This window comes from Nakamurella aerolata, assembly GCF_013002705.1.
Taxonomy (GTDB): Bacteria; Actinomycetota; Actinomycetes; order Mycobacteriales; family Nakamurellaceae; genus Nakamurella; species Nakamurella aerolata.
Genome location: NZ_JABEND010000009.1, coordinates 1 through 112,380, shown reverse-complemented (window position 1 = coordinate 112,380; position 112,380 = coordinate 1). Strand labels below are relative to the sequence as shown.

The following is a 112,380-nucleotide window of genomic DNA, read 5'->3' as shown; positions in this document are numbered from 1 at the left end:
TGGTCGGCTATACCGGGCACCGGCAGACCGGGCCCGTGACCGGGCCGGACGCGCTCGCCGCGCCGACCGGCGTCGGCGCGCTGTCCAGGACCGACCCGTTCGCGGCTTTCATGCTGCGGCAAGGGTTCTCGCTGGAGCAGACCGAGCGGCACAGCGAACTCGCCCTGCCGGTACCGCCGGAGGTGTTGTCCCGCTTGCAATCCGAGGCGGGCGCAAGGTCGGCCGGCTACCGGATGGTGCAGTGGGTCGGTCCGACGCCGGAGGAGTACCTGGACCGGATGGCGGTGCTGCACAACCGGATGAGCGTCGATGTGCCGTCCGGCGACCTCGATCTTGAGGAGGAGGCCTGGGACGCCGAACGGATCCGGAACGCGGACGCGACCACGGTCAAGATGGGACGCTTCGCGTTGACCACCGCGGCGCAGCACGAGCAGACCGGAGAGCTGGTGGCGTACACGGTGATCGGCGGCCGACAGGACACGTCCGCGGTCTGGCAGGACGACACCCTGGTGCACGGCGACCATCGCGGGCATCGGCTCGGGCTGGCGGTCAAGCTGGCGAACCTTGCGCGGTTGCTGGCCGAACGCCCCGACACCGAGCGGATCCACACCTCGAACGCCGGGGAGAACCGGTGGATGCTGGCCATCAACGAGGCGATGGGGTTCCGTCCGGCCAGCACAGAGGGTGCCTGGCAGAAGAAGCTGGACCAGACAGCGCAGGCTCAGCCGGCCAGCAGCTGAGCCACCCGGACCGGGTCGACAATGCCGGCCCGCTCGTTCTCCACCGACGACGCGGCGAACGCCATGGCCTGCTGGGTGGCCGCCGGCCAGTCGGTGGTGTCGCCGGCGTTCTCGCTGCCGCCGCCGACTGTGCCGACGCTGGCTGTGCCGACGGCAGCGAGCAGCCCGGCGAGAAAGCTGTCGCCGGCGCCGATCGGGTTGACGGCGTCGACGCGCGGCGTCACCAACCACTGCGAGCGCGGCCGGTCGGCGGCCCGCCAGGCCACCCCGACCCCCGACGCCCCCGCGGTGACGGTGGCGGCGCCGGCGCCCAGCCGCACCAGCGACTCCGCGGCCCGCAGCGCCCGGTCGGGGACGTCGGGTGCCTGCTCGTCCACCTGTTCAGCGGCGGTGCCGCCGATCAGGGTTTCCGCCTCGGACAGGTTGGGGCACACCAGGTCTGCGCCCGCCGCCGCGGCGAGCCGGAGCGGCTCGCCGGTGGAGTCGATCGCGCAGAACGCCTCGGCGCGATGTGCGGCCTCGACCAACCGGGCGTAGCTGTCCGCGGGTGAACCCGGGGGCAGGCTGCCGCTGCCGGCGACCGACCATCCGATCCGGACGGTGCTCGTCAGCAGTCTGGTGGCGGCCGCCAGCAGCGACGCCCACTGCGCCGGTCCCACCGCCGGCCCCGGCTCGTTGAGCAACGTGACTCGACCGGAATCCTCGATCAGCGCGGTGGTGGTGCGCACCGCGCCGTCGACGCCGATGGTGCTGAGCGGCAACGATTCTGCGGCGAACAGCGACTCCAGGTAGGGCCCGCCGGCGGTGCCGGCGAAACCGAGCGTTGTGGCCTGCCGGTCGGCGCCGGTGGACAGTGCCCGTGCCACATTCGCACCCTTGCCGCCGGCGACCGTCCAGCCCGGACCGGTGCGGGTCACCGTCCCCGGTTCCAGCCGGGCCAGCCGAACCGTGTGATCGATGCCGAGATTCGGGCACACCAGCAGGATGTTGTCGCGCATGTTCGTCACGGTAGAACACCTGCAGACGCAGGCCGCTACTAGCCAGCTCCACCGTTCTGGCGCCATAATGGCGCCATGGCGACCATTCAGATCAAGAACGTGCCAGAGGAGACCCACCGTCGCCTCCGGGCACGGGCAGCGGCCGCGCATCAGTCGCTCCAGGAGTACCTGCGTGGCCGCCTGATCGACGAGGCCGCGCAGCCGAGCATGGATGAGGTGCTGGACCGGATCGAGTCGGGGCCGGGAACTCGGCTGAGCTTTGCTGACGCCGTAGCGGCGGTGAGCGCCGAGCGTGCTGGTCGTTGACGCGAGCGTCCTGGTACCCGCTCTGGTTGATCGGGACGGCGACGGCGAGAGGGCCAGAGCCCTGCTGCGATCGGACCGTCTTTGGTTGCCCAATCTTGCCTATCTTGAAGTGATTTCGGTGTTGCGACGGCTGACCCGAGCGGGCGACTGATCGGCCGAGCCGGCGATAGGCTGACTGCATGCAGCCGACCGGGTCGCCGCAGCGTCCACAGTGGACCTATCTGGGGCCGGAGGGCACCTTCACCGAGCAGGCGGCGCAGGCGTTGGCGTCCGGCGAAAGCCTTGCACCGCAACTGATTCCGGCAACCGATCTGAGCGCTGCGGTGGCCGCGGTGCGCTCCGGATCTGTGCAAAGGGCGGTGGTGCCGCTGGAGAACTCGGTCGAAGGCGCGGTGGCGCTGGCGCAGGACGAGCTGATTCACGGTGGCGACCTGCAGATCTACGGCGAGGCGTACGTCGCCGTCCGGTTCGAGTTGTTGGTGCGACCGGGCACCGACGCCGCGCAGGTACGCCGCATCGGGTCGCACCCGCACGGCCACGCGCAGGTCCGCGACTACCTGGCGGCGCACTTCCCGCAGGCCGAAGCCGTCGTCACCACCTCGACAGCCGCGGCGGCGCAGGCGGTGGCAGCAGGTGAACTGGACGCGGCCGCCGCGGCGGCCATCGCGGGCCGGCGGAACGGGCTGACCGCGCTGGCCGGCGACATCGGGCTGTCTTCCGATGCGGTCACCAGGTTCGCGCTGGTCGGCAGCCCCGGCCCGGTGCCGCCGCCGAGCGGCAACGACCGGACCAGCCTGGTGGCGCACGTCCCCAACCAGCCGGGCACCCTGCTGGCGGTGCTGGCCGAGATCGCCGACCGCGGCGTCAATCTCACCCGCTTGGAGTCCCGGCCCACCCGCGAGGTGATGGGCGAGTACCTGTTCCTGCTGGATGCCGACGGACACGTCGACCAACCCGCGATGGCTGCCACCGTCGCCGCGCTGCGCGGGCGCGGCAGCCTTTTCCGCTTCCTGGGCAGCTACCCGAAGGCGGACCGCCGGTGAGTTATGCCGAGCGCAGGGCGGTGCTGCTCCCGGCAACCATGTGGACCAGCCGTTCCGGCCCGGGGGAGCGCGCGATCATTCCCGACGGGTCGATGGATCTGATCTGGGACGGCAGCCGGATGATGGTCGCCGGGCCTGACCGCAGGCCCTACCGGCATCTGTGCACGGGGTGGCAGCGATTCACCGCTGTCCGCTTCGATCCCGGCGTTGCCCCCGTCGCGCTCGGCATACCGGCCAGCGAGCTGCTCGACAGCAGGGTCGACCTTGCCGACCTGTGGGGCGAAAGACGGGCAAGGGCGTTCACCGAACAGCTCGACCCCGCACCGCATCCGACGCGGACGTTGGAGGCCGCCGCAGCCAGGCTGCTCACCGACCGCCGTCAGGTGGGGTGGGCGCTGGCGGTGACCCGCGCCGTGCGGGCGGGGGTGAGCATCGACCGGATCGCCGCCGAGTGCGCCCTGGCGCCGCGACAGTTGTTGCGGCGCAGCACCCATGCGTTCGGCTACGGCCCCAAACAACTGCAGCGGATTCTGCGGGTGCAGACCGCCGCCGAACTCATCCGAGCGGGCGCGGCGCTGTCGTCCGTCGCGGCCCAGGCAGGTTTTGCCGACTATTCGCACCTGTACCGCGAGGTGCGAGCCGTTGCCGGGCACCGCCCTGCCGACTTTCGTCCTGCCTGACCTCGAGCTGCTTCACCCCGAGCTGCTTGACCCCGAGCGGCCGGTCAGGCGAGCGGGGCGAAGAAGTCGACCGGATTGCCGTCGGGGTCGCGAACAGTGGCATAGCGCTGTCCCCAGAACGCATCGAAGGGTGCGGAGACGCTGGTGTGCCCCGCCGCGATCAGCGCCTGGTACTGCCGGTCGACGCCGGCGGGATCGCCGCAGTCGAAGGCCAGCGCCATCCGATGCCCGCCGCTGCCGGGCACCCAGTCCGGGTCCATCGACAGCATCACCTGGTGGGTGTCGAACATGAGGGTGAAGCCATTGACCGGCGCCGCGGCGGCGTGGTTTTCGGTGTCAGCACTGGGATCGATCTGTAGTCCGCAGGCTCGGTAGAAGGCCAGCGCTGCCGGCATGTCGGCGACGACGATCCCGACGACGTTGAGAATGGGTTGTGCCATGCCGGAACGGTACGGCCCGCTTCGTCGAGCCGTCATGGACGTTTCGGACGTGTTCAGCGGTCGCTGGCCGGCTGGTCTAGCTCGCGGGCCCACGGTGGATCGGCGCCCGGCCGTGACACCGTGATGGCCGCCACCCGCGCCGCGAACTCCAGCGCCTCGCGCAGACCGTCGTCGGTGAGCGAGTCCAGCCGTCCGCCCAGAAAGCCTTGCTGCGCAAGGAAATGCAGCAACCCGCCGTGGAACGAGTCGCCGGCGCCGACGGTATCCACCAGGTTGGTCGGGGCGATCGGCACCCGCACCTCGGCGCCGCGGATCGAGGCGAACGCACCGTCCTCACCGAGGGAAACCACCACCAGCGCGACGCCGTGGCTGTGCAGGTGTTCGGCGGCCTGCTCTGGCGTGAAGTTCGGCCACAGCTCGATCAGGTCGTCGTACGAGAGCCGGACGATGTCGGCCAGCGACGCCCAGCGGGTGATCACCTCGCGGTAGTGCTGCGCCGGGACAAGGGCGGTGCGCAGGTTCGGGTCGATGGAGACCGTCATCGCCGGGCGGGCCTTGGCCAGCAGCCGTTCGATCACCGCGCCGGACGGCTGCAGCGCCAGCGCCAGCGTCCCGGTGTGGATCGCGACCGGCGGGCCGCCGACGGCGAACGGGCCGTCGATCAGCGGCAGCAGCCCGGCGTCGGTCCAGGCCCAGTCGGCGGTGCCGTCGGTGTAGAACTCGTAGCTCGCCGCGCCGGAGGGGGAGAGCTTGGCGATGGCCAGGGTCTGCGGTTCCGTGGCGTCCTGACTCGCGGTCAGGTCGACGCCGGACCCCAACAGCTTGGCCTTGGCGAGCTGACCGAGCGAGCCGGTGGAGATGCGTCCGGCGTACCGGGCGGTGCTGCCCAGCCGGGCCACCGCGACGGCGAAGTTGGCCGGTCCGCCGCCGGGATGCACGGTGAGATGGGCGGCCCCGTCCGAGATGCCGTCGGTGGGCAGCACGGCGTCGGCGACGATCTCGCCGACCACAGCAATGGTGGTCACCGGGGGAGCCTATCGAGCCGGCTCAGCCCCAGCCGAGTTCATCGAGCCGGTCGTCGTCGATGCCGAAGTGGTGGGCGATCTCGTGGATCACGGTGGTGGCCACCTGGTGCTTTGCCGCGTCGGCGTCGACGGCGTGCGCGAGGATCGGATCCCGATAGATCGTGATGGTGTCCGGCAGTGCCCACGAATAGTTGCTGCTGCGGTTGGTGAGCGCGACGCCGTGGTACAGCCCGTACAGGTTGCGGGTCGGATGCCGGGGTTCGACCAGCACCACCACATTGCTCATCGCCCGCTGGAACTGCTCTGGCACCAGATCGAGCGCCTCGGAGACCAGCTCTTCGAAGGCTTCGTCGGACATGTGTACCGGCACCCCTCCAGTCTGCCGGTCCGGCCGCGGGCCGGGCAGCCGGTTCGCTGCCAGCGAGACCGGGAACAATGGCCCGATGCGGGAAACCTGCGGCAACTGCGGTGCGGCGTTCGACTGCCATCCCGAGCAGCTGGCCGCCGGCGGCGACTCCGGCGCCGGTTGCTGGTGCGCGAAGCTGGAGCTGCGCTTGGCGGTGCCCACCGCCGCCGGCGCCGGGTGCCTGTGCCCCGGCTGCCTGCGGGAGTCGGTGCGCGGCGTCGTTGATCCGCAACCGCGTCCGGACCAGCGGTAGCCGGCGGTCAGCCCACGAGCGCCCCGGTCAGCAGCACGCCCAGGTCGTCGAGCTTGGTCCGCCAGCCGAGGGCGACGTCGTCGTCGGTCTGGGTGTCGAAGGCGCCGATGGCCTCCTGACGGAACGTCACCGTGCAGCCGGCGGGAGTCGGCTCGACCCGGACCCGGACGGTGCCGATCGCGGCGTCGGCGCCACAGATCCGGCTGGACCAGGCGAGCGCGTGGCCGTCCTGCCGTTCGATCAGGGTGCCCCAGAGCGCCGTCCGGTCGCCGGCGCGTTCCAGCACCGGGGCGCCGACCTCGGCCGGGATCTCGAGATCGACGTCATCGGCGTCGGACAGCAGCGTGAACGGGGGACGCCACCAGCGCCGGGTATCGGTGGTCAGAGCCTGCCAGGCGCGGTCGGGCGGCGCGGCGATGTCGGTGGACTGCTCGACGAGCAGGTGTCGGATCGGTGGCTGGGTCATGGTGGATTCCTTCCGGGTGTCGGCGATGGGTTTTTCAGCGAGATGCCTGATGGTGTCGAGACTTTCGGCGACCGAGCGGGACGCAGGGTCGAGCCAGCCGACGGTCGCGCGGTACAGCGTCGAACCGTTCAGCACGTTGACCCGTTCCCGCCCGCGCTCGGTGACCGATACCAGTCCGGCCTCGCGCAGCGTCTGCAGGTGGCGCTGGGTGGCGAACCGACTGGGCGAGTCGCCGGACGTCGCGAGGTGGGCATGCAACTCGCCGGTCAGGGCGGGCCCGTCCCGCAGTCGTTCCAGCAGGCGGCGGCGGGCGGGATGGGACAGGGCGCTCCAGACGGCGTTGTGGTCGACCATGCGAGCAACCTCCCCTCAAATATGTGCGCTAAACCGCACACATGATGATGGCAGGGCCGCCGGTGCGTGTCAACCCGGTCGCGCCGCTGGATAGGCTGACCGGGTGATCGACCTGCGAGAACTCAGGGAACATCCGGACGTGGTCCGGGCCAGCCAGCGCGCCCGCGGCGCCGACGAGTCGCTGGTCGATTCCCTGCTCTCTGCCGACGCCGACCGGCGCGCGGCGGTGTCGCGTGCCGACGAGCTGCGGGCCGAGCAGAAGGCGTTCGGCCGCACGGTCGGTAAGGCCCCGAAAGAGGAACGGCCGGCGCTGCTGGAGCGCGGCAAGGAGCTGGCCGCCGAGGTGAAGGCGGCAGCGGCGGCGGAGACGGCGGCGAACGAGGCGCTGACCGCTGCGCACAAGGCGATCCCCAACCTGATCATCGATGGGGTGCCGGCCGGCGGCGAGGACGATTTCGTCACGCTGAAGACGGTGGGCGAGCCGCGGCAGTTCGACTTCCAGCCGCTGGATCACCTTGAGCTGGGCGAGAAGCTCGGCGCCATCGACATGGAGCGCGGCGCCAAGGTGTCCGGTGCCCGGTTCTACTTCTTGCGCGGGGTCGGCGCCCGGCTGCAGCTGGCGCTGCTCAACCTGGCCATCGGCAAGGCGCTGGCGCATGGGTTCACCCCGATGGTGCCGCCGGTGCTGGTGAAGCCGGAAACCATGGAGGGCACCGGTTTTCTCGGTGAGCACGCTGCCGAGGTGTACCACCTTGGCGACGACGACCTGTACCTGGTTGGCACCTCGGAGGTGCCGCTGGCCGGTTACCACGCCGGCGAGATCATCGACCTGAATGACGGGCCGATCCGTTACGCGGGCTGGTCCTCGTGCTTCCGGAGGGAGGCCGGCAGCTACGGCAAGGACACCCGCGGGATCATCAGGGTGCACCAGTTCGACAAGGTCGAGATGTTCGTCTACGCCCGGCCGGAGGACGCGGCGGCGCAGCACGAGCAGCTGCTGGCGTTCGAGGAAGACATGTTGCAGGCCATGGAGATTCCGTACCGGGTGATCGATGTGGCGGCGGGCGACCTTGGCACGTCGGCGGCCCGGAAGTTCGATTGCGAGGCCTGGGTGCCGACGCAGAACGCTTACCGCGAACTGACCTCAACCTCCAACTGCACCACCTTCCAGGCCCGCCGGCTCGGCATCCGCTACCGCGACGAGAACGGCAAGCCGCAGGTGGCCGCCACCTTGAACGGGACGCTGGCCACCACTCGCTGGCTGGTGGCCATCTTGGAGAATCATCAACAGGAAGACGGCAGTGTTGTTGTGCCGCAGGCACTTCAGCCGCTGCTGGGCACGGATGTCTTGCTGCCCAAGCAGTGAGCGGCAGCGCTCCTGCCGCAGTGGTGGTGACCGGGACAGTTGGTGCCGGCAAATCCACCACCATTCAGGCGCTCTCCGGGCGGTTGACGGCCGCGGGGGTGTCGAACGCCGCGATCGATGCCGACGAGTTGCGGCTGTTCTTTCCCCGGCCGCCGGATGATCCATTCGGTGTTGCGGTCGGTCTGGCGAATGCGGCGGACGTCGCTGCCCGCTATCTGTCGGTCGGGGTGCGGGTGCTGCTGATTGCCGATGTGGTCGAGGACGCCGAGAGCAGGGCCGCGCTGGCCCGGGCGGTGGCGCCGGCACCGCTGTCGGTGGTCCGGCTGGACGTTGACGAGCAGCAGCTGGCGCGGCGGCTGCGGGCTCGGGAGAGCGAGCAGACGCTCGGCTGGTATTTGGAGCGCGGGCCGGTGCTGCAGGCCAAGCAGCGCGCGGCGGCGCTGGAGGATGTGACCATCGCGGTGGGCCAGCGCTCGCCGGACGAGCTTGCCCAGCAGATTGTCCGGGAGTTCGGCCTGTTGGCGGACGGGTAGCTTCGTCGTCATGTCCGATCGCGTTTCCGATGCAGTGTCCGACGGCGAGCACCTTGAGTACCTGCGGCGTGCCGTCGCCCTTGCCGAGCAGGGTGTGGCGAGTGGCGTCGGTGGGCCGTTCGGCGCCGTCGTGGTGCGGGACGGCGAGGTGTTGGGCGAGGGCTGGAACCAGGTGACGGCCGACAACGACCCGACCGCTCACGCCGAGGTGGTCGCGATCCGGCGGGCCTGCGCGGCGATCGGCGACTTCCAGCTGACCGGTGCGGCGGTGTACTCCTCGTGCGAGCCCTGCCCGATGTGCCTCGGCGCGCTGTACTGGTCCCGGCCCGCGGCGGTGTTCTTCGCCGCCTCGCGTGACGATGCTGCCGCCGCCGGGTTCGACGATTCGCTGATCTACCAACAACTTTCACTGCCGCTGGCCCAACGGTCGCTGCCGATTCGCCAGCTCGCGCTGCCTGGCGCCGGGGCACCCTTCGCGCGCTGGACGTCCGATCAGGAGCGCACCCGCTACTAGGGGCGGCGCCGTTGCTCCGCCCGGCGCCGGGCCGCCTGATGGACCTCGCGCACCAGCCGGACGGCTATCACCTCACCTTGCCGATGTCGCCAGCTCGCGCGCCGCGCTCGACGCTCGGCTGGGGGACATTGCCCGACGCATGCTGGCGCTACTTCGCGCCGGGGCAGTGCTTGCCGAGTTGATCGACCCTGGCAACTCGGGCAGTCCTTGATCCTGTTGGCGTTTCGCCGACGGTCGCGGTGCGGGCTTAGACCGGTGTGGTGATGGCTGGCAGTCCTAGTGGGTCGCTTCGGTTGGTGCGGTAGCGGTGTCCGGTCGGTGTGGTGACGGTGAACGAGTCGCCGGTGGTGCGGAGTTTCCAGCCGGGGATCTCCTTGGCGTAGTTGCCGGAGGCGCATAGGCCTTGGCCGTTGGGCAGTGTGGTGTCGCCGCCGACCGCGTATGGCCTGATGTGGTCGGCGTGCCGGGTCGGTGCGCTGCAGAACGGTTGGGTGCAGTGCGGGTCGCGTGCCAGCAGCAGTTGCCGCAGCACCCGGTGAACTCGCGTCGGCGTGGGTCGATGTTGGTGGGTATCCCGGTGACCGGGTCGACCAGCAGCCGTTGCAGTCAGACTCTTGCGCGCTTCGGGTTGAGGACGGCTCGGGTTGGCCAACGCGCTGGGGCGAGGGTGGCCTTGCTGGTGGTATCGGGACGTTTACCGGCGTTTTGGCTGCTGGTGTTGTGGTGTTCGGCGGCCTCATCGCTGGTGGCGTTGCGGTGTTTGTCGGGATCTTCGCTGCTGGCGTTTTCGCTGGTGGTGTTGCGGTGTGCGGCGGTCTCATCTGGGAGCCGGCCAGCAGGCTCGGCGGGGCTGCCCCGTAAGCGGCCGCTGGTGATCAGTCCATCGGTGGTGATCAGTGCGCGGCCGGATACTGGGGCAGGGCTGTCGCCAAGCGCACGGCCGACAGTTGAGCTTGGTTCAGCCGATTGGTCTGGCGGTGCTGGTCGGCCGATAGGTCGGGTGGTGCTGGTTCGGGCCGGGTGAGCGGTTCACCCGCGGCCAGCGCGCGGCCGAGCTCCGCGGGGATCGGGCCGTAGCCGGCCAGTATCGCGGGCTCGTTGCTGTTGGCCAGCAACGTGTTCGCAGAGATCGTCATGTTCACCAGGATCGGTGGGGGCGCCGGGTGGGGCACCAGGCCGGTGTTTTCCGTATCCGGGGTTGTTGGGTCGGAAGGCGCTGACGGCACCGGATGCGTTGCGGGGTCGGCAGATTCTGCGCCGAACGCGCTTGTTCCCGGCGGCGCAGCGCCGCGCGGATCAGCTGAGCGCGGATCGGCTGAGTGCGGGTCGGCTGAGCGAGGGTCGGCTGAGCTCAATCGGTGAATCAGCGCGTCGGCGCGGAGTTGGTCGAGGGTGCGCTGGTCGCCGATCGTTTTGGTGTTCTTGGCGGCGCCGGTGAGCGCGGTGTAGATCGCGACGCCCTGTTCGACCGGGAGCAGCGCGGACACCATGGCCATCGCGTCGGGCAGGGGACGCAGGGTGACCCGGCGTTCGGACTCGGCGTGGGCGCGCTTGTCGACCGAGCCGTGCGGGTCGATGGTGTACACCGCCTTGCGGACGGCCCGTTCGGTGTCGGCCGGGCTCCAGCCGCACACCCGTTCCGACATGCCGGCGTCGAGCAGCCGCGCCTGATCGTCGTCGAGTTGGCGCGACTCGCGGCAGACGATCTGGCATTGCGTCCACGACACCCGTCCCGCGCGCAGCTGGGCGAACAGTATCGGCCAGCGCGTCGACAGTGATCGGGCGACACCGAGTTGACGAGCGCTTCCGGCGGGTGACATGCGCCGGGCAAAGCCGATCTGCTCGGCGGCGCCGCGCCCCACCTCGCGCGACCGCACGCCGGCGGCCCGTTGCCGAGCCCGTTCCGCGCGTTCGAACGCGAGTGACTGGGCCGCGATCATCCCTGCGGCGGCGCCGCACAGTTGCTCCAACGCTGCGATGCGGTCGATGCCCGCCGCCGCATCGCGGGCCATCTCGCCGGAGTCGAGCGCCACGATGACTTCTTCGCACAACCGGCGCAGCGGATCGACCGACCCGTCACCGCTGACGACTGTGCTCATCCATCAATACTAGTACGTCTGTTCGGTAATCCGCAAGAGCCAATCTGAACTTTTTCGAATCAATGTTCGAGCGGCTGTCGGGACGGCGCAGGCGCGTGTACGAGCGGACGGGATCCCGTCGACGCGCCATACACATCCCGTTGATGGCCCAAGCGGGTAAGCCCATCGCGCTTCGCCGGCCCCGACGGTGTGGGTGGCGGTCGCGACTCAGCCGAAACACAAGAAAGTGCGACCAGCGCCTCGTAGGGTCCCGAAGGATGAATGAGAGCGCATGTTCCGCTGCGCCGACCACCTGGCGCAGCGGCGGTGCGCACTGTCGCTGCTGGGACAGCACCGATCCGCTCCGGGACAGCAGCCACCCGCTCCGGGCGGTCGGAGCCGCCGCTGGGACACTGGAGTGGTGAGCGGAACCGGCAAGCCAAGAATGATCGTCACCGACCTGGACGGCACCCTGCTCAACGCGCAGGGGGCGGTGTCGGAGCGCAACGCGGCGGCGCTCCGCCGGGCTCAGGCCGATGGTGCGCTGGTGGCGGTGGCGACCGGGCGGCCGGCGTGGTGGCTGCACCCGCTGATCGACTGCGGGTACCAGGGAAAGGCGATCTGTCTCAACGGTGCCATGGTGTGCGACGTCGGCACCGGCGAGGTGCTCAGCACCATCCCGCTGCTGCCCGAGACGATGCGAAAGTTCTTGGCCGGTCTGGATTCTCAGATCTCCGGCTACGCCGTTGCGGTGGAACGCGTTGGCGTGCAACACCCCGCCAGTTTCGCCGAGGACCGCTACGACCATCCCTGGGCCGAGGAAGAGTTTCTGGCCAAGGAGGGCGGCCGGTTCCGGATCACCGACCGCGAGCACCTTTTGGCCGAGCCGGCGATGAAGTTGATGGTGCGCTACGGCCACGACTCCGACGCGCTCGCCACGATCGCCCGCGACACCGGGGCTGACGACGTTTCGGTCACCTTCTCCTCCGACGACGGCCTCATCGAGGTGGCCGCCGCCGGCGTCAACAAAGGTGTGGCGGTGGCAAAGCTGGCCGCCGACAACGGGATCGACGCCGCCGACGTCGTCGCATTCGGCGACATGCCGAACGATGCCGAGATGCTCGCCTGGGCCGGTCACAGCTACGCCATGGGCACGGCGCACGACGCGGCGATCGCGGCCGCCAAGCACCGCGCACCCGACCACGACGACGACGGCGTCGCCCAGATCGTCGAGAAGTGGTTCCGGCCCTAGATTTTGCTGACCGCCTTGGTCAACACCTCGCGCAGCGTCCGCTCGATGAAGTCGAACTCCTCTTCGCCACAGACCAGTGGCGGGGAGAACTGCAGCACCGGGTCGCCGCGGTCGTCGGCGCGGCAGTACAGCCCGGCCTCCATCAGTGCCGGCGCGATGAAACCCTTGAGAATCCTGGTGCCGTCGCCGGGCGCGAACTGCTCCTTGGTGGCCTGGTCGCGCACCAGCTCGATGGCAAGGAAGTAGCCGTCGCCGCGGACATCGCCGACAATCGGAATGTCCTTGAGCCGCTCCAGCGACTGCCTGAACGCGTTCTCGTTGCGCAGCACGTTGCCCAACAGGTCTTCGCGCTCGAACAGGTCCAGGTTCGCCAGCGCCACCGCTGACGACACCGGATGGCCGCCGAAGGTGTAGCCGTGCGCGAACATCGCGTCACCCTCGCCGAACGGTTGGTACACCCGCTCGCTGACGATGGTCGCGCCCGCCGGCGCGTAGCCACTGGTCAAACCCTTTGCGGTGGTGATGATGTCGGGCTGGTAGCCGTACTTCTGCGCGCCGAACATGGTGCCGAGCCGGCCGTAGGCGCAGATCACCTCGTCCGACACCAGCAGCACGTCGTGCTCGCGGCAGATCTCCGCCAACCGGTCGAAGTAACCGGGCGGCGGCGGGAAGCAGCCGCCGGCGTTCTGCACCGGCTCGACGAACACCGCGGCCACCGTGTCCGGTCCCTCGGTGCGGATCGCCCAGTCCACCTGGTCGGCGGCCCAGCGGCCGAAGGCCTTCTCGTCGTCGGCGAAGTACTCCGGCGCCCGGTAGAAGTTGGTGTTGGGCACCTTCACCGCGCCGGGCACCAGCGGCTCGAAGTCCTTCTTGAAGCCGGGAACCGAGGTGATCGACAGTGCCCCCGCCGTGGTGCCGTGATACGCCGTCGCCCGGCTGATCACCTTGTGCTTGCTGGGTTTCCCCCTCAGCTTGAAGTATTGCTTGGCAATCTTCCAGGCGGTCTCGACGGCCTCGCCGCCGCCGGACGAGAAGAACACCTTGTTGTTCTCGCCCGGCGCCAGCTCGGCCAACCGGTCAGCCAGCTCGATGGCCGGCGGATGGGCGTATCCCCATACCGGGAAGAACGCCAGCTTCTCGGCCTGTTCGGCGGCTGCTGCTGCCAGTTCCTTGCGTCCGTAGCCCGCCTGCACCACGAACAGGCCGGACAGCGCGTCCAGGTACCGCTTGCCGTCGGTGTCGTAGACGTAGGGACCCTCGCCCCGCTCCATCACCCGGACCTCGGTGCCACCGGCGGCCGGGTCGAACGCGGACATCTTGGAAAAGTGCAGCCACAGATGGTCGGTATTGCTCACGAGGGGCCCTCCTGGTTCGATGCGGTGCCCCTATCGTGTCACTGTCAAGCGCGGGCCCGCCGCCCGGCGTTGATCAACCGGTCGACGGAGTACCGACCGCCGCCGGTGAGTGCCAGCGCACCGGCTACCACGGCGAGCATCAGCACGAACTCGTAACCACCGTTGGTGGCGAAGAAGCCGTTCTCGGCATGCACGATGAAGATCGCGCCGACCATGTCCACCACCATCAGCACGCCGACGATCCGGACGCCGATGCCGGCGATCAGCAGCGCGCCGCCGATCAACTCCACGAAGGAGGCGAACACCGCGGACACCTCAGGCAGCGGCGCGCCCATGCCGCGGAACCCGTCGGTGGTGGCGCCGAGCCCGTTGGTCACCACCTTCTGCCAGCCGTGGACGAACATCACCACCCCGAGCCCGAGCCGGGCCAGCAGCAGGCCCAGGTCAACACCGCGCATCCCCAGCGGGGTGAGCGTGCGAGAGGTCGTTCTATCGAGATCTGTTGCGCTCATGAGATCGACGGTACGGGCGATCTGTGAAACCTCAACTACTCGACGGCAATAACTACTGGTTCCCGCGCGACATTCACTCGTCTGTCATGGTCGGTCATCAATCCGAGGGCATCGACCGTCACCCAGCGTCGGTGGGACCTGCCAGCAGTGGCGAGCTGCCAACGGTTGCCGGCTGCCAGCGGTATCGGGTCCTGGAGATCTAGAGATACTGCCCGGTACCGGGGCGATTGGTCTCCATGCCCTGATCGGCACTGCCGGGCGGCAGGCCCCTGCGCATCTGCTCCAGCTGGTTGCGGGCCGCCATCTGCTGCGCGAACAGCGCCGTCTGCAGTCCGTGGAACACGCCCTCCAGCCAGCCGACGAGCTGGGCCTGCGCCACCCGCAGCTCCGCGTCGGACGGCACCGAGTCGTCGGTGAACGGCAGCGACAGCCGCTCCAGCTCGTCGCGCAGCTCCGGCGTCAGCCCTTCTTCCAGCTCGGCGATCGATCTGGCATGAATCTCCTTCAGCCTGGCCCTGCTGGCCTCGTCCATCGGCGCCTGCCGTACCTCCTCGAGCAGCTGCTTGATCATGGTGCCGATCCGCATCACCTTCGCCGGCTCGCCGATCAGGTCCGCCGGGCTGGCCTTCGCCTCGCCGTCCGGGCCGATCACCACCACCGGCTGCGGTCCGCCCGGCTGGTCGCCCGCCGGCTGCTGGGTGGGTTCGGTCATCGGGACGCTCCTTGTTGGTTGCCTCGGATGGCTTGGTTGCCTCGGTTGTGGCCCTCAGGGTTGACGGTCAGCACGATCTTGCCGGCGTGCCGTTGGTTCATCCTGCGGTGCCCGTCGCCGGCGTCGGGCAGTTCCAGTACCGCATCGATCACCGGTCGGACCTTGCCGTCGGCGATCATCGGCCAGAGATGTTCGCGAACCGCTTGTACCACTTCGGCTTTGCTGCCGGGTCCGGTCGGTGGCCGGCTGCGCAGGGCGGTGCCGATGACGCCGCGCCGGTGGGCGAGCAGGTCGGCAATGTTCAGCTCGGCGGTGGTGCCGCCCTGCATTCCGATGATGATGACCCTGCCGCCGTCGGCCAGGGCGGAAATGTTGCGTTGCAGGTACTTTGCTCCGACCACGTCGAGAATCACGTCGACGCCGCCGAGTGCGGCCTGCACCACCTGCACGAAGTCGTCTGCGGTGTAGTTGATGGTCAGATCGGCGCCCAGCTCGGCGCAGACCACCAGGGTGTCGTCGTGCGATGCGGTCACCACCACGGTGGCGCCCAAGGCTTTTGCCACCTGGATGCCCATGGTGCCGATGCCGCTGCCGCCGCCGTGGAACAGCACGCTCTGCCCGGCGTGCAGGTGGGCGGTCAGCACCAGGTTCGACCAGACGGTGCACGCCACCTCCGGCAGCGCCGCGGCGTCCACCAGCGAAACTCCTTGCGGCACCGGCAGCACCTGGCTCGCCGGCACCGCAACCAGTTCGGCGTAACCGCCGCCGGACAGCAGTGCGCAGCACTCGTCGCCGACCGTCCAGTCGGTAACGCCATCGCCCACCGCGGCGACCACCCCGGAGCACTCGAGGCCAAGGATCTCCGAGGCGCCGGGCGGCGGCGGGTAGTTGCCGGAGGCCTGCAGCAGATCGGCCCGGTTCACCGCGGTGGCTGCCACCCGGATCAGCACCTCGTCGGGGCCGGCTACCGGGTCGGGCGCCTCGGCCCAGGTGAGTGTCGGGGTGGCGCCGGGGTTGGTGACGGTGATGGCCCGCATGATGGCCAGCCTATCGACCGGGGTTGAAACCCGCGCCCAGCAACGGCAAATCCGGTTGCCGGCGGCGGCGTCGGGTCCGCATGCTGGTTCGATGGCTGACCGGACGAATGAGACGGATCTGACGGCGTGGTGGCCGACCGACGGTTTGCTGCTGCGCACCCCGCGACTGTCGCTGCGCCCGATCCGGGAGTCCGACTTTCCCGACCTCATCGCCGCGATCGACGCCGGCATCCACCCGCCGGAGCGGATGCCGTTCGGGGTGCCATGGACCGACGGTGAACCTGCCGAACGCGCCTCAAATGCGTTGCGCTACTGGTGGAGTCAGCGCGCCAGGGTACAACCCGACAACTGGCATCTGCCGTTCGTGGTGCGGGCAGATGATGCGGTGGTCGGCATCCAAGAGCTGATGGCAGACTCCTTCCCGATACTGCGGACGGTGTCCACCGGATCGTGGCTCACCAGCTCGGCGCAGGGCCGGGGCATCGGCACCGAGATGCGCGCGGCGGTGCTATTGCTGGCGTTCGACCACCTCGGGGCGGAGTTGGCCACCACCGGCGCCTTTGTCGACAACGCGGCCTCCAACGCTGTCAGTCGCAAGCTTGGCTATCAGCCCAACGGAGTTCTTCCGGACAAGCAGCGCGGGCAGGCCGGCCTGCAGCAGCTGTACTCGATGCGTCCGGAACAGCTGCACCGCCCGGACTGGACGCTGCAGGTCGACGGGTTCCAGGCCTGCCGGGAGGTGTTGGGCAACCGGTCCCGGGAATCGTCATCGGGGAAGCCGGCTGCCGACGAACGGAACGGGTGACCGGTCGGCCCTGCCGCGCGCCCGTGCGAAGCTGGCGCGGTGAACCAGCCCGCCGCCCAGTCGCCAGGTGCGCCCCGCGGCACCGACCGGGTGCCGGCACCGCTGCTGTTCGTCGGGTCGGGCGTGAGCCAGTACGTCGGGGCGGCGCTGGGGGTCGGACTGTTCGCCGTGATCCCGGCGATGTCGGTGTCGTGGTGGCGGATCGGCCTGTCCGCGGTGGTGCTGCTGGCCTGGCGGCGGCCGTGGCGAGCCCGCCCCGGCCGCCGCAGCGTGCTGACCGCCGCCCTGTTCGGGGTGGTGCTGGCGGCGATGAACCTGTCGTTCTACCTGGCGATCGAGCACCTGCCGCTGGGCACCGCGGTGGCCATCGAGTTTCTCGGGCCGGTCGCGGTCGCCGCGATCACCGGCCGCAGCTGGCGGGAACGGGTCGGCATCGTGCTGGCGGCCGCCGGGGTGGTGCTGCTGGCGGGAGTCACCGTCGCCGGCACCGGGTGGACGACGTCAACCGTGATCGGGCTGGCGGCGATCGCCGCGTCCGGGTTGTTCTGGGCCGGCTACATCCTGCTGGGCCGGCGGGTCGCGGTGGGTGGCGACGGCATCAGCGGGCTCGCCGTCGGCATGACGGCCGGCTCGATCGTGTTCCTGCCCTTCGCTTTTGGCGCGCTCCCCGCGCTCACCGACGGCACCAGTGGGTTGCGCAGCGTCGCGCTGCTGCTGGGGGTTGCGGTGTTCAGCTCGGTGTTGCCATACACCATCGACCAGTGGGTGTTGCCGCGGATGACGGCGGCGCAGTTCGCGATTCTGCTTGCGTTGTTACCGGTTTCGGCCGCTGTTGTCGGGGCGGTGATGCTGCATCAGCTACCCACCGCCGGCGAGGTGATCGGCACCGTGCTGGTCTGTCTTGCCATCGCGATGGCCAACTCCGGACGGGGGCAGCAGCCCGCCGCGACGGAATCCTGATCTGCGCAGCTGGATCAGCCCAGCCGATCAACCCAGCCTGATCAACCCAGCCTGATCAACCCAGGTTGTCGGTGGAGAAGGTGTCGCAGCTGGCGGGTTGACCCGAGGTATAGCCGGCGTTGAACCACTTCTCGCGCTGCGCCGAGGTGCCGTGGGTGAACTGCGACGGATCGACGGAGCCGCCGCCCAGCTTGCTCTGGATATAGTCGTCGCCGATCTTCGAGGCGGTGTCCAGCGCCGCGTTGATGTCGTCCTGGGTGATGTCGCTGATCAGGATCTGGCCGTCCTCGCCCGGAACGGTGGTGGCGTTCTTGGCCCAGGCGCCGGCGTAGCAGTCGGCCTGCAGCTCCAGCCGCACCGAGTTCGAGGTGGGTCCGGTGCTGCCGTCGGACGCCTTCGATTCGGTACCGAGCAGGTTTTGCACGTGGTGTCCGTACTCGTGCGCCAACACGTAGCCCTCGGCGAAGGTGCCGCCCGAGGTGCCGAACTGGTTCTTCAAGGTGTCCCAGAAGCTCAGGTCGATGTACACCCGCTGGTCGGCCGGGCAGTAGAACGGCCCCATCCCGGCGCTGCCGGTGCCGCAGCCGGTAGCGGTCTGACCGGTGTAGAACACCGTCGTCGCGTCCTGGTATTGCGATCCGCTGCGCTGGAACTCGTCCGCCCAGTAGTTCTGCGTGGAGTTGATGAAGGCGACCACCGCACACGGATCCTTGGTGTTGGCGTCGGCGCCGGTCCTGCACTCCTCGGCCAGCGAGCCACTGCCCACCGCGCCGCCGTTCTGGTCGGCGGCCTGGCTGAGCGAGCTGGGAATCGGCGAACCGCTGGCATTGCCGCCGCCGAACTTGCCGCCGAAGAGCTGGATGCCGACCAGGATCAGCACCACGATCAGACCGAGCCCGCCGCCGGCCTTGCCGATCGGGATGCCCATTCCGCCGCCGCCGAAGCCGCCGCCACCGAAGCCGCCGCCGCCGAAACCACCGCCGCCACCGGCGCCCCGGTTGTCCTGCACCTGCGAGGTGTCCAGCTGCGCGCCCTCGTTGAACTTCACCATCGGGACTGCTCCTCGTCTTGGGGTGTGCTGGGTCTTTTGGTGTGGGTCTTTTGGTGTGGGTCTTCTGGTGTGCTGGTCGGCCTGTCTGTCCGCGGGCTCACTGTAGTTGAGGACGCGGTCACCGGCCCTGCATCACGCGCGAAGCGTCGAGGGTGTCTGTTCGTAACCGCGGCGCTTTCGTTTCTGCGCTGTTCATTGACCACGAGTCTTCGTTTTGCTTACGGTTCTGCGAACAGTTCTCAGTGCCGGTCTCAGCGTTCTCGGGTGCCGGTCTCAACGACGAGTGGAGGTGAGCGATGCCGTCCGTTGACGAGTTCGACCGCGCGCAGGCGATCCTCACCGATCTCGATCGCTTCGGCCGGGTGCAGGTGGCCGACCTGGCCAGGCGGTTCGGAGTCTCCACCGTCACCGTTCGCAAAGATCTCGACGAGTTGGAGCGGCGCTCGGCGCTGCGCCGGGTGCGCGGCGGCGCGGTGTCCGCCGGCGGCACCGACGAGGGCGCGTTCGACATGCGCCTGCGGCACTCGACCAACGCCAAGCGGGCCATTGCCCAGGCCGTCGCCCCGCTGGTGCGGCACGGCGACGTGATCGCGATGGACTCGTCGACCACCTGCTACTTCCTCGCTCAAGAACTGCTCGACCGCCGGCATCTGGTGGTGGTCACCAACGGCCTGCGGGTTGCCGAGATGTTCCTGGAACGGTCGTCGGCGATGGTGCTGATGCCGGGCGGCGTGCTGCGCCGGTCGTCGCAGTCGATGGTCGGCCCCATCGGCGACGTGCTCGCCGGCCGCGGCCGCATCGACCACGGCTTCTTCGGGGTGGTCGGGCTGTCGCCCGAGCTCGGACTGCTCGACATGGTGGTCGAGGAGGCACAGGCCAAGAGCGGCATGGTGGCGGCCTGCAACGAGGTGTACGCCCTGTTCGACTCGTCCAAGCTCGGACGGTTCGCGCCGCACCCGTTCGCCGCCCTTGACCGGGTGACCGCGCTGTACACCGACGAGGGCGCCCGATCCGCTGCCGGGCAATGGCGCGAGCGCGGCATCAGGATGGAACTGGTCGCGGTGCCCGGCTCGGCCGCCGGCACCGTCAGGGCCGCCGGCGGGGTGTCGTGATGGCTCAAGCAGCCGCGACCAGAACCGTTGCCGCTGTTGACCTCGGCGCCGAGAGCGGCCGGGTGACAGCGGTCGATTTCGACGGCAGCGCACTCGCGCTGCGTATCGTCAACCGGTTCGACAACCGGCCGAGAATGGTCGACGGCATCCTGCGCTGGGACCTGAATGCCTTGTGGCGCAACATCGGCGCCGGATTGGGAGAATTGGCGGGCGGAACACCGATCTCCGCCGTCGGGGTCGATACCTGGGGCGTCGACTACGGGCTGCTGGACGCGTCCGGAGCGGTGCTGGACGATCCGGTCTGCTACCGGGACGATCGCGGCGCCCGCGCTCTGCAGCGCGCGCTCGGCACGGTGGGCGCCCAGCGTCTGTACGACGAGACCGGGGTCCAGATCCTTTCCATCAACGGCCTTTTCGGGATGTTGGCCGATGTCACCGAACTTCCCGAGCGGTTGCCGGCCGCCAACACCTTGGTGATGATGCCGGACGTGTTCCACCACCTGTTGTCCGGCTCGCGGGTCAGCGAGTACACCGCGGTTTCCACCTCGGGTGCCTACAACATGGCCGAGAATCGGTGGGCCACAGAGCTGCTCGACGACCTCGGCATTCCCACCCACATGCTGCCCGAGGTGGTGCCGCCCGGCACCGACGTCGGCGCCCTGCTGCCCGAGCTGGCCGGCGGCGCGCTTGCCGGTGCCAGGGTGATCCTGCCGCCGGGGCACGATACCGCCAGCGCCGTTGTCGCCACCCCGTTCCGTGACCGGGGCGCGGTCTTCATCTCGTCAGGCACCTGGTCGCTGGTCGGCATCGAGACCCCAGCCGCCGTGATCAACGAGGCGACCCGGCTGGCCAACCTCACCAACGAGGGCGGCTACCGCGGCAGCATTCGGTTGCTGCGCAACGTGATGGGGCTGTGGATCCTGCAGCAGTGCAGGGCCACCTGGCGTGCCGAGGGCATCGAGCTGGACTACCAGCAGATCGCCGACCTGGCCGCGGGCGAGCCGCCGCTGCGCAGCCTGATCGACCCTGACCACCCGATGTTCCTCGCGCCCGGCGACATGCCCGGCCGGATCAGGCGGTTCTGTGCCGAGACCGGGCAGCCGGTGCCGACGAGCGTCGGCGAGGTGGCCCGCTGCGTAGTGGACTCGCTGGCGCTCGGTTACCGGGCCGTCGTCGACGATCTGATCGCCGTCACCGGGCAGCGACCGCCGTCGATCTCGGTGGTGGGCGGCGGTTCCCGGCACGCGCTGCTGGCGCAGCTCACCGCGGACGCCACCGGGTTGCCGGTGCACTGCGGCCCGGTGGAAGCGACGGCGCTCGGCAACGCGGCCGTGCAACTGGCCACCCTCGGCGAGCTGGCCGGGCCGGACGAGATCCGCGCTGCCATCGCTGCCGGCACCGAGATGACGTCGTACCAGCCGCGGCCCGGCGCCGAGATCGCCGATGCCGCCCAACGTTTCGCCAGTCTGCGAGCAGCCGGGGCCGGCCAAGAAAGCGCAAGCACAGCAACGAAATCCCGACAGTAGACCGACAGAAAGCAGGAGTCATGAAACGCACTCGCCTCACCACCGCAGCGATCACCCTCGGCGTCGCCGGCGCCCTGGTGCTCGCAGGCTGCACCAAGAAGAACGAAGCGGACACCTCGGCCGGTGCCGGCGGCGGTGACACCGGCGCAGCCACCACCACCGAGAACGCCGGTGGAGCAGCGGGTTCCGCCGGCGCCTCCGCCGCCGGCGGTGCGGGATCCGCTGCCGGTTCGGCGGCTCAGGGGTCGGCCGCCGGCTCGGGCTCCGCCGGCGCTGCGGGTGCTGGCAGCGTGGAGAAGGCTTCCAAGAACTTCAAGGTGGCGTTCGTGCCGAAGCTGCAGGGCATCCCGTACTTCGAGGCGATGAACGCCGGCGGCAAGCAGGCCGCCTCCGACATGGGCGTCACCTGGCTGTACCAGGGGCCGACCCAGGCCGACGCCGCGGCGCAGGCCGACATCGTCCGGAACCTCATCCAGCAGAAGGTCGATGCGCTGTTCATCGCGCCGAACGACCCCGGCTCGATGGCTCCGGTGATCCAGCAGGGCATCGACGGCGGCATCAAGGTCGGTACCTCCGACACCGATGCCCCCGACTCGGCGCGTCAGGTTTTCGTCTCGCAGGCCTCCACCGAGGGCATCGGCCAGGGCCTCACCGACGAGTTGATGAAAGCCATGGGCAACAAGGGCAAGTACGCCATCGTCTCGTGCGGTGAGACGGCAGAGAACCTGAACTCCTGGATCAAGGTGCAGCAGGCCTACACCAAGGAGAAGTACCCGGACGCCGAGATCGTCGACGTCGTCTACGCCGGTGAGGATGTCGCGAAGGCCACCCAGATGGCCACCGACCTGATGAACGCCAACCCCGACCTGACCGGTCTGGTGGGCGAGTGCACCAGCTCGGCGCCAGGGGTGGCCCAGGCAGTGAAGGACGCCGGCAAGATCGGCAAGGTCTTCACCGTCGGCCTCGGCACTCCGCAGACCATGGCGCCGTACCTGAAGGACGGCTCGTCGTCGGCGTCGGTGCTGTGGGACGTGCAGGCGCTCGGCTACCTGACCGTGTGGGCCGGTGTGCAAATGGCCGAGGGCAAGGAGTTTGCGGCAAAGCCGGAGATCGGCACCGACAACCTCAAGGACGTCAGCTACGACGCGGCCACCAAGACATTGCTGCTGGGGCCGCCGCTGGTGCTGACCAAGGACAACGTCGACAACTACAACTTCTGATCCGTTGTGACCACTTCTACCGAACCGCCAGGGCCTCAGCTCAGGCTGCGGATGTCCGGGATCAGCAAGCGCTACGGCGCGGTCCGGGCCATCCGTAACGCGGACCTTGACGTCGAAGCCGGCACCGTGCACGCCCTGGTGGGCGAGAACGGTGCCGGCAAGTCGACGCTGATCAAGATTCTCTCCGGTGCGGAGCGGGCCGACACCGGCAGCATCGAGTTCAACGGCGCGCCGGTGTCCATCACCTCGGCGCAGGACGCGATCAAGCTCGGCATCGCCACCGTTTACCAAGAGCCACAACTGTTCTCGGAGCTCACGGTCTCGGAGAACATCTTCTTGGGCCGGGAGCTGCGTAAGGGTGGTCGTATCGACTGGGCGGCGCAGAACGCCAAAGTGGTGGAGCTGCTCGAGCTGCTCGGGCTGCCGCGGCGCTACGCCACCGCCGTTGTCGGCGACCTGTCGATCGCTGAGCAGCAACAGGTGTCGATCGCCAAGGCGCTCGCCGGCGACGCCACCGTGTTGATCCTGGACGAACCATCGGCGATTCTGACCGACGCCGAGATCGAGGTGCTGTTCGGGGTGGTGCGCCGGCTCACCAGCACCGGCGTTTCGGTGATCTACATCTCCCACCGGCTCGATGAGCTGTTCCAGATCGCCGAGACCGTCACCGTGATGCGGGACGGCGCAACCCTTGGCACCTGGCCGATCTCGGAGCTGACCGTTCGCAGCATCGTGGAGAAGATGGTCGGCGGCATCCTCACCGAGAACGAGGGCGCGCGGACCGTCGACCAGAGCCTTACCCCACGGTTGGAGCTGTCCGACCTTGGCCGCCGCGGCCGGTTCCACGACGTGAACGTCGCGGTGCGGCCCGGCGAGATCGTCGCGCTGTACGGCCTTGTCGGCTCCGGCGTCTCTGAGATCGCGGCCTGCATCTACGGCATCGACAGCTACGACTCGGGGTCGATCCTGCTGGACGGCGCCGCGGTGTCACCGCGATCGCCACGGCACGCCCAGAAGCTCGGCATCGGCCTGTTGCCGGCAAACCGCAAGGCGCAGGGCATGTTCTCGTTCCAGTCGATCGCCTTCAACATCTCCGCGGGCCACCTGCCGCTGTTCGGTGGCTTCGCCGGCTGGATGGAGCGCGCGAAAGAACGCAGCGTTGCACGCGATCTGATCAAGCGGCTGGCGGTGAAAACGCCGAGCGAGAAGCAGCCGATCGGTGCCATGTCCGGCGGCAATGCCCAGAAGGTGGTGCTGGCCAGGCAACTGGTGGAGCGGCCGGGAGTGTTGGTGCTGGCCGAACCGACCCAGGGCGTCGATGTCGGTGCCAAGGAAGAGATCCACCGCATCATCACCGAACTCGCCGATGAAGGCACGGCGGTACTGGTGGTGACCTCGGACCTGCCGGAGGCACTGCGCATCGCCGACCGCGTTCAGGTGGTGCGCGGCGGCACCACCACGGACGAGTTCGGCCCGGATGCCACCCAGGTTGAAGTCCTGGCGGCCGCGGCCGGCGATACCTCGGAGGGAGCGGCATGAGCGCACCGACCGTGTCAGGCCCACCGCCGACCCCGGCCGGCGAGCGACGCAAGGTCACCGAGCGGCAACGCATTCTGCCCTCGCCCGTCACCGGCCAGGAGCTCGTGCTGATCGGCGTCATCGCGGTGCTGTGGATCGTGTTGTGGCTGTCGACGCCGGCGTTCCTGACGGCCAACTCGCTGCAGCCGCTGCTCGGTGCGGTGGCCCCGATCGCCGTCATCGGCATCGGCATGACGATCGTCATCATCACCGGCGGCATCGACATCTCGGTGAGCGGCATCATCATGGTGTGCGCCGTCGTTGTCGCCAAGACACTGGTCGACTACGAGACGTCGATCTGGGTGGTACTGCTGATGTCCATCGGCATCGGCGCGCTGCTCGGGTTGATCAACGGCCTGTTGATCGCCTACGGGCGGGTGCACGCCATCATCATCACGTTCGGCACCACCAACATCTTCCAGTGGCTCGGCCTGCAGATCTTCGGCGGCAACACCGTCAGCGGAATCCCTGACACGCTGGCCACTTTCGGCAACGGCGCGGCCGGCCGCACCTGGGGCGTGCCGCATGCGTTCGCCATCACCGTGGTGCTGGCGGCCATTGCCTGGTGGTACCTGCGGCACACCGCCGGTGGCCGGCACTACTTCGCCATCGGCGGCGACCCGGTCGCGGCGCGGCTGGCCGGGGTAAGGGTGCGGCCGCGGATCGCCTCCGCCTACGTACTGACCGGCTTGCTGGCCGGGCTCGGTGCCTGCTTCCTGGTCGCGCAGTCGTCAACGCTGGCGCAGAACGTCGGCACCGGCAAGGAACTCGCGGTGATCGCTGCGGTGGTGATCGGCGGCACGTCGATCATGGGTGGCCGCGGATCGGTGCTGGGCACCCTGTTGGGCGCTCTGCTGGTGCAGACCGTCTCGTCCGGTGTCACCCAGCTGGGCTGGCCGTCCCAGCTGTCCGATCTGTTCGTCGGCATCGCCATCATCGTCGCCGTCGGCGCCGACTTGATCCGTGAACGAGCCCGCAGGAGGGCCAGATGAGCGCCCCGGTGGACGACCAGCAGACCGGCACACCCGACCCGGCGCCGACTCCCGCGACTGCACGGGGCAGCGAGAACTCCTTGGGCGGCAGGCTGATCCGGGCGCTGCTCACCCAGCGCATCGTGCTGCTGGTGGTGCTGATCGTTGCCGTCGTGGTGACCTTCATGATCATGGGCGCCGGCGACTACCTGACCTCGCCGTTCGACTCCGACTCGATGTCCGCTGCGCTGATCAACGCGGTCCCGCTGGCCATGCTCGGCCTCGCCGAGCTGATCGTGATTCTGTCCGGCCGGGGCGGCATCGACCTGTCGGTCGGCGCCAACGTGTCGTTGTCCGGCATGGTGTTCGGGCTGGCCTATGCGCAGTGGGGACTGCCGCTGTGGCTGGCCATCCTGCTCGCGGTGGTGTGCGGCGGGGTGCTCGGTCTCGTCAACGGATACCTGGTGGCCTACCTGGGGTTTCCCGCGCTGATTGCCACCCTTGCCACCTACTACGCGTACAAGTCGCTGGCGGTGGTGATCAACAACCAGCGCCCGATCTCCAGCCCGGAGATCAGCCAGCTGTACAACTCCACCGCGCGTTCCATCGAGCTGCCGGTGATCGGCAGCCAGCTGCCCGACGTGCCGCGCGGCATTTTCCTGTTCCTGATCCCCACCATCGTGGTGATGTGGTTGCTGTTGGCGCGCACCACCTTCGGGCGCCGGTCGTACGCGATCGGTACCAACGACGTTGCCGCGCGCTGGTCGGCGATCGATGTCAAGTCGACACGGCTGTGGGCCTATGTGATCAGCGGCCTGATCTGTGGGCTTGTCGCCGTCGTCACGGTCGGGCAGTTCGCTTCCGCCCGGCCGGACGCCGGCACCGCGGGCAACGGTATGGCGCTCCCGGCGATCACCATCGCGGTCCTCGGTGGCGTCGCCATTACCGGCGGCATCGGCCGGGTGGCCGGGGTGGTGCTGGCGACCGTGCTGATCGTCTGGCTCAACGACGGCATTCTCAAGGCGTTCGAGGGCAACGACGGTTCGCAGTACCAGCTGCTGGCTCTCGGGGTTGTGCTGGTGTTCGCCGCGCTGCTCAACGGGGTGGCCACCCGACGCTACGGAGGTACGCAATGACGGCGACCGCGCACGCGCCTGAGCTGGTCGAGGCAGAACTGGTTGAGCTCACCAGATCACTCGGCCGGCCCGAACGTGACCTGGTGATTCTGGCTGAGGGCAACACCTCTCAGCGGTTGGACTCCGACCGGGTGGTGGTCAAGGCCTCCGGCAGATCGATGCAGACCGCCACCGCGGACGATTTCGTGGTGATCAGCCTTGCCGAGCTGCGGCCGCTGCTGACCGACGCCGACGCCACCCAGCAGCAGCTCACCGAGCTGCTGGACGCCGGCACCGTCACCGGCGCCGACGGGGTGGCGACCAAGCGTCGCGGGTCGATCGAGGCGCTGGTTCACGTTGCGGTGCACGCGGTTGCGCCGGATCCGGCACTGGCCCGGTTTGTCGGACACACCCACCCGACCGATGTTGTCGGACTGCTGGCGTCGTCGAAAGCGCAAGAGGCGTACCAGCACCTGGCCTACTCCGACGAGGCGGTGGTGATCGGCCGGCCGCTGTATGTGCCGTATGCCGCCCCAGGAATCGAGCTTGGGCAGCTCACCTACCGGTTGCTGGCCGAGCGCGTCGAGCAGACAGGCGAGTTGCCCAGCCTGATCCTGCTCGGCAATCACGGCATCGTCGCGATCGCACCGACACCGCAAGCGGTGGACGGCATCTCGGCCATGGCGGTGAAGGGCGCGCGGGTGCGGGTGGCGGCCTACTCGGTGGGCGACGTTGCGCCGCTCAGCGACGCGGCGGTTGACAAGTTCTTCGCCCGCACCGACATCGCGGACCGGCGCAGCTGGCTGTCCGGCGGGAATCTCTGATTCCGATGGCGCTACCCGAGCAGCTGGAGGCGGTGTTCATCGACGTGGGTGGACCCATCTACCCGGACGAGACGTTTGTCGACGCGGTGACACATGCGCTCGACGACATCCGCGCCGAACAGGGACAACCCCCCGCTGATCGCCAGCAGGTGCGCGCGGTCTACGACCGGATCCGGCGCGAACAGAACGGCTCGTTCCGGACCGCGCTGGCCACAGAGGTGTTGGGGGACAAGGTGCTTCGCGGCGAGCTGCACGCCAGGACGGAACCGTACTGGCGGCATCCGGCCGGTTCGATGTATCGCGACGTGCTGCCGCTGCTGCGGACGCTGCACGGTCGGGTCCGCGTCGGGGTGCTGGCCAACCAAGAAGCGTCGGTGATCGAGGCGCTGCGCCGCGACGGTCTGGGCGAGCTGATCGACGTGTGGGGCGTCTCCGCGGTGGTCGGGCACGAGAAGCCGAGCCGGGAACTGTTCGACTGGTCGCTGGCGGAGGCGGGTACCAGCGCCGACCGCGCCGTGCACATCGGCAACCGGCTCGACAACGACGTGCGTCCGGCGAAAGCCCTTGGCCTCAGCACGGTGTGGGTGCTGCGGGGCGACGCGCCCGACGCGCCGACGGCGCAGCAGCGGGCGGAGGCCGACCTCGTCGTCGACAACCTCGACGGCCTTGCCGACCGGTTGCTCGGGGCCAGGCAATGACAGCGCCGGTGGTGCTCGGCATCGACCTGGCCACCTCTGCCGCGCGAGTGGTCGCGGTAGACGCCGACTCCGGTGCGCAGCTGGGGTTTCTCGGGGCGCCGCTGCACAACCGTGACGCGGCATCCGGGACTGCCGCGCGGCAGCGCCCCGATTACCCGGCGGTGGTGCGCCGGCTGCTGTCCGACACCGTCGCGGCGCTCGGCCCGCGGGCCGCCGACATTGCCGCGCTGAGCGTCACCGGAACCTCGGGGACGGTGGTGCCGCTGGGTGCCGACGGAGCCCCGGTCGGCGATGCGGTGCTGTACAACGACATGTCCGCGGGAGACTTCGCCGCCCGACTGGACGCCGCCGGGTATCCGGCCGGCCCCGGTTCCGTTGCGGCGCGGCTGGCGATGCTGGCACAGCTGCCTGGTGTGGCGCGGCTCGCCTTCACCCCCGACGTGGTGCTGGGTGACCTCGCCGGTGGCCCGGTACCGTCGGACACCTCGCACGCCTTGAAGGCCGGCATCGATCCGCAACTGCGCAGCTGGCCGGCCGGTCTGACCGAGTCAGGGCTGGTGCCGGCCGGGCTGCTGGGCCCGTTGATGCACCCGGGCCGGCGGGTGGGCAGCGTCGCGGACGAGGTTGCCGCGGCGCTGGCGCTGCCGGCGGGTGTCGCGTTGGTGAGCGGAATGACAGACGGCTGCGGCGCCCAGATCGCCGCCGGCGCAGTGGATGTGGGCGACACCATGGGGGTGCTCGGCACCACACTGGTGATCAAGGGCGTTGCCGACGCGCGGGTGGAGAGCGCGGACGGGGCCGTCTACTCCCACTACGCCCCCGACGGGCACTGGTGGCCGGGCGGTGCCAGCAACTCCGGCGCCGGTGTGCTGGCCGGGACGGTGGCCCAGCGCGAGCTCGCCGCCCTGGACACCGCTGCCGCCGAGCTGGGCCCGGCCCGGTCGCTGCGGTATCCGCTGCCTGGTGTCGGTGAACGGTTCCCGGTCGCCGACGCCGCGATGACGGACTGGGCCGTCGGCACTCCGACGACAGCCGTCGAGGCCCACCGTTCCGTTCTTGAAGGTGTCGCCTTCGTCGAACGCCTTGGCCTGGAACGCCTTGCGGCTCTGGGGGTACGGCTCGGGGAGCACCGCATTGTCGGCGGTGCCACCCGCAGCAGCACCTGGAACCGGATCAGGGCAACTGTGCTGGGCCGCCCGGTGCGGCTGGTCGGTGCTGCCGGCAGCGGACACGGCGCCGCGGCGTTGGCGGCCGCCACGCTGCTCGAGGTGCCGCTGGCCGAGCTGACCCGGCGCTGGGCCGGGATTCCCACCATCGTGCATCCCGACCTCGACCAGATCGCCGCACTGGACGCCAGCTATCGCTCCTGGTGCGAAGCCCTGCAACAGCATTCGGCGCTGGCCGCCGCCCACTGACCGATCGCCCACCCGGATACCGCCGACAAGAAGGATGGACCGTGGAAGCCGACCAGATACGAAAGTTGCTGGCCCGTCAGCACATCGAGACGCCGTCGTGGGCGTACGCCAACTCCGGCACCCGCTTCAAGGTGTTCAACCAGCAGGGCATCCCGCGGGATGCCTACGAGAAGATCGCCGACGCCGCCCAGGTGCACCGCTACACCGGCGTCGCGCCGACGGTCGCCATCCACATCCCGTGGGACACCGTTGACGACTATGCCGACCTCGCCCGCTTCGCGCGGGACGAGGGGGTGGCCATCGGCGCCGTCAACCCGAACACCTTTCAGGAGGACGACTACCGGCTCGGCAGCGTCTGCAATCCCGACCCGAAGATTCGCCGGAAGGCGATCGACCACCTGATCGAGTGTGTGCACATCGGGGCAGAGACCGGCAGCAAGCAACTGTCGCTGTGGTTCGCCGACGGCACCAACTATCCGGGCCAGGACTCGATCCGCGACCGCCAGGACCGGATGGCCGACGCCTTGGCGCAGACCTACCAGGTGATGACGGATGTCGCGCCCGAGATGACGATGCTGGTGGAGTACAAGTTCTTCGAGCCGGCCTTCTACACCATGGACCTGCCGGACTGGGGGACCTCGCTGCTGCACTGCCTGCACCTGGGCGAGCGGGCAAAGGTCTTGGTGGACACCGGGCATCATGCACCGGGCACCAACATCGAGATGATCGTCGCGCTGCTGCTGCGGGAGGGTCGCCTCGGCGGATTCCACTTCAACTCCCGCTTCTACGCAGATGACGACCTGATTGTCGGCGCCGCCGACCCGTTCGCGCTGTTCCGCATCATGCTGGAGATCGTGCAGGCCGGCGCCGTGGTACCGAGCGCCGAAGGCGATCCGGCCGCGGACAACAGCGTGGCGTTCATGTTGGACCAGGGGCACAACCTCGAGCCCAAGATTCCCGGGGAGATCCGCTCGGTGATGAACGTCCAGGAGGCGACGGCCAAGGCACTGTCCGTCGATCTCGACGCGCTCGGCACGGCGCGGCAGGCCGGAGATGTGCTGGGCGCCAACGGCATTGTGATGGACGCCTACAACACCGATGTGCGGCCGCTGCTGGAGCAGGTGCGGACCGACATGGGCTTGGCGCCCGACCCGCTGGCGGCCTACGCGGCCAGCGGCTACCAGCAGAAGATCATCGAAGAACGAGTGGGCGGCACCGCCGCCGGATGGGGAGCCTAGAAGACATGGCAACGAGCAAGAGCCGCGCCGACGGGACGGCACAGAAGGCCCAGAAGACCCAGAAGACCCGGAAGGCACCGAAAACCCAGAAAACACAGCGGGCCGGGCAGACGCAGAAGGCCGCGGGCAGATCCAGGGCAACCACGGCCACGGCGGCGGCGTCTGCGTCCGCTGCCGCTGGCCGGGTCAGGGCCGACGACGTTGTCGCCGAGCTGATCGGCCGGTCGAACCGGCTGGGTAGCGACCCGACCGTCACCAACTACGGTGGCGGCAACACCTCGGCCAAGGTGCGCCGGCCCAACCCGGCCACCGGCGGTGAGACGGAAGTGTTGTACGTCAAGGGATCCGGCGGCGATCTGGGTACCCTCACCGCCAAGGGTCTTGCCGAGTTGGAGCGCGACCGGCTGGTCGAGCTGGACGGCGTGTACCGCGGCGTCGCGCACGAGGACGAGATGGTCGGGCTGTTCCCGTACTGCTCGTTCGGCACCGGTGGGGCCACCCCGTCGATCGATACCCCGATGCATGCGCTGGTTGACCTGCCGCACGTCGACCACCTGCACCCTGATTCGGTGATCGCGCTTGCCTGCGCCGCCGACGGCGAGAAGCTGGTACAGCAGATCTGGGGCGGCACCGTTGCGTGGGTACCGTGGCAACGCCCCGGCTGGGAACTCGGCAAGATGATGCGGGAGATCGCCGCCGACCCCAAGGTGATCGGTGCCGTTCTCGGCGGTCACGGCATGACCGCGTGGGGAGGCAGCAGCGACGAGGTCGAGAAGCGATCGCTGAAGATCATCAGGGACGCGGCGAAGTTCTTGTCCAGCAAGGGGAAAGCAGAACCCTTCGGTGCCGTGGTGGCCTCCCGTAAGGCGCTGCCGGCGGCGCAGCGGCGGCAGCGCGCCGCCGAGCTGATGCCGTACCTGCGCGGGATCGCCTCCACCGACCGCCGGATGATGGGGCACTTCACCGACAGTCCGGTGGTGCTCGACTTCCTGTCCCGCCGCAAGCTGAACAAGCTCGCCGAGCTCGGCACCTCGTGCCCTGATCACTTCCTGCGCACCAAGATTCGTCCGCTGGTGCTGGACACCCCGCCGCTGGCCCCGATCGAAAAGGTGACGGAGCGGCTGGCCGAACTGCACGCCGAGTACCGCAAGGAGTACACCGAGTACTACCAGCGGCATGCCGACAAGAACTCCCCGCCGATGCGCGGCGCCGACCCGGCCATCGTGCTGGTGCCGGGCGTCGGGATGTTCTCCTTCGGCGCGGACAAGCAGACCGCGCGGGTGGCGGGTGAGTTCTACGTGAACGCCATCAACGTGATGCACGGCGCCGAGGCAGTTTCCCGCTACCGGCCGATCGCCGAGGCCGACAAGTTCGCCGTCGAGTACTGGCAGCTGGAAGAGGACAAGCTCAAGCGGCGCCCGAAGCCGAAGGCACTGGCCGGCCGGATCGCGCTCGTCACCGGCGGGGCGTCCGGCATCGGGCTTTCCACCGTGCAACTGCTCGCCGACCAGGGCGCCTGCGTCGCGGTCGCCGACCTGAATGGGGCTCGCACCGCGGAGATCGCGGCGGAACTCGGCGGCCCCGACGTGGCGATCGGCGTCACCATGGACGTCACCGACGCCGATCAGGTGGCCGACGGCGTTGCCGAAACCATCAGGGCCTTCGGCGGCATCGACCTGATCGTCAACAACGCCGGGATCACCAGGGCCGGGTCGCTGGCGGACACCACAGAGCGTGACTGGGATCTGCAGTACGACATCATGCCGCGCGGATCGTTCCTGGTGGCCAAGGCCGCCGAGGCGGCGTTGCGCGGTCAGGGTCTGGGCGGCGACATCATCAACGTCTGTTCCAAGAACGCGGTGTTCGCCGGTCCCAACAACATTGCCTACTCATCGGCCAAGGCTGCCCAGGAGCACATGGTGCGGCTGCTGGCCGCCGAACTGGGTGCCATCGGCGTGCGGGTGAACGGCATCAACCCGGACGGGGTGGTACGCGGATCCGGCATCTTCGCCGGCGGCTGGGGCGCCTCAAGGGCGAAAACCTATGGGGTGGCGGAGGAAGACCTCGGTAAGTACTACGCGCAGCGCACCGTGCTGAAGCAGGAGGTGCTGCCCGAACACATCGCGCAGGCGGTATTGGCGCTCACCGGCGGCCAGTTGCCGATCACCACCGGTCTGGTGATTCCGGTCGATTCCGGTGTGCCGCAAGCGTTCCTGCGTTAGCCCCGCTGTCAAACTCGTCAGCGTTTCCCGGTAGGCACGTCGTCGCGGACGTCCCCGCCGGGCACTTTCAAGGAGAGAGCAAAGACCATGAGCAACAACAAGATCGGCGTGCACGCCCTGGTATGGGTGGGCGGCTGGAGCGAGGACGAGGCCCGCACCGCGATCTCGTCAACCAAGAAGGCCGGCTACGACGTGATCGAGCTGGCGCTGATGCAGCCGGAGAAGGAACCGGTGGACGCGATGAGCTTCACCGCCGACCTGCTGTCGGAGTACGGCATCACCCCTACCATGTCGATGGGGCTGTCCGACGACACCGACGTCTCCAGCGACGACGCCGACATCGTGGCCGCCGGCCGGCGCCGGCTGGAGGCCGCGGTGAACGTCGCCCGTGACATCGGCTGCCAATACCTCGGCGGGGTGATCTTCTCCAAGCTCGGGCGCTACACCCAGCCGGTCACCGAGCGCGGCTACAGCCATTCCGTCGAGACCATGGCGTGGCTGGCCGACAAGGCGGCCGAATCCGGCATCACCCTCGGCATGGAGTTCTGCAACAGGTACGAGACCAACGTCATCAATACCACGGAGCAGACGCTGAGGTTCATCGAGGCGATCGGCCGCGACAATGTGGTGGCGCACCTCGACACCTACCACATGAACATCGAAGAGCGATCTTTCACCGACGCGGTGAAGGCCGCGGCGGACGCCGGCAAGCTCGGCTACGTTCACGTCGGCGAGTCGCACCGTGGGCAGCTGGGCACCGGCTCCATCCCGTGGGACGAGTTCTTCACCGCGCTGCGCGACGTCGGCTACGACGGCACCATCACCTTCGAATCGTTCTCCTCCGAGGTGGTCAACCCGCAGCTGTCGTCGGCGCTGAGCATCTGGCGCAACCTCTGGACCGACTCGATGGACCTGGCCACCGGTGCCAGGGCGTTCATCCGCGACAAGTACGGCGCCTGAGCGCCGGGTAGAGAGCGCCATGTAGTCGGTATGTAGTCGCGGTATAGCCGCCCGCTCCATCCTGAGGATCAACCAGATCAGGACGAGGGTGAGGACGCCGCGATGGCAGCTCAAATGCACCGCAGAGCAGTGCTGGCCTCGGCGCTGGCGGTGGGCACGGCTGCCGCAACGGGGCTGCGCCCAGCGTCGGCGCAGGCTGCGCTCCCGGTGGTCGACATGGAACTGCTGCTGCTCGCTGCGCAGATCAACCCGGTGCAGCAGGGCACGCCGATCTGGCCGGGTGCCGGCGAGAGCGTGCGCCTGGTCGAGCAGGCCCTTGCCGACCGCGGGCTGCTGCGCGCCCGGTATGTCGACGGCCATTTCGGGACGGCCAGCATCGATGCCTACGCCCAGTGGCAGAAGTCGCTGGGCCACAGCGGGCTGGCCGCCAACGGACTCCCCGGCGTCGCGTCGCTCACCACCCTGGGATCCGGCCGCTTCACCCTGTCCAGGGTGGTGCGGCCCGGTTCCAGGGTGAGCTGGCGTGGCTACCCCTTCAACACCCGCACCGTCGACATGCTGCTGGAAGCCGAACGTCTCTGCGGCCTGACCTTCGCTGTCGACCAGGGCTCGTACTCGCCCGGAACGGACCCCACCTCGGCCGGCACCCACGACGGCGGCGGCACCGCCGACCTCGACGCCGACGCGTTGACCCGCGCCCAGCGCACCTCGGCGCTCGTCGCCCTGCGCAGCGTCGGCTTCGCCGCCTGGCTGCGGACACCGGCGCAACACCCGGCGTGGCCGTATCACCTGCACGTGGTGGCCGGCAACGACACCGACCTGGCCCGGCCCGCTCAACAGCAGATCGGGCAGTACTACCTCGGCCGCAACGGCTTGTCCGGCCAAGGCCCTGACGACGGTCCGCAGGTGGAGAAGCTCACCTGGGAGCAGTATCTGCGCAACCGTGGATGACCCGCACCCGGGTGGGTCGTCGCGATCAATCACAAAGGATCTCTGGAACCGGGGATCCGAGAGTCGGAAAGGATTTGATCGACATGAGACTGGCGAAGCGTCTTGCCGCACTGGGAACACTCGCGCTGATGGTCGGTGCCGGAATGAGTTTCGGCGCCACGACGGCGCAGGCTGCTACCCCGCGTAATGGTGTGTGTGAGGAGGGGGAGTTCTGCTATTTCTACAACAGTGATCATCAGGGGTCGGTGTCTGACTTCACCGAGTCGGTGGGTGATTACGGGACGACGCAGCCGTCGTGTTACGACTTCAAGGGGGCGGGTGCTGGGCAGGGGTTGTGTATCAAGAACGAGGCGGCGTCGGTGTGGAATCGCACCGGTCAGACGGTGACGGTGTTCTTCAATACCGGTTTCGGTGGTGCTACCCAGAATTTCGCTGCTGGTGCGAAGCAGAATCTGAACGCGACGTTGAAGAACAACAACGCCAGCCATCGCATCGGCGGTGGCGGCTCGCCATCCGGATTCCTGCTGCCGTTCCCGTGCGGTGAGGTCTGGGAAGCCGCGACCAGGAGCTACCACAGCCCGCCGAACGCCGTTGACTTCAACCACTATCCGGACGACGCCGGCTGGAAGGTCTACGCCTCCAAGCCCGGCACGGTGACTGTTGTCGGCAACCTGGGGGACACCTCTTACGGGCGGTACATCGTGATCGACCACGGTGGCGGCTGGCAGACGCTGTACGCGCACCTGAGTGCGCAGAACGTGTCACGGGGGCAGTACGTCACCGAGCGGACGATGATCGGGCGGGTCGGCACCACCGGTAAGTCCAGCGGGCCGCACCTGCACTACGAGCAGAAGCTCAACGGTGCCCTGCAGCGCGTCACCTTTGTCGACGGGAACCCGGTGTACTGGGGCACAACCAACCTGCAGCGCCGGTCGTCCTGCCCTTGATGGCAGCCGACCTCGCGTGAACGGGGAGCGTCGGGTGACCGGTCGGCGGCCGGCCACCCGGCGCTCCCGGGAACGGCCCAGCCCCGACCCAGCAGCCACCCGAGTTCCAGAACGAGCCTTACCAGGAGAGCCTCATGCACCCGACCGTCCGAACCACATCGCGGCGCTGCCTGGCGCTGATCGCCGTTGCCCCAACGCTTCTGCTCGGAACGGCGATACCTGGCACGGCTGCTGGCGCCGCCGCCGCGTCCGCCGCCACTGACTCCGCCGCGCAGGCCGGCACCCCGCGTAATGGTGTGTGTGAGGAGGGGGAGTTCTGCTATTTCTACAACAGTGATCATCAGGGGTCGGTGTCTGACTTCACCGAGTCGGTGGGTGATTACGGGACGACGCAGCCGTCGTGTTACGACTTCAAGGGGGCGGGTGCTGGGCAGGGGTTGTGTATCAAGAACGAGGCGGCGTCGGTGTGGAATCGCACCGGTCAGACGGTGACGGTGTTCTTCAATACCGGTTTCGGTGGTGCTACCCAGAGTTTCGCTGCTGGTGCGAAGCAGAATCTGAACGCGACGTTGAAGAACAACAACGCCAGCCACCGCATCGGAGCCGCGATCAGCAGGGCCGAGGTGATCCGGCGGGCCCAGACCTGGTTGAACCCGCGCGTCCCCTACAGCATGGACAAGGTCTACCAGGGCTACCGGCAGGACTGCTCCGGATACGTCTCCATGGCATGGAACGCGCCGGCACCTGGCTACCCGACCAACGAAATGTGGCGGATCGGCCACGACATCGCCAAGAGCGACCTGCAGGCCGGTGACGTACTGCTCAACAAGGCGGCCGGCGCCGACGGGCATGTGGTGTTGTTCGAGAAGTGGGCGGACGCCGCACAGACCGCGTACTGGGGTTACGAGTCAACCCCTGGCGATCCCAGTGGCGCCAAGTACCGGCAGATCTCTTACCCGTACTTCCCAGGTCACGGAACCTTCGCGCCGTTCCGGTACAACGGAATCGGATAACCCTGCCGCTGCAACAGATCCCACGACGCAGACTGCCGCCAGTCCGGCGGCGAGGTGATGTCCAGTCCGTCGATCGGCAGCTCGGCCTTGTCGATCACGGTCGCCGCCTGCCGGGCCGCGGCGTTGGCATCACGCTCGTCACCGCGGTCGGCGTGCACCTGCGCGATGCACAGCAGCGCCAGCGCCCTGCAGTGATGATCGCCGATATCGGCGAGGGTTTCGGCGGCGGCGTGCAGACCGGCCAGCGCCTGACGGGAATCTCCGCGCGCGTGCAACATCACCGCCTGCTCGCGCAGGACGACGGCCTCCCGGTGCGTGTCACCCGCGCTGCGGGCCATCGACAGTGCTTGCCGGAACCAGGGTTCGGCCTGTGCCACCCGTCCCTGGCAGGTCAACAACTTGCCGCGGGCACAGAGCAGGATGGCTCGCAGGGTGAGATCGCCGGCCGCGGTGGCGTCCTGCAGCGCCGGCGTCAGATAGTACGAGGCTCTGTCGAGATCGTTGACCAACCGGCTCGCGGTGACCATGCCGGCATAGGCATGCGCGCGGCCGCGCCGGTGCCCCGCCTTGTCGAAGGTCTGCAAGGCGTTCTGCAGCAGGTCCCACGCGGTGTCGATCCGGCCGCGGTACATGTGGGTCTGCGCCAGGCCCAGAAGCACTGCGGCACCAGCGATCCCGCCAGGGTCGCTCACCTGCGTCGCGATCAGATGCGTGCTGTGCCAATCGTCGAACCTGGCGCGGTGGTCGTAGCCGGGAACCAGGTGGGTGGTCAACGCGATGCACGCGCCGGGCAGCTGCTGCTCGGCGGCCAGCCGCACGGCTGCCAGCAGGCAGCGACGTTCGGCGTCGAACCAGGCAAGGGGATCGGCGACCAGTTGCTCGCCGCCGGGCACCGGCGCCGCCGGGAAGGGTGCGGCATCGCCGATCGGCTCGAACAAGCTGGGGGGTAACCGTTTGTTGGCCTGTTGCACCATCCACAGCCACCCGGCGAGCAGACGTTCGAAGGCGCGGCGGACGTCGTCGCCGGCCAGCTCCCGCCCGCGCTCCACCGCGCAGGCCGCCAGCAGGTCGTGCAGCTGATACCGGGGTTGCCCGAGCGGATCCGAATCCATCAGCTGGACAAGGTTCACATCCACCAGAACCTCGAGCATGTCGGTGGCGTCGTCGCAATCCAGCAGCGGCCGCATGATCCAGCCGGGAAAGCTCTGCGGCCCAAGCGATCCGAGCAGACAGAACGCGCGCAGTGCCGGCTCCGGCAACGCCCGCAGCGACAGCTCGACGCTGGCCCGCACGTCCAGGTCGCCCAGCGTCATTTCGTGCAAACGCCTGGTCTCGTCGGAAAGCCGCTGGCACAGAACGGAAAGCGGCCACCGCGGGCGGGCGAGCAGCTTGCCGCCGGCGATCCGGACACTGAGCGGAAGTCTGCCGCAGGCCGCGACGATAGCCCTCGCCGCCGGCAGTTCGCGGTCGATCCGGTCGCGGCCGACCACCGACGCCAGCAGCTCAAGCGCCTCATCGTCGGGAAGCGGACCGAGCTCGACATGCGTGCTGCCCGGCAGCATCGTGAAGATGCGCCTGGTGGTGACCAGAACCGCGCTGGCGCCGTCCGGCGGAAGCACGGAGCGAATCTGTTCCTCCGACCCGGCATCGTCCAGCACCAGTAACGCCCGCCGGCCGGCCAGCCGACTCCGGACCAACGCTGCCCGCGCGGCGGTGGTCGGGGGCAGGTTGGCGCCGTGCACGCCGAGCGCGAACAGCAGGTCGGCCTGGATCTCGTGCGGCTGGCGGCATCGCTCCGCCGTCCCGTCCAACGCCAGATACAACTGAGCATCAGGAAATGCGTCCGCCGCGGCCCTGGCAGCCTGCACCGCCAACGCGGTCTTTCCGGTGCCCGGAGCACCGTGCACCACCACGATCGGCGGCGATGCCCGCTGCCCGGCCGACAACAGTTGATCGACGATGTGCTGCACGGCATCCCGTCGCCCGGTGAAGTCGGCCGTTGCTGCCGGCAGTTGACGCACCGGCTCGGGGTCACCCTGCGTGGCTGGCCGCTGATCGGCATGCGCCTGCGTTGCCTCCGCCTCATCCCGCATCGGCAGGGTGCCCTGCAGGATCTGCTGGTGCACCGATTGCAGCGACGCCCCTGGTTCGGTACCCAGCTCGTCGGCAAGCATCAACCGGAGCCGTTGATACTCGGCGAGCGCCTCGGCCTGCCGCCCGCTGCGGTGCAGCGCCACCAGAAGCAGCCGCCACCACTGTTCCCGGAGCGGGTCGACAGCAAGCTGACCGCGGATATCGGCGATCACGTCGGCGTGCCGGCCGGCACGGATCGCACCGTCGATCCGCATTTCTCTTGCGCGGCAATGCAGTTCTTGCAGACTCTCAAGCCAGCCCGAGGCCCGCGGGCTGCCGAGCAGTGCTCCGTCCGGCGCGCTCCGCCACAGCGCAAGAGCGTGGTCGATGATTTCGCGTGCACCATCGACGTCGCCGGCTCGGAGCTGCTCGGACCCCTTGGACACCTCGTTCGCGAAGACGCTGGCATCAACGGCTTCGGGACGGGTGAATCGGTATCCCGGCTTGGCCGTTTGCACGATGGAGTCGCCGTCGCGGCCCAGCGACCGGCGCAGCCGCATGGTGTACCCGTGAACCTGCGTCATCGCCGACGTCGGAGCGGTCTGTCCCCAGACCTCGTCGATGAGCTGCTCCACCGACACCACGTCGGGTGCGTGCGCGACGAGGCACAACAGCACGGCGCGACACTTGGCCGGCCCAGCCGGTACCCACGAGGTGCCGTCGTGCACCTCGATAGGGCCCAACACCCGCACCCGCATGCCGGACGCCCCCGTCGTCGGATTCCACGCTGTGGACGGCTCAGATTTTAGTGGGCACACACCGGCTCCGCCCGCCGATACCTGCGCCTTTGGCCGCCCGCCCGCAGGCGTCCGCTATCGTTTGCCGTACCAGGAGGCGTGTCCGAGCGGCCGAAGGAAGTCGCCTTGAAAGCGACCAGGTGTAAAAGCCTCGGGGGTTCGAATCCCTCCGCCTCCGCACAGTCACTTCGTTCCTGCGCGGAGGCGGGTCCACGCCTCCAAACGCACAGTCACAACCTAGGCAGGGCACTTTGGATCGCGCACTTTCTGGCACGTCGCACACTCAGCGGAGGGCAGGAAGGTGTGCGACGTGCCGAAAGGTGCGCGCAGTAGCCAAAGCTCGATACCAGAACGCTCGATACCAGAACGTCAGTGCTCATGCTCGCTCGTTCAGTCCTCCGACGGATGTGCGGCTCCGAGAGCGTTCCTTTCGAGAAGCGGACAATCCTCCGAGGAGTCGGATGGTCATCTCGCCTTGACCGGAGTCCGGCCAGGCGCCAGGATGGTCAGCGATCCGATGTCTCTGCGGTGCGAACCAGGGGAGTAGATCGTGAAAAGGCACGCGGTGGTGCTGGCCGTACTCGGGTTGCTGGTATCGATCGGCGTGATGGGAGGAACCGCGATGGCTGCCCCGAGCAGCGGCGCCGGCACCGCCGGTCACCCCGTCGCTGCCGCCGGCGAGGGCATCAAAGGCTACCTGGCTGCGATCGGACGCAGCGCCGACCCGAAGATCGCCGCCTGGCAGAAACTTCAATTCGGCATGTTTGTGCACTGGGGCATCTACTCCAACCACGGCGGCTTCTACCAGGGCCAGCAGCAGAAGATCGGCTACCCGGAACAGATCAAGGCCTGGATGAACATCCCGACCTCGGACTACTTGAACACCGCCGCCTCGTTCGATGCGGAGAAGTTCGACCCGCAGCAGTGGTGCGCCACCGCCAAGGCAGCGGGCGCGAAGTACCTGGTGCTCACCTCAAAGCACCACGACGGCTTCGCGATGTGGAACACCCACACCACCGACTACAACATCACCGCGGCGTCGGCGCTGCGGCGTGACCCGATTGCCGAGCTCAGCCGGGCCTGCCGTAGCCAGGGACTCGGCTTCGGCCTGTACTTCTCGATCATCGACTGGACCAAGCAGACCCCGAAGCCATACAACAACACCAACCCGATTCCGGCAGACATGATGCCGTACATCCAGTCGCAATTGCGCGAGATCCTCACCCGCTACGGCACTCTCGACGAGATCTGGTTCGACATGGGCGCGCCGACCGCCGAGCAGAGCGCGGCGATGGCGGCCACCGTGCACCGCTACCAACCGACCGCGATGGTGAACTCGAGGGTATGGAACGACAAGGGCGATTTCGAGGTGGGCGGCGACAACTTCGTCCCCGCGAAGCAGCTGCAAGGCCCGTGGCAGTCGGCCGAGTCGGTGTTCTCGTTCTGCTGGGGCTACTGCAGTTGGAGCCGGGCCGACCGCAGCGCTGCCAACCTGCCGGTGAAGGTGCGCACGCTGGTCAACCACCTGTTCACGGTGATCTCCGGCGGCGGCAACTACCTGCTCAACGTCGGTCCCAAGGGCGATGGATCCATCGATCCCTTTGACGCAGCGGTGTTTTCGGGCATCGGCGCCTGGAACCAGCGGCACCCCGACGCCGTGCTCGATGCGAGTGCCACCCGATACGGGCGGCAGGCCTGGGGCGACAGCACCGTCAAGGGCGACGCCATCTACCTCGGGGTGCAGAAGTGGCCGGCCGGCGGTGGCGACATTCGGCTGCCTGGCGTCGGCAGCCCGGTCCGCTCGGTGACCGTCGACGGCACCGGCACCGCCCTGCCGTACCGGATGCAGGGCGCCGACGGCACCGAGTTGGTCGTCACCCTGCCGTCGCAGCCGACCGACCCCGACCTGCCGGTGATCAAGGTGAGCACGGTTGGCGCCCCGCTCGTCATCCCCGAGACCCTGGTGCGCGGCGCCGATCAGCTCTTCACCATCACCGAGACCGGGCTGACCGCAACGTACAGCCCGAAAGATGCTGGCGCCCAAGCGCTTCGACAGACCGGCTGGTTCGCCGACACCGCCGCCGACGGCTCGGAACGGCGCCAGGCCTCGGTGCGGGTCGAAGGCACCTTCGCTCCCGGCACCGCCTACCGGGTGCGGGTCGGCGACTCCAGCGTCGTCGCCACCGGTGCGCAGCTGTCCGCCGGTCCGGTCGCCGGCTTGAGCTATCCGGTTGGGGAGGTGACTCCGGTGAGCATCGAACTGGCCGATCCCGACTACTTCGCCGACCCGCTCGACGCCACCGTCACCGCCATCACCGTCGACGGGCGCTGAGCACGAGCCGGTCTGCTGACAACGTTGACAGCCAGATCGGCAGGGTGTTCACTCTCAGGCATTCGCTGATTCGCCGCATCGCCGCGGCGACCGCCGACGCGCCCGGAGGCCACCCATGCGTCTTGCTCCCCGTCCGGTCCATGCCAGAGCTATCCGTCGCAGCCTCGCCGTGGGCGTCGGTGCCGCGCTGGCGGTGGCGTTCGTGCCGACGGCCGGTGCAGCGCCGACGGCCGGTGCAGCGCTGACGGCCGGTGCGGTGTTGTCAGATGCGGTGTCGTCAGGTGCGGTGTCGGCGGGTGTACAGCCCGCCCGCAGCGCCACCGCCGTCACCGATCCGGCGCAGTACGTCGACCCGCTGGTCGGCACCGCCAACGCCGGCAACACCTTTCCCGGCGCCGTTGCGCCGTTCGGCATGTTCAGCTTCTCGCCGACGCAAACCCGTTATTACGGACCAACTTCCGGAGCCAACGCCGGCCGCGGCACGCTACGGCCGGCGTCACCCAGTGGCTATCAGTACAACACCAACACCATCAACGGGTTCAGCCTGACCCACATCTCCGGCGCGGGCTGCAACGGTGCATCGGCCGACATCCCGATCATGCCGATCACCACCGATGTGACAGCATCGCCCAACGCCGCGGACACCGGCACCACCGGAACCCCGCGCTACCAAAGCACCTTTAGCCACGCCAACGAGACCGCAACGCCCGGCAGCTATCGGGTCAAGCTGGACTCCGGTGTCGACGCCCAGCTGGCCGCCACCGCCCGCACCGGCAGCGCCCGTTTCGCGTTCCCGGACGGCGGCAAGGCCGGTCTGCTGATCCGCAGCTCCGATTCGCTCAGCGGATCCAGCGCGGCCACCGTCACCATCGACCCTGCGGCCAGAACCGTCAGCGGCTCGGTGACCAGCGGCAACTTCTGCGGCCCGTACACCGGCGACAAGATTCTGCAGCGCAGCTACTACACGCTGTACTTCACCATCGCGTTCGACCAGGCCTTCAGCACGGTCGGCACCTGGAAGGACGCCGCCGTCAGCTCGGGGTCGACAAGCGCGAGCGGCGGCACCGGCTACATCGGCGGGCTCAACCCCGACGGGTCGGCCGCCGACGGATATGCCCCGGCCGGCAAGGGATCCGGCGGCTACGTGATGTTCGCCCCAGGGGCGACGGTGAACGCGCGCGTCGGCATCAGCTATGTGTCGGCGGCGAACGCCGGCGCGAATCTGGCCGCGGAGAACCCGGCGGGCAGCGTCGACACCGTTGCCGCTGAGACCCGCGCCGACTGGAACGCCGAGCTCGGCCGTATCGCGATCGGCGGTGGTACCGACGACGAACTGACCGCCTTCTATACCGCGCTGTATCACGCGCTGCTGCACCCGAACCTGATCAGCGACGTGAACCGGCAGTACCCGGGCTTCGACGGCAAGCCGCATCAGTTGCCCAAGTCGCAGAATGCGCAGTACGCAACGTTTTCCGGTTGGGACGTCTACCGCAGCCAGGTGCAGCTGCTGACCCTGCTCGACCCGCAGCGCGGCAGCGACATCGCCGCGTCCCTGCTGAATCAGGCCGAGCAGAACGGCGGCGTGTGGGATCGCTGGACCCACAACACCGGCGGCACCCATGTGATGGTGGGTGATCCGTCGGCGGTTGCGCTGGCCGGCATCACCGCCTTCGGCGGAACCACCTACCCGGTGCAGCGGGCCTTCGACTCACTTGCCAAGGCCGCGAGAGTGCCGACGGCGCAGGATCTTTCCCGAGCCGGTTGGAACGTCGCGGTGATCGGCCAGCGGCCGTCCCTCGATCAGTTCTTGAAGTACGGGTTCTACCCTGAGGGCTGCAACGCCTGGGGCTGCCCGAACGAAACCCTTGAGATGGCCGCCGCCGACGCCGGACTCGCCGGCCTGGCCCAGTACCTCGGCGACGGCAGCGCCTACCGGGAGTTCTCCACCAGATCGCAGGCCTGGCAGCAGCAGTTCAACCCGGCCGCGGTGACCGACGCCGACGGCAATCGCGCCGGCTACGTGCAGAGCCGGCTCGCCAACGGTGCCTGGGTGTCGGGATTCGACCCAGGATCCTCGTCCGGGTTCGTGGAAGGCACCGGCGCGCAATACCTGTGGATGGTGCAGCACAACCCGGCCGGGCTGATCGACGCGCTCGGCGGCCCGAAGCGGGCCAATCAGCGGTTGGACGGCTTCTTCAAGGACGCCGACGGCAACTGGGTGCTGATCGGACCGTGGGACGGCACCACCCACGCCAACATGGACAACGAGCCGTCCATCGGCGCGGCCTGGCTGTACAACTACACCGGCGCGCCGTGGAAGACCCAGGAGACCATCCGGCAGACCATCAAACAGCTATGGATCGACACCAAGGACGGAGTGCCTGGCGGCCCCGACGGCATTCCCGGCAACGATGACCTCGGCCAGATGAGCTCCTGGTTGGTGTTCGCCGCGATGGGGCTGTACCCGCAGAACCCGTCGCGTGCCGACCTGACCTTCGCCGCCCCGCTGTTCCCGTCCATCACCGTGCAGCGGGCCAACGGTAAGACGCTCAGCATCACCGCGCCGGATGCCGCGATGGACCGGCAGTACATCTCAGCGCTGAGCGTCAACGGTGCGGCGAGCAGCAAGAACTTCCTGCCGGCCGCGGCGCTGAAGGGCAACGTCGCGCTCGACGTGCAGGTCTCCGGCACTGCCAACACCAAGCGCGGCACCGCAACCACCGATGCCCCGCCCTCACAGCGGTTCGGGGAAACGCCTTTCACCGCAAGCCTTTCCAGCCCCACCACCACGGCTGTCCCGGGCGGGCTGTCCCGGCCGGTCACCCTGCAGGTCTACCGGTTGAACACCAGCCGCAGCGCGCCGCGCTCGCTGAGCTTCACCGTCGAGGCGCCGGATGGCCTGGTCCCGGAGCGGGCCGGCGGGTCGGTCGTGGTCGGCGCCACCGGCAGCGCCGAGGTGCCGATCCAGGTCAGGGTGGACGACGATGTCGCGCCCGGCAGCTACCCGGTCACCGTCAGCTGGTCGGCCGGCACCGAGAAACTGGGCAGCGCCACCCTCACCGTCGTGGTGGCCAAGGCCGCAAAGACCCTGCTGCAGACCAGCTTTGAACCGGAGCAACCGCAGCCGACGCCGAACCAACGCCGCGACTCGGTCGGGTTCGCCGAGTACTGCTGCGGCATCGGCGGCACCGAGTCCAAGGCCCAGGGCGGCTTCGGGCACACCGGCGGCTGGGCGACCATCTATTCGGCGCGGGCCGTGCAGCCGGGTAACCACGCCGAGAACGTGCTGCTGTCCGGCACTCAGACCGGTCAGGTGGTGCAGGCCGGCGACACCTTCAGCTACGCGGTGCAGCCACAGCAACAGGGCGGCCCGTTCGGCGACTACCTGCAGAACCTCAGCCAGTACGTCAGCGTCGACCTGCTGTTCACCGACGGCACCAGGCTGTCCGACACCGGCGTCGAGGCGTCCAACGGCGCGGCGCTGACACCGCAGGCGCAGGGCGCGGTGCTGCCCACCGACGAATGGACGGTGGTGCAGGCGAGCATTCCCCAAGCGGCGGCCGGCAAGACGATCTCCGCCGTCACGCTGCGCTTCGGCACCGGCGACAAGACCGCCACCGCCGGCAAGCAGGACGGCTACCTGCGCGGCTGGATCGACGACGTCACCCTCAGCCGACCGCTACCGCCGCTCACCGTCACCGGGGCGCAGCAGCTCGCCGGGGTCGCCGGCAGCGAGCTGACCGCCGACGTCGCGAGTATCACCGGTGGTAACTCCGGTGCTGACGGCGCCGGCTACTCGGCAACCGTCGACTGGGGTGACGACACCGCTGCCACCGCCGCCGAGGTGCAATCCGCCGCCGACGGCAACTACCGGGTGGTGGGCACGCACACCTACGCCGCAGCCGGTGCCTACACCGCAACCGTCACCGTGCTCGATGCCGACGGGGTGCGCCGCAGCGTCACGGTGCCCGTCACCGTTACCGATGCCTCCGCCCGGGCGTTGCCGCGCATTGCGCTGCGCGGCAACGCTTCTGCCGCCGAGGATCTCGGGGCACGAGCCGGTGCCGCCAGCGCAGGAAGCGCCGTCACGGTGACCGGGTCCGGCTTTGTCCCCGGTGAGACGGTGCTGGTGAAGATCGACATTGCCGGAGCCAGGACGGTGACGGCGACCGCATCGTCCACCGGGACGATCTCCGCTTCCGTGCCGGTGCCGGCCGGTGCCAACGGCTACCTGACCAGCACCGCGTTCGGGCAGCTCAGCGCCACCACCGCAGTCGGTGCGCTGACGGTGCGGTAGTTCCGCGGGCACCGCGGCGGCAGCGGCGGCGAACGGCTCTGCCAGGATGGCAGGGTGAAGCGGGACCGGCGGTGAGCGACCAGCCGATCTCGCGCGCCGCCATCGGCCTGCGCTCCGAACGCGGGCCGATCCTGCTGTCGGTGATGCTCAGCACCGCGCTGGTCGCCATCGACGCCACCATCCTGGCCACCGCCGTCAACGCCATCGTCGGAGATCTCGGTGGATTCACCCAGTTCCCGTGGTTGTTCTCGGTGTACCTGCTCAGCCAGGCGGTTGCGGTACCGATCTACGGCAAGATCGCCGACCTGGTCGGCCGCAAGAAGGTGATGCTGTTCGGCGTCGCCATGTTCGTGCTCGGCTCGATCCTGTGCGGTTCGGCCTGGAACATGACCGTTCTCATTGTTTTCCGAGCTATTCAGGGCCTTGGCGCCGGCGCGGTGCAGCCGATCGGGATGACGATCATCGGTGACATCTACACGGTGGCCGAACGCGCCAAGGTGCAGGGCTACCTGGCCGGGGTGTGGGCGGCGGCGTCGGTGGTCGGACCGACGCTCGGCGGGGTGTTCGCCGATCATCTCGGCTGGCGGTGGATCTTCTGGATCAACGTCCCGCTCGGTGCCGCCGCCGCTGTTGTGCTGATCCGCCGGTTCACCGAGAAGGTGACCCGCAAGCCGCACCGCATCGACTATGCGGGCGCCGCCCTGTTGGCCATCGGCAGTGCGCTGCTGGTGCTCGGCCTGTTGGAGGGCGGCACCAGGTGGAGCTGGACGTCATGGCAGAGCGGTGTCGTCCTCGGCGGCGCGCTGGTGGCGTTGCTGGCCGCCATCTGGGTGGAAAGGCATGCGGCAGAACCGATGTTGCCCGGCTGGGTGCTCAGCGACCGGACTCAGCGCAGTGCCAACCTTGTCGGCCTGCTGGTCGGCATCGTGCTGATCTCGCTCACCACCTACATCCCGCTGTACGGCCAGTCGGCGCTGCACACCTCGGCACTGGTGGCCGGGCTGGCGCTGGCGGCACTGACCATGGGCTGGCCGCTGGCCGCCACCAACGCCGGCCGGCTGTACCTGAAGATCGGCTTCCGCTCCACCGCACTGATCGGTGCCGGCATCGCCGCCGCCGGCGCCGCGTCATTGCTGCTGCTCGGCGCCGGCAGCTCCATCTGGCAGGTGGCGGTGTCGTGCTTCGTCACCGGCGTCGGCATGGGCCTGCTGGTGCCGCCGACCATGGTGGCGCTGCAATCCGCGGTGCCGTGGGAGCGCCGCGGCGTCGCGACCGGCGCCAACATGTTCGCCCGGTCGATCGGCAGTGCACTCGGCGCCGCCATGTCCGGTGCGCTGGCCAACGCCGCGCTGTCGGTGCCGGTGGGCGCCTCCGGCATTCAACCCGGCATGTTCAGTGCCGAGCAGATCAGCACCGCTGCCAGGACGGTGTTTCTGGGCGCAACGGTGGCCGCGGTGCTCGCCGTTGCCGCGGTGTTGCTGATGCCGCGGGACCGGCGCGGCGGCGGTGAGCACGACCGCACCGCTGCCCGCGGTCACGACCAACCGTCCTGACCGCAGCCGCGTGCGGCAGTACACCATGCAGGAGCGAGCGGCCCGATTCCCGGCTCAGGTCTTGCCGATGGTCGCCGGCGGATCGAAACCGGCGTCGTCGTGGCCGGGATCGCCGATGCCTGCGGTGTCGCCGTCGGCGCGGTCCGGGTCGGCCAGCTCGTCGTCGTCGCTCTCGTCGCCGACGTCGGTCTCGTCCGGGCTGGCATGCGGGACCGGGCCGGCCCGCTCGGAGAGTTCGTAACCGGCCTTGGCCAGATCACGGGCCAGTTCGTCGACCACCACCAGATCGCTGCGCTGCTGGCGGGTGCGGTACGCGGTGCGGGAGACGATGTGCGCGGCCACCGGTGCGGTGAGCACCTGCAGCACGGCGATCAGCACCAGCATCCCGATGGCGGCGGGCTCCCGCAGGTACAGCCCCAAACCCAGGAGTACCAAAAGGATTCCAAGACTCTGCGGCTTGGACGCGGCGTGCATCCGGTCGAGTACGTCCGGCATCCGGATCAGGCCGATCGCCGCACCGAGTGCCAGGAAAGCGCCGAGCAACAGCAGCACGGTGCCGGCGATGTCCAATGCGGTCGTCATCGTGGCCTCCCCGCGTTCATCTCGCCGAGATGCCCCGGCGGCCCCGGATCGTCGAGCGCTCGCCCGGCGGAGGAGTCCACGTCGGCCCACGGATCGGCGCGGTCGCGCGCGGAGACCAGCCGTGCGGTGGCCAGCGAGGTGGCGAAGCCGAGCAGCGCCAGCACCAGGATCACCGGCAGCGCGTAGCCGGTTCTGGTGACGGCCGCGACGATGGCCATGCCGGTGATCATGACGGCCACCAATACGTCCGAGCCGGCCACTCGGTCCAATGTGCTTGGCCCCTTGGCGATTCGGATCACGCTGAGCACGGCGGCGATGCCGAGCATCGCGATGCCGCCGACGGTGAGCACCACCCCGGTCACGGGATCTCCTCCCAGGTCGGTACGGGCTGGTTGCGGCGCAGCGCGGCCACCTCGTTGCGATGCCCGAACGCCCGGATCACCATCTCTTCGGCGTCCAGCACCGAACGACGGGCCGCCGCAATGCCTTTCGGGCTGTCGACGCCGAGCACGTGAATGTAGACGGTGCCGGTGTTGCGGCGCGCCTCCAGCACCAGACTGCCGGGAATCAACGACACCAACTCGCAGGTCAGCGTCAGGTACAGGTCGGAGCGGGAGCGCAGGTGCACAGCCAGAATCACGCTGCGCGGCGGTGGGCCGGGGCGCAGCACCAGGTACAGCACGTGCACGCTTGAGGTCATCAACTCGACAGCGAGCTTGCCAAGCAGCTGCAGCAACCCGAGCGGCCTGATCCGGCCGCGCAGCGCCAGCCGCGGCAGCGGAAACACCAGCCACACCAACACTCCCAGCACGAATCCGCCGACGGCGTTGGCGATGGAGAACTGCCCCCACAACAGGCACCACACCACCGCACACGACACCAGCATCAGCACCGGCGGCCGCCGGTCCTGCCGCCAGCGGTGTCGTCGGGTCGGCTCCGGCGGCACGCTGTCGTGCCCTTCGGTGAAGGGCAGCTGGGCGCTGGTCGGCTCGCTCACCCGGCACCGCCCTGGTTGTCGGTGCTGTCAGCGCCGCCGGCGCCGTCACCGGCATCGCCGTGGGTGCCGTTCCAGCCGACGGGCCCGTCGAGCAGCGCACCGTCGCCCAGCACCGCACCCACATAGTTGCCCGGCGAGGACAGCTCGGCCGCGGCACGCTCGCAATAGCCGTACAGCGGACCGGCAATCACCGTCAGCCCGATGCCAAGCACCACCAGCACCCCGGCGGTGGCGGCCATCGGCCGCGGCACTCTTGACGGTTCCAGCACGCCGCCGTCGGCGGAATCGTTGGCTTCCTCCCAGAGCTCGGAAGGGTCGGGGCGGGTGCCGGTGGCCGCACTCGGCCGGGTCGGCGATGCCCCGGTGCCGCCCGGTGTCGGCTCGGCGGCCGCAGGCACTTCGGGGTGAGCGGCGCCGCGGCCGTCGGTGGGCTGGGTGCCACGCCTGGCGCCGTGCCGGCGGGACACCGTCAGCCCGGAAGGCTGATCCGACAACTGTTCCGGCACGTCCCGCCAGAACGCGCGGTTCCATACCTTGGCCATGGCGTACAGCGTGAGCAGGCTGGTCACCACCGAGCCGGCCACCAGCAGCCAGGCCAGCGGGGTACCGACCTGGACGCCGGCGCCGAACAGGCCGATCTTGCCGATGAAGCCGGATAACGGCGGGATGCCGGCCAGGTTCATCGCCGGGATGAAGAACAGGATGCCCAGCAACGGTGACACCGCCGCCAAGCCGCCCAGCCGGTTCAGCGAAGTGGTGCCGCCGCGGCGCTCGATCAGCCCGACCACGAGGAAAAGTGTTGTCTGGATGGTGATGTGGTGCGCGGTGTAGAAGATCGCCCCGGCCAGCCCGGCCTGGGTGCCCAGCGACACCCCAAAGATCATGTAGCCGATGTGGCTCACCAGGGTGAACGAGAGCATCCGCTTGATCTCCGACTGCGCCACCGCCCCCAGAATGCCGATCACCATGGTGAGCAGCGCGGCCCACATCAACAGGGCGGACAGCGGATTGTTCGGGAACAGCAGGGTCTGGGTGCGGATGATCGAGTACACCCCGACCTTGGTGAGCAGGCCGGCGAACACCGCCGTCACCGGGGCCGGTGCTGTTGGGTAAGAATCGGGCAGCCACGCCGACAACGGGAAAACCGCGGCCTTCACCGCAAAAACCGTCAGCAGCAACAGTTGCAGCATCAGGCTGACCCCCGGCGACAGCTCGGACAGCCGCACCGACAGCTGCGCGAGGTTCACCGTTCCGGTGGCGGCGTACACCGCGGCGATGGCGGTGAGGAACAGCGACGACGACAGCACCCCGACCACCACATAGGTGGTTCCCGACCGCACCCGGTCGCGGGTGGCGCCGATGGTGATGAGCACGTACGAGGCGAACAGCAGGATCTCGAACCCGACGAACAGGTTGAACAGGTCGCCGGCCAGGAACGCATCGCTGACACCGGCGGACAGCACCAGGAAGGTCGGGTGGAACACCGACACCGGGGTCTCCCGCTGTCTGGTGTCCAGATCCTGCCCCATCGAGTAGAAGAACACCGTCGCGGTGACCACCGTCGACACCAGCAACATCAAGGCGGACAAGTGATCTGCCACCAGCGTGATGCCGAGGGGCTGTGGCCAGTTGCCCACCCACAGCACCTGGGTGCCGCGGGAATCGACCAGGAACACCAGGGTGACGGCGACCGCTACCACCGCCACCTGCACCGCACCGGACACCCAGCGCTGCACCCTTGGCAGCTTGTCGAACGCCAGTGTCAGCGCCGCGCCGAACAGCGGCAGCAGCACCGGAAGGGTCAGCAGGTTCTCCATCAGCTGTCGGCCTCCTCGGCGCTCTCCGGGGTGCGATCGTGCAGATCGTCGTCCGGGCGTGGTTCGCGTTCCGGCCGGTCGAAGTCCAGGCCCTCTTCGTCCGGTGTGGAGTCGTCAGGGTGATCTGAGGCGTCGAACGACTCCGACACCCGGTCGGCCTCGGCCAGATCCCGGATCAACGCGTCCTCGACGTCGTCCACCACCTCGTCGTGCCCGTTCAGCTGAAAACTGCGGTAGGCCAACGCAAGTAAGAATGCCGTCACCCCGAGGGTGATGACGATGGCGGTGAGCACCATGGCCTGCGGCAGCGGGTCGCTCATGTCGCCCGGCGGGGTCGATCCGATGAAGGCCGGCCCACCTGCATTGCCGGACGCCACCAGGAACAGCACGTTGACGCCGTTGGAGATCAGCACGACGCCAACAAGAATGCGGGTCAGCAGCCGTTCCAGCGTCAGGTAGACGCCGGCGGCGATCAGCACGCCGGCGATGATCACCAGGGTCAGGTTCGCCGTCATGTGTCCCGCCCCTGCGTGGCATCGGCCATCGCGGCCGTCGCGGTGGACGGGTCGAGCGGCCTCGGGGTGAGCGACTGCTCGGCCTGCCGGTCGATCGCCGAACCGAGGCTGCGGGCGATGTCCAACATCACCCCGATGACGATCAGATACACCCCGATGTCGAAGAACAGCGACGTCACGAACTTGGGATCACCCAGCAGCGCGAGGTCGCCCCACGGCAGCCGGGCGGTGCCCAGCAGCCCGAGGTCGGGCTCGAAGGCGTAGCTCTGCAACACCCTGCCGCCGAAGGCGATCGGGGCCAGCGCGCTCACGCAGGCCACCACCAGACCGGCGCCGAGCACCTTGCCGGCCTCGACCGGGGCGGCGTCGTCGAGTTCGTTCCGGCCGCCGGCCAGATACCGGATCATCAGCGCCAGCCCGGCCACCAGACCACCGGCGAAGCCGCCGCCCGGCCGGTTGTGCCCGCTGAACAAGAAGAACAGCGAGACGAGGATCATCGTCGGGAACAGCAGCCTGGTCATCACCTCGAAAACGATCGACCGGCTGGACGGCGACAGGCTCTGCCCGCCGCGCAGCCACACCAGCTGGCGCCGGCCGCTGGCCACCGCGACGGCGCGCTCGTGCCGGTGTCCGCGATTGGTCGGGGCCACATCGTTGCTGTAGCGGCGATTCAGGAAGATCAGGCTGGCCACGCCGGTGGCGGCCACCACCAGCACCGACACCTCGCCGATGGTGTCCCAGGCCCTGGCGTCGACCAGGATCACGTTCACGATGTTCTTGCCGTACCCGAACTCGTAGGCAAACCTGCTGTACGCCTGCGAGATCGGCTCGCTGACCCTGGCGCCGGCGGACAGCACAGCAATGCCGCAGGCCACCACCGCCACCGCCACCGCGATCGCCAGCCGCCACCAGCGGTTGGACCGCAGCGGGCGCCTGGTGAAGTACTTCGGCAGCGTCCGCAGCACCAGGACGAACACGATCAGTGTGACGGTCTCCACCAGCGCCTGGGTGAGTGCCAGGTCGGGGGCGCCGTGCAGCAGGAACAGAAAAGCCACCCCGTATCCGGTGACGCCCAACAGGAGTACGGCCTTCAGCCGGCCCCGCGAGGTCGCCGTGAGGAACGCGGCCAGCACGATCACCGCGCCGACCACCAGCTGCGTCGGGGTGTCGAACCAGCGGACCGCGGGCCAACTCGGCGCCATCAGCATTGCCGAGCCGGGTACCAACACCACAACCAACAAGATCGAACCCAGGTAGACCGGCAGCGAGCCGCGCTGGGTGCGACCGGTGGTCTCCACCGCCGCCCGGTCGACGCCGCGCATCACCCGGTGGTAGACCAGCTCGGCGTCCCACACCCGCGGGAACGTCGCCTGCACCCGTGCCACCCGGTCGCGGCGGGCGAACAGCGTGGCGCCGCCGATCCAGGCCAGCACCGAAAGACCAAGCGGCACAGTGAATCCGTGCCAGAGCGCCAGACTCTCCGGCTCCTCGCCGAACCGGAACGATTCGACGTAGGGGGTGAGCAGCTTGGTCAGCGGGCCGCCGGCGAAACCGCCGATCAGGCTGAGCGCCGCCAGCAGCAGCGGGGCCGCGACGAACCCGCGGTGCACCGGGCGGCAGGTGGTCGCCGGCGGGACAGCCTTGGCCAAAAACACTGCATCGGAAGACTTGTCGGCGAACGCGCCCCACAGAAACCGCAGCGTATAGGCGAACGTCAGCGCCGAACCGACCAACAGGCCGATCACGATCAACACGGCAGCGGCGGGTGGGGTGGAACCGTGATCGCCGACAAAGTCGGTGGCCGCGACGAAGGCCGACTCCTTGCTGATGAAACCGAGCAACGGCGGCAGGCCGGCCATCGACATCCCGGCCACAACGGCGGCGGCGCACACCCACGGGAGCTGCCGCCCGACGCCGCTGAGGGCCCGCAGGTCGCGGGTTCCGGCGTTGTGGTCGACGATGCCGACCACCATGAACAGCGCGGCCTTGAACAGTGCGTGCGCGATAGTCATCGCCAGCCCGGCCAGCGCAGCGGCCTTGCTGCCCATGCCGACCAGCACCATCAAGAACCCGAGCTGGCTGACGGTGCCGTAGGCCAGCAGCAGTTTGATGTCGTACTGCCGCAACGAGCGGTAGCCGCCGAGCAGCATGGTCAGCACGCCGAGACCGAGCAGAATCGGCCGCCAGCCGGGAGTATCGGCGAAAGCCGGGGCCAGCAACGCCACCAGGTAAACGCCGGCCTTCACCATGGCGGCGGCGTGCAGGTAGGCCGACACCGGCGTCGGTGCCGCCATCGCGCCCGGCAGCCAGAAGTGGAACGGCACCTGCGCCGACTTGGTGAGCGCACCGACCACCATCAACAGCACCGCAACGGTGGTAACGGTGCCGGACGGCGGATCCGCCAACAGCGCCGAGACGCTGAACGACCCGGTCTGCACCCTGAGCATCACGATGCCGACCAACATCGCCAGGCCGCCGGCGGTGGTGACGATCAGCGCCGTCATCGCCGCAGACCTGTTGGCCGACTTGGTCGGCCGGTGCCCGACCAACAGGTAGGAGAAGACCGTCGTCAACTCCCAGAAGACGTACATCACCATCAGGTCGTCGCTGGTGACCAACCCGAGCATGGCCCCGGCGAACGCGACAAGGACGGCACCGGTACGGCGCGGCGGGTCGCCGCCGAAGTACCAACGGCAGTAGAACAGCACCACAGCGCCGATGCCGCAGACCAGCATGCCGAGCACCCACTGCAGCACCCCGATGGACACCGAGATGCGCACATCGAGCGCCGGAATCCAGTTCACCGACTCGGTGATCCGCTCGCCGGCGGCGACCCTGCCGGTGAGGGTGAGCAGATAGACCATGCCGAGCAACGGCACCAACGCCACCACGTAGAAGCCGCGGGCTCCGAGCCGGCTCAGCAGCAGCGGCGTGAGCAGGGCCGCCACGAAGTGCAGGGCGATCAGCGCGAGAACCATCAGCGCTCTCGATCAGCTGACGCCATTGGCACGGGATAGCTCCGTCTCCGCACGCGGCGGGGTGGGGTCGAGCACGGTGATCATTTTAGGGGTGGGACGGGGCGATCAGCGCGGCCCGGCGCCGCCTCGGCGATCAGCCCACCGACCGGAAGCCGGCGCAGCTCAGTACCGGCAGTGCCGGGTAGCGGGGTAGCGGAGGGCTGAACGCTTCCGAATCGGCTGCGGCACAACGCAGATAGACGGTGCCCCTGCGAGTGGGCCGGAGCAACGCGTGCGCGCAGTCGCGACACAACCCGGGGCGCGCCCCGAGCGCGTCGCCGAAGCGGCTCCAATCGCCGGCCTGTGCACTCACCAGCACCATTGTGACCTCCCACCGGCGCGCCGACGACAGGACTCACAGCTCGTTGACAGCTGGCAGACCGCCGCGCACAGCTGGTCGCCACAGACTCGACCCACATGCAGCTGCCCCGGCCGGCGTCGCAGGTCAGGGCCTCAAACGAAAGGGTTACCGGCACATGCCATGGAACAAGAAGTTGAAGAACATTCGGGCGGCGGCCGCAGCGGCCGGCGCCGCTGTCATCGTCGTCGGCACGGCGGGTGCGGCCGCCGGGACCGTGCCAGGGGTCGCCGTCGCTGAACCCGCCGCGGCTACGGTCCAGCTCGCCGCGGCGGGCACGTCGGACTCGGCCGGCAGCGGCGACGGCACCGGCAGTTCGTCCGGCAGTTCGACCGGCAGTTCGTCCGGGCCGTCCTCCTCATCGGGCTCGTCCGGCGCCGAATCCGGCGGCGCAGCCGCACCGGATGCGCCGGACGCGCCCAAGCCCGGCAAGGAGTTGTCGACGACGGCGCTCACCGGCGCCGAGGTGGACAAGGTGGTCGCTGCGGTCAAGGCCAAGGACGGTGCCGTCACCGTCGCGGGAGTCACCAAACTGGCCGACGGGTCGTTCCGGGCGGCGGGCACCAAGGCCGGCGAGCCGGTGCTGGTCGACGTGTCGAAGGACCTGGCGACCGTCACCGTTCGCAGCCGCGGCTCCGGCGGCCTTGGCGGTCCGGGTGGTCCAGGTGGGCCCGGCGGCCACGGCAGGGGTCCAGGTGCCGAGCGCGGCACCGACGTCACCGGCGACCAACTCAGCAAGATCACCGCGGCGGTCAAGTCCAAGGACTCCGCTGTCACCCTGCAGCGCGTTGTCAAGGTGGACGACGGCAGCTATGTCGGCTTCGGCAGCAAAGGCAGCGGCGATGCCGCGACCCGGGTGCGCGTCACGATTTCCGGTGATCTGAAGACGATCGCGGTGCAGACGCCGCCGGAGCGGCCGGACGGCGGCAAGGCGCCGGGCGATCACTGATCGGAAGTTGTTCGGTGCCAACCGGTGTCGACTGCCCGCCCCGGGCCCCCCTGGCCCCACTGTCGACAACCGGTTGGCACCGAGCTCTTCACCCGCCCCGGGTACGACCTTAGGACGCCGCAGTCGGGCGCCGGATCCCCCCGCCGGGGAGTTTGCCGATACTTTGCCGGTGCCGGTCTCAGCGTTCCTTGCGGTCGAAACTGGCGGCGGCAGTGAGGAAAGCGTCGTTCTCGTCCGGCCGGCCGATCGTCACCCGCACGCCGCCGCCGTTGGCATGGGAGAAGCCCCTGACGGTGACACCGGCCTGCTCGCAATGAGCGGAGAAGCGGGCCGAGTCGTCCTCCAGCGGCAGCCACACGAAGTTCGCCTGCGACGGGGGCACCTGATAACCCTGCGCCAGCAACGCATCGGTGACCCGCTTGCGCTCGGCCACCACCTCGTCCCAGCGTGGCTGCAGCTCGTCGCACTGACCGAGGGCGGCCACCGCGGCAGCTTGCGCCAACGTGTTGAGCGCGAACGGGATCGCCACCTTGGAGAGCGCAGCGATCACGTCCGGCGCGGCGATGGCGTAGCCCACCCGCAGCCCCGCCAGCCCGTACGCCTTCGACAGCGTGCGCAGTGCCACCACGTTGGGCCGGGCCAGGGCCAGCGCGGCGCCGTCCGGCACGTTGTCGGCGCGGTTGAACTCGCGGTAGGCCTCGTCGAGCACCACGAGAACGTCCGACGGCACGCTGTCCAGAAACGCCTCGACGGCCGGCGCGGACAGCGCCGTGCCGGTGGGATTGTTGGGGCTGCACAAGAAAATCAGCCTGGTGGCCGGCGTCACGGCCTGCGCCATCGCGTCGAGGTCGAGCTGGTGGTCGGCGGTCAGCGGAACCCGCACCGGGGTGGCCCCGGCGATCTGGGTAACGATCGGGTAGGCCTCGAACGAACGCCAGCCGAAGACGACCTCCGGCAGCTGCGGATCCGGTGAATCCGGTTGCGGCAGTGCATCTTCCGCGCCGGCGACGATCTGCACCAGCTGCTGGCACAGGGCCACAGAGCCGCACCCGGCGATCAGGTTGCCGGTCGGGACTCCGGTCGCCTCCGACAGCTTCTGCAACAGCGCGGCGGCGCCGTTGTCCGGGTATCGGTTGACGCCCGACTGCGCGGTGGCGGAGCTGTCGGCGACGGCACCGGCGATGGCGTCGGCCACCGCAGGCAGCGGCGGAAAGCTGAGCTCATTGGACGCGAGCTTGATGGCGCCGGGCACGTTGCGGCCCGGTGCGTATGCGGGCAGCTCGGCGAGCGCTGAGCGCAGTTGGACGGACACCGTTGACCTCCTCCGGATGTGCACCGAGGCTATCGGCTGCCGCGCGGCGGTTCGGCGCCCGGGGCTGCCGGCGGCCGGCCGGCGGCGGTGCTGGCAGTCGGGTGGCGAGTGCGGGCGGCGACGCGCGCGGCGAGGGGAGCTGGCAGTCCCGTCAGGCCGTGGCGTAAAACTTTGGGCATGACCAACGCCGGCCGACCCGTGTTCAACGCTGCCGCCGAGAAAGCGGCGGCAGGGCCGCCTGAGGTGTTGTGGCGGCCGACGCCGGAGCGGGCGGCCCGCGCCGCGATCAGCGATTTCTCCGGCTATCTCGCCGAGCGGGTGGGCCGTGATTTCGCTGACGGAGCCGACGGGTACTCCCAGCTCTGGGAGTACTCGACCACCGAACTCAGCGAGTTCTGGGGTGCCGTCGCCGACTACTTCGGGGTGCGCTGGGCGCAGCGGCCCAGCCAGGTTCTGGTGCGCGGGGACGGGGCCGAGCGGGCCGACTGGTTTCCCGGCGGCCGGCTGAACTACGCCGAGCACGCGCTGAGCCTGGCCGACGGGCGCAGGGCCGATGACGTTGCCGTCATCGTCGCCGCCGAACCCGCAGCCGGCGACTCGGCGGACTCGGCAACCGGTGAGTCCGGAACCGGGCGGCCCGGGTCCGCGGACCGGTCGATCAGCTACGGCGAACTGACCCGGATGGTCGCCGCGGCCCAGGCCGGTTTGCGGCGCGCCGGGGTGCGGCCGGGGGATAGGGTGGCGGCGTTGCTGCCCAACGGGATCCACGCGTTGGTCGCGTTCCTGGCCACCGCTGCCAGCGGCGCCGTGTGGTCGTCGTGTTCACCGGACTTCGGCCCTGGCTCGGTGATCGACCGGTTCGCCCAGATCGAGCCTACTGTCTTTCTCGCGGTGGACGGATATCGCTACGGGGGCAAGGAGTTCCGCACCGCCGACACCGTCAAGCAGACCCGCGCAGCCATCGCCGGGCTGCGGCAGACCGTCATCGTCGACGTGCTCGGCGACCCGCTGCCCGACGGAGCGATCAGCTGGGATTCATTCGCCGACGAGTCCGCAGCCGCCGACCATATCGACTATGTGGCAAGGGATTTCAGTGATCCGCTCTGGGTGCTGTACTCGTCGGGAACCACCGGTCTGCCCAAGCCGATTGTGCAGTCGGTGGGCGGAATCCTGTTGGAGCACCTGAAGACTCTGCGGCTGCAGTGCGACATCGGACCTGGCGACCGGTTCTTCTGGTTCACCACCACCGGGTGGATGATGTGGAACTTTCTGGTCGGTGGGCTGCTGGTCGGATCCACCATCGTGCTGTACGACGGCAACCCGGGCTACCCGGACATGATGGCGCTGTGGCGGCTGGCGGAACGCCATCGGGTCACCTACTTCGGTACCTCGGCTCCGTTCATTTCCGCCTGCCGCGCAAAGGGTTTGACGCCGGCCGCCGAGCTGGACCTGACCGCGATGGCGGCCCTGGGGTCGACCGGGTCGCCGCTCACCACCGACGGGTTCAGGTGGATCGCCGCCGAGATCGGCGATCACGTCCAGATCTGTTCGGTGTCCGGCGGTACCGATCTGTGCACCGCGGTGGTCGGCGCAGCGCCGACCGTCCCGGTGTGGCTCGGCGAGATCTCCTGCCGGATGCTCGGCGCCAAGGTCCAGGCCTACGACGAGCACGGCCGCCCGGTGATCGATGAGGTGGGCGAACTGGTGATCACCGAGCCGATGCCGTCCATGCCGGTGTCGTTCTGGGGCGACCCCGACGGCAGCAGGCTGCACGAGGCTTACTTCAATGTGTTCGACGGGGTGTGGCGGCACGGCGACTGGATCAGGATCACCGAGCGCGGCTCGTGCATCATCGAGGGCCGCTCGGACGCCACCCTCAACCGCGGCGGGGTGCGGATGGGCACCGCCGAGTTCTATCGGGTGGTGGAGACCCAACCAGGGGTGACCGACTCGCTGGTGATCGACACCACCGGCGCGTCCGGAGAAGGGGATCTGCTGTTGTTCGTCGTGCTCTCCGACGACGCCCAGCTCGAGCAGGTTACGGCACAGCTGCGGGCGGCGATCCGCAGCGAGCTGTCGCCGCGGCACGTCCCGAACCGGGTGATCGCGGTGCCGGTGATCCCGCGCACCCTCAACGGCAAGAAAGTGGAGGTGCCGGTGAAGCGGATCCTGGCAGGGATGGATGTCCAGCGGGCGGTGTCCAGGGATGCGCTGGCCGATCCCGACGGCTTCGACGGGTTCCTCGCTGCCATCCGGCGAGACGCCTGAGCCGGCCGGAAGACTGATCGAATGCCCGATTCCCCGCCGCCGCTGCCCGAGGTGGAGTCCGCCTTCGACAGAGCCGCGCGCCGGGTCCTTGTGTACCTGAAACAGACGATGCCGCTGGAGTTCTGGGGGGTGTCGCGGGTGGTCGACACCCAGCAGGTGCACCGGCATGTCACCAAGAACCCGTTGGGCATGCGGCCAGGCGAGGCCGTCCCGTGGTCGCAGACGCTGTGCCAGGTGATGTGGGAGGAGGGCGCGCCGCGGATCGCTCCCGATCTGCATGCGGTGCGCGGTTACGCCGGCCGGGCCGCCCAATTCAATCCAGGGCTGGCCAGCTACGTCGGGATGCCGCTGACCGGCGACGACGGTTCGCTGCTCGGCACCCTGTGTGCGCTGGATCGCCAGGTGCGCCCGGAGTTGCTGCAGCATCGCGCGGAGCTGGCGGTGCTCGGCGATCTGCTGTCCGAGGTGCTCCGTTCCGAGTCGCGCAGGCAGCAGGTGGAGCGCGACCTTGAGTCGGTGCGGCTGCAGGCCGACACCGACTCGTTGACCGGCCTGCTGAACCGCCGGTCTTGGGAGATAGCGTGCCGATCCGAGCAGCAGCGGGTGCGTGAGCTCGGTAGCGTGGCCGGGATCCTGGTGGTGGACCTGGATCACCTCAAGGCGGTCAACGATTCCGACGGGCACGCCGCCGGTGACGACCATCTGCGGACCGCCAGCCAGGCCCTGCGCTCCGCCGTTCGGCCCGGCGACCAGGTCGCCCGGCTCGGCGGTGACGAGTTCGGCGTGCTGCTGCCGCTGGCCGATCGGTGGCAGCTGCAGCAGGTGATGGGCGCGCTGCGGGCGGCGCTGCAACGTGCGGGTGTCGCCGCGTCGATCGGCGGCAGCGAACTGAACAGCACGGTGTCGTACCAGGCCGCGATGCGGGCAGCCGACGACGGTATGTACGCCGACAAGCGGCGCCGGCATCCGGTGGCGGCGCACGGGCGCTTTGCGTCAGCGCGTGGGCGACGGGTAGCCTCATCAACCGGTGCCCGTGGCGCGGGCGCCGATGGAAGCGTGCCAGAGCGGCCGATTGGGACACACTGCTAATGTGTTGTGCCTGTTAAGGGCACCGAGGGTTCAAATCCCTCCGCTTCCGCGCTCTCCATCGCTGCGCAGCTGAGCGGCCTCGTGGTCAATTCAGCTGCGCGGGGCACGTACGATGGAGCGGTACTGCGCCCGTAGCTCAACGGATAGAGCATCTGACTACGGATCAGAAGGTTGGGGGTTCGAATCCCTCCGGGCGCGCTCAGTGAAAAGGCCCCTCACCTGCGAGAACAGGTGAGGGGCTTTCTGGTATCCGGGTTTAGTAATCGCGGCCAATGTAGCCATTGTGTAGCCATGTGACAGAGAAGTGCTGTCGGCCCTACCGCCTACCCTCCCCGCCTATGCAGGTGATCGAGCAGCCGCCGCCGTGCCCGTGTGGTGCTGCGCGCCGGCCGGGTCGCACGCTGGTCGGCTGGCAGCCGTGCGGGTGCGGGGCGCTGGGGCGGATCCCTGGTGGGCATCGCTCGTACTGGTGCGCGGAGTGCGGCGTGGAGGTACTGGTGCCGCCGTGTCGGGGACGGGGCCGGCTGGTGGGTGAGCAGGGGCTGACCGGGCCGCAGGGTGGGGTTGTAGGCGGCTGACGGCTCATATGTGGCGGGATGGTCCGGCGCCCCCGCCCAGGCTGATTATTCACCCGATCGGGTGGATCTGTAGACCGATCTACATTTGTGTAGACCGATCTACATTCTCGCTGTAGAGTGGTCTACATGGAAGCGATCGAGTACAGCACCGGCGCCTACTACAGCGAGCCGGCCATCCTGCACCGCTGGATGATCACCGACGCCGACGGCCTGGCCGCCGCGCTGTACGTCTCCATGGACGACCTGGAGATCATGAACATCGAGGTCCGCGAAGACCGCCGCGGCGAGGGTCTGGCCCGCGCACTGTACAAGGCGGCCAGCGGGCAGATGGAAATCTTCCACGCCCCTGAGTCCCACCGGACCGAGGACGGAAATGGCTTCGCTCACGCCGTGGGCGGCCCGGCACTTGAGTGCCGTTACGGATGCTGCGAGCAGGAGGACTGAGGAAATGCAGGACTATGAGTTGGATGCCTGGCTGGGCGATGTCGAGCTGACCGACGAGCAGCGGGACACGCTGCGCGACGAGGTCGAGTGGGTCGAGCAGGAATACCCTAACCCTGACGAGCGGACCGAAGCGATAAGCGCGGCCGTGCAGTACCTGCTCGGTGTCACCACGCCGGTCGAGGCCGGGCGTCGGCTGGCAGCAGCCCGGACGCAGATGTTCGGGGCGCTCGCCGCAGCGAAAGTAATGGCGCGGCTGGCGGTAGCTGCTGGCGCAACAGAGGTTGACACCGCGCAGACACTCGGCCTGGACCGGATGACGATCCGCAGGGTGCTCGGCAAGCGCTGATGCCCGCGCACTCGCAGACGACGCCCCGGCCGGAGTGCTCGGTGCCGGGATGCGGCCGGCCAGTGGTAGCCAAAGGCTGGTGCCGGATGCACTACAAACGCGCCGCTCGTGGCCAGCCGCTCACCGACACGACTCCGGTTGCGGGGTCGCCGTCCGGGCACGGCCTGTACGGGGTGCTGGACGACGACGGGCAGACGGTGCTGTGCCACGAGTGCGGCCAGCGGCGCCGCATCCTCGGCAGTCACCTTGGTGCCGACCATGGCATGACGGCCGCCGAGTACAAGAGAAAGCACGGACTCCCGCGGGGGCGTGGTTTGCTGTCGCGGGACGCGGCGGAGGAACGGTCGGCGCTGTCCAGGGCGCTGGTCGGGTCGGTCGGTTGGGCACGACTAGAAGCTCGGCGTGATCCGACTGCGGCGTCCCGTGCGAAGACCCCGGACTCGTACGTGAAGCGGGGTCGGCAGCGCGCCGAGCTCGCGGAGCGGGCCGCGCAGAACGGCCGAGCCGCTCGGCTCGGCCGGATCGCCTGTTGTCCGGTATGCCAGGCCACCTGGTGCCAGTTGCCGGAGACGAACCCACGGATCACCTGCTCACCGGCGTGCTGGCATGTGTGGCAGAGCTGGGGCAACAAACGCCAGGTCAACCGCGCGCGGGACGCACGCATCTATGCGCAGGTCGTCACGCTCGGCCGGCCCACCGATCAGGTGGCCGCCCAGTTCGGAATCACTCGGACGCGGGTGCGGCAGATTGTTCGACGATTGACCGGTTGACCAGACACCAAAGCGGCGCCCCCGCCACCAGATTGGTGACGGGGGCGCCGCGGTGTGGTGCGGGGGTCTAGGCCGGGTTGATTTGGCTGGCGATGACGGTGGCTATCTCGGATGCCGCTCGATCGCCGAGGTGTACGCCGTCGGAGTGGTACCAGCTGGGTTGGGCATCCTGGTTGGGGACGCTGCGGGCGTCGAGCAGGCCGCCGAGGATCTGGCTTGCCACGTCAATGTACTGCTGCCAGTAGCTCGCCATTCCGCCGAGTAACTTGGCTGGCAAGGGTGTGACCACGTACCGGATGGCAGGTTTGGTGGGCAGTCCGTCCAGTGTGGCTTTTAGCGTGGTCAATCGGGACCTCCACGACGTCTCGTCCGGGGAGGATGAGCCGCCGAAAATGTCGTTGCCGCCGAGCTGCACCAGTACCAGATCGGGCGCCAGTGCAGTGAGGACTCTCAATGCTGATTGTGCTCCCCCCGTGCCGGCGAGCCATGCGTTCCAGTCGGTGATGGTCGCGCCGGATCGGGCGATGGTGTGGACCACTAGGGCGTCGTCGATGCGACCGTCCATGCCCAGAAGGTAGCTGGTCCCGGCCGACAGATTCAAGTACAGGTTTCCTCCGCCGGCGGGCACCCGATATCGCCCGTATCTGCCGGCGGTCGGTGCCGTCGATGTGGTGAATGAGCCGCCGCCGGGCGCGTTTGCGTAGGTGCTGCCACCGGATGGCTCGTACAGGTGCACTGTCATCGCCGGGAGCGCCTGATCAACCCCGATCCACGCCTGATCAGCGGGGGTGCCAAACTTCATCGCGCCAGGCAGGCCGGTGGCGGTGAACGCCGTGGTCATCGATGAACCGCGCTGCATAGTGGTGAAGCTATACGGCAGGGACTGATCCAGCGCCGATGTCGACGCCGGTATCCAACCTATGTTCCCGGCGGGCAGTCCACGCTTGGCGCGCAAAGCATCGGAAAGTTTGTTGCCCCAACGGTTCTGCACGCTGGTAACCGAACCCTGGCCCTCGGAAACGGAGTCCCCGATGATGACGATCGACCGGGCGTCAGGCAGCGAATGAAGCCAACGGGCGATGTTGCCGGTCTTCTCCCACGCCATGCGCAGTGCCTCCCTCTCAGCTCAGGGTGTGAATGTCGCCGGTCGACAGGTCCAGGTACTGGTCGCCTGGCTGCGATCCGGCGATGCTGCCGGGAGCGCCATTGCCGACGAACCACGACGCGCCGCGAGCGCCGGCTTGGCCGATGGCTCCGGCGTCGATGACCGCTCCGGAAACGGTCGTGAGGATCAAGCGTCCGGAATTGTTGATCGTGGCCGATTTCAGTGCACCGTCCTTGACGGCCTGGATGTCGGCTGCGCTCACGCCGAGTGCGGACTGTGCCGCAACTTGGTCAGACGCCGCGAATAGCGCCTTGCCGACAGTCGTTGCGCCGATGGCAGTCTGCGCATCCCCAGCAGAGCTGGCGGTGGCGAGCTGCTGTCCGAGCGGGGTTATGGCTGGGACATCGGCCAGAGTGTGATTGTGCGGTGCCGGCGGAAACTGTGTCGGCCGGTTCGCCAGGTCGTTGAAGTTGCCGCTGGTGGCCACGGCGGCGAGCGGCGGCACAGTCGGGATGGTGGGCTTGCCCGTCAGGTCGCTGTACGCGCCCGAAAAGCTCGACGTGCCAGCACCTATCGCCTGCCGCGCTGCCGCAGCATCGGGAGCTTTGACGAGTTGCTTACCCACGGCGGTCGCGTCGGTCAGACCGTCCACGGTCGTCGCACCGCCGCCCGCACCGCCGATGATGACGTTCGGTACGCCCTTCGAGGACTGGACCGGCTGTGCGCTGGACATGTCGACGGTCTGGCCGGGCGCCAGCGCGAAACTCGCGGCCGGGAGCTTGCCGACCTGCACCGTCCAGGTCCAGCCGATCGGGTCGGCGTCGGGGTCATCGGTGGCGATCAGCGGCAGCGTGAAACTGCCGCTCTTGTCGAGGTCCACCGACACCGTGTCGAGGGCGACCACGCCCTTGCCGGGGACTTTCACCACCGGAATGCTCGGCGTAGCAGTGACTTTCCCGGACAGCGGCTCGCCCTTGGCGTTGACGTAGGTGCCTTTGACGGTGCCGGTGTCCAGCCCTGCGGGGAGTGCCATCACGGCTCCCTGCGGTCGAGCCCGTCGAGGCGGTCGAGGCGGGACAGGTCCGGCTCGGGTGTGCTGGTGGGCTGCTGCTCGGGCACCACCTCCACCAGGCCGGCATCCGAGGACTCCCCGGTCTGTCCCGGCTCGGACAGAACCTCCGCGGTGCCCAGGCCGGGAGAGCCGGTGTTGATCCCCGCGATCACCGACTTCACCAGCGACAGCAGTGCCGCCGCTCCGGCGATGGTAAACACTGTCCACCAAGGGATTTCGGACAGCGACGCGACGGTGATCGATGGCACCGCCGCTTGCAGCGCCGTTGACAGCACCCGTTCCGCGGTGGCCCGCCAGAACGTGCCGGTCCAAATGTTGTTCGTGCTCACTTCTTGCCTCCCAGTTTCTCCCAGCTGCGCCACCCGACGAGACCGTCAGGGTCGAGGCCCTGCTTGCGTTGCCAGGCGGCGACGGCGGCCTTGGTGCGGTCGCCGTACAACCCGTCGGCCGTGACGCCGACGGCGCGCTGAATCTGCGCGATCCATCCCCTGACCCGCGGCGCCAGGTCGGTTGCCATGAGGTTGGTGCCCTCGAATCCGGACACGGCGCCGCGGCCACCCCGCGGCCCGAAATACAACTTGCCGTCGGGGCCGAGCGGGAACGCCACCTGTGCCGGGGATGGCTTGCCGCCCAGCGGTTTCGGCGCCGGCGCGGTGGGCTTCGGTGCGGGTGCGCCGCCGCGCATCAGCTCCCCGACGCGCTGACGCTCCGGCTCAAGGTCAAGCCCGGCCGGATCGACCTTACGGCCGTACGGGTAGCCGATTTGCTTGTGAAAGAACAGCCGGTCCGGGCCGTGCCCCCACGCTTTCAGCAGGGCTGCGGTGCCGCGACGGAGGCTGTCGAGCATGACCGGCGGCCACGGCTCGCCGACGGTGTGGTCGGTCTCGATGCCGACGCTGTTGGCGCTGTCTGCGACGCCCTTGTACGGCGGACCGACGGTGCCGGCGTGCCAGGCTTTGCCCTGGCCGATGAGCCACCAGGTGCCCTGCGTGTCCACCCAGAACTGCGCGCTGGGCTTCTGTCCGGCGTAGCTGCTGGTGATCCACGACAGTGCGCCCGGTGATGGTCCGGGCGGGCTCGCGTCGTGGTGCCAGACAATCGCTCTCGGCGGGTCAGGGATGGTGCCGAGAGGTTTGGTCGGCCAGGTCGATGCGATCATGACACGGCATCCTGCGGCGCGCAGAATGTCGGCGGTGCTGGCGATTCCAGCCATGAGTTGCCTCCAAACGGGTTGGCAGTGAGCCGCTCTCGTCACGTGACGGAAGCGGCGGGGGTGGATGGATGGTCGGCTAGCTGGTTTGTGACGGCCGGGTGGCGACGATGACGGCGAGGACACCGATCAGCGCCGTCGGGATGAGCACGAGGCTGGACCCGCGGGGCGGGACGTAGCTGACCAGGTTGATGACGAGCAGGGCGATCTGGCCGAGCAGGAAGCACGGCACAGCGACGACGACGGCCCAGCCGGCGGCGGTTAGATGCCGGCGGCGCACCGCGGCCACAGACAGACAGACCAGCACCGCCACGGATAGGACGGCTAGGACGATGAGGCGGACGTTCACGGTCCTCCGCTCAGAGGTGGGGGTGGGAAGATCGGCGCCGTCTCGGTGACGGTCACGGTCACCGTGGTCGGCGCTGTCTCGGTCACGGTCGGTCCGGGCACGTCGCGGGTTTCCGTGGTCGTCACCGTCGGGCCCGGCTCGGTGACGGTCGCGGTGTGAGTGACAGTCGGTCCCGGCTCGGTGACCGTGGGGCCGGGCACGTCACGGGTCTGGGTCGCCGTCACCGTCTGGATGGTGGGCACGTCGCGGGTCACGGTCTGCGTCGCCGTCACCGGTACCTCCCGGACGTCGGTGACAGTCGCGACCTCCGTGGCGGTCTGCCGGTCGGTGACAGTGGCCGCGACAGTCCGCACATCAGTGGCAGTCACCACCACGGTCGAGCCCTGCTCGGTCACGGCGAGGGTGGTGGTCGGCCCGGCGATGGTCACGGTCTCGCCCTGCACGGTGACGGTCTCGGCGGGCAGGGTGGTCCGGACGGTCTGCGTACCGGCCACGGTGGACCGGGCCACGGTCACCGGGACCTGCCGGGTGACTGTGCCCCTGGCGAGCGTCACGGTGGTGGTCTGCGGTGGCCCGGCCGGCAGGGTGCGGCGCTGCCCGTCGATGGTGACCGTCGCCGCACGCGGGGTGAGGGTGACCACTGCCCGCGACGGCGGCGGCACGGTGGACAGTTGCAGCGCGGTGCGGGTTTCGATGGTGGGCTGCACGACCACCTGCGTCACCGCACCAGGCGTGGCGGTGCCTCCGACGGAGATGATCGACGACTGCGCGGCGACGACGTAGCCGACGGCGCGGCACGCCCGGACAGCCTGCGCCTCGGTGACATACGGGCACACGTCGCGGACAGCCACCAGCCCGGCCGACTGCAGAATGGACGCCTGCGTGGCTGCTGCCTTGCCTTGGGATTCGACGGCGGACGCGGACGACTGCACCGACTCGGCTGTCTGCTGCGCCTGCTCCACCTGCGTGGTGGCGCGGGACTCCACCCCGGCCCGCCAGCCGATCAGCACAGCGATACCCAGCAGGAAACACGCTGCGGCTAGGGCGATCATCTGGCCGCCGGTGAGTCCGCGGCGCCGCTCAGGACTGGTCATCATCGTCCCCCTCGGCGGCTGGTGGTGGCGGGGCCGGCAGCGGCAGCGGTTGCAGCCCCAGCATGGTGTTCAGGCGGTGCACCTCCGTGGTGAGGTACTGCACCTGCGTCTCCAACCCGCCGACCTTTGCGACGGCCTTGGCGGCGCGTTCCTCCGCGGCGTACCGGAGCTGACGCTCCGAATTGATCGCCGCTTCCTGGTCGCGGTTTTCCCGCCGCAACCTAATGTTGTCGCGGATCAGATAGCCAGTGAGTGCGCCCGTCGGTCCGAGCGACAGCCACGGGCTGATGTCTGCGAAATCCATACTTGTCGCCTCCCTCCGGGGTAGCGCTGAGAGAGGGATCAGGGGCGTGCGGGTGTCACCCCACCCGCCGCACTTTCAGCCGCCGGTTCGTGATGTTGATCGGCACACCGGAGTCCTGCAGCACCCACGCCGTGACGACCTGCCCCGCCGTGAACGTCAGCTCGTCGGTCACGTCCACCACCTGGGAGTTGTTGGCCGGGGCGTTGGGCACCACCGCAGTGATACCCGTCGGGCCCGCGCCCGACGCCGGCCCGACACCGATAGCCCGCCTGCCCGATCCATACTTATCGAATGCGACCCACGCGGTGACCAGATACCGGCCGGTCTGCGAGATGGACACTCCCTCGGCGCGGGCACCCAAACCCGCCCCCTCGAAATAGTCGGTCGAGGACCAGTTGCAGGCACGCCACGCGTTGTCGGCGATACCCTGCGCGTTCGCCGAGCTCATCTCCATGGCGCCGAAACCGAGCCGCGCCGGCTCAACCCACGCGCCGCCGGAGCGCACCAGCAGATACGGCGCCCCACCGGGCGGCACCATCACGCACATGCGGCCATTGCTAGCCGGCTGCATCCCGGCGTCCCGCAGCTGCGTCGTCGTGAACGCCGGCACCGACCGCAGATCCACGTCTTCCGCGAGATTCTTCGTGGTCGACGGAACGTTGTCCGGATCGGACGGGTCGGCGTAGCGCGTACCCAAAGCGGTTGTGCCCATGCGTGTCTCAGCCTCTCGTCACCAGCCGGTCAATGACCACCGGCTGCCTGTCGTAGAACGTCACCAACACCAGGCCGGTCGGGGTCTCCCGGCCGGCCAGCCAGGCGTCGAAGGTCGCGGTCCAGATCGCCACCGGCACATCCGATCCGGCGACCGTGACCAGCAGGTACGGCCCCTGCCAGCCGGCCAGCGACCCGACCGCCACCGGCCCCCGCTGCGCCGGCATCGCAGCGACGATGCGTTCGGCGAGGCGCTGCGTCGTCTGGCTCACTCGGCACCCCCTGTCGTCACGGTTGTCACCTGCATGTCCCCGGCTGCGTCCAGCGGCAGCCGAATCTGCTGCAGCTGCAGCGCTTCCGACGCGCCGCCCGGCCAGGGCAGGTTCACGGTGTCGGCCTCATCCAGAGCGGCGTTCGGGATAGCCGTGACGGTCACCGTCCGAGCCGCCGCGGCGGCCTTGTCCAGCGCGGTCAGTGCCGCCGACCGCATCTCACCCGTCGACGTCCATGCACCCTCGATGCGTTTCGTCACAAGCGGTGTCACACCCGCGATGTACCTGTCCGGTCGGGTCCGGTCGGTGATCCGCACCGTCACCGGATCGGGCCGAAAAGCCGGATCAGTCACCGTCGACGACGCGACGACCTGATTGCACACGTCGGCGGTGGAGACCGTGGCCTGCATGTCGATCGGCAGGTCCAGCGTCGCCACCGCCGCACCTTTGCCTGGCCGGTTGCGGATGACCACCCGCCCGAGCCGGTCGCAGAACGCCTCGCACGCAGCCATTTCACACAGGTCCGCGATCGCCTGGTGCCGGTCTTCCTCCCACACCAGCGGCGGCACTGTCGCCGACGATGTGGCAGTCACCATGATCTCGTCCGGCGACCACATACCCGTGCCCAGCACCAGCCGGCGGATCTGCTCCGTAACCCGGATACCCGGCGTGGACGCCTGCGGCTGCGGAAACCTGCTGCGCACCACGTACTCCCACAGATCGTGCGCCCCCGAGATGCCGACCGTCCGGTCCGGCTGGATACCCACGTCGTCGGTATCAACGAGGAACCTGCCGAGCGGCAGAACCTCCGGCTGGCCGTACCCGTAGAAAATGCCGCGGAAGGGGCGCAGGATCATGTTCGCTTTGATCGTGGTCTCCCACGTCGGGTCGAACAAGCAGTCCAACGAGCGGCGCACACCGGTCACCCAATCGGCGGTCACCTGCCCGTCCAACGGCCGGGCGGTACCGACCTTGCTGCGACCCGACCAAAACTCCACGAACACAGCCCCTTTGAGGCTGTGCGAGGCCCGCAGCGCCGGCGCCCACTGATCAGAGACGGCCTGCATCACGCCGACCTGGTGTCCGTGGTGGCGTCCGCGTAGCTGGCGTAGGTGGCCGACCGCTGCGCATAGGTCCGCCCGGTGGCGGTCGCAGCGCCGTAGGTCCACTGCGCCATCGCCGCCACCGCCGGCTGGTCGATAATCTCGATCGGGATGGTGATGTGCCGATACGGATAGTCCAGCGTCGGGCGGGCAGCGGCGCTGACGTCACCCGGCTGCACCCACGCGTAGGCCACGTCCCACCAGCCCGGCTTTTTCGCGAGGTTCAGCAGGATCGGTCCCGAGTCGGACAGGCAGCTCAGCACATCCAGCTCCTGCTGCCGCGAATCGACCCGCACCACCACGTCGCCGGTGGCGTCGCGGCGCACACCCTCGTCGATGAAGATCGCACGGCGCGCCCCGAACGGCCGGTGGCCGGCCGCGGTGCTGGCAAACGTCCTGTCCCCGAACGACATCACCGCATCGATCGGTGTCGAGCGGGCAGGGTTGACCGGGTGCATCAGCCACGACACTGACGCCGGCAGGGTCACCTGCTGCGACGAGCCGCTGTCCGAGCCGAGTTGCACCGTGTACGACACGGTCTCGTTGATCGGGGCGTGGTAGTCGTACACGTCGGCCTGCCCGCCGACGGTCTGAGAGCCGCGGGGCAGGATCACTCGCAGCGCGGACCCGTCAGCGTGGGTGCGGCGCAGGTTGATCGTCGCCGCGGCCGGGGTCGGCGCCGTCGACTCGATGTGCAGCCGCACCCGCGGCGGCATGTTCGTTGCCTCCACGGTGGCCACGATGGTCACGCTCACCGCTGCGCCACCAGCTTCCGCAGATCCCGCTCGAGCTGCGCCAGCTCGGCCTTCGACGCGACAGTGCCGGCCATCGCCGCAGCCTTGGCCATGCGGTCGGCGATCGTGCCTATCTGCTGCGTGGTCCGCAGCTGCTCACGCGTCAGCGCCGTCAACGTCTGCTGCGTCACCGCGGCGCCACGGGTCAGCGCCGCCAGCTCGCCCGAGAATTGCGGGGCGATCGTACGGGTGGCCACCGCTGTCGCGATCCGCGACTGCTTTGCCAACTCCGCGTTGATCGCCTTGATCTGCCCGGCGCTGCCGGTGCGGGCCAGCATGTGCAGCACCGACGCGCCGTCACCCAGCTGCGAGAGTTGCTGTAGGGCGGAGTTGTTCAGCCCGAGCCGCGACAACTTCGCGTTGTCAGTGTTCAGCTGCACCAGCTGCCCGGTGTCGAACCGCATCCCCTGCAGGAACCGCGACGCGGTGTTACGGGTGTCGCGGTTGCCGGTCAGCTCAGTGCCGCCGATCTGGCCGGCCATCTGCGAGATCGCCGACGACCGGTCAGCCAACGTCGACTTGATCTGATCCTTCACATCACCGAGGCGGTCTTTGGTGGCGGTCAGCCGGGCGTTGAGGTTGTCCATCGCCCTGCCTGCCGACGCCAGTTGCGACCGCCAGCGCCGCGACACCTCGATCGAGCGGTTCTCTGCCGCGGCCCTAGCCTTCGCCGCCTCGGCCGCGGATGCGTTCCGCCGGGCGGTCTTGTCCAGCGCGGCCTGCTCGGCCCGCGACGATGCGACCTTCCGCTGCTCTGCCGCCACGACCTTGGCGACCTCGGATGCCTGCTGCCGGCGGATGATCGACAGCGAGCGCTCCACCTGCGCGGCGCGGGTCTGCGCCGACGCCAACGCCTTTGTTGCGGCGGCCCGCTGCTGCCCGGTCCTCGCGGTGGCCTTGCGCCGCTCAGCCGCCGTGACAGCGCGGCGAGCAGCAGCACTGCTGGCTTCGGCTTCCTTCACCCTCGCCGCTGCAGCACGTCGCGCCTCGTACACCGCGCGCTTGCTCGACGCCTCCTGGCTGCGCAACTCGCCGCGATGCCGGGCAGCGGCCTTCGCCGCCTCGTTCGACGCGGAGATCAGCTCGTTCGCCGCTGCTCGGAACGACTTCTGGAACTCGAGCAGATCGCTGATCGCGTTGGCAATGTTGGATTCTCGATCACCCAACTGCCGCGGCGAGTTGCCCATCAGCGCCGACCGGCCCACCAGCCCCCCGGTTGCGAACCGGGCGACGCCGTTGTTGATCGCGTGCAGCAGGCCGAGGTTCTCACTCGTCGCTTTGGCGTTGACGATGTACTCGCCGCGGGACACCCGCGCGACATTACTGTCACTGGTTCCGGTACCCTTGCCGCCCACTAGGCCGCCGGAAGCGTATGCGCCATATCCTCTGCGCTGCAACGCTTCGAACGACCCGTACACGGACGGCACATAGTTGAAGAACGCCCTCATCTGCGATTCCGGATCCCAAATGTTCGTGTTGTAACCAGGGTCCGCGTATCGCCGGAACGTAGGATCAATGAACTGCAGCAAGCCTTTTGAGGGCGTCCCCCGGCGGGCGTTGATGTCGTACAGATTGATGGCCTTGGGGTTACCCGAAGACTCCCGGTTCATCTGCCGCATCATGTGATCCACGGCGTACAGCGGCACACCCTTGGCCATCGCAACCCGGTTCGCAAGTGGCCGCCACCGCTCCACACCCGACCCTGCCGGCTCGGCACCACCACCGCCACCCATCGGACCCGACGGGCCCGACAGAAAGCTGATGTGAACGTGGTCCATGTGCGCCAGCGTCGGGTCGGTGGCGTTACCACCGTCGCTGCGAATGTACGGACCCCAGCCGCCACCCTTGTTGATCTGGTTCCGCCAGATCACGTACTTGGTGCCATAAGCGCTGGGATTACCCGTGAAATACGCGGCGACCTTGTTGCCCTGCTGGATGCCGGCCGGCGAGGACCAACCGTTGATCATCACGTCCAGAGCCTTGCCCTTGGGATGATCCGACGCCGCCACCGAACCCGACGCGCGCCACCCGCCAATGTTGTTGATCCCAAACGTCGACTTGATGAAAGCCATTGCAGCAGCAGTGTTTTGCGCCAGACCAGACATGTTCTCCGGGCCCCAATTACCGGAGCCGGGCGCGAACGCACCGCCGCCCAGCAACAGCATCGACTTCAATGCATCGCCCGCGGCCTTCGCCATGGCCTTGCCGGCCGCGACGGTCATGCTGTCGAAGTTTGGCGGGAGACCGAGACCGCCGATGTCCCACTTGACGTCGGTGCCCTTGGTGCCGAGGTAGCCGCCGGATGCGAAGGCCGGTGCGACGTTCCAGTTGAGGTGTTCCAGCAGCGGACGAAAACGCTTGGTGGCGTTGGCATTCATCACGAACTCGCCGTTCGACAGCCATGCCGGGATGTCGTCACTCGTACCGGTGCCAGGTCCGCGCATGAACCCGCCGGTCGCCTTCGCAGCCATCTTCGACTTGCTGCCGAACGTCGGATCGAGGGTGCCCTCGTAAGTGATCTTCAACTTCTTGCCGGTAAGGCCGTCTATCTGCCGCTTGGTCTCATCGATCTTTGCGTTGGCATCGTCGTTGTTGGCCTTGAGGTATCCAGTCCACGTGCCCTTCGCGGTGTTGTACTTCTGCACCACGTTTCCCGCATTGGTCGTCGCCTGGGCTTGACCGGCGGTCAGGAACTGCGCAGTGAACTTCTTCTGCAGCGGGTCGTAGACCCGGTACAGACCCTGTCCGTTCGCGGTCGCCTGGGCGGTCTCGGCCTGGAACGCGGTCTTGACGTTCTTCGGGATCAGGCCGTACTTGTCGGCGAGCTTTTCCGCTTCCTTCTGCGGCACGCCCGCCGCCTTAGCGTTCGCAATGAACTCGGACCGCATCGCCGCCATCTTGTCGGTGCCGGCCTTTGCGGCACCGGCGAGATTGCCGTTGGCAAGGGCAGCGTTCATCGCCGCCTGGGTCTGCTGCACGGCAGCCGTCGCGGCCTTGTCGAGCGAGTCAGCCTGACGATCAGCGGCGTCTTTCACACTGTTCTTGGCGTTGGCCAGATCGCGTTCAGTCTGCGCAATAGCGGCGGTCCGCTGAGCCCGAGTCTCATCTTTCGCCAGGCCGTCCGAGCGCAGCTTGTTGAGCTTGTCTTCGATCTCGGTCACGCGCGCTTTTGCGTCGGCCTCGTCGCGTGCAGCGTTGCCGACGTCCCGCATAGCCGCCGCGGCGGCCCGTGAGGCCGTTTCGGCGGCAGTGTCTTTGCCGGCCATCTTGTCCAGCGTCATCTGCAGGTACTGCGTTTGGGTGTCGGCGAACGACGCCTGATCGGCGATTTCCTTCATCGCGTCGGCTAGCGCTGACGTCGGCTCTTTCGCCCCCGCAGCATCCTCTGTCAGCCCGGCCGCGGCATTGCCTGCGGCATCCATTCCGGTAGCAGCGGTCTGGCCTGACGCGCCGGCCGCGGACATTGACGCCGATGCTGCGTCCGCGGCCTCTTGGGTGGCGTAGTGCTGGCCGTTGACCTCGATCAGGGTGTCCTTGTAGCCCTTGAGGATCGCGGTCTGCTGGGCCTGCGACAGACCCCAATCCTTCATCACAGCTTCGAGCGAGCGTTGCGACCCCTCAGCTGTTTTGATGGCGGCGCCGACGGTGGAACCCGTTACGCCAGCGGCCTTTCCGATACGGTCGGCTGTCGCTGCAAACTCGTCGCCGGTCTTCCGCTGCGCATCCGCGAGGGTCTCGCTCTCGGTGCGGGCCTTCGCAGCGGCAGGCACGTAGTTCTCAATGTCGGAGCGGAGCTGGTTGACCTTCTGCCTGGCGTACTCCGGCGGGTCGCCCATCGCGATGAACGCCTGAACCAGCTTGTCCGCTGATGCCGAGCCTGAGATGGCCAGCTTCGCAATCTCGGTCTCGGACAGGCCGAGCTGGGACGAGAGGTCGCGAATGGCTGGGACGCTCTGGTTCGACAGGTTCTCAAGTGCCGCACCGATTTTGCCGGTCTTCTCGGCAGCGCCGGCGATCTTCGCTTGGTAGTCGATCCACGCCCGGCCGCCCTCGAGTGCGGCGGCAGCCGCGTCGCCCGCTGACAAGCCGATCTCCTTGAATGCGGCAGCGCTGTCGGCGAACGATTTGGTGACCATCTGCGCGCCGGCCTCGTTGACCGAGCCGGTGAGGCGGTCGAAGCTGCCTGCCAGTTCGTCCACTGCCGCGCGGTGCTCCTCCTCGCGCTGTTTGGCCTCGGCGTTCTTGGCCGAGAAGTAGCTGATCGCTGCGGTAACGCCGGTGATGGCGAGGCCGATGGGGCCGCCGAACGCGCCCATCAGGCCTTTGCCGACGCTGAGCGCGCCGGAGCTGAGGGACCGCATCGCCCCGGATACCGACGTGACCCCGCTGCTCATCGAGCGAATCCGGGCGCCGGTCGTCACGGCGAGTGCTGACAGCCCCGACATCCCCTGCTGCGATTGCAGATATTGGACCTGCCGGCCAAAGGTTCGCAGCGGCCCGTTCCCGTTGGCCAGGTTTGTCGCCATGGTGCCGATGCTGGTGCCGAGCCGGCGGGACGCTACCGCTGCGACACCGAGAGCGATCGCCGCGGTTTGAACCGGCCCCGGCAGGTCGGAGAAGAACCCGACCGCGCTACCCACGACTGTCACCAGCGGTTCCAGTACGACCCGCACCGCTGACATCGCGTCGCCGGCGGCGTTCAGCACCGGCCCGAGAATCCTCACCCCGGACGTGAGCAGTGGCAGCGCGCCCTGTGCCAGGCTGACCGCGCCGGTGGCCACGTCAGTGAGTGCCGGGACGAGCCGATCGGCCGCTGATGGAATTAGGTCGGCCAGCTGCTTGCCGGCTGATTCCAGTGACGGACTGAGCTTGTCCATCAGCGATAGCTGGGCGTCCTGCACGGCGTTCTGGATGATCTGGCCGACGCCGGCGAGACCCTTCATCTTCGCCTGAGCTAGCTCGGCAGCACCACCCGAGCGACCCACGGCGGTCGACATCTTGTCGAAGCCCTGAGCGCCCTCGGCCGCGAACACGCTGGCCGCACGGACCGCGTCCGTGCCGAAAGCTGTTGCGGCGGCGGCGTTGTACTGCTCGGTCGTCATGCGCTTCGACGCGTCGGCCAGCTGTCCCGACAGAGACTCTAGGCCGACGAAGTTGCCCTGCGCGTCGAATGCCTGCACGCCCAGCTCTTGGAGGGCTGCGGCCTGCTGCTTCGACGGTGACAGCAGTTGCACCAGCATCGATTTCAAGCTGGTGCCGGCATCCGATCCCTTGATGCCATTGTTGGCGAAAAGCCCAAGCGCCGCACTCGTGTCCTGCAGGCTGATACCCAACGACTTCGCAGGGGTGCCCACCTGCGCGAGACCCTGCGAGAAGTCCGTAATCTCGCCGCTGGCGGCGTTGGCGGTGTTCGCCAAAATGTCGGCGACCTTGCCGGCGTCGGCGGCGCTCACACCGAAGGTATTCAGCGCGTTGGCCTGAATCTCGGCAGCCTGCGCCCCATCGATCTGTGCTGCCGCCGCCAACTGCAGCGTGCCTTTGGCGGCCGACATCGCCTGCTGGGCCGTAAATCCGCCCTTGGCGAGCTCGGTCATCGCCGCCGCAGCGGTGGCCGCTGACGTGCCCGGCAGGGACACATCGTTTCCGAGCTGGCGGGCAGTCTCGGACACCTGCGCCATCTGCTGCGCGGTCGCCTGCGACACGGCTCCCATTTCGTTCAGCGACGACTGGAAGTCCGCACCGGCCTTAACGGTCGACTTGATGGCAGCGCCGACACCGACGAACGCCACGGCCTTCTTGGCCATGGCAGCCATTGACTGGCCGCTCGAGTCGGTGTTCCGCGACATCTGCTGCACACTGCGGGACGACCGCTGCGCAGTCTGCGCCATCTGATCGGTGCTGCGGCTTGCTGTCTCGGCTTGGCTGCTGACCGTCCCAAGGCTGCGGTTCAGTGTTCCGATCGCCCGCTGCAGTTGAGACACATCGGCTGAGAACCTCACGGAGACAAGGCGATCAGACACTCGCAGCCTCCTTGAGTCGTTGCTGGCTTTGTCGGAACGCCTCGCGCTCGGCCGACACTTCGTTCATGACATGCACGTGGTCGATCTGACCGGCGTGCACGGGGTACCTTTTGACACCTGGCGCCGGGTCTTTCTCGGCTTGCGCGTCCGCTTGCGCGACAGCGCAGGATGCGCAGGTCACCGACTGGATGATGTACTTCTCGCCGGTGTCGTACGAAAGCCAAACGGGCTGGCCGCAACCGGCGCACAGTGAGTCTTCGTAGCGGCGAAGTGCTTCTGCCGCAATGACATCGCGGTCGGACAGAACATCGGTCCGCCCGCCGCCGTTGTAGACGACGGAGGCGGGCCAGTGTTGCTCTCGCGCGGTTCTCAGCTTGGTGACGTCGTCTCCGTGTTCGGAGAAGGCAAGCGCGATCGAGAGAAAGGGGCGTCCACATCCAGGTTGCCCATCTTGTTGGTGCGCTCCCACTCCAACCCGATCTCGGCGGCGACAGCGAAGTCACCGACGGCTTGCTGAATCTGTTGAAAGTCCTGGCCGGTCATGCCTTCCGGCTTGATCAGGCACTCCGCCCACACGAACGGCAGCAGCTCATCCACCTTGTGGGATTCGAGCTTGTCACCCTTGGGGAGGGTGGCAGAGAACTTGTCACGCGCCCGGTCCCAATCGGCGCTCGTCGACGGGCGGAACTGCATTTCGAGGGCGGCGGCCTCGAACTCGTCGAGCAGGTCGTTGTACTGCTGGACGAGCTTGTCTCTCTCGCCGGCCGCTGCGATCGACTGCTCATCGCCCTCGGCGGGGAGCGCGTCGATCCGTTCCTTGATCTCGTCCATCTGCGCGTACAGGTCGAACCGCAGGTGAACCTTGAACGGCTTCGAGTAGCCTCCCACAGAGTTGCGCATGAACGCGCCGATGTCGAAAGTCTTTGCCGCGTCCTGTGTTTCCTTGTTGATCGCTGCCATCGTGACTCCTTAGTCCAGGTAAGGCATTACGGCGTCCAGGTCAGAGTTGAGGACCCCGGCCCGCCGACCTGGACTCGACGGGCCGGGGCGTTCATCAGGCGGCGACGGTCGCGTTCGGGAAGACCTCGCCGGATGGCACGACAGTCCAGTCGCTCTTGAACTTGCCCTCGGCCGCGTTCGGGCGGGGATAGTCGAGCTGGCCGCCGTACACCGCAACCGGGTCTCCAGCTTTCACGGAGCTGGTCAGTACCGGCTTACCCTGGAAGTCCAAAATATAGCCGTGCGGCTGGTCCCCGAGCAGTACCACCGGATCGTCCTCCGCAGGCAGACCCTCCGGGGTGTAGAGCCGGAACGTAGTGAAGGTGGCCTGGTAGTTGGCCGCGGTGATCGACTTGCCGTTGGCGGTCTGGCACAACGGCGATTCGTCGTTGGTGTCGGACTCCTGCATGCCGACGTCGACGTTGCCCTTGACGATGTCGCAGGAAAGGTCCTTGCCGGCAGCAATTTCCGACAGCTTGGGATGGGCAGGATCGGCCAGGGTCTCCACCCAGACGATGCGGCGGTTCCCGTTGACGAGGGTGTGCTGGCTGGTGGTGGTCGGTGTTGGTGAGGTCATGCCTGGTGTCCTTCCGCAAAGTCACCGGAGTAGGTGACCGGATCGGGTGGGGTGGATTCCGCAGGTCCAGGCGCGGAGGGTGCGGCGGACGCCGCTACCGCATCAGTTCCTGATGCGGCGGTCTTAGGTTCGCCTGCGTCACGCTGGCGCAGAGCGCGGGTGATGTCCGCTGCCGACTGTGTCCGAACGGCGGGAAACGCCTTGTAGTACTTGGTTTTTGGCACGGTGATTCCTCCCGTGTTCGCGGGTTCAGTGTTTCGGGATGGATGCTGGTCAGGCAGCGCTGGTGGCGCTGATCTTCACACCGGCAGTGAGGTAGACCGTGGGTGCGGCAAGCACTGATTCGTCACGCTGCGGAGGGTTGACGAAGTCGACCTCGATCGGCCCCGCCGACCAGCCTGCGAGTGACAATCGTTGAACGGTCAGGGCATTGAGCACCCGGTCGGCCAGTGCCCGAACCTCTGGGCCCAGTGCAAGATTCCGTCCGGCCACCAAGAACGTCAACCTCGGTGCCCAGGTCCGATCTCGGCGCCCAAGCTCGCAAATCGCCGGCTCCAAAGTTTCACCCACCGACGGGTAGACGACGACGTACCGTGGCACAACCACTTCCGGTGCATGTTGCACGATCGAGTCGTACACCGGCACGTTCCCTGCGGCCGCCTTGACGGCTGCGACCAACGCGTTCTCGACGGTCACGGCAGCAGCTTCCCGATCTCGTCGCCCATCGCCTGGAGGAACCGCGGTTCTTCCGCGTCAGCAGCTGGCAGCATGTGCGGCATCGGTGGCGTGCGGGCCGAACCGAACTCGACGCCGCGGCCGAACTTCCCCTGCTTCTTCTCGATGTTTGGGCCGATCACGGCGGCGGTCCTGCCATCCATGTCGAAGTCAATCGACGCCGGGTAGTGCGGCAGGTAGGAATGCTGGTCGCTGATCATGGACTCAATGCGTTTGCGCGCATCGGCTTTCACGTTCACGGCCGCACGGCGCACCACCCTTCGCGCGGTCCTCTGGACGTCCTTACCGAGCTGACGGAAGGCGTCTTGCAGCTCGCGGAGACCTTCAACTTCGACGGCCATCAGGACTGCACTTCCTCACACGCGAGACGTTGCGCTGTTGCCTGCGACTGGTGCACCGTCGAGCGCACCGTGAACCGGCGGCCAACGTTCGCCGCATCCCACCTGGATGCCGTGACAGTGACCGTGGCACCGTTGGGCACATCGACGGCCGCTACCGGGATCGAGATGATGTGCTGCACCGTGACCACCTGATCGACCGCCAACAGAGGTCGGTCGGAGTTCATCTGTGGCAAACGAATCCGGCACTTGCCCTCATAGATCACCTGCGGCTCAGGTGGAACCGATGTCTGCGTCTCCTCGTCCCACACCGGCAGACCATCGCCGGCCACCGTGATCACGCAGGTGTCCTGCATCAGCGACTCTGTGTGCGCCCTCAACTCCGGGAGAGCCAGGTCGATGTCGTCGGCGAGCATCAGTGCCACCGTCGGTACGGCGCGGCCGGCGCTGTCGGGCAACCGGGTTGGTAGCCGGGGCGAATGCTGAACGACGCCCTCTCCGATCCCGGGAAAAGCATGTCCAGCAGGTCATCCGGCAGAACCGTCACCCTGTCGGGCGCCGAGTACGTTCGCGCCGAGCTGGCGTCGTCCACCGACACCGACACCTGCAAGGCACCGTCTCGCGGTTGACGGGCTTGCCCCGCAACCAACCTGCGCACCACGTAGTCAACGACCTCCGGATCGAGCAAAGCCACCGACAGCCCGCGCGCCTCCGCGGCAAGACGAATCAGCAACATGGCGTCACTGATCCATCGCTCCCACTGATTCCACGTCGTCGAGCCTTCGGCCGGGGGCGGCATGCCGAGCTCGCCCGCGATGTCATCGGGTGTCAACATGGCACGCCACCCCCGTCCCGCTCACTCGTCGTCGTCGGAATCTGGCTTCGGCTTCTGCCGGCGCGCCGGCGGCTTGGCCTTCGGCTCGGCCCGCACGTGATCCCCGACCTGACCCTCAGCCCACTCAGGGATCTCGGATCCGGCGTGAATCACGTGCGGCGAACCATCCTGTCCTCGGACGACGACCGTCTCGGTGACGGCCGCCATCACAGCACCTTGGCGGCGATGGACAGGTTCGCGTTGGCCAGCACCGGCAGAGCGATGGCATCCGAGATGACCTCAGCGATCATCGGAGGCTTCTCGTTGCGGTACACGCCCACCACGATGCCCGGCTGCTCGGACGGCTCGATCCCGAAGTCCGGGTCCACCGACGTCAGGGTCTGGCCCCAGAACGTCGCGCCGAGCTGCGTGCCCTGCCAGTCGTTCACCGCGACCGGTGCCGGCAGCAGGAACACCCGATCGTCCGGGATGACCCGGCCGGCCGAAGTGCGGCGGTCGTAGATGACGATGTCCGGCAGGCCTGCGCCGGACACCAGTGCCCGGACGTCCGAGTCAGTGGCCTGGCGAGTGGCACCACTGACCAGCAGCGTCGCCAGCTTCGCATTGGCCTGCATCGCCCGGAACGCCCTGCGGGACATCAGCACAGCGCCGGGCTCGTCGCCGGTGTCGGTGACGTACAGATCCTGCAGCGTCTCCAGGTAGCCGATCGGATCGGCCGCCGGATCGTTCCACAGGGTGCCGGCCGTGACGGTGTGCGACGCGTCGCGCTGGAAGTCGTCCTCCGTCTTGAAGTTCGGCTGATCGATCGTCGCCTTGCCGGTGGTCAGCACCGTGCCGCGCATCCGCTCGGTGCGGTCCGCGACCGCCTGTACCACCGTCTCGGTGTCGCGCAGGATCTGGTTCTGCACGTCGAGGTCGGTGGCGTTGCGGGTGCGCAGCTGCAGGTACTCGGACACGGGGATGTTCTGCCCCACGGCCGGCAGCTCGATGCTGACTCGCTTGCCCGGCTGGCGCTTGCCGATCTCCGGTTCCGCGTCGTACGCCCGGTAACGGGCCTCGTCCACCAGCCCGTACTGGCCGGCGACGAAACGCGCCACGATGTCAGCGACTTCGCGGTTCGGGAGGAACTGCGCGAGGGTGCCCTTGCGCTGCTCGTAGGCAGCCAGGCTCTCCCGGGCGTACCCGGTCAGCTCGGCGGGCGTGATGATGTCGGTCCAGAGAGCCATGATCAGTTACCCCCGATGAAGACGAACCCGGCTGGCGCGGTGGCCGGCAGGTTGGTGGACACGGGCAGGTGTGCGGTCTTGATCAGGCCGTGCCGCAGGACCGGAATCGCGATGTCCGCGACTCCGTCGGTGGACTGGTCGGTGAGCACGAATCCGAGCTGCTCGCCGGCGCCGCCCGTGAACGGCTTGATCGCGCCTTCGTCGGCGCAGTTCACGATCAGACCCGACGGGAAGTACCCGTTGGGGTAGTGCGTTCCAGCGGTGAACGTGCTGACGTCGAGAGTGCCGGTGCGGGCGTTGAACAGCCCGTGGTCGGACCCGAGCCAGGTCTGGTCACCACTGCCGAACGTCTCTCGCTTGAGACGGGGCATGGATGCCTCCTTGGTTGTTGGGCTACTGCTTGGTGGGGTGGCGCTCCGACCACAGGTCTCGGCCCGCCGAGACTGAGGTGGTTGCCTTCCCTGCGCCGGTCGCCCCTTGTGAGGGGTCTGGGCGCGGGGTTCCCGGCTTTCCCGAGTTGCTGCCGTTCCCGCTCGGCTTGCCCGAGTCGGAGCCGGCGGCCGGCGCGAGCCGGGCCGCCAACTTCTCCATCGCATTGCGGTCGGAGATTCCGGCCAGCAACGCGACGTCGTCTTTGTCGGTGATGTGGTGCTCCATCGCGACCTCGTTCACCGTGTTCCGGTGGGTCAGCACGGTCACCTGTTCCTGCAGCGCGGACACGCCCTGCAGCTGGTTCACCAGGTCAGCCGGATCGACCTTCTTGTCGCCCAGCCCGAGCGCGGCCTTCATGCCGTCTTTGAGCTGGTTCAGCTGCGACTCCAGGTTGCGATTCACCTGCAACTGGCCCTGGTACTTGCCCTGCCACTCGCCGTCACCCTGACCCGCGCCGGTCCCGGCGTTCGGATCGGGGGCGCCGGTCCCGGCGTTCGGATCGGGGGCGGCGTTCCCGCCGGCTGGTTGCTGGCCCGACTGATCTCCCCGGTCGGCGTCCTTCGGCTCCGTCTGGGCAGGCTGCTGCGGCATCGTTCACTCCTGGGGTTGGCCCGGCGACCTTGCATCGCTGGGACGTTGAGCGCCTCGGCTTTCCCGTGGCGCGATTGCGGCGTAGAGTTGGCCTTGCAAGCGGGAACCGGCCTCGGTGTTAACTGGGGAAACGGCCCGCTTGTTCTATTCCTCGAGCACTTGCCGCAACGTGCCCTGTGCCAGCAGCCACAGTTCCCCGATGCGGCGCTCCGCAGTGTCGTTGTACCGCTGCAGGGCGGCGAACTCCTCATTCGTAACGTCCCTGGCGCCAATATCAACGATGACCGTGTGGACGGTCTTGCGGCGCTTGTTCTTGGCGGTCGCCTTTGCGATCTGACGGCCGATGTGAACGGCATCGGCTGGCGTCGTCTCACTGAGCCCCTTGTGCTCCGCCTCAATGTCTCGGCGGCTTGCCGCCACCACCGCCGGCTGCGGCTTTGGGCTTCGGCGCGTCGGTGGTGTACCCGTGCGCCCGCAGCAGACGCATCGCTTCGTCGCGGTCCCCGTCGGCCAGCCGGTAGATCGACTCTGGCCGGAGCCGAATCAGCTTCTTGTCCTTGCCGACGAACCCGGCCGCCGTCGTCTTGATGCCCGGCACACCGAACACCTGGCCAGTGCCCATGCCCTTGTTGGCGTTGACCACCCGCGCCGGATCGGCGCCGTCCTCGACGATCGCCTTCAGATCCGCCTGCGACAGACCATGCACCCGGCCGGCGCGGATCGCCGCTGCCGGATCGGTGCGCATATCGCCAGCGACATCCTCCGACGCCGGGACGTGGACGCAATCGCAGCGCGGATGACGCTGAAACCCAGCCGACCACCGGTAGAACCGGCCCGCCAAGATCGCGCACCGTGCGCACGACGGCAGCCGCAGCATCCGCACGTAGCCGGTGACCGCCGGCCGCACGACCGACTCGACACTCTCGATCGCCCGGCCCGCGTCAACGACCTGCGTCTGCGCGATACCTTCCAGCAGCTTCCCGCCCGACGCCTTCGCCGCCAGCGGCTCAAGCCCGTCGTCCATGTCGGCCAGCGCCCGCTGCACCGGGAAGCGCAGCAAGTCCAGCAGCGGAACACCGGACGCCGCAACGCCCACGACCGATGAGCGATCGACACGGGTGGTCGGGTTGTCCGGCAGGCCGAGCTCGGCGAGCACGGCCGGCACGTACGCGCTGGCCTCCGACGCCGCGGCCGCCTGGCCGGCCGTCAGCAGGCCGAGCGCATCGTCCTCGACGCGATCCCACGCCGCGCCCAGGCCGACAGCCGGCAGTCGAGACCACAGCGACCGCAACCCGACCAGGACCGACCCGACGATCCGGGCGTTGTTCCGGTAGTGCTCGTCAGCCGCCTGCGGCAGCGCCACTGCTCAGCGCCTCCGTCAACCGGGCGATACTCGGATCGTTCGCCTCCGACTGCAGTCGACTGGCCTCTTGCTGCTTGCGTGGCTCGTCCCAGCCGAGCATGTCCCACATGCCCTCGACCGAAAGTCCCTGCACCTGACGCAGTTTCACCGCGGCGTCGGCGATCTCCGCCAACGTCTGCGTGCCCGGGTCTTGCCACAACACGCGGATCGAGTTGCGCTGACCCCACGACCCGGTACGGAACCGTTCCTCGAGGCCCATCACCCACGCCCACGAATCGCCGTCGAACCGGTTCATCGCGTTGACCCGGGCGATCAGCCGCGATTCGTCCGCTCGGATGGCGCCCTCGCTGGCCGGGTTCGACGTCTGCTGGCCGGCGTACCGCACCGGCAGGCCGAGAATCGCTGCGCACCAGGCGAACATGTTGTTCACCGTGTCGTGGAAGTTCGACAGCGACGCCGCGTCGAACTGGCCGAACTTCGCGTCCGTGTTCGACGTCGCCTTGATGGCCGTCATGTACGCCTCCCACTGGGGAAGCAACTTGCCGGCCTTGTCGACGAAGTCTTCCTTCTTCACCCCGGACGCCCACCGGTGCGGCAAAGCCAGCGACTCCGACGCGACGATCATGTTCGACATCAGCCGGGCGATGTCATCGGTCATCTGCACGACGTCAGCCATCTCCGACAGGCCGTGAAACCCCTGCCCCCGCCGGCGGTGAACGAATCCGACGATCGGGACCACGCCGAGGTCGTGATCGTCCCGACCACGCTCGTCATCGACCACCCAACCGTTCCGCCCACGCACCACATGCACCGTCGAGTCCGGCTCGTACAAGGTGCCGCGAGTGACCCGCTCCTCGTCCCGGTACATCCGGAAGGCGTCAGTGATCCGACGGAACCGGCGATCGACCTGCACGCCCATCTGCATAGGGCTCTCGGCGGTGATCAGTGGGTGCTCGGAGTCCTCAGCGTTCGAGCCGACCGACACGTACGAGCGGCCGAAGATCTTCTCGTCGGTATGCACCAACGTCGACTCCGACGCGAGGTTGTTGTACTCCCACGCCTCTCGCAACGCCGGATCTTCCTTGGTGGAATCACCCGAGCGGTAGAACCCGCGCACCAACTGGCGGATCGTCGGCTCGTCCACGGCGATCCGCGGGATGTTGATGACCGTCATGAAGTGCCGCAACTCCGGCGGCACCGCCAGACCCAAGTGCTCGATGCGCTGCGCACCGTCGTAATAGCGGTCCAGCAGTTCCAGACCGGGCTCGTCCTTGCGGATCTTCGCCGACAACGCTGAGATCGCTGTCTTCTCGTCGTCGGACAGCACGGAAGCCACGGGGAGGGTCACAGCGCAGACCCTCCTTCGAGTTCAGTCACCAACAGAACACACGGTTGTCGTCCGATGACTCAGTCCAGCCGGCGGAGATCGCGTCAGCGCGCGCCTCGTACGCCAACGCCGCACCAACCACCGAGTCGATCTTGCGGTCAGAGTTCGGATATTCCTTGCGCACCAGACGCTTCCCGCCCTTACGCGCCACGTAGGCGTTGCGGAAATGCTCCATCAGCACCCCGTCGCCGTCGTGCCACACCGCACCGCTCATCAGGTCGACGCGGAGCCGGTCCAGCGCGGCTGACATCTGCACTTCACGGGACGTTGCCCACGGCAACACCCGCTCGCCGAGATCCTGCTGCAGCGCATCGATGTCGGAGCGCCACTCGTGCGGATCGGCGTACAGCCGCGACACGTTGTACCGCTCGAACGCCTCACGGATCATGGCCAGCACGTCGGCCCTCGGCACTTCCCACCAGTTCCCCTCGGGGCCCGTGGGCTTCGCCCAGATACCGATCGGGAACAGGAACCCGTCGGACATTCGTGAACCGATCAGCACCGTCGAGTCATCGTTCAGCGACCCATCGAACCCGAGCGCGATCGCGGAGCCTTCCTCAACGGGCTCCTTACGGGCCTGCCGCTCCACCACCGCATCAGGGATCCACGCGTCCTTACCCGACATCGGCCGGTTCAGGAAGTACCGCGCCGCCGTCTCTTCGTCAGGACACGACCGCGGATCCGTCATCTCCCGGTAGATCCGATCCAGATCCATCCACTCGGCCGCAGCGCCGTACACATCCCGCAACTGCGCCATCGTGTGCGGACGGTCCGAGATGTCCACCCGGCCCTTGGCCTCACGGTGGTTGACGTACACCGTCGACGACAGCTCGCCCTTGCGCCAAGCGGTCAACGTGTCCTCGAACACCGACTGCTCACCCGGCCGGTACGCCGTCGACGTCTGCAGCATCCACGGCTCAGCCAGCTTCCGCTTGCCGAGGTTCCGCCGGACCGTTCCGTACATCGACTTGAGCTCACGCAGCACGTACAGGTGCGACTCGTCAGCGACGACGAACGTCTCCTTGCCGCCGTCCTTGCTCGCCGCCCCGCTGGTGCATGCGCGAATCTCACCACCATGAGGCAGGTAGATCGCCGTAGCCGACTGGTACTGACGGACGCCCGACGCGCCGCCGTAGACGTCGGGATGAACGTCCTGGCCCCAATCGGCTGCGATGAACGCGACGACCTCGAAAGTGTTGCCGGTCTGGCTTTCCTCTGTCGCCAGGCACTTCAACAGCGGCGACGTGACCGGCCGGCCGACAGGCTGACTGTCGGCACCCCATCCGCCGAACCGTACCGGGCCGAACGCCTCAGCGATCGCAATGTGGCCGGCAATCTCCGACTTCGCTCGGCCTTTCGGTCGCGACAGCACGCCCTCGTCGTAGACCCGCCGGCCGGTGTTCGGATCCAGCCGGTACGCCTCGATGACGAAGTCCCGCATCTCGTCGTCATAGTCGAGCGGCTCGCCCTGTACGTCGCCGGGGCCGTGGCATTCAAACTCGTGAATCCAGTCCAGCAGCTCGTAGCCGAGCGAGCAGACGTGGCCCTCGAAAAGCGGCCCTGTCCAGGGCATCAGGAACTCCGCGCCGCCCGAGCGCGATCCAAGCTCGACACCCGATCCAGCGATGACACCTTTGACGGCTGTTGGACCCCACGAATCTGCCGGCGTATCGGGCGCTTACCCGAAACCTCGTCCGGCAGCCGCAATGCCGCCACCAATCGGGCCAACAACGCCGACTGCTGCCGAACCTCTGCGAACAACGGATGAATCATCGGACCCGCTCGGCCCTCAACAACGGGATCGACAGATGTAGCCCGAGACTCCAGATTCTCTACCCGGTCCGCCGTCCGGCACGCCGACAGGGCAACCTCACGCATCGGGTTCAGTTCATCCTCGAGCGCTGAATCTTGGGCCAGCAGTGACCCCCACAGCCGCCGGCCGCGATCACCTAGGCCGTTAAGCACCGCGAACCTTTCGCCACATTGCAGGACAGGTGAGCGACTTGAACGTTGCCAGGATCGTGCTTGCCACCTCTTGAGCAATCAGTCACGGTGATCCCCTTCTTCGGAAGTAACTCAGCACTCCGGACAGCTTGTCACCTTCCCCGCGGTCCAAAAGCCCAGGTCAGCGGGGGTGTCCCCCCCGGGGTGTCCGTTTTGCGTTTCCGCAGGTCAGAGCGCTGTGCGGCCGGCTGTCGCCCGGTTGCACGGGCGGCATTCGGGGGCGGTCATGCAGGGCGCCGCGTCGCTACAGGGTTCCCGTCGAAACGGCGGTGACACGCGATGCAACGCGGCGAGTAGTGAGCGGGACTCAGGCTGTACGGCGCTCCGGCCGAGGAAGAGGCCACCGAGATCCGCTCGTCCGGATCATCGTGGTTGTATGACCACTCCTGGGCTGGCTGGCTGCAGTCGACACACAGGTGTTCGGCAGCTCGGCCTCGGTCCCGTTTCACGCGGTCGTGCGCCGCGTAGTAACCGGCATCCTCGCGGCGGTAGTGCGCCGCTTTGTCGCCACAAGCGATCCGCATCCCATTCAGCAGGCCGTCCCGCGTGGCGCGCGTGGTGTTACCGCAGTCGCAGAGACAGACCCACGTGCGGCCGATGCGCTCGCCTGTGACCATCAAGGCGCCAAACCGTCTGCCCACGACATCGCGCAGGGCGCGCGGTTCAAAGGTTGGCGTCGGTGTCCCGTACCGCCATTGCTTCATGTAGTGGCTGACGCACATGCCCGCCTTCCTTGTCGGCAAGTCGCAGTTGGTCACCGAGCAGGTAGCGTTGTCCATGTCGATCTCCATCTCAGATCGGCCGTAACCCCGGAGGCTGCAACCTCGCGGGGTCATCTTCGTGATGCTGTCGCCCTATTGCAGGGCATGCACTCCGGTCCAGCGTATCCGGTCCGGTCGTCAGTGTGACCGAGGTCGAATTGGCTTCCGGGCGGGAAGCTCTGTCCGCAGCGCCAGCAGGTGAAGCCTTCGGCGGCAACGTTTTTCGCGGTGGCCGCCCGTATCCGCCGGTGCGGTGCGCCGTAGCCGCGGGCGGTTGAGCTACCGCGCTGCTGCTCAAAGGTCTTGCTGCAGTTCGGGCATCGGGTCCGCTTCGCGTCGATCACCGCGGGACAGTCGAGGCAACGTCGGTACTTCACGTCGCGCCTGCCTCTCGTCCTCGCAGTCGTCGCAGTGCTCGCGGTCGGTCCATTGATCGCACTGGTCGGTGGTGCAGCGGTGGTAGTTGACTTGCTCCCCACGGCTAAAGCCGGGGGATTCCTGCTTCTTCAACGGATGCCTCCTCGCTTCAGGAGCGAGGCGGTCTCACTCCATCTCCACAGGCTGAAACCGCGAGCCCCGCGGCCAGAATCGTTCGTGCCGCGTTGACGTCCCGGTCGTGGACGGCGCCACACTCGGCACACACCCACTCCCGAATATTCAGCGGCAGGGACCGCAGCAGGTGACCGCAGTCGGAGCAGGTCTTGCTGCTCGGATACCAACGGTCGATCGCGATCACTTCGCGGCCGTACCAGTCGGCCTTGTACTCCAGCATCGACCGGAGTTCCGACCAGGACGCGTCGGAGATAGCCCGCGCCAGTGATCGGTTCTTCACCATGTTCCGCACGGCCAGGTCCTCGATAACGATCGTTTGGTTTTCGCGAACGATTCGAGTCGTGAGCTCGTGCAGGTGGTGCCGTCGCCGGTCGGCGATGCGGGCGTAGACCTTGGCGACCTTCAACCTCGCCTTGGCCCGGTTGTTCGAACCCTTCTGTTTGCGTGACAGGTTGCGCTGCGCCTTGGCGAGCTTGGCCCGGTCCTTCTTCTCGTGCTTCGGGTTGGTGATCTTCTCTCCGGTGGAGAGCGTGACCAGTGTCGTGATGCCCGCATCCAGCCCGACCGTCGCATCTGGTCTCGAAGTTGGCACGCCGCGCACTGGCCGAGTACCTGAGCCGCGCTGGGTAACGCAAAGACCCCGACAGCCTGAGCTACCGGGGTCTGGGCACACTTGTTGCACCCACAGCGTCGCAGCAGGTCACAGCATTGTCAAGCAGGCGTCCGCTCGGCGTGTCCATCGGCACCGCCCGCCAACGCCAGCACATCCCCCAGTCGGTACAGCGGCCGGCCGGCGCCATCGATCTTGGCCGGCACCAGACCCTTGGCTTCACCGGTCCTGCCGCGCTCGATCCAAGTCCGCCAGGTCGACGGCTTAGGCGGCGGAATCTTGTACACCGGCAACGCTGCCAACGCTACGGCCCTGGTCACCAGCTGGTCCTTGGCTTTGACCCACATGCCCTGCCGTCGGCCGGCAGTCGGCACCACCGTGTCGACGTTGAGCCGGGCACAGCGCCGGCACACCACCTCGTCGGCATCGGCACGCCCGAGCAGGTCGCTGTCGCAGACCGGGCATTTGCCGTAGTACTCCGCGGGTAGCGGAGTGTCGATGGCACGTCGCACGTCAGCCACCGCATAGGTGATCTCATCGAAGATCTCATCGGCGGCCGGGTGCATCCGGATGCGCTCGATCGCTGAGGCTAGCCAGTGGCAACACGACCGCAGGTTGGGCGCCAGGTGCTCGGTCTCGCGAGCGTCCAGCACCAGCTCTCTGATCCAGGTCTCGATGGTGTTGACCAGATCGTCGCGGGTGTGATCTGCCGACCAGTCGTAGGGCAGCGGGGCCGACGAGTCCCTCGATCGGCGCTTGTCAGTGTCGGTTACCGACTGCCGATGGATGGTGATCTCCAGCTCGTGCACGAGTAGCGGCAGCTCGCGCAGGTCCGCGGCGAGGCGGTTACCGCAGCCGCGGCACAGGTAGGCGTCGAGGGTCTCGGCCCGGCATGCAACACAGGTGCGCTGGCTCACATGGTCTCCTGATCGTCCCTGTCTGTGGCGATGCGCCCGAGGCCTCGCCCAGCGCGCTCCGCGGCGGCCTTGACGACGCGTCCGATCTGATTGGCATCCGCGACGAACACTCCCGGCCGAGGCTGGATGACTGTCCGAAGCGCAGTCAGGTACTCCTGGTCGTCTGAGCGCCTGGCTTCCCGTATGCGCTCATCGCGCCGCTCCTGCCAGCGATGTTCGTTCTCCTGCTGGCGTTCTCGTCGCTGCGCCTCCCTGTCAGCCTGCCGGCGACTCATCCAGGTTGTCCAGACAAGGACGGCTGCCCAGAAAGCTGCAACGGCAGCAATGAAGGTCCACTGGTTCATCATCGGTTCCTCCTGCGGTGCTTGGTCTTCCGGCGGTAGTCGCTGCGCGCGGCTCGAAGCCGGGATGTGCGCCCTCGTGCATGCGCCTCCCAGTGCGGGTGCAGGCGGTGCCGGTGACGAGGTGGCCCGTAGATGCCGCGGCAGTAGGCCGCGGCGACGCGGAACTCGGCAGCAGGGTCGAACGGCCGTGGCGGTGGTGGGCTTTCCGCAGCGATGCGGCGGAGCTCAGCGAAGCCCTCAGATCGTTTCTGCGGCATCAGATTTCCTTTTCTGTCTCCACACTCGCAGGGCGTCCAGGTCGATGCCCAGCGGCTCTCTCAGGTCCAGCGCGCCATGCCTGGCGAGGACGACGAGGGCTGCGGCTTGCACGTCGAGCTCGACGTGGCGGGCAGGTCCGACCCTCTCGGCCAGTGAGGTCACTTCGTTCACGACGCGGCCTCGATCAGCACCCGCACCCCGCGGTAGGTGCCACGGACCACCCGGTACGTCTCGGCCACGACCACCGAGTCGTCATCGGCAGGCAGGATGCCCGCGTCGACCAGCCCGTCGATCACCGCTTTCAACGTCGGTGCGCCGGCGCCGGCGTCGCGGATGCGTTTGTCGGTGACGCACCACAGCAGCGTGACCGTCACCGGCCCGACCACCGGGCGCAGTGCGGCTTTCGCGATCCACGCGGACTGCCCGCGAATCTCCGCGGTGATGCGAGCTCGGGTGTGCCAGTGGTGCCGGTGGTTCGAGCGGAGCGGCAGCGTCGGGTAGGGCAGGTCCAGGGTCTGACTGGTGGCGATCATGGCCGCCACCAACAGGTTTCAATGGGCATCAGTCGTCCTTCACTCTCGGGTCGGGTGGGATGTCGAGGGGTGCTCGGCGCACGGCACCCCAGTACTCGGATCCGGCTTCGATCCATGGCAGCTGCCGGTCACGGCCGCGCTGAATGACAGAGGGCCAGGCGCGTTCTTCGCGCATGCCGCGCCACTGACCCACGGCGAGCTCGTCGTCCATCACCATCTCGTTGACGACGTGGCGGGTGAGTCCGATGCCGATCTCCGGCCACCGCAGCCACACCGACGATCCGTAGGGGCGCACTGCCCGGCGGCCGGTCTCGTCGAGGCCGTGTCCGGTGTGGGTTTCGATGAGCAGGGCTGCGTTGTGCCGCACCCGCACCTCGTCCATCACCTGCAGGAGGGCTAGCACATCTGAGTCGAGCTGCGGGTTTCCGCGCATCAGCTTGTAGGCGGGGGTGAAGATGATCAGGTCCGGGCTCGCCGCGGCGCACACCTTCATCAGCCAGGCCCGGTCGCGGCCGGGCAGGTCCAATCCCTCGGGGCGGATGTGGTGGATGACGTTCCTCGCCCAGCCGACGGTCAGCCGATCGCCGAACCGGTCGGCGATCCACCGGAAGCGCCGTTGCGTCTGCTGCAGCGAGTTCTCCGCGTCGATCAGCAGGACCCGCTTCGGCCCGTCGATGCGCTGACCGGTCATGGGGTGGCAGCCGCCGGCGAGGGCAATGCCGATCTGGCTGAGCCACACCGACTTTCCCGCGCCTTCGGCGGCGACGAGGACTATCCGCTCGCGACGTTCCATGAGACCGGGCACGAGCCAGTCGTGGGTGAACTCGAGGTCGAGCAGGTCGGCGATCGTCGGCGGGTCCGCGTCAGGTGCCACGTCCAGCAGGGGCGGCACGGCCTCGAGGTCGGAGATCGTGTCCGTGTGAGTCTGATCGACCACCTCGGCCGGCTCATCGCCGGAAAGTGCCTGCAGGGCACGGCGATGCGCCTGCGCGGTGACGCGAACCCGGGTGGCGTTGCGGACGATGCCGGCGTACCAGCCGCCGGCATCGGCCATCGGCACTGCGGAGGCGAGCTTGTGGATGTGTTCGGGCCCGACCCTGCCGAACAGCTTGTCGGCCACGGTGATGGTGTCGACGTGTTCCTCGCGGCGGAGCATGTCCCGGATGGTCGTGGCAATGAGTCGGCACCGACCGTCGGTGAAATCGCCGTCGGTCAGCTCGAGCAGTGATCGGGTTGAGCCTAGTAGCGCGGAGCCGATGACCGCGTGCTCGGCGTAAACGGCGGTTTCCTGGATATCACTCATAGTGGCCCCAGGAATGGGCGACCGTCGGAGGTCCGCAAACGTTGAACTTTAGCGGGCCGTTTCGCTTCGAGATCGGTTTGATCTTTCAGCATCCAGTTTTGAAATGCTTTACGCCAATCCAGCTTTGAAGCTGATGAGCCGGACGACGAGTGCCAGAAGTTCCTGAATCGTTCGACTGCACGATCGTAGTTCACGTCTGGGCACTTCGCTGCAGCCCACGCTATCAGACCGTCGTCGGGTTGCCAATCGTCTGGGAGGCGGTGTGCGCGCTTGCGCGTCTCACCACCAGAACCACTACCAGAACCACTACCACTACCATGTGTGAGAATCCGGACCGGATTCCGCGCCGATTCCGGGTCAGATTCCGGACCGGATTCCGGACCGGAAAACTTGCCCTCTGACCTGCGGGTATCCGATTTGTCCTTTGCGTTGCGCTTCTCGTCCCTCCATGCCTTCCGCTTCTTCGAGACTGCTGCTCTCGTTAGGTTTCTTTCCCCCCACTGATGGAACCGAAACCCGCCTCGAGCTCTACGCCACAACCCCGCACGGACCAGCTCGTCAGCTGCCGCATCAGCGTCTCGGGAGAGCAGTGCGAGGGTCGCCACGGTGATCAAGCCGTCAGTCAGCTTGGCCACGGAGTACGAACCGGCACGCACCCAGAGCGCCACCGCAGCATCAGACAAGCCGATGCACTTGGGGTGGTCGTAGAAGTCTGGATCGACATGAAAGGTCACTGGCATCGTCGAGTGCCCCTTTCCACTTCCATGATTTCCTGAACCGTCGCGCCGAGAAGTGCCAGGCGCACGGAATCCCAACTGCGCTCAGACAGCGCCCGGTGTTGAATAATCGATAGCGCGAGGGCATTGCGTCGGCGCAGTTCTTCATCATTCACATCGCCGTCTCTCGGCATGACTTTCTCACCTCCTAGCTCGGTTGTGTCACACGCTGGGCAGGTCTGCCAACCTGCTCTGTGGATAACTCCACGGCCCACACGCCTGGCCACCGATGCACGCCGACCAGATGCTGGCCTCCGGCATCGACCGCGCCCCGCCACGTCGCGCAGCCGCGCCACCAGTAGCAGCGCCGGCAGCCGACAATCCATGCGGTGGAACCGATACCGCGGTGCCGCCACACCCCCAGCGGGGCCGAGACACCGATCAGTGGGCTGATGGTGCGGACCGCCGCGGCGAGCCGCTCGGGCGCGGCGGTGGGGGTCACGACGCACCGCCGGCAGGCTCGTACGTCCGCGGCAGGCCATTCGACGCCGCCCAGCCGGCGCACAGCGGCTCGGGGCGACCGTCGGCCGCGTAGATCACCCCGGGGGTCTGCGGCGGGTCGTAGGCACCCGCTGGCGCCTCGATGACAGCGCCGGAGGGGTGCCGCCACCGCGCGACGCTCCGCACCCCCTGGTGGCAGTAGAACGGTGTCGCGCGGGTGAAATCGAGCGGGTCACCGCCGATATCGGCGCGCTCGGGAGAGTCGGTGCGGTAGGCGCAGTCTCGACACATCGATCGGCGAACCGGTGGCGGGCCGGGCATGATCGGCTGCTGCGGCTGGTCGTACTCGGCCACCCAACAGGTGCACTGCTCGCCGTAGCTGTACGCGGCGGTGTCGCAGCACGGGACCACCGGGTCTGGCGGTGGCAGAAGGTCGGTGTCGTGGGTCATGATGCACCGTCCTGGTAGTCGTCGCAGTGCGGAAAGCAGAAGTGCCGCAACCGCATCCGCCGGCCGGGGCGCTCATACCGCGCCGACACCTTGTCGTACCCGCGGTTTTTCGTGTGGTTGTGCTCGACGTGCTTGGTGGCCTTGTCGGCAGCGGCGAACGCGTCGAGGTCGGCGCGCGACTCGAACCGCACATCGATGATCGGGTATGCGATCAGCGATCCTTCGACGTGGAGCCCCTCTGGGCTGATCTGGTGGCTGTCGAAGACGCGCCACACCTCGCCCAACGCAAGCAGTGTCGTCGTGGTCACGACGCACCGCCCTGACGCCACGGCAGCACCGCAGCGTTCATGTGCAGCAACGGGTCTCCGGTGTGCCCGGCGGCGAGCTGGCACCGGAACGTTCTCCCGGTCCACTCGTTCACTCTCGTCTCGGGACACTGCTCCGCCGAGTCCGTGAACTCATCGAAAGCGCCGTCTTCGTTCCAAGCGGCGTTGCAGTCGTCGCAGAGGAAGCCGACACCGGGTTCGAAACGTGTCTCGGTTTCGCACAGAGGGCACAGCGGGGTGCTGAACTCCAACTGCGGCAATGGGTCTCGGGTCATGGTGTGTCCTTGTCTGGTCGGTACCACCCGCAGGCGCACACCCGGCAGGCGGTGCGGTGTTGCCACTGCCAGTGCCCACACAGGCACGGGGTGATGGCGTGCAGGAGCCGCCGGCCGATCACGACGCGTCCCCTGGTGGTCGTACCTTGTCCTGGGCGAGCCACTCGCACAGCTGCCCGCACAGCACCCTCACCGCCTGCTCGTCCAGCACCACACTCTCGATGCCGGTCAGGCGCAGCCACGGCCCGACCGCCTCCGACTCGTACTGGTCCTCGTGGCCGGGCACGCACCACGCCGGGATGGAGGCAACCTCCACCTCGGATAGCCCCCCGTCGTAGTCCGGGTAGCGGTGAGAGTCTTCGCATACCTTGACTTTTCCGTAGTCGGCGGACCAGCCGATCGGGGTGCGGGATGCCCAGATGCTCACGACGCACCGCCTGCCCGGATGATCCGCCCCGACATCGCGTCCCGCATCTGATCGCAGTACACGCAGATGACGTAGTGGTCATCCCCGTCGAACCGCCACCGGTGGAGCCGCGGGTGATCGACGCGCTGCGAGCAGGGGCACACGTCGGGGTGCATAGGCTGGCTGTGGTCGGGGTCGCTGTAGGTGCGCATCACGCCACCGTCCCGTCCAACAGGCAAGTGCCGGCTGGCATCACGTCGTGCTGACACTCTGGGCAGAACGCCGGGTCGCCATCGTTGATGACCAGGCCGCTGCCGCAGGCGCCGCACGTGGCGTGCGCTGGACACCATGGGTCGGTGCACCTGCCGGGCTCGATACTGGTGCACGGCAGTGTGATCGGGGTCGGGTCGTAGCTCTCGTCGTCGATGCAGGTGCACTGCGGGCACTCGTGTACAGGCATCACTCCACCGCCTGACTGGCCCGCTCCGGCTGATCACCGCCAACGCCCAGAGTTTCCAGCACGTACTGCTGACGCTCGGGATCGATGGGCTCGGGCTGGTGACCAGTCAGGCGGCGGTGCTCTGCGATAGCGCCAGTGAGCAGGGCGACCAATGCACTGCTGGTGGCAGCGGTACCCCCAGCAGCACTGGCAGTATTGGCAGCAGCACTGGCAGCAGCAAAATTGGCAGCACTGGTAGCAGCACTGGCAGCAGCACTGGCAGCAGCATAGGCAGCAGCACGAGCAGCAGTATTGGCAGTATTGGCAGTATTGGCAGCGGTACCCCCAGCAGCACTGGCAGTATTGGCAGCAGCACGGGCAGTACGGGCAGCATTGGCAGCGGCGTGGGCGTTCCGTCTGGTCGGCTCGTCCGCCCACGCCTCGGCAGTCTCGATTGCCCGCAGTGACACCTGGTCACTCTCGCGCAGCACCTGGCGGGCAAACCACACTGCCAGCCGCACTGAAAGCTGTTGTCCCTCAACCCCTTTCGGTCCCGGCCCTGTGCCTACCAGGTCAACCGCCAGCGGCGCCAGAGTGGGGCGCACCGCATCCGACACGCGGTCATTCACTGCGATTGCCAGACTCCGCAGCACCGGGTGCACGCACGGGGTCTGATCCGTCCACGAGAGTCCATCGGCCAGATAGGACGCCACCTGTACGAGACAGCCGCCTTCGGCGGGGATCTTGCCGATGCCCTTGCGCAGCAAGGGCATGAAATTGGGGATGGTCATTGGTTCAGTTCTCCTTGGATTGTGTTGTGGCTGTGGCGTTCTCGGCTGCGGCGGTGAGTTCGGCCAGCACGGCCAGGCAGCGATTGGTGTTCGGCGCGGTCAGCGATCCACGGCGCCAGGTGCAGCGGACGGCCGGGACGCGATTGCAGATACCAGTGCGTGCTCATCGCTCACCGCACGGAACCTGTCGATTAGCAGCCACTATCGCCTGCTCGATCTCATCCGTGATCGGCAGCGCGTGACCGTACCGGTGTGCGTGGTAGGCGCACGCCGGGCCCGTCGCTCGCAGCTCGGTGTCCCACTCGTCCTCGGGCCAGCGCTTCACGCACACGGCAGGTTTGCCGCAGGCATCCTCGATGCCGTCGCGGGTGGTGACCGCGTGGCAGGTAGCGACAGAGCTAGTCCGCGACACGACGCCACTCCCCGGCGTACTCCCGCTGACCACCGACCCGATAGGTGCCCGCACCGATCAGCAGAGCACCGTGCTCCTGATGCGTCAGCAGCGCCTCCCGTCCCTCCGGGACGGTGAGAGTGCCGATGTGCAAACCAGTTTCGATCGGGTCGTACAGGCAGTCCTCGCCGTGCAGGTTGTGGGTGTGACCCCCACGCTCGGCCTGCATCACCACCACACCCTCACGGGGCAGCGGCTCATTGCACAGCCAGCCATGCAGCCACCCGCCGGTGAGCCATGCGTCGATTTGGGCCGTGTCGGCGCGTTGGGTTTGCCAGTGTTTCCATTGTCCCGCTGGGCGTTTGCTGCCGTCGGTGGCGACGGGGACGATGCTGGCGCCGGCGGCAGCCCAGGCACGTGCGGCGTCGAGTGTTGGGTTGGGGTCGTCTCTCATCGACCGCTCCCGCTGTCCCATTGCAGTCCCTCCGGTTGGTAGTGGTCGCAGGCGCACACCCGGCACGCCAGGGTGGTGGGCCGGTGCAGCACCCACGAGTGCCCGCAGGCGCAGGGCGTGATGTGCCGCAGGGTGCGCAGCGGGATCGTGCGGGTGCGGTCCTGGTCGGGTTTCACGTCGCACCGCCTGGCTTTTCGGCGCCGCACTCGCAGCGGCACACGCGCGCCTCGTGGTCGTCGCACAGGTGCTCACGGCCCGCCCCGTCGATCCAATGCACCAACCCCGGCACCAAGGGGCTCACAGTCACCGGCGGGAGCGGGCCGCCCATCTCGATGACCCGCACGTCCCGCAGGTCCAGCTCGATGAACCCCCCGCCGGGAAGGTTGATGTGACACCACCACGTGTGCGTGGACATCTGCTCCAAGTGCACGCTGGCATGGCTGGTGACGATCTCATCGAGGATGCGGTGGTCGAGGCTGTAGCGAGTGTCGGCGTAGTGGTCGAAGCTGATGCGGTCGCCGGTCATTGGGCGCTCGCTGAGGTGATGACCCTCGCCGGTCTCGGCGCTGATCACGCTGCACAGCGCCGCCGCCCCTGCCTCGTCGCCGGCGCCGTAGCGCTCGCAGTAGGCGCGCACATCCGAGCGAGCCAGTACCGCCACCTGCTCGGGCTCGATGGCCCGGTCCGAGCCGGGACCGTGGGCGATGGTGAACTCGTTGTCCTGCCAGCCGAACCGCCAGTGCCCCGGACCGCCGATCCTGCAGGAGGTTCCGTGAGCGTCGGCCCGGTCGAACCGCTCCGGCGCGACCGCCTCTGCGCCGTGGTCGGCGCCGTAGTCGGCCACTAGCTCGGCGCGGGTGCCCCAGTAGGTCGGGGCGTCCACGACGGTGGAATAGACGAAGTACCAGTCCTCGTCGGGCCGAGGCTTCACGATGTAGGAGGGCATCACGCCACCGCCTCGCCGGTAGCGCGGGCCAGCATGATTCGGAGTGCCGCCGCGGCTTGTTGCGGCACCACCCCGTCACCACCGAGGGACAGCCGCTGCGGTCGGGACACACCAGGCACCGCCGTCCACCCGGCGGGCCAACCCATCATCCAATCCACGAAATCCGGGGAGATCCGTTGCCCGCCTTTCGGTCCCGTGATGGTCGGTGCCGGTGCCGGGCGTGTACGCGCCTCCCAATGCCGGATCGCCCGCTCGTACTTTTGCCAATCCTGCGTGGTCGCCGCCACCTCCGGCAGCGTCCCGCGACCCTCCGCAACATGCCGGCGCGCGGCGGGGGTGTCACTGACCGTGCCGTGCGGCCCGTCAGAGTGCCGGGGAGTCGGCAGTAGGTGCTCGATCACGGCGGTCCGTAGATCGAGACCGCCGTTGCCGTGAACCCCTGGCCCGGTGCTGTCGGACACGCGCGGCGTCGGCAGCAGCTGCACCACCCCCTCCAGGGGCAGGCGAAGCGCCGCGCCAGGACTGGCCGACTTGTTGGGGCGCTGCACCACAGTGGGTGTCGGCAGCAGGGTCAGCCCTCCGCGAGTCTCCGCGCCACCCCCGGTAGCAGCAGCTCCCCCGACCGGCTGCCCGACCGGGACATGTGCCCCCCCATCCCATCCGCCACCGACGGGGTGGGCATCAGCACGCCAGGCGAGGGTAAACACTCGCCCTCGCCTGTGGGGGGCGCCGACGTCGGACGCACGGACATTGATCCATTCCGCATCGAACCCGAGGTTGGCCAGGTCTCCGAGTACACGCCCGACAGCTCGAACATTTGGTGCGTGCCGGAGTCGCCGGTTGTCCATTTCCACACATCGCGGGCACGGTCCCAGGTGATCGTCCGAATCTGTTTCGGCGCAGGCACTATAGGCCCCTTCCACGTTCTCCCACACCACATAGCGGGGACGGATAGCCTCGATAGCTTGGCGCATGTGCGCCCATAACCCCGACCGGCTGCCCGTGGTCATACCGGCACGCCGACCAGCCGCTGACATGTCCTGGCACGGGCTGCCACCGCTGATCACATCGACCGGCGGTACCTGCGACCAATCCGCCTCGGTGATGTCCCCGATGTTGCTGCCCGGCCAGTAGTGGTCGATGAGCCGTACCGATGCGGGTTTGATATCGGACCGCCACACCGTGCGGGCACCAAACACGTCCTCGACTGCTATGTCGAGGCCACCTGCGCCGGTGAACAGCGACCCTAACGTCAGCATGGTTCCCCCTCGGGCACAACCCGTTCCAGCCACTCCCACAGCGCAAGGCTGGTGTCGTAGCTGGTGGCGATCACGTCGTCGTGGTTCCCGCCGGGCCGACGCGCCCAAATAACGTCGTCACCGAAGCCGTCTTCGGCGCGGTACCAATCAGCGGGCGGGGCCACAGCTTCCAAGGTCTGCTGCGCGTAGGTCTCGGTCTCATCGCGGGTCATCACAGCCACCAGCCTGTCGGCACGCAGGCGATGAGCAGCGCACCGGCGAGAACCGCTGCGGCGTAGACGATCCGCTCGCGGGTGCTCATGACCGCCGCCGCGATCCCGGCACACCACCGCCGTAGCTGTAGCCGTCGCCGTCGCCACCGCCGTCGCCACCGCCGTAGCCGTCGCCACCGCCGTCGCCGTAGCCGTAGCCGTAGCCGTCGCCGTAGCCGTCGCCGTCGCCGTCGCCGTAGCCGTCGCCGTCGCCACCGCCGTCGCCGTAGCCGTAGCCGTAGCCGTCGCCGTCGCCGTAGCCGTAGCCGTAGCCGTAGCCGTCACGGGCGGTCAGCGGCATCACAGCCATGACGACCAGTCCACGATGTCAATCGCCGCGATCTCACTCCCGGCGGGGATACGCACAGTACCCAGGTCGCGCAGCAGGGTCTTGCTCGTCGGCCCACCCAACGCCAGCTCCCCCAAACCCTTTGTTGTGCCCCAGTATTCGATCTGCTTGCACGTGGTGATGAGTGTCTGACCCCCGTCACTGGACACTAGCCCGGCGATAACCCAGCGCCGGTCCAGGATCAGGATTTTCGCCTCGGTTGCGGTGGCTTCGGTTTTCGGCACGTAGATGGTGCCGTCGATCACGATGTCAGGCATTGTCGTTGTCTCCCTTGGTGGTTGAATGGTTGATGTCAGTCTGCGACACGACGCCACTCCCCGGCGTACTCGCGCTGACCACCGATCCGATACGACCCCGGACCGATCAGCAGCGCACCGTGCTCCTGATGCGTCAGCAGCGCCTCCCGCCCCTCCGGCACCGTGAGAGTGCCGATGTGCAAGTCGGTTTCGATGGTGTCGTACAGGCAGCCTTCGCCGTGCAGAGTGTGGGTGTGCCCGCCCCGCTCGGCCTGCATCACCACCACACCCTCACGGGGCAGCGGAGTCGTGGCTTCCTTGAGCCGCAGATGCTTGGTGGACACGATGGTCACGTCACCCTGCGCGGCCACGTCGGTGACGGTCGGGATGCCGCAAGGGATTCGAGGTAGTCGGCTACCTCGCGCATGTCGGCCCTACCGCGCGTCCCGGACGGGAAGCCGGCGGCGGCAGTTCGCAGCGCATCAATGGCGTCCTGCCAGGTGCGTTCAACCACGGGGCTCAGCTCAGCGATGCGCTTGGCGTCACCGTGCCCACTCAGGAAGAGGTCCCCGATGACGCCGCCGCTACTGAGGGGTCGCTCCCCGACGAATCTGACCCGATCCTCACGCGCCTGATCACCGTGCTCGGCGCGGATCAGGTCACCCTCGCGAATCTCCGACGGGTCGATCGGGCGGGGAAACGTGTTGGTGCTCATCGCATTCCCACCTTCGCTGCGTCGATGCGAGTTGCGCACTGCGGGCACTGACGATCGAGTGGCACGATCGATCTGTCCCACTCGATGACGCTCAACCGGTCTCGGATCGGGCCGGCGTCGATCAGTGGTGACGCCGCGCCGTTGTGGTCGTATTCAATCGTCGGGCCGACCTGGATGAGCTGCGGCGCAGTGTGTTCAGTGAAGTCCGCGTAGATCGAGCCGGTCACAGAGTCGCGGTAGACGCTCATGACGCTGGCTCCGCCTCGACGTCCGACAGAGCGTCGAGCTGCTCAATGACCTGCGACGCTTGATCTTTCGTCAGCTCCTTGCTCGACGCAACGTCGATGCCGACGATGGACCGCACGTAGTCGAGCCGGTCCTCACGGTCCCGGAACCCCTTCTCGGAGAACAGCGCGTGCATCTTCTTCGACTGCGCCGCACTGATCCCAGCAGTGGCTTCCTCGACGACCTCGGCCTCGACAACCTCATGCTCGGGGGCGATGGCAGACTGCACCGCCGCGGCCAGCGGGGTACGCGGCTCCGGTTCCCGCTCGGCGATCTCGTCAAGTTCATCCGCGGACCGCACACCGTGAATGACATCGGCGAACGCGTCACGGCAAAGCTCTGTTGTGGCACGCGCTTTCAACATTGCCGTGGGGTGGTTAGTCCAGTTGCCTTTGCCCCACAATCCCGCGGTGCGGGCCCTCGCTTCGTCCCACCGCGCCTCGTACGTGAATCCTGGGTCGTCCGAGCGGATGCCCTGCGCCACGGCGGTGTCACCATCCATGAAAACCCGCAGCTTGTGCCCGGACGCCAGGACCAGAGAGCGCATGAACTCGGCGGACAGGCCGAGCTTCCCGGAGATCACCTGCGACTGCTGCATCACCTCAATGGGCGAGCGGCCCAACGACTCCGCCAAATCCATCGCCAGCAAAATGTTCGCCGGCTTCCCCTTGAACGCAGGCGGCAAAAGGTCCGCCGCGGAAAGGGTTTTCGAGTACTCAACCCGATCAGCCAGGGGTGGTGCTTGCCGGGTGGCAACCTCGGTGGTGGTCATGCGATGTCCTCTCGGTAGGCCCACTCCGGAAGATCAAGGGGCTCAATGTCTGGTGAGTAGCCCGGCCACACGCCGGTTTCGGTGCACTGCTGGTAGATGTCGAGGGCGCGGGCTACGAGGTCCCGCCCCCGCTCGATCGCGCGGACGCTCGGCTGGTACACGCCGACGAGGTACGGCGGCTCCTTCTCCTGCGCGATCAGTGCGAACTCGACATGGCCGAGCTCGGCGGCCGCGGCGGCCTCGACATACCAGGCCGCCTGGAAGTGATACCGGTACCCTGCAACGCTTTTCGCGAACGCCCCCGGGCTAGCGTCAGTCGTCGTCTTGTAGTCGGTGACCGCCGGCACCGCCAGGTCCGGGACGTGATCGAACCTGGCGCGCCGATCGACACCCCGCTCGTCGGTCCAGAACACCGACTGCTCAGCCGCACCGCTGGACAGCAACACGGAGGCGACAGGGTGACGCTTGATCGCATCGGCCATCGCCTCCACCCGGCCAGCCTCCGACCGCAGCAGCGGAATGTTCCCTGCCTCACGGGCCGCCGCCTCGTGCTCTTGCGTGGACTTCGCCCGGCGATTCTCGGCGTCAGTGCGGCTGCCATCCTTCGCAGTCACCTGCAGTATCTCGACACCCATACCCTCACCGAGCACCAGCGCGTGCGCGGCGTGCCCGAAGTCGAACTCCTTCTTCGGCGGCGCCGGATTCTCGCGGGCCCACAAGAACTTTGCGGGCACCGAGGGCGGCAGCAATAGCTTCGCCAGCGACTGCGACAGGGCTGGATGGGCGTGATACTCCGGCTCCGGCATGCCCGACTTGACGGTGGCCGTCACGCGCCCACCCCCTCGGGGATGCGCAGCTCGTCGCCGTAGCCGGCCGCCTCGATCAGCTCGACCAGCAGCTGCGCCAGCTGGATCACGGTCTGCGGCCCGACGCTGCGGTCATGGATGCGCAAATGCACAACCTCCGGCGCGTCGCTGATCCGGATGTTGAACACCGACCCCTCGTAGGAGGCGATGACCAGCGCACCATCGTCGATGTCGGTCGTGACAATCGCCATCACCGACCACCCCGCCGCGCGCGCAGAGCCTCATCGCCGGCGCGACCCCACGTGATCAGCGGACCAATCGCCAGCCCTGCGGCCACGCTCACACCTATGTAGATGCCGCAGGCCACAAGAGACCACATCCACCAGGTCATCGCGCACCTGCCCGGGTCTCGATGCGGCGGGTGATCGACTCGACGTCGGCCATCAGCCGGCGCGTGAGCCGGACCTGTGCGATCACCGGGTCCAGCTTGCGCATCGACTCGGCGGCGATCAGCGCGCCGGTCCGCGGGGTGAGCTCGTCACGGGAATGCTTGGGGGGCATCGGGTATACTCCTTCGTGTTGAGGTTGTTTGGCGCCGCCCCTGGGTCCTGTCCGGGGGCGGCGTTTTCGTTGTCAGGCGTCGGGCAGTTGGTCGTGCCACGCCTCTAGATCGCCGATCTTGATCGAGTACTTCTGGCCGATCCGCTTCGCGGGCAGCTCGCCGGCCCGGATCGCGGACTTGATGAAGTCCTCTGAGCAGTCGCACTGCTCGGCTGCGGTTTTCGCGCTGACGGCGATGCGATGGTCAGTGGCGGCTGTCATGGCCGGCCGCCAATAGCGACGTAGTCGCGCATCTGCGCAGCTCCGGACATCTGGACGTGCATGACGCACGTGGTGGCCCACGCGGACCGCTGCCGCTGATCGAGAGCTGAGGTCATGACTGACCGCCGATCGCTGGCTCGAACACGTCCGGGAGGGCGATCTGGTACTCGGCGACGCCGTGCTCGAGCAAGTACCGCTGCACGCCCTTCGGTGTGATCCGCGGCTGCGGCACGTCGAGGACAAGCTCGCCGGTCTTCGGGTGGTAGTGGGACTGCGGCAGTACCGACATGTAGCCGGCCTCGATCGCGGACTGGTACACCCGCCACTTCCCGTCGCCCTTGCCGCGGTAGATCCACCGCCGGGTCTCGAGTGCCTTGAAGAGCCGTCGCTCGCCACAGTCGGTGAGGCCGGCGCGGCACAGCTCCTTGGCAGCATCAGCGATGGAGAGGTCGCCGGAGGCGTCAAGCATCCGGTCGGCCACGATCGCTCGCGGTTTGAGCTCGGCAACCTCGGACTCGGCTTGGGCCAGCTGCGCCGCGGTGCGCTGGATAGTTGCGTCGGCAACCTTGAGCGCCTTCGCCATGAGCAACTCCGGCGTCAGCTCCGGGAGCTGCGTTTCGGCGTGGCGGGTACGGATAGCAAAGTACGCCTGCGCGGCGGCAACCTCCGGCTTACGAGGGTCGCCGTTCATAGCCACCAGGTAGGCGCCGAACCGGCTCAGGTGGAAGTTTTCGCCCATCTGGTTGGTCCGGCCGAAAGGTTCCCGGAGCCGGGAAGCTTCCACCTGCGGGTCGTGACCCTGCGCCGTCATCGATGCAATTGCGCGCTCGATTGCGTCGGCGAACCGCTCCCACTTGTCGTAGCCGAGCAACGGCATCAGATCGCGGGCGGACCAAAACTCGGTGCCGTCTGCATGGACTTGGCGGATCGCATCGAAGGGCGAAGGCCCGCTGTCGTTGCCGCAAGTGACCTCAGTCATCAGGCGCTCCTCCGGCTAGCTCGAACGGACCGATCGACATTTCCGTCCATCTTGGTCAAAAAAAGGTCATCGACGGGGCAGCCGAGCAGCTTTGCGAGAGCTAGGGCGGTCTCGCCCTGAACCGAGCGGACCTCCCCGCGGAGCAGCCGACTCACGTAGCTGTGAGACCGCCAACCCATGGCATCGGCGATATCTCGGTGACTCAGCTCCTGGATGGCCACCAGGGTCCTGAGCTTCTTGAGGTCTCGGACTTGCATCCAGAGCCTCCTTCCAAGTGTTCGGCGGAGTGTCACCACGGTAGCCCTTTCCGGTCAAAGTGTCCAGCAATCTCGATCACTTTGTACACCCCTAGTGTCCGCGTGCGCAAGCAGTCACACGGATGTAGTTCTGCAGATGGCAAATGACCTGCATAAACGCCGCCCCTTCGAAGCCGGCCTCTTGGTGTCCGCGCGTAGTGTCCAGGTCGAACCGTTCGACGTGTCCGGCCGCTTGCGCCAGCCACTCTTGCTCTCGGAGGATCGACCCATGACGACAGCGAGCAACCCGCTCGCCCGCCTGATCGACGAGACGAAGGAGGCCAATCGATGGTCGGACACTCGGATCGTTGCTCAGGCTCGAAGCGCGGGCCACCAGATGAGCAAGAGCACTATCAGTGACATCCGCACGGCCGGCGTCTCGACGATCGTTCCCGCGAAGATCCAGGCGCTGGCCGACGGACTGCAGCTGCCGATTCGCGATGTGCTCCGGGCCGCACTTGAGTCAGCTGGGCTCCCGTCGGGCGATCCTCCGCTCTCGGTTGAGCAGGCGATCCTGCGAGACGCCACCCTGCCAGTGCAGACGAAGCGTGCCCTATTGGCCATGGTGAAGGACGCTCGCCGTTGGCTCGACAGCGACTACTCGTTCATTGCTCGACATGTGCGGGGAAATCTTGATCGCGCGGCACTCGAAGCCGAACTGCCGCTGGCTGATGAAACGCGCAGCGCGGAGCACCGCAGCGCAGGCGGCGGCGAGGGCGGACCGCCCCCCATAGGTGCGGACACGACACCGCCGGGGGTGACGCAGCTCAGCCGCCGCACCAAGCAGGGCCGGCGCGGCCCGCACGAGCCCCTGGAGTCGTTCGAGGAGGAGCAGGCGCGGATCGACGCGATGGTCCGCCGGGCGCAGGACCAGGCCGCCCGCCGGGTGGACCCGGGCCGGCGGTCGCGGCCGGATCAGCAGGCGCCGGAGGACGAGGGGTGAGCGACAGGGCGGAGAATCTCCGGTGGGTGAATCACCCATCAGCCCAGCGCGAGAGCGACAGGTTACGCCGGTCGGTGACCGAACCTGCGCTCGCTCGGCTGGCCTTCGTGATGGAACGCGTCAGAAACGGCGCAACGCATCCTGGCGACGTTAAGCACCTGCGTGGCGAGATCTGCGAGGTCCGGTCAGCAACAGACGGCGTCTACCTGCGAGTCCTCTACGCCAAGGTCAAGGGCCAAGCAGTCCTACTGGCGCTGTCGTACCAAAAGAAGAAGTCCCGCACCACCCCAACGGGCTGGATCGAGACGGCCCAGGGGCGACTCAACACGTGGAGTCAGGACTGCTGACGAGGTGCCAGCGTATCGGTTTTACCGATACGCTGGGCGAGTGGAAGGAACCCGCGAGATGACCGCCTTCGACGCGCTGGGCCTCGGTGTCGATGACCCCGAGGTTCGAGACGCCGTGGAGGATGCCGAGGACTACCAGCGGTGCGTTGACGCGCTCCGCACTCTGCGGACCGACCAACGCCTCACTCAACAGGATGTCGCGCACCGGATGGGCGCCCGCTCGCAGTCGGTGGTATCTGACATCGAGAGGATGGGCAGCAACCCCCGGATCGACACGCTTCAGCGCTACGCCCGGGCCGTCGGTGCTCGCTTGCCTTTGATGCCGGCAGTTCGGAAGCCGGGATCATGCACGCCTACATCTTGGGCGACCGTCCACACTGTGGCGGTGTACATCCAGAGCGACGATGAGGACGTTCCGGACGAGGGGACCTTCATGTCGCCCATCTCGACGGGGCGCGTGGCCTACTGATGGCCGAGTGGAGCCTCACGGGGCAACTCGATCTCAAGCGCGCCGTCTTCCGACGAGTGCACGCAGAGAAGCGGTCCGACCCCGAGTTCGAGGGGAAGGTCATGACCCAGATGAACTTGGCCATCGGCACCGACGAGGCGCTCGGAGGGTTCCGATTCACATTCCTGGCCAGCACCGAATCCGCCGAGTTCGACGTGGAACTCGAGCTGCGCTACGTACTCAGGGGCGAAGACGGCGAGCAACCGTTTCCCTCAGACCCCTCGGTTCTGCGCCAGATCGCGGAGGAGGTCGGTGTGCATGACGCATGGCCGTTCATCCGAGCCAAGGTCGCGTCACTATCGGCCGACCTTCAACTCAGGCCGCCCCTGCTGCTCCCTCGGTTCGAGTTCATCGAGGACGAGGAAGCCGCCGACCAGGGCGAGGAAGCCGGCCCTCCCTCGAACGAGTGAATCTCGCGCAGCGCGCGCAACTTCTGTCCAGTTCGTCCCGAATAACACGCGTGTGATTGTCGGTGCGCGACCCGAGGCTTCGGCGCATGACCTTTCACCCCTGGCGCGAGCTGCGCCACCGCCCCGAGATCGACGTCGTCTGGCGTCCCGACCTGCCCATCGATGTGCTCGGCGTCATCGAGGGCCGCACCGTCCTGATGGACGCCGGCCAGCTGCAGCCCGAGCGGCGCTGCACCATCACCCACGAGCTGATCCACCACGAGCGCGGCGAGACCTGCGGCCGGGTCTCACCTGCCGCCGAGGCGGACGTGCGCCGGGAGGCCGCGCGGCGGCTGATCGGCCTCGACGAGTTGATCACTGCGGTGCGCTGGTCCCTCGATGTGCACGAGGTCGCCGACGCCTGCTGGGTCGACCTCGACACCGCGCTCGCCCGCCTACAGAACCTCACCCCCGCCGAGGCCACCGCGGTGCGGGACGCCGCCGAGCACCACTGGATGACCTCGTGACCGGCCACCTGCTCGCGTTCGAGGAGCGCCCCTGGCGGCATGCCGGCGCCAAAGAGGCCGCGATCCGCGACGACCTCGGCTTGTCGCCGGTCCGTTACTACCAGCAGCTGCTGGCCGAGCTCGACGACCCGGCGGCGATCGCCGCCCACCCGGCCACCGCCGCCCGGCTCCGCAGACTGATGCAGTCCCGAGCGGCCTGGCGCGCACGCCGCTGATCTGCCAATATTCGATCCATCTCGCGCCGAATCGGCGCGCTACCCCGAGGGAGAATCCCGATGCGAAAACTGTTAGCGGCCGGCGCTGCCCTGCTGACGATGCTGTTTGCGGGCTGCAGCTCTGCAGCGCCGGCGGCGCAGACGGTCACATCGACCGCCCGGACGACGATCAGCACGACGCGATTGCTGACAGTCATCTCGACGGCGACCGAGACTCCGGACACAGAGACAGTCTCTGTACCGACGACCGAACGCGTGACGGTGACCTACGACCCGGTAGCCGCATCGAAAAGCAAGGCAGCCGCATCATCGAAGGCGTCAGCGGAGGCTGCGCAGAAGAATGGCGTCGAGGGGTATCGCGCACAGATCAAGGCCGCAGGTATAGGGCCAGAAGTTGAGAGCATGACTGGTGGACTAATTGACATCAGCGACCCTCTGACTGCGTGTAAGCGGCTGCGCGCTGGCACGGAGCCGTTCGATGATCTCGGTATCACCATCGACTGGAACACCTACTGGTCGCTAGCAAAAAAGGACGAGCGCACAGCCCTGAAGCTGCTGGTCAAGAACGTGTGCCCTGAACTACAGAGCAAGCTCGATGCGGCTGAGAAGGACGTGACGCAACAGCAACAGAACGCCGGGAAGCTTGTCTACACGGTCTCCGGCGAGGGCACGGCAATGATTACCTTCACGGACGCGCAGGGTCAGATCAGCCAGCAATCCGACGCCTCCTTGCCCTGGTCAAAAGCATTGGAGGGCGTGGGTTCGGACGACTTCATCTCGGTCAGCGCTCAGCATTCGACTGGCGGCGGCAAGATCAGCTGCGCGATCGAGTACGAAGGGGAGCAGGTCACGTCGAACGAGTCGTCTGGCGACTATGCCATCGTGCAGTGCTCGAAGTAGGACCCTGACGTCCTAGCCTTCCAACCCGAGCCGCGCGGCGACCTTCTCCATGGCCTGCCGGGCGAGCTCGGTGGAGACGTGCTTCCAGGACTTACCCTCGGTGATTTTCTGGATGCAAGCGGGCGACACGCCATACTCGCGAGCGAGCGCAGGGCGACCGATACCGCCGGCGCGATAGCGAACGAGGATGTCGCGGACATCCGCCTCCTTCAGCTTCGCCTGCCTGGCGCCTTCACCGTGCGCGTGTCGACCTTTGGCGATCATGTCGGCAACGTTGATCGAGTCGTCGCCTACGAATAGGTGCACCGGGTTCACGCATGGGGGATTGTCGCATCGGTGACAGACGTGCTTGTCATCCGGAATGGGTAAGCCTAGGGCCAACTCAAGCGCGACCCTATGCGCGCTGCGGGACCCGAACGTCTTGCTCTGGATGATGCCGTAGTTGTACCGAGACCGATGACCTTGCCACTCGATACAACCTGACTCGGAAAGGTGTTTCCGAGTCGCCATGAACACTTCCGCATGAGTCATGCCGGCACGGCGGCGGCGGCGCGGTCCGAACTCCACATCGCCGACGTTCCTGGCGCGGTCGTAGTGCTGGGTGCAGAGCCCTCGGGCAATGGTTGGTTTATTGCACCCATCGACGCCACAAATAGATTGGTTCACGTTCACTCCTCATCCGAGTGGGCTATGCCCCCGGCCTGTTCCAGCAGGTGCGGGGGACCATCTGTCAACCCCAGTCTGTCGGCCACAGCCGACAATGCCTGGCGTGCCATCTCCTGGTTCGCGTGCATATACCCGCGGCTGGTGACGATCGACGAGTGGCCCAGGATCGCAGTGACTACTGACGCATCGATACCTGCGGACATCAACAAAGTCGCCGTGGTGTGGCGCGCTTCGTGTAGGTGGTAGTGGCGCCCCGCGCCGTGTCGGGCTTTCGCCCTGTCCTGCAACGCTTTCCATGCCGCGAGGTCGTCGGCGGCGACCTGCGGCCGCCCGTCGGGGCGGGGCCACACCAGCCCGTGCGGCGAGGCTGGCGCCTGCTGTCGCCAGCCGGTGAGCGCTGCGGCCATCCACGGCACCATCGGGATGATGCGCCGCCCGCGGGCGGTCTTGGGTCGGACGAGGCACAGCGAACCGTCGAGCTGCCGGTACTCGTACCCATCGGGAACGCGCAGACCTGTTGCGGGGCGGTACTTTTCGCGGTAGGGGAGTGCCTGCAGCTGCCAGGACACGTCGATGGTTCCGGCGGTGGTGTCGACGCAATCCCACGTCAGGCCCAGGCATTCGCCTTGGCGCATGCCCTGCAGTAGCGCGGCGACCCAGCGGGACCCGTCAGCCAGGTCCGCGGCGGCCTGCAGGATCGCTTTGGCGTGGTCGGGGTCGATGGCGTCGCGGTCGTTGACCGCGCGGGCAGGGGAGTCGAGGTACAGCAGCCGCTCAGGGACGCGGTGGCCATCAGCGATCGCGTCGCGGAGCATCTTGGTCAGCACAGTCTGGATGACGCGAGCCGTGGTCGAGGTCCGCCCCTCGCCGCGGATTGCCTTGTCGACGGCCCGCACGTCCGCTGGCGTGAGCTTTGCGAGCTGCTTGTGTCCGATGGTGGGGATGATCCAGTGCCGCAGGTGCGAAGCGTAGTTGCGGTGGGTGGATGGTCGGAGCCTGGACTGCTGGCGGTCGAGCCAAGTATCGGCGTAGCCCTTGACGGTGGTGCGTTCCGCTGCCTCTGGCGTGCCGTGCTGGTCAAGGTCGCGGAGCTTGTCGCGGAGCTTGCGCTTGGCCTGCGCCTCGGTCTTGGCCGAGATGGTGATTCGTCGTCGAGTGCCGGAGCGGGTGTATCCGGCGTTGATCGAGCCGATCCAGCGGCCGTCGGCGCGCTGGTAGACGCTCCCTGAACCGTATTCACGACGCATGTGCAGTCACGACCTTCTGAACGCCCAGTTGTGTAGCCATGTGTGTAGCCATTGGCAGCTATAGTAAGCCATAGTAAGCCATAGACTGCTATCCGTTTGCGCAGGTCAAAGCCTGTTTAATGGTGCCCTGAGCCTACACTTTGTGTAGCTACGGATCAGAAGGTTGGGGGTTCGAATCCCTCCGGGCGCGCTCTGGTTGAGACAGACGACGAAGGCCCCGATCAGCGGAAACGCTGAGTCGGGGCTTTCGTCGTCTTCAGTCTTCGCCGCCGTGTCGGGTCTGGTTGCTAACGGCTCGCTGCTTCGGGTCTCGCTGATATTTCCAGATAGCGTGGTCGAGGGTGGTTGACGAGATACCGAAGCCTTCGGCGACCCGCTCGACCAGCTCCGCGGCGTCGTCAGGGTGGACGCGGCGCAGGTTGATCTTCAGCGCGTCAGCCACGAAGCCGCGGATCATGCGGTCAGGTTTCACTCCCGGTACACCTGCCAGCATCAGGACATACCGCCAGGTGATGCCTGAACGCTGAGCTGTCACGTTGCACCAGGCGGTCCGTGCCTCGCCGAGTCGGTCCGCGTCCCTTGCTGCGGCTTGCATATCGCTGCGGTCGTGGATGCCCAGGCTCGACATAGCCTTCGCCGCCGCTTCGACGGCTACCGCCTTGAGTGGAGCGTCCTTCGCGGTCGAGGTCTTGTGCTGGTTCCCGATCCGCGTTGCCCATTGGAGCGGGCCGCCGAGCTGAGCGAACGTCATCAGCAGTTCCTCTGTGCCATCGCTAGCCGGATCGCCACCACGGCTTCGCCGATACTCGCTATACCGCTCGAGCACCCCGCCAACACTTCCGTATCTCACGCCCGTGGACTGGATGGAGTCGATGATCGCGAGGGCCAGGCCCTTGTTGGTTAGATCAGGTCCGATAAGAGCAGAAGGGTCTCCAAGTTTGGCCAGCACGTGCGATCTGAGCAGCTCAAGCTGTTGATCCGACAAAGACATCACGGTTCCTCCTGAGTCGAGTAAGCGACATCATGGACTGATCTCGTCAGGCAGCTCAACGTCAACCGCCGCTGCTTGGGGGTCTCCGCGGACCTCTCCACCAAGGAATTACGAAGAGCGCGGGCCGTCCCATGCCCGCAGCGAGCACATCGGTGGTATGACTCTCGGCTTCGGGGACGACGTGCGCGTAGACCCGCAGGAGGATCGATGGGTCGGCGTGCCCCAGCCAGCCGGCGACAATATTGACAGGTGCGCCAGCGAGTAGCGGCACGGTCGCGTCGATGCGGACAGTCCCCATCAAGCCGCGACGCCGGACTCACGAAAGATCGGGGCTAGGACACGTGGGCGTGTTTGCATTGCCGCGGGCTGTCCAAGATCTTGTTATGCCGGAGGTTCTACGCTTGAGAGCTTCTGATCGGGTATGGGCGATGTCACGGCTCGCTGTGGTCGGCTAACCGAGGTCGGGGACACTGGCGCTGGGGGCATTGGGGGCTCTTCACAATGGAGGGTGTAGCGCAGGTCTGATCGGCTGAGCCGGGGACCGGTTGCGGGTGGGTGTCGAGGTCTTCCGCATGATGGGGGTTCTCACACCGGCCCACCTGGAAGACCTCGA

General features: G+C 67.9%; 122 protein-coding genes, 3 tRNA genes and 1 pseudogene (1 of these 126 only partly in view). 46 read left to right on the top strand and 80 right to left on the bottom strand.

The window, feature by feature from the left end:
• A protein-coding gene (locus HKD39_RS15095; protein WP_171200709.1) for a GNAT family N-acetyltransferase crosses the window boundary here: on the top strand, positions 1-740 show its 3' portion. The gene continues 448 nt to the left of window position 1, outside the view; the window shows 740 of its 1,188 coding nt (coding positions 449-1,188); the start codon falls outside the window, past its left edge; the stop codon is at positions 738-740.
• On the opposite strand, the gene HKD39_RS15090 is transcribed toward HKD39_RS15095, so the two are convergent.
• Positions 722-1,738 carry a 1-phosphofructokinase family hexose kinase gene (locus HKD39_RS15090; protein ID WP_171200708.1) on the bottom strand — a complete coding sequence of 339 codons (1,017 nt, stop codon included), beginning with the start codon at positions 1,736-1,738 and terminating at the stop codon, positions 722-724. The genes HKD39_RS15095 and HKD39_RS15090 overlap by 19 nt on opposite strands.
• Positions 1,739-1,813: 75 nt before the next feature.
• Here HKD39_RS15090 and HKD39_RS15085 point away from each other — a divergent pair, with 75 nt between their 5' ends.
• Genes HKD39_RS15085 through HKD39_RS15070 form a run of 4 tightly spaced genes read left to right on the top strand, consistent with a single transcriptional unit; the run spans position 1,814 to position 3,767 of the window.
• Positions 1,814-2,044 (top strand): FitA-like ribbon-helix-helix domain-containing protein, encoded by a 231-nt coding sequence (locus HKD39_RS15085; protein WP_171200707.1) that lies wholly within the window; start codon positions 1,814-1,816, stop codon positions 2,042-2,044.
• Positions 2,031-2,195, top strand: a complete 165-nt coding sequence (locus HKD39_RS20810; protein ID WP_171200706.1) for a PIN domain-containing protein — start codon at positions 2,031-2,033, stop codon at positions 2,193-2,195. The genes HKD39_RS15085 and HKD39_RS20810 overlap by 14 nt, the downstream gene beginning before the upstream one ends.
• Before the next feature lie 28 nt (positions 2,196-2,223).
• Entirely contained in the window at positions 2,224-3,087 is an 864-nt protein-coding gene (gene pheA, locus HKD39_RS15075) for a prephenate dehydratase (protein WP_171200705.1), read from the top strand.
• Entirely contained in the window at positions 3,084-3,767 is a 684-nt protein-coding gene (locus tag HKD39_RS15070) for a helix-turn-helix domain-containing protein (protein WP_171200704.1), read from the top strand. The genes pheA and HKD39_RS15070 overlap by 4 nt, the downstream gene beginning before the upstream one ends.
• 44 nt (positions 3,768-3,811) lie before the next feature.
• Here HKD39_RS15070 and HKD39_RS15065 read toward each other — a convergent pair whose 3' ends face one another.
• From HKD39_RS15065 to HKD39_RS15055, 3 genes are read right to left on the bottom strand one after another with little or no spacing between them, the layout of a single operon-like run.
• Positions 3,812-4,207 carry a VOC family protein gene (locus HKD39_RS15065; protein WP_171200703.1) on the bottom strand — a complete coding sequence of 132 codons (396 nt, stop codon included), beginning with the start codon at positions 4,205-4,207 and terminating at the stop codon, positions 3,812-3,814.
• A 53-nt stretch (positions 4,208-4,260) separates the two neighbouring features.
• Entirely contained in the window at positions 4,261-5,232 is a 972-nt protein-coding gene (locus HKD39_RS15060; RefSeq protein WP_171200702.1) for a PfkB family carbohydrate kinase, read from the bottom strand.
• 22 nt (positions 5,233-5,254) lie between these two features.
• Positions 5,255-5,602, bottom strand: a complete 348-nt coding sequence (locus HKD39_RS15055) for a metallopeptidase family protein (protein ID WP_343074735.1) — start codon at positions 5,600-5,602, stop codon at positions 5,255-5,257.
• A 73-nt stretch (positions 5,603-5,675) separates the two neighbouring features.
• On the opposite strand from HKD39_RS15055, the gene HKD39_RS15050 reads away from it, so the two are divergent.
• Positions 5,676-5,891: a cysteine-rich CWC family protein gene (locus HKD39_RS15050; protein WP_171200701.1), complete on the top strand. Its 216-nt coding sequence runs from the start codon at positions 5,676-5,678 to the stop codon at positions 5,889-5,891.
• Positions 5,892-5,898: 7 nt separating this feature from the next.
• On the opposite strand, the gene HKD39_RS15045 is transcribed toward HKD39_RS15050, so the two are convergent.
• The gene (locus HKD39_RS15045) at positions 5,899-6,711 is read right to left on the bottom strand and encodes a helix-turn-helix domain-containing protein (protein ID WP_171200700.1); all 813 of its coding nucleotides are present in this window, start codon (positions 6,709-6,711) and stop codon (positions 5,899-5,901) included.
• 103 nt (positions 6,712-6,814) lie between these two features.
• On the opposite strand from HKD39_RS15045, the gene serS reads away from it, so the two are divergent.
• The 3 genes from serS to HKD39_RS15030 are packed head-to-tail and all read left to right on the top strand — an operon-like array spanning position 6,815 to position 9,124.
• Positions 6,815-8,077: a serine--tRNA ligase gene (gene serS, locus HKD39_RS15040; protein WP_171200699.1), complete on the top strand. Its 1,263-nt coding sequence runs from the start codon at positions 6,815-6,817 to the stop codon at positions 8,075-8,077.
• Positions 8,078-8,103: 26 nt separating this feature from the next.
• Complete coding sequence (locus tag HKD39_RS15035; protein ID WP_171200698.1) at positions 8,104-8,610, top strand: hypothetical protein; 507 nt, start codon at positions 8,104-8,106, stop codon at positions 8,608-8,610.
• Between the two features lie 10 nt (positions 8,611-8,620).
• Positions 8,621-9,124, top strand: a complete 504-nt coding sequence (locus HKD39_RS15030; protein ID WP_171200697.1) for a nucleoside deaminase — start codon at positions 8,621-8,623, stop codon at positions 9,122-9,124.
• Positions 9,125-9,371: 247 nt separating this feature from the next.
• On the opposite strand, the gene HKD39_RS15025 is transcribed toward HKD39_RS15030, so the two are convergent.
• Together HKD39_RS15025 and HKD39_RS15020 are read right to left on the bottom strand one after the other, a co-directional pair.
• On the bottom strand, positions 9,372-9,656 hold the full coding sequence (locus HKD39_RS15025) for an HNH endonuclease signature motif containing protein (RefSeq protein WP_171200696.1): 285 nt from the start codon (positions 9,654-9,656) through the stop codon (positions 9,372-9,374).
• Between the two features lie 361 nt (positions 9,657-10,017).
• The gene (locus tag HKD39_RS15020; RefSeq protein ID WP_171200695.1) at positions 10,018-11,223 is read right to left on the bottom strand and encodes a DUF222 domain-containing protein; all 1,206 of its coding nucleotides are present in this window, start codon (positions 11,221-11,223) and stop codon (positions 10,018-10,020) included.
• 400 nt (positions 11,224-11,623) lie between these two features.
• Between HKD39_RS15020 and HKD39_RS15015 the strand changes: the two genes are divergently transcribed.
• Complete coding sequence (locus tag HKD39_RS15015; RefSeq protein ID WP_171200694.1) at positions 11,624-12,454, top strand: Cof-type HAD-IIB family hydrolase; 831 nt, start codon at positions 11,624-11,626, stop codon at positions 12,452-12,454.
• Here the strand turns inward: HKD39_RS15015 and HKD39_RS15010 are convergent.
• The 4 genes from HKD39_RS15010 to HKD39_RS14995 form a co-directional block, all read right to left on the bottom strand.
• Positions 12,451-13,809, bottom strand: a complete 1,359-nt coding sequence (locus HKD39_RS15010; RefSeq protein WP_343074734.1) for an aspartate aminotransferase family protein — start codon at positions 13,807-13,809, stop codon at positions 12,451-12,453. The two genes, HKD39_RS15015 and HKD39_RS15010, sit on opposite strands and share 4 nt — an antisense overlap.
• Positions 13,810-13,853: 44 nt before the next feature.
• The gene (locus tag HKD39_RS15005) at positions 13,854-14,267 is read right to left on the bottom strand and encodes a DoxX family membrane protein (RefSeq protein ID WP_171200751.1); all 414 of its coding nucleotides are present in this window, start codon (positions 14,265-14,267) and stop codon (positions 13,854-13,856) included.
• A 253-nt stretch (positions 14,268-14,520) separates the two neighbouring features.
• Positions 14,521-15,033, bottom strand: a complete 513-nt coding sequence (locus HKD39_RS15000) for a bacterial proteasome activator family protein (protein WP_171200693.1) — start codon at positions 15,031-15,033, stop codon at positions 14,521-14,523.
• Positions 15,030-16,070: an NAD(P)H-quinone oxidoreductase gene (locus HKD39_RS14995; protein WP_171200692.1), complete on the bottom strand. Its 1,041-nt coding sequence runs from the start codon at positions 16,068-16,070 to the stop codon at positions 15,030-15,032. Before HKD39_RS14995 ends, HKD39_RS15000 begins: the two co-directional genes overlap by 4 nt.
• Positions 16,071-16,161: 91 nt before the next feature.
• Here HKD39_RS14995 and HKD39_RS14990 point away from each other — a divergent pair, with 91 nt between their 5' ends.
• Positions 16,162-16,875 (top strand): GNAT family N-acetyltransferase, encoded by a 714-nt coding sequence (locus tag HKD39_RS14990; RefSeq protein ID WP_171200691.1) that lies wholly within the window; start codon positions 16,162-16,164, stop codon positions 16,873-16,875.
• Positions 16,876-16,914: 39 nt separating this feature from the next.
• Entirely contained in the window at positions 16,915-17,835 is a 921-nt protein-coding gene (locus HKD39_RS14985; RefSeq protein ID WP_343074733.1) for an EamA family transporter, read from the top strand.
• Between the two features lie 55 nt (positions 17,836-17,890).
• Here HKD39_RS14985 and ypfJ read toward each other — a convergent pair whose 3' ends face one another.
• Positions 17,891-18,883 carry a KPN_02809 family neutral zinc metallopeptidase gene (ypfJ, locus tag HKD39_RS14980; RefSeq protein WP_171200749.1) on the bottom strand — a complete coding sequence of 331 codons (993 nt, stop codon included), beginning with the start codon at positions 18,881-18,883 and terminating at the stop codon, positions 17,891-17,893.
• A 299-nt stretch (positions 18,884-19,182) separates the two neighbouring features.
• On the opposite strand from ypfJ, the gene HKD39_RS14975 reads away from it, so the two are divergent.
• From HKD39_RS14975 to HKD39_RS14905, 15 genes are all read left to right on the top strand, one after another.
• Positions 19,183-19,998, top strand: coding sequence for a DeoR/GlpR family DNA-binding transcription regulator (locus HKD39_RS14975; protein WP_171200690.1), 816 nt, complete (start codon positions 19,183-19,185; stop codon positions 19,996-19,998).
• A complete protein-coding gene (locus HKD39_RS14970) occupies positions 19,998-21,524 on the top strand; it encodes a rhamnulokinase (RefSeq protein ID WP_171200689.1) in 1,527 nt (508 codons plus the stop codon). The genes HKD39_RS14975 and HKD39_RS14970 overlap by 1 nt, the downstream gene beginning before the upstream one ends.
• Positions 21,525-21,544: 20 nt before the next feature.
• A complete protein-coding gene (locus tag HKD39_RS14965) occupies positions 21,545-22,744 on the top strand; it encodes an autoinducer 2 ABC transporter substrate-binding protein (protein WP_171200688.1) in 1,200 nt (399 codons plus the stop codon).
• Between the two features lie 51 nt (positions 22,745-22,795).
• Positions 22,796-24,283 (top strand): sugar ABC transporter ATP-binding protein, encoded by a 1,488-nt coding sequence (locus tag HKD39_RS14960; protein ID WP_171200687.1) that lies wholly within the window; start codon positions 22,796-22,798, stop codon positions 24,281-24,283.
• The gene (locus HKD39_RS14955) at positions 24,280-25,314 is read left to right on the top strand and encodes an ABC transporter permease (RefSeq protein ID WP_171200686.1); all 1,035 of its coding nucleotides are present in this window, start codon (positions 24,280-24,282) and stop codon (positions 25,312-25,314) included. The genes HKD39_RS14960 and HKD39_RS14955 overlap by 4 nt, the downstream gene beginning before the upstream one ends.
• Positions 25,311-26,429, top strand: a complete 1,119-nt coding sequence (locus HKD39_RS14950; protein WP_171200685.1) for an ABC transporter permease — start codon at positions 25,311-25,313, stop codon at positions 26,427-26,429. Before HKD39_RS14955 ends, HKD39_RS14950 begins: the two co-directional genes overlap by 4 nt.
• A complete protein-coding gene (locus tag HKD39_RS14945) occupies positions 26,426-27,232 on the top strand; it encodes a class II aldolase/adducin family protein (protein ID WP_171200684.1) in 807 nt (268 codons plus the stop codon). Before HKD39_RS14950 ends, HKD39_RS14945 begins: the two co-directional genes overlap by 4 nt.
• A gap of 5 nt (positions 27,233-27,237) precedes the next feature.
• Positions 27,238-27,930 (top strand): HAD family hydrolase, encoded by a 693-nt coding sequence (locus HKD39_RS14940; protein WP_171200683.1) that lies wholly within the window; start codon positions 27,238-27,240, stop codon positions 27,928-27,930.
• Positions 27,927-29,345: an FGGY-family carbohydrate kinase gene (locus HKD39_RS14935; RefSeq protein WP_171200682.1), complete on the top strand. Its 1,419-nt coding sequence runs from the start codon at positions 27,927-27,929 to the stop codon at positions 29,343-29,345. The genes HKD39_RS14940 and HKD39_RS14935 overlap by 4 nt, the downstream gene beginning before the upstream one ends.
• Before the next feature lie 41 nt (positions 29,346-29,386).
• The gene (gene rhaI / locus HKD39_RS14930) at positions 29,387-30,583 is read left to right on the top strand and encodes an L-rhamnose isomerase (RefSeq protein WP_171200681.1); all 1,197 of its coding nucleotides are present in this window, start codon (positions 29,387-29,389) and stop codon (positions 30,581-30,583) included.
• 5 nt (positions 30,584-30,588) lie between these two features.
• Positions 30,589-32,805 carry a bifunctional rhamnulose-1-phosphate aldolase/short-chain dehydrogenase gene (gene rhaD, locus HKD39_RS14925; RefSeq protein WP_171200680.1) on the top strand — a complete coding sequence of 739 codons (2,217 nt, stop codon included), beginning with the start codon at positions 30,589-30,591 and terminating at the stop codon, positions 32,803-32,805.
• Between the two features lie 87 nt (positions 32,806-32,892).
• Positions 32,893-33,765, top strand: a complete 873-nt coding sequence (locus HKD39_RS14920; protein WP_171200679.1) for a sugar phosphate isomerase/epimerase family protein — start codon at positions 32,893-32,895, stop codon at positions 33,763-33,765.
• A 102-nt stretch (positions 33,766-33,867) separates the two neighbouring features.
• Positions 33,868-34,716 (top strand): hypothetical protein, encoded by an 849-nt coding sequence (locus HKD39_RS14915; protein ID WP_212754595.1) that lies wholly within the window; start codon positions 33,868-33,870, stop codon positions 34,714-34,716.
• 83 nt (positions 34,717-34,799) lie between these two features.
• Positions 34,800-35,663 carry a peptidoglycan DD-metalloendopeptidase family protein gene (locus HKD39_RS14910; RefSeq protein WP_171200678.1) on the top strand — a complete coding sequence of 288 codons (864 nt, stop codon included), beginning with the start codon at positions 34,800-34,802 and terminating at the stop codon, positions 35,661-35,663.
• 134 nt (positions 35,664-35,797) lie between these two features.
• Positions 35,798-36,676 (top strand): peptidase inhibitor family I36 protein, encoded by an 879-nt coding sequence (locus tag HKD39_RS14905; RefSeq protein WP_171200677.1) that lies wholly within the window; start codon positions 35,798-35,800, stop codon positions 36,674-36,676.
• Here the strand turns inward: HKD39_RS14905 and HKD39_RS14900 are convergent.
• Positions 36,634-39,495, bottom strand: a complete 2,862-nt coding sequence (locus HKD39_RS14900; RefSeq protein WP_171200676.1) for a BTAD domain-containing putative transcriptional regulator — start codon at positions 39,493-39,495, stop codon at positions 36,634-36,636. The two genes, HKD39_RS14905 and HKD39_RS14900, sit on opposite strands and share 43 nt — an antisense overlap.
• 144 nt (positions 39,496-39,639) lie before the next feature.
• Between HKD39_RS14900 and HKD39_RS14895 the strand changes: the two genes are divergently transcribed.
• The 4 genes from HKD39_RS14895 (at position 39,640) to HKD39_RS14880 (ending at position 47,728) form a co-directional block, all read left to right on the top strand.
• A tRNA-Ser gene (locus HKD39_RS14895) sits at positions 39,640-39,724 on the top strand.
• A gap of 372 nt (positions 39,725-40,096) precedes the next feature.
• Positions 40,097-41,878 carry an alpha-L-fucosidase gene (locus HKD39_RS14890; RefSeq protein ID WP_171200675.1) on the top strand — a complete coding sequence of 594 codons (1,782 nt, stop codon included), beginning with the start codon at positions 40,097-40,099 and terminating at the stop codon, positions 41,876-41,878.
• A gap of 169 nt (positions 41,879-42,047) precedes the next feature.
• Positions 42,048-46,175: a GH92 family glycosyl hydrolase gene (locus HKD39_RS14885; protein WP_212754594.1), complete on the top strand. Its 4,128-nt coding sequence runs from the start codon at positions 42,048-42,050 to the stop codon at positions 46,173-46,175.
• Positions 46,176-46,318: 143 nt separating this feature from the next.
• Positions 46,319-47,728, top strand: coding sequence for an MDR family MFS transporter (locus tag HKD39_RS14880; protein ID WP_171200747.1), 1,410 nt, complete (start codon positions 46,319-46,321; stop codon positions 47,726-47,728).
• Between the two features lie 54 nt (positions 47,729-47,782).
• Here HKD39_RS14880 and mnhG read toward each other — a convergent pair whose 3' ends face one another.
• The 6 genes from mnhG to HKD39_RS14850 are packed head-to-tail and all read right to left on the bottom strand — an operon-like array spanning position 47,783 to position 54,617.
• On the bottom strand, positions 47,783-48,310 hold the full coding sequence (gene mnhG, locus HKD39_RS18940; protein WP_212754593.1) for a monovalent cation/H(+) antiporter subunit G: 528 nt from the start codon (positions 48,308-48,310) through the stop codon (positions 47,783-47,785).
• Entirely contained in the window at positions 48,307-48,672 is a 366-nt protein-coding gene (locus HKD39_RS19740) for an MrpF/PhaF family protein (protein ID WP_212754592.1), read from the bottom strand. The genes mnhG and HKD39_RS19740 overlap by 4 nt, the downstream gene beginning before the upstream one ends.
• Positions 48,669-49,307 (bottom strand): Na+/H+ antiporter subunit E, encoded by a 639-nt coding sequence (locus HKD39_RS14865; RefSeq protein WP_171200674.1) that lies wholly within the window; start codon positions 49,305-49,307, stop codon positions 48,669-48,671. The genes HKD39_RS19740 and HKD39_RS14865 overlap by 4 nt, the downstream gene beginning before the upstream one ends.
• Positions 49,304-51,124, bottom strand: a complete 1,821-nt coding sequence (locus HKD39_RS14860) for a Na+/H+ antiporter subunit D (protein ID WP_171200673.1) — start codon at positions 51,122-51,124, stop codon at positions 49,304-49,306. The genes HKD39_RS14865 and HKD39_RS14860 overlap by 4 nt, the downstream gene beginning before the upstream one ends.
• Positions 51,124-51,639: a Na(+)/H(+) antiporter subunit C gene (locus HKD39_RS14855; RefSeq protein ID WP_171200672.1), complete on the bottom strand. Its 516-nt coding sequence runs from the start codon at positions 51,637-51,639 to the stop codon at positions 51,124-51,126. Before HKD39_RS14855 ends, HKD39_RS14860 begins: the two co-directional genes overlap by 1 nt.
• The gene (locus tag HKD39_RS14850; protein WP_171200671.1) at positions 51,636-54,617 is read right to left on the bottom strand and encodes a Na+/H+ antiporter subunit A; all 2,982 of its coding nucleotides are present in this window, start codon (positions 54,615-54,617) and stop codon (positions 51,636-51,638) included. Before HKD39_RS14850 ends, HKD39_RS14855 begins: the two co-directional genes overlap by 4 nt.
• Positions 54,618-55,132: 515 nt before the next feature.
• Between HKD39_RS14850 and HKD39_RS14845 the strand changes: the two genes are divergently transcribed.
• Complete coding sequence (locus HKD39_RS14845; protein ID WP_171200670.1) at positions 55,133-55,963, top strand: hypothetical protein; 831 nt, start codon at positions 55,133-55,135, stop codon at positions 55,961-55,963.
• A gap of 178 nt (positions 55,964-56,141) precedes the next feature.
• On the opposite strand, the gene HKD39_RS14840 is transcribed toward HKD39_RS14845, so the two are convergent.
• Positions 56,142-57,275, bottom strand: coding sequence for a histidinol-phosphate transaminase (locus tag HKD39_RS14840; protein ID WP_171200669.1), 1,134 nt, complete (start codon positions 57,273-57,275; stop codon positions 56,142-56,144).
• 177 nt (positions 57,276-57,452) lie between these two features.
• Here HKD39_RS14840 and HKD39_RS14835 point away from each other — a divergent pair, with 177 nt between their 5' ends.
• From HKD39_RS14835 to HKD39_RS14805, 7 genes are all read left to right on the top strand, one after another.
• Complete coding sequence (locus tag HKD39_RS14835; protein WP_171200668.1) at positions 57,453-59,543, top strand: acetoacetate--CoA ligase; 2,091 nt, start codon at positions 57,453-57,455, stop codon at positions 59,541-59,543.
• A 21-nt stretch (positions 59,544-59,564) separates the two neighbouring features.
• Complete coding sequence (locus HKD39_RS14830; RefSeq protein WP_171200667.1) at positions 59,565-60,632, top strand: sensor domain-containing diguanylate cyclase; 1,068 nt, start codon at positions 59,565-59,567, stop codon at positions 60,630-60,632.
• Positions 60,594-60,681: transfer RNA gene (locus HKD39_RS14825), tRNA-Ser, on the top strand. The genes HKD39_RS14830 and HKD39_RS14825 overlap by 39 nt, the downstream gene beginning before the upstream one ends.
• Before the next feature lie 76 nt (positions 60,682-60,757).
• Positions 60,758-60,830 (top strand) — tRNA-Arg (locus HKD39_RS14820).
• Between the two features lie 506 nt (positions 60,831-61,336).
• Positions 61,337-61,654: a hypothetical protein gene (locus HKD39_RS14815; protein ID WP_171200666.1), complete on the top strand. Its 318-nt coding sequence runs from the start codon at positions 61,337-61,339 to the stop codon at positions 61,652-61,654.
• Between the two features lie 4 nt (positions 61,655-61,658).
• Entirely contained in the window at positions 61,659-62,000 is a 342-nt protein-coding gene (locus HKD39_RS14810) for a hypothetical protein (protein WP_171200602.1), read from the top strand.
• 86 nt (positions 62,001-62,086) lie between these two features.
• Positions 62,087-62,770, top strand: coding sequence for a MucR family transcriptional regulator (locus HKD39_RS14805; RefSeq protein ID WP_171200665.1), 684 nt, complete (start codon positions 62,087-62,089; stop codon positions 62,768-62,770).
• Positions 62,771-62,837: 67 nt separating this feature from the next.
• Here the strand turns inward: HKD39_RS14805 and HKD39_RS14800 are convergent, their stop codons facing one another.
• The 57 genes and pseudogenes from HKD39_RS14800 to HKD39_RS20620 form a co-directional block, all read right to left on the bottom strand.
• A complete protein-coding gene (locus HKD39_RS14800) occupies positions 62,838-63,875 on the bottom strand; it encodes an SGNH/GDSL hydrolase family protein (RefSeq protein WP_171200664.1) in 1,038 nt (345 codons plus the stop codon).
• Between the two features lie 16 nt (positions 63,876-63,891).
• Complete coding sequence (locus tag HKD39_RS18935) at positions 63,892-64,800, bottom strand: hypothetical protein (RefSeq protein WP_212754591.1); 909 nt, start codon at positions 64,798-64,800, stop codon at positions 63,892-63,894.
• Positions 64,801-64,907: 107 nt separating this feature from the next.
• Positions 64,908-65,276: a holin gene (locus tag HKD39_RS14790; RefSeq protein ID WP_171200663.1), complete on the bottom strand. Its 369-nt coding sequence runs from the start codon at positions 65,274-65,276 to the stop codon at positions 64,908-64,910.
• Positions 65,273-66,106 (bottom strand): peptidoglycan recognition protein family protein, encoded by an 834-nt coding sequence (locus tag HKD39_RS14785; RefSeq protein ID WP_171200662.1) that lies wholly within the window; start codon positions 66,104-66,106, stop codon positions 65,273-65,275. Before HKD39_RS14785 ends, HKD39_RS14790 begins: the two co-directional genes overlap by 4 nt.
• A gap of 130 nt (positions 66,107-66,236) precedes the next feature.
• Positions 66,237-66,506 carry a hypothetical protein gene (locus HKD39_RS14780; RefSeq protein ID WP_171200661.1) on the bottom strand — a complete coding sequence of 90 codons (270 nt, stop codon included), beginning with the start codon at positions 66,504-66,506 and terminating at the stop codon, positions 66,237-66,239.
• Positions 66,503-67,600, bottom strand: coding sequence for a hypothetical protein (locus tag HKD39_RS14775; protein WP_171200660.1), 1,098 nt, complete (start codon positions 67,598-67,600; stop codon positions 66,503-66,505). Before HKD39_RS14775 ends, HKD39_RS14780 begins: the two co-directional genes overlap by 4 nt.
• The gene (locus HKD39_RS14770; protein ID WP_171200659.1) at positions 67,587-67,904 is read right to left on the bottom strand and encodes a hypothetical protein; all 318 of its coding nucleotides are present in this window, start codon (positions 67,902-67,904) and stop codon (positions 67,587-67,589) included. The genes HKD39_RS14775 and HKD39_RS14770 overlap by 14 nt, the downstream gene beginning before the upstream one ends.
• Positions 67,905-67,959: 55 nt before the next feature.
• Positions 67,960-68,616: a hypothetical protein gene (locus HKD39_RS14765; protein WP_171200658.1), complete on the bottom strand. Its 657-nt coding sequence runs from the start codon at positions 68,614-68,616 to the stop codon at positions 67,960-67,962.
• Between the two features lie 7 nt (positions 68,617-68,623).
• A complete protein-coding gene (locus HKD39_RS14760; RefSeq protein WP_171200657.1) occupies positions 68,624-68,887 on the bottom strand; it encodes a hypothetical protein in 264 nt (87 codons plus the stop codon).
• Positions 68,884-69,954, bottom strand: coding sequence for a hypothetical protein (locus tag HKD39_RS14755; protein WP_171200656.1), 1,071 nt, complete (start codon positions 69,952-69,954; stop codon positions 68,884-68,886). The genes HKD39_RS14760 and HKD39_RS14755 overlap by 4 nt, the downstream gene beginning before the upstream one ends.
• Positions 69,954-70,745, bottom strand: a complete 792-nt coding sequence (locus tag HKD39_RS14750; protein ID WP_171200655.1) for a hypothetical protein — start codon at positions 70,743-70,745, stop codon at positions 69,954-69,956. The genes HKD39_RS14755 and HKD39_RS14750 overlap by 1 nt, the downstream gene beginning before the upstream one ends.
• The gene (locus HKD39_RS14745) at positions 70,742-76,672 is read right to left on the bottom strand and encodes a phage tail tape measure protein (protein WP_171200654.1); all 5,931 of its coding nucleotides are present in this window, start codon (positions 76,670-76,672) and stop codon (positions 70,742-70,744) included. The genes HKD39_RS14750 and HKD39_RS14745 overlap by 4 nt, the downstream gene beginning before the upstream one ends.
• 501 nt (positions 76,673-77,173) lie before the next feature.
• The gene (locus HKD39_RS14740; RefSeq protein WP_171200653.1) at positions 77,174-77,764 is read right to left on the bottom strand and encodes a hypothetical protein; all 591 of its coding nucleotides are present in this window, start codon (positions 77,762-77,764) and stop codon (positions 77,174-77,176) included.
• A gap of 94 nt (positions 77,765-77,858) precedes the next feature.
• Positions 77,859-78,380: a phage tail tube protein gene (locus HKD39_RS14735; RefSeq protein ID WP_171200652.1), complete on the bottom strand. Its 522-nt coding sequence runs from the start codon at positions 78,378-78,380 to the stop codon at positions 77,859-77,861.
• A gap of 273 nt (positions 78,381-78,653) precedes the next feature.
• Positions 78,654-79,076 (bottom strand): hypothetical protein, encoded by a 423-nt coding sequence (locus HKD39_RS14730; RefSeq protein ID WP_171200651.1) that lies wholly within the window; start codon positions 79,074-79,076, stop codon positions 78,654-78,656.
• Positions 79,073-79,456, bottom strand: coding sequence for an HK97-gp10 family putative phage morphogenesis protein (locus HKD39_RS14725; RefSeq protein WP_171200650.1), 384 nt, complete (start codon positions 79,454-79,456; stop codon positions 79,073-79,075). Before HKD39_RS14725 ends, HKD39_RS14730 begins: the two co-directional genes overlap by 4 nt.
• The gene (locus HKD39_RS14720; protein WP_171200649.1) at positions 79,456-79,869 is read right to left on the bottom strand and encodes a DUF6093 family protein; all 414 of its coding nucleotides are present in this window, start codon (positions 79,867-79,869) and stop codon (positions 79,456-79,458) included. Before HKD39_RS14720 ends, HKD39_RS14725 begins: the two co-directional genes overlap by 1 nt.
• Positions 79,869-80,288 (bottom strand): hypothetical protein, encoded by a 420-nt coding sequence (locus HKD39_RS14715; RefSeq protein ID WP_171200648.1) that lies wholly within the window; start codon positions 80,286-80,288, stop codon positions 79,869-79,871. The genes HKD39_RS14720 and HKD39_RS14715 overlap by 1 nt, the downstream gene beginning before the upstream one ends.
• 21 nt (positions 80,289-80,309) lie before the next feature.
• The gene (locus HKD39_RS14710; protein WP_171200647.1) at positions 80,310-80,495 is read right to left on the bottom strand and encodes a hypothetical protein; all 186 of its coding nucleotides are present in this window, start codon (positions 80,493-80,495) and stop codon (positions 80,310-80,312) included.
• Positions 80,495-81,514 carry a major capsid protein gene (locus tag HKD39_RS14705; RefSeq protein ID WP_171200646.1) on the bottom strand — a complete coding sequence of 340 codons (1,020 nt, stop codon included), beginning with the start codon at positions 81,512-81,514 and terminating at the stop codon, positions 80,495-80,497. Before HKD39_RS14705 ends, HKD39_RS14710 begins: the two co-directional genes overlap by 1 nt.
• 2 nt (positions 81,515-81,516) lie before the next feature.
• Positions 81,517-81,885, bottom strand: a complete 369-nt coding sequence (locus tag HKD39_RS14700) for a potassium transporter (protein ID WP_171200645.1) — start codon at positions 81,883-81,885, stop codon at positions 81,517-81,519.
• A 22-nt stretch (positions 81,886-81,907) separates the two neighbouring features.
• Complete coding sequence (locus tag HKD39_RS14695; protein WP_171200644.1) at positions 81,908-82,537, bottom strand: hypothetical protein; 630 nt, start codon at positions 82,535-82,537, stop codon at positions 81,908-81,910.
• Between the two features lie 144 nt (positions 82,538-82,681).
• Positions 82,682-82,960, bottom strand: a complete 279-nt coding sequence (locus HKD39_RS14690) for a hypothetical protein (protein ID WP_171200643.1) — start codon at positions 82,958-82,960, stop codon at positions 82,682-82,684.
• Positions 82,932-83,828, bottom strand: a complete 897-nt coding sequence (locus tag HKD39_RS14685; protein ID WP_171200642.1) for a hypothetical protein — start codon at positions 83,826-83,828, stop codon at positions 82,932-82,934. The genes HKD39_RS14690 and HKD39_RS14685 overlap by 29 nt, the downstream gene beginning before the upstream one ends.
• A 49-nt stretch (positions 83,829-83,877) precedes the next feature.
• Positions 83,878-85,248, bottom strand: coding sequence for a phage portal protein (locus tag HKD39_RS14680; protein WP_171200641.1), 1,371 nt, complete (start codon positions 85,246-85,248; stop codon positions 83,878-83,880).
• Positions 85,249-85,273: 25 nt separating this feature from the next.
• Entirely contained in the window at positions 85,274-86,860 is a 1,587-nt protein-coding gene (locus tag HKD39_RS14675) for a hypothetical protein (protein WP_171200640.1), read from the bottom strand.
• 376 nt (positions 86,861-87,236) lie between these two features.
• Positions 87,237-87,338, bottom strand: coding sequence for an HNH endonuclease (locus HKD39_RS20805; protein WP_425488463.1), 102 nt, complete (start codon positions 87,336-87,338; stop codon positions 87,237-87,239).
• Positions 87,339-87,515: 177 nt separating this feature from the next.
• A complete protein-coding gene (locus HKD39_RS14670) occupies positions 87,516-88,082 on the bottom strand; it encodes a hypothetical protein (RefSeq protein WP_171200639.1) in 567 nt (188 codons plus the stop codon).
• Between the two features lie 264 nt (positions 88,083-88,346).
• Positions 88,347-88,562: a hypothetical protein gene (locus HKD39_RS14665; protein WP_171200638.1), complete on the bottom strand. Its 216-nt coding sequence runs from the start codon at positions 88,560-88,562 to the stop codon at positions 88,347-88,349.
• A 16-nt stretch (positions 88,563-88,578) separates the two neighbouring features.
• Positions 88,579-89,184, bottom strand: a pseudogene (locus HKD39_RS14660) (RNA-guided endonuclease TnpB family protein); the annotation flags it as partial.
• Positions 89,185-89,315: 131 nt separating this feature from the next.
• On the bottom strand, positions 89,316-90,131 hold the full coding sequence (locus HKD39_RS14655; RefSeq protein WP_171200637.1) for a hypothetical protein: 816 nt from the start codon (positions 90,129-90,131) through the stop codon (positions 89,316-89,318).
• Positions 90,128-90,478 (bottom strand): hypothetical protein, encoded by a 351-nt coding sequence (locus tag HKD39_RS14650; RefSeq protein ID WP_171200636.1) that lies wholly within the window; start codon positions 90,476-90,478, stop codon positions 90,128-90,130. The genes HKD39_RS14655 and HKD39_RS14650 overlap by 4 nt, the downstream gene beginning before the upstream one ends.
• Positions 90,479-90,712: 234 nt before the next feature.
• Entirely contained in the window at positions 90,713-90,904 is a 192-nt protein-coding gene (locus HKD39_RS14645; protein WP_171200635.1) for a hypothetical protein, read from the bottom strand.
• Positions 90,901-91,266 (bottom strand): hypothetical protein, encoded by a 366-nt coding sequence (locus HKD39_RS14640; protein WP_171200634.1) that lies wholly within the window; start codon positions 91,264-91,266, stop codon positions 90,901-90,903. The genes HKD39_RS14645 and HKD39_RS14640 overlap by 4 nt, the downstream gene beginning before the upstream one ends.
• A gap of 28 nt (positions 91,267-91,294) precedes the next feature.
• Positions 91,295-92,569, bottom strand: coding sequence for an AAA family ATPase (locus HKD39_RS14635; RefSeq protein ID WP_171200633.1), 1,275 nt, complete (start codon positions 92,567-92,569; stop codon positions 91,295-91,297).
• 1,214 nt (positions 92,570-93,783) lie between these two features.
• Complete coding sequence (locus tag HKD39_RS14625; protein WP_171200631.1) at positions 93,784-94,236, bottom strand: hypothetical protein; 453 nt, start codon at positions 94,234-94,236, stop codon at positions 93,784-93,786.
• Entirely contained in the window at positions 94,233-94,544 is a 312-nt protein-coding gene (locus HKD39_RS14620) for a hypothetical protein (RefSeq protein ID WP_171200630.1), read from the bottom strand. The genes HKD39_RS14625 and HKD39_RS14620 overlap by 4 nt, the downstream gene beginning before the upstream one ends.
• Positions 94,545-94,955: 411 nt before the next feature.
• Positions 94,956-95,264 carry a hypothetical protein gene (locus tag HKD39_RS14615; protein WP_171200629.1) on the bottom strand — a complete coding sequence of 103 codons (309 nt, stop codon included), beginning with the start codon at positions 95,262-95,264 and terminating at the stop codon, positions 94,956-94,958.
• Positions 95,261-95,455: a hypothetical protein gene (locus HKD39_RS14610; protein ID WP_171200628.1), complete on the bottom strand. Its 195-nt coding sequence runs from the start codon at positions 95,453-95,455 to the stop codon at positions 95,261-95,263. The genes HKD39_RS14615 and HKD39_RS14610 overlap by 4 nt, the downstream gene beginning before the upstream one ends.
• Before the next feature lie 247 nt (positions 95,456-95,702).
• Entirely contained in the window at positions 95,703-96,473 is a 771-nt protein-coding gene (locus tag HKD39_RS14605; protein WP_171200627.1) for a hypothetical protein, read from the bottom strand.
• Positions 96,474-96,871: 398 nt separating this feature from the next.
• Positions 96,872-97,318 carry a hypothetical protein gene (locus tag HKD39_RS14600; RefSeq protein ID WP_171200626.1) on the bottom strand — a complete coding sequence of 149 codons (447 nt, stop codon included), beginning with the start codon at positions 97,316-97,318 and terminating at the stop codon, positions 96,872-96,874.
• A complete protein-coding gene (locus tag HKD39_RS14595; protein ID WP_171200625.1) occupies positions 97,315-97,494 on the bottom strand; it encodes a hypothetical protein in 180 nt (59 codons plus the stop codon). The genes HKD39_RS14600 and HKD39_RS14595 overlap by 4 nt, the downstream gene beginning before the upstream one ends.
• Positions 97,491-98,201, bottom strand: a complete 711-nt coding sequence (locus HKD39_RS14590) for a hypothetical protein (RefSeq protein WP_171200624.1) — start codon at positions 98,199-98,201, stop codon at positions 97,491-97,493. The genes HKD39_RS14595 and HKD39_RS14590 overlap by 4 nt, the downstream gene beginning before the upstream one ends.
• 62 nt (positions 98,202-98,263) lie before the next feature.
• A complete protein-coding gene (locus HKD39_RS14585; RefSeq protein WP_171200623.1) occupies positions 98,264-99,523 on the bottom strand; it encodes a DNA cytosine methyltransferase in 1,260 nt (419 codons plus the stop codon).
• The gene (locus tag HKD39_RS14580) at positions 99,517-99,735 is read right to left on the bottom strand and encodes a hypothetical protein (RefSeq protein WP_171200622.1); all 219 of its coding nucleotides are present in this window, start codon (positions 99,733-99,735) and stop codon (positions 99,517-99,519) included. Before HKD39_RS14580 ends, HKD39_RS14585 begins: the two co-directional genes overlap by 7 nt.
• An 85-nt stretch (positions 99,736-99,820) precedes the next feature.
• Positions 99,821-100,084 carry a hypothetical protein gene (locus tag HKD39_RS14575; RefSeq protein ID WP_171200621.1) on the bottom strand — a complete coding sequence of 88 codons (264 nt, stop codon included), beginning with the start codon at positions 100,082-100,084 and terminating at the stop codon, positions 99,821-99,823.
• The gene (locus HKD39_RS14570) at positions 100,075-100,380 is read right to left on the bottom strand and encodes a hypothetical protein (protein WP_171200620.1); all 306 of its coding nucleotides are present in this window, start codon (positions 100,378-100,380) and stop codon (positions 100,075-100,077) included. The genes HKD39_RS14575 and HKD39_RS14570 overlap by 10 nt, the downstream gene beginning before the upstream one ends.
• 35 nt (positions 100,381-100,415) lie before the next feature.
• Positions 100,416-100,730, bottom strand: a complete 315-nt coding sequence (locus HKD39_RS14565; protein WP_171200619.1) for a hypothetical protein — start codon at positions 100,728-100,730, stop codon at positions 100,416-100,418.
• Positions 100,709-101,074: a hypothetical protein gene (locus tag HKD39_RS14560; RefSeq protein ID WP_171200618.1), complete on the bottom strand. Its 366-nt coding sequence runs from the start codon at positions 101,072-101,074 to the stop codon at positions 100,709-100,711. The genes HKD39_RS14565 and HKD39_RS14560 overlap by 22 nt, the downstream gene beginning before the upstream one ends.
• On the bottom strand, positions 101,071-101,322 hold the full coding sequence (locus tag HKD39_RS14555; protein WP_171200617.1) for a hypothetical protein: 252 nt from the start codon (positions 101,320-101,322) through the stop codon (positions 101,071-101,073). The genes HKD39_RS14560 and HKD39_RS14555 overlap by 4 nt, the downstream gene beginning before the upstream one ends.
• Positions 101,319-102,131, bottom strand: a complete 813-nt coding sequence (locus HKD39_RS14550; protein WP_171200616.1) for a recombinase family protein — start codon at positions 102,129-102,131, stop codon at positions 101,319-101,321. The genes HKD39_RS14555 and HKD39_RS14550 overlap by 4 nt, the downstream gene beginning before the upstream one ends.
• A complete protein-coding gene (locus HKD39_RS14545) occupies positions 102,128-102,961 on the bottom strand; it encodes a PD-(D/E)XK nuclease-like domain-containing protein (RefSeq protein ID WP_171200615.1) in 834 nt (277 codons plus the stop codon). The genes HKD39_RS14550 and HKD39_RS14545 overlap by 4 nt, the downstream gene beginning before the upstream one ends.
• Positions 102,958-103,188 carry a hypothetical protein gene (locus HKD39_RS14540; RefSeq protein WP_171200614.1) on the bottom strand — a complete coding sequence of 77 codons (231 nt, stop codon included), beginning with the start codon at positions 103,186-103,188 and terminating at the stop codon, positions 102,958-102,960. The genes HKD39_RS14545 and HKD39_RS14540 overlap by 4 nt, the downstream gene beginning before the upstream one ends.
• A 136-nt stretch (positions 103,189-103,324) precedes the next feature.
• Positions 103,325-103,498 carry a hypothetical protein gene (locus HKD39_RS14535; RefSeq protein WP_171200613.1) on the bottom strand — a complete coding sequence of 58 codons (174 nt, stop codon included), beginning with the start codon at positions 103,496-103,498 and terminating at the stop codon, positions 103,325-103,327.
• Between the two features lie 72 nt (positions 103,499-103,570).
• Positions 103,571-103,759, bottom strand: coding sequence for an excisionase family DNA-binding protein (locus HKD39_RS14530; protein WP_171200612.1), 189 nt, complete (start codon positions 103,757-103,759; stop codon positions 103,571-103,573).
• A gap of 112 nt (positions 103,760-103,871) precedes the next feature.
• Positions 103,872-104,738 (bottom strand): phage antirepressor KilAC domain-containing protein, encoded by an 867-nt coding sequence (locus HKD39_RS14525; protein WP_171200611.1) that lies wholly within the window; start codon positions 104,736-104,738, stop codon positions 103,872-103,874.
• A complete protein-coding gene (locus HKD39_RS20620) occupies positions 104,738-104,995 on the bottom strand; it encodes a helix-turn-helix domain-containing protein (RefSeq protein ID WP_171200610.1) in 258 nt (85 codons plus the stop codon). Before HKD39_RS20620 ends, HKD39_RS14525 begins: the two co-directional genes overlap by 1 nt.
• A 136-nt stretch (positions 104,996-105,131) precedes the next feature.
• Here HKD39_RS20620 and HKD39_RS14515 point away from each other — a divergent pair, with 136 nt between their 5' ends.
• The 7 genes from HKD39_RS14515 (at position 105,132) to HKD39_RS14495 (ending at position 108,863) form a co-directional block, all read left to right on the top strand.
• Positions 105,132-105,977, top strand: a complete 846-nt coding sequence (locus tag HKD39_RS14515; protein WP_171200609.1) for a hypothetical protein — start codon at positions 105,132-105,134, stop codon at positions 105,975-105,977.
• A gap of 26 nt (positions 105,978-106,003) precedes the next feature.
• Positions 106,004-106,324, top strand: coding sequence for a type II toxin-antitoxin system RelE/ParE family toxin (locus HKD39_RS14510; protein ID WP_171200608.1), 321 nt, complete (start codon positions 106,004-106,006; stop codon positions 106,322-106,324).
• Between the two features lie 58 nt (positions 106,325-106,382).
• Positions 106,383-106,793 (top strand): helix-turn-helix domain-containing protein, encoded by a 411-nt coding sequence (locus HKD39_RS14505; protein WP_171200607.1) that lies wholly within the window; start codon positions 106,383-106,385, stop codon positions 106,791-106,793.
• Entirely contained in the window at positions 106,793-107,242 is a 450-nt protein-coding gene (locus tag HKD39_RS18930) for a hypothetical protein (RefSeq protein ID WP_212754589.1), read from the top strand. Before HKD39_RS14505 ends, HKD39_RS18930 begins: the two co-directional genes overlap by 1 nt.
• Before the next feature lie 86 nt (positions 107,243-107,328).
• Positions 107,329-107,748, top strand: a complete 420-nt coding sequence (locus HKD39_RS18925) for a hypothetical protein (protein WP_212754588.1) — start codon at positions 107,329-107,331, stop codon at positions 107,746-107,748.
• Positions 107,745-107,963 carry a DUF3263 domain-containing protein gene (locus tag HKD39_RS18920; RefSeq protein ID WP_212754587.1) on the top strand — a complete coding sequence of 73 codons (219 nt, stop codon included), beginning with the start codon at positions 107,745-107,747 and terminating at the stop codon, positions 107,961-107,963. Before HKD39_RS18925 ends, HKD39_RS18920 begins: the two co-directional genes overlap by 4 nt.
• Before the next feature lie 60 nt (positions 107,964-108,023).
• A complete protein-coding gene (locus HKD39_RS14495; protein ID WP_171200606.1) occupies positions 108,024-108,863 on the top strand; it encodes an MmpS family transport accessory protein in 840 nt (279 codons plus the stop codon).
• 12 nt (positions 108,864-108,875) lie between these two features.
• Here HKD39_RS14495 and HKD39_RS14490 read toward each other — a convergent pair whose 3' ends face one another.
• The 3 genes from HKD39_RS14490 to HKD39_RS14480 form a co-directional block, all read right to left on the bottom strand.
• A complete protein-coding gene (locus HKD39_RS14490) occupies positions 108,876-109,529 on the bottom strand; it encodes an HNH endonuclease (RefSeq protein ID WP_171200605.1) in 654 nt (217 codons plus the stop codon).
• A 2-nt stretch (positions 109,530-109,531) separates the two neighbouring features.
• Positions 109,532-110,776 carry a tyrosine-type recombinase/integrase gene (locus tag HKD39_RS14485; protein ID WP_171200604.1) on the bottom strand — a complete coding sequence of 415 codons (1,245 nt, stop codon included), beginning with the start codon at positions 110,774-110,776 and terminating at the stop codon, positions 109,532-109,534.
• Positions 110,777-111,032: 256 nt separating this feature from the next.
• Entirely contained in the window at positions 111,033-111,767 is a 735-nt protein-coding gene (locus HKD39_RS14480) for a hypothetical protein (protein ID WP_171200603.1), read from the bottom strand.
• Positions 111,768-112,380: the final 613 nt, after the last annotated feature.

Bases quoted from the DNA above. Each gene is read 5' to 3' on its own strand.
- HKD39_RS14775 (WP_171200660.1), bottom strand. From the start codon at position 67,600: ATGACCAGTCCTGAGCGGCGCCGCGGACTCACCGGCGGCCAGATGATC.
- HKD39_RS14580 (WP_171200622.1), bottom strand. From the start codon at position 99,735: ATGACCCGCGATGAGACCGAGACCTACGCGCAGCAGACCTTGGAAGCT.
- HKD39_RS14830 (WP_171200667.1), top strand. From the start codon at position 59,565: ATGCCCGATTCCCCGCCGCCGCTGCCCGAGGTGGAGTCCGCCTTCGAC.
- HKD39_RS15000 (WP_171200693.1), bottom strand. From the start codon at position 15,033: ATGACCGAACCCACCCAGCAGCCGGCGGGCGACCAGCCGGGCGGACCG.
- HKD39_RS14935 (WP_171200682.1), top strand. From the start codon at position 27,927: ATGACAGCGCCGGTGGTGCTCGGCATCGACCTGGCCACCTCTGCCGCG.
- HKD39_RS14910 (WP_171200678.1), top strand. From the start codon at position 34,800: ATGAGACTGGCGAAGCGTCTTGCCGCACTGGGAACACTCGCGCTGATG.
- HKD39_RS15085 (WP_171200707.1), top strand. From the start codon at position 1,814: ATGGCGACCATTCAGATCAAGAACGTGCCAGAGGAGACCCACCGTCGC.
- HKD39_RS14880 (WP_171200747.1), top strand. From the start codon at position 46,319: ATGCTCAGCACCGCGCTGGTCGCCATCGACGCCACCATCCTGGCCACC.
- HKD39_RS14955 (WP_171200686.1), top strand. From the start codon at position 24,280: ATGAGCGCACCGACCGTGTCAGGCCCACCGCCGACCCCGGCCGGCGAG.
- HKD39_RS14600 (WP_171200626.1), bottom strand. From the start codon at position 97,318: ATGAGAGACGACCCCAACCCAACACTCGACGCCGCACGTGCCTGGGCT.
- HKD39_RS14505 (WP_171200607.1), top strand. From the start codon at position 106,383: ATGACCGCCTTCGACGCGCTGGGCCTCGGTGTCGATGACCCCGAGGTT.
- HKD39_RS14805 (WP_171200665.1), top strand. From the start codon at position 62,087: ATGCACTACAAACGCGCCGCTCGTGGCCAGCCGCTCACCGACACGACT.
- HKD39_RS15045 (WP_171200700.1), bottom strand. From the start codon at position 6,711: ATGGTCGACCACAACGCCGTCTGGAGCGCCCTGTCCCATCCCGCCCGC.
- HKD39_RS14920 (WP_171200679.1), top strand. From the start codon at position 32,893: ATGAGCAACAACAAGATCGGCGTGCACGCCCTGGTATGGGTGGGCGGC.
- HKD39_RS14650 (WP_171200636.1), bottom strand. From the start codon at position 90,478: ATGATGAACCAGTGGACCTTCATTGCTGCCGTTGCAGCTTTCTGGGCA.
- HKD39_RS14835 (WP_171200668.1), top strand. From the start codon at position 57,453: ATGACCAACGCCGGCCGACCCGTGTTCAACGCTGCCGCCGAGAAAGCG.
- HKD39_RS14585 (WP_171200623.1), bottom strand. From the start codon at position 99,523: ATGCTGACGTTAGGGTCGCTGTTCACCGGCGCAGGTGGCCTCGACATA.
- HKD39_RS14480 (WP_171200603.1), bottom strand. From the start codon at position 111,767: ATGTCTTTGTCGGATCAACAGCTTGAGCTGCTCAGATCGCACGTGCTG.
- HKD39_RS14535 (WP_171200613.1), bottom strand. From the start codon at position 103,498: ATGCCCCCCAAGCATTCCCGTGACGAGCTCACCCCGCGGACCGGCGCG.
- HKD39_RS14815 (WP_171200666.1), top strand. From the start codon at position 61,337: ATGGAAGCGATCGAGTACAGCACCGGCGCCTACTACAGCGAGCCGGCC.
- HKD39_RS14995 (WP_171200692.1), bottom strand. From the start codon at position 16,070: ATGCGGGCCATCACCGTCACCAACCCCGGCGCCACCCCGACACTCACC.
- HKD39_RS14720 (WP_171200649.1), bottom strand. From the start codon at position 79,869: ATGCTCGCCGACGACATCGACCTGGCTCTCCCGGAGTTGAGGGCGCAC.
- HKD39_RS14700 (WP_171200645.1), bottom strand. From the start codon at position 81,885: ATGCCCCGTCTCAAGCGAGAGACGTTCGGCAGTGGTGACCAGACCTGG.
- HKD39_RS14945 (WP_171200684.1), top strand. From the start codon at position 26,426: ATGACGGCGACCGCGCACGCGCCTGAGCTGGTCGAGGCAGAACTGGTT.
- HKD39_RS14770 (WP_171200659.1), bottom strand. From the start codon at position 67,904: ATGGATTTCGCAGACATCAGCCCGTGGCTGTCGCTCGGACCGACGGGC.
- HKD39_RS14540 (WP_171200614.1), bottom strand. From the start codon at position 103,188: ATGGCGATTGTCACGACCGACATCGACGATGGTGCGCTGGTCATCGCC.
- HKD39_RS14525 (WP_171200611.1), bottom strand. From the start codon at position 104,738: ATGACTGAGGTCACTTGCGGCAACGACAGCGGGCCTTCGCCCTTCGAT.
- HKD39_RS14970 (WP_171200689.1), top strand. From the start codon at position 19,998: ATGGCTCAAGCAGCCGCGACCAGAACCGTTGCCGCTGTTGACCTCGGC.
- HKD39_RS14670 (WP_171200639.1), bottom strand. From the start codon at position 88,082: ATGGAGATCGACATGGACAACGCTACCTGCTCGGTGACCAACTGCGAC.
- HKD39_RS14745 (WP_171200654.1), bottom strand. From the start codon at position 76,672: ATGGCGCAGACTGCGCAGCGGTCGTCCCGCAGTGTGCAGCAGATGTCG.
- HKD39_RS14625 (WP_171200631.1), bottom strand. From the start codon at position 94,236: ATGACCCACGACACCGACCTTCTGCCACCGCCAGACCCGGTGGTCCCG.
- HKD39_RS14550 (WP_171200616.1), bottom strand. From the start codon at position 102,131: ATGACCACCACCGAGGTTGCCACCCGGCAAGCACCACCCCTGGCTGAT.
- HKD39_RS14515 (WP_171200609.1), top strand. From the start codon at position 105,132: ATGGCAAATGACCTGCATAAACGCCGCCCCTTCGAAGCCGGCCTCTTG.
- HKD39_RS14905 (WP_171200677.1), top strand. From the start codon at position 35,798: ATGCACCCGACCGTCCGAACCACATCGCGGCGCTGCCTGGCGCTGATC.
- HKD39_RS15005 (WP_171200751.1), bottom strand. From the start codon at position 14,267: ATGCGCGGTGTTGACCTGGGCCTGCTGCTGGCCCGGCTCGGGCTCGGG.
- HKD39_RS14860 (WP_171200673.1), bottom strand. From the start codon at position 51,124: ATGGAGAACCTGCTGACCCTTCCGGTGCTGCTGCCGCTGTTCGGCGCG.
- HKD39_RS14695 (WP_171200644.1), bottom strand. From the start codon at position 82,537: ATGCCGCAGCAGCCTGCCCAGACGGAGCCGAAGGACGCCGACCGGGGA.
- HKD39_RS14735 (WP_171200652.1), bottom strand. From the start codon at position 78,380: ATGACCTCACCAACACCGACCACCACCAGCCAGCACACCCTCGTCAAC.
- HKD39_RS14855 (WP_171200672.1), bottom strand. From the start codon at position 51,639: ATGACGGCGAACCTGACCCTGGTGATCATCGCCGGCGTGCTGATCGCC.
- rhaD (WP_171200680.1), top strand. From the start codon at position 30,589: ATGGCAACGAGCAAGAGCCGCGCCGACGGGACGGCACAGAAGGCCCAG.
- HKD39_RS14725 (WP_171200650.1), bottom strand. From the start codon at position 79,456: ATGGCCGTCGAAGTTGAAGGTCTCCGCGAGCTGCAAGACGCCTTCCGT.
- HKD39_RS14975 (WP_171200690.1), top strand. From the start codon at position 19,183: ATGCCGTCCGTTGACGAGTTCGACCGCGCGCAGGCGATCCTCACCGAT.
- mnhG (WP_212754593.1), bottom strand. From the start codon at position 48,310: ATGACGACCGCATTGGACATCGCCGGCACCGTGCTGCTGTTGCTCGGC.
- HKD39_RS14560 (WP_171200618.1), bottom strand. From the start codon at position 101,074: ATGAGCACCAACACGTTTCCCCGCCCGATCGACCCGTCGGAGATTCGC.
- HKD39_RS18930 (WP_212754589.1), top strand. From the start codon at position 106,793: ATGGCCGAGTGGAGCCTCACGGGGCAACTCGATCTCAAGCGCGCCGTC.
- HKD39_RS14675 (WP_171200640.1), bottom strand. From the start codon at position 86,860: ATGCCCTGGACAGGGCCGCTTTTCGAGGGCCACGTCTGCTCGCTCGGC.
- HKD39_RS14605 (WP_171200627.1), bottom strand. From the start codon at position 96,473: ATGACCATCCCCAATTTCATGCCCTTGCTGCGCAAGGGCATCGGCAAG.
- HKD39_RS14640 (WP_171200634.1), bottom strand. From the start codon at position 91,266: ATGATCGCCACCAGTCAGACCCTGGACCTGCCCTACCCGACGCTGCCG.
- HKD39_RS14845 (WP_171200670.1), top strand. From the start codon at position 55,133: ATGCCATGGAACAAGAAGTTGAAGAACATTCGGGCGGCGGCCGCAGCG.
- HKD39_RS14785 (WP_171200662.1), bottom strand. From the start codon at position 66,106: ATGATCGCATCGACCTGGCCGACCAAACCTCTCGGCACCATCCCTGAC.
- HKD39_RS15030 (WP_171200697.1), top strand. From the start codon at position 8,621: ATGTCCGATCGCGTTTCCGATGCAGTGTCCGACGGCGAGCACCTTGAG.
- HKD39_RS14850 (WP_171200671.1), bottom strand. From the start codon at position 54,617: ATGGTTCTCGCGCTGATCGCCCTGCACTTCGTGGCGGCCCTGCTCACG.
- HKD39_RS14705 (WP_171200646.1), bottom strand. From the start codon at position 81,514: ATGGCTCTCTGGACCGACATCATCACGCCCGCCGAGCTGACCGGGTAC.
- HKD39_RS14635 (WP_171200633.1), bottom strand. From the start codon at position 92,569: ATGAGTGATATCCAGGAAACCGCCGTTTACGCCGAGCACGCGGTCATC.
- HKD39_RS14570 (WP_171200620.1), bottom strand. From the start codon at position 100,380: ATGCCTGACATCGTGATCGACGGCACCATCTACGTGCCGAAAACCGAA.
- HKD39_RS14555 (WP_171200617.1), bottom strand. From the start codon at position 101,322: ATGAGCGTCTACCGCGACTCTGTGACCGGCTCGATCTACGCGGACTTC.
- HKD39_RS15050 (WP_171200701.1), top strand. From the start codon at position 5,676: ATGCGGGAAACCTGCGGCAACTGCGGTGCGGCGTTCGACTGCCATCCC.
- HKD39_RS14740 (WP_171200653.1), bottom strand. From the start codon at position 77,764: ATGGCAGCGATCAACAAGGAAACACAGGACGCGGCAAAGACTTTCGAC.
- HKD39_RS14495 (WP_171200606.1), top strand. From the start codon at position 108,024: ATGCGAAAACTGTTAGCGGCCGGCGCTGCCCTGCTGACGATGCTGTTT.
- HKD39_RS14990 (WP_171200691.1), top strand. From the start codon at position 16,162: ATGGCTGACCGGACGAATGAGACGGATCTGACGGCGTGGTGGCCGACC.
- HKD39_RS14485 (WP_171200604.1), bottom strand. From the start codon at position 110,776: ATGCGTCGTGAATACGGTTCAGGGAGCGTCTACCAGCGCGCCGACGGC.
- HKD39_RS15065 (WP_171200703.1), bottom strand. From the start codon at position 4,207: ATGGCACAACCCATTCTCAACGTCGTCGGGATCGTCGTCGCCGACATG.
- HKD39_RS20620 (WP_171200610.1), bottom strand. From the start codon at position 104,995: ATGCAAGTCCGAGACCTCAAGAAGCTCAGGACCCTGGTGGCCATCCAG.
- HKD39_RS14915 (WP_212754595.1), top strand. From the start codon at position 33,868: ATGGCAGCTCAAATGCACCGCAGAGCAGTGCTGGCCTCGGCGCTGGCG.
- HKD39_RS18925 (WP_212754588.1), top strand. From the start codon at position 107,329: ATGACCTTTCACCCCTGGCGCGAGCTGCGCCACCGCCCCGAGATCGAC.
- HKD39_RS14715 (WP_171200648.1), bottom strand. From the start codon at position 80,288: ATGTTGACACCCGATGACATCGCGGGCGAGCTCGGCATGCCGCCCCCG.
- HKD39_RS14530 (WP_171200612.1), bottom strand. From the start codon at position 103,759: ATGACAGCCGCCACTGACCATCGCATCGCCGTCAGCGCGAAAACCGCA.
- HKD39_RS14710 (WP_171200647.1), bottom strand. From the start codon at position 80,495: ATGGCGGCCGTCACCGAGACGGTCGTCGTCCGAGGACAGGATGGTTCG.
- HKD39_RS14575 (WP_171200621.1), bottom strand. From the start codon at position 100,084: ATGGCTGTGATGCCGCTGACCGCCCGTGACGGCTACGGCTACGGCTAC.
- pheA (WP_171200705.1), top strand. From the start codon at position 2,224: ATGCAGCCGACCGGGTCGCCGCAGCGTCCACAGTGGACCTATCTGGGG.
- HKD39_RS14765 (WP_171200658.1), bottom strand. From the start codon at position 68,616: ATGGGCACAACCGCTTTGGGTACGCGCTACGCCGACCCGTCCGATCCG.
- HKD39_RS14610 (WP_171200628.1), bottom strand. From the start codon at position 95,455: ATGCGCACCTACAGCGACCCCGACCACAGCCAGCCTATGCACCCCGAC.
- HKD39_RS15090 (WP_171200708.1), bottom strand. From the start codon at position 1,738: ATGCGCGACAACATCCTGCTGGTGTGCCCGAATCTCGGCATCGATCAC.
- HKD39_RS14950 (WP_171200685.1), top strand. From the start codon at position 25,311: ATGAGCGCCCCGGTGGACGACCAGCAGACCGGCACACCCGACCCGGCG.
- HKD39_RS14800 (WP_171200664.1), bottom strand. From the start codon at position 63,875: ATGGCGTGGGAGAAGACCGGCAACATCGCCCGTTGGCTTCATTCGCTG.
- HKD39_RS14810 (WP_171200602.1), top strand. From the start codon at position 61,659: ATGCAGGACTATGAGTTGGATGCCTGGCTGGGCGATGTCGAGCTGACC.
- HKD39_RS14940 (WP_171200683.1), top strand. From the start codon at position 27,238: ATGGCGCTACCCGAGCAGCTGGAGGCGGTGTTCATCGACGTGGGTGGA.
- HKD39_RS14755 (WP_171200656.1), bottom strand. From the start codon at position 69,954: ATGCAGGCCGTCTCTGATCAGTGGGCGCCGGCGCTGCGGGCCTCGCAC.
- HKD39_RS14965 (WP_171200688.1), top strand. From the start codon at position 21,545: ATGAAACGCACTCGCCTCACCACCGCAGCGATCACCCTCGGCGTCGCC.
- HKD39_RS14960 (WP_171200687.1), top strand. From the start codon at position 22,796: ATGTCCGGGATCAGCAAGCGCTACGGCGCGGTCCGGGCCATCCGTAAC.
- HKD39_RS15020 (WP_171200695.1), bottom strand. From the start codon at position 11,223: ATGAGCACAGTCGTCAGCGGTGACGGGTCGGTCGATCCGCTGCGCCGG.